This window comes from Nitrospirota bacterium (assembly GCA_004296885.1).
Lineage (GTDB): Bacteria > Nitrospirota > Nitrospiria > Nitrospirales > Nitrospiraceae > SYGV01.
On sequence record SCVN01000007.1, the window covers coordinates 57672 to 171363 of the forward strand.

Below are 113692 nucleotides of genomic sequence, written 5' to 3' on the forward strand. Positions count from 1 at the left end.
GGCCGTCAGCCGAGCGGGCTAACGCCCCTTTTCATCCCCCCAGATGCTGCTTGCATTCTCAACATTTCCGATGCTATCATGCCTTCTCATTTTAGCCCGGCGATATCTCGGAATCGGTTCAATTTCCTAACGATTTTCTCGATCTCGACGTTTGCCAGGGGGCCTGAAGGAGGCGGGTAGATGTACAAGACGATTTATGTCCCGGTGGATAACTCGGACTATTCCAATACAGCCGTCGACGTGGGCGTCGACCTGGCCAAAACGTTCGGCGCCAAAATTGTCGGGAGCCATGTCTATGCGGCGAAGATGCATGACAAGCGCTTCAAACAGATGGAGGCCGGACTGCCGGAGGAGTATCACGACGAAAAAGAACTGGATCGGCAACGCCAGATCCACGACTCGCTGATCACCCGCGGCCTCCAAATCATCACCGACTCCTACCTCGACTACGTGGACAAGCGATGCACCGAGGCCAACTTGCCCCTGGAGCGCCGCTCCCTGGAGGGGCGGAACTGGAAGGTACTGGCCGAAGACATCAATCAGAACGCCTACGACCTCGTGATCATGGGCGCCCTCGGCGTCGGCGCGGTGAAAGACAGCGTGATCGGCAGCAACACCGAGCGCGTCGTGCGCCGCGTGCGGACCTCCGACATGCTGATCATCAAGAACACGCAGCCGACGACCAGCGGCAAGATCGTCGTCGCGGTGGACGGCAGCGCCTACTCGTTCGGCGGGCTGATGACCGCCCTGGCCTTGGGGAAGGCCTTGAATCGGCCGGTGGAAGCCATCTCGGCCTTCGACCCCTATTTCCACTATGCGGCGTTCCACAGCATTTCCGGCGTCCTCAACGAGGAGGCCGGCAAGGTCTTCCGGTTCAAGGAGCAGGAAAAGCTGCACGAAGAAATCATCGACAGCGGCTTGGCCAAGATCTACCAGTCGCACCTGGACATTTCCCGCGAGATCGCCCAAGCCGAGAACACGGACATCAAGACCACCCTGCTGGACGGGAAGGCCTTCGAGAAGGTCATCCAGTACGTCCGCAAGGACGTCCCCTGGCTCCTGATCGTCGGCCGAATCGGCGTGCACAGCGACGAGGACATGGACATCGGCAGCAACACGGAGAACCTTTTGCGCGCCGCCCCCTGCAACGTGCTGGTCTCCAACCGCAAGTATACCCCGCCCATCGACACCCAGGCCGAGTACACCATCGCCTGGACCGAAGAGGCCCTGCGACGGATGGAGAGGATTCCGGTGTTTGCGCGCGGCGTGGCCAAGACAGCCATCCACCGGTATGCGATCGAGAAGGGCCACACGATCATCAGCAACACGGTGGTGGACGCGGCGGTCGGGCACATCCTGCCGAAAGGCGCGATGGACGCCATGCGGGCGCTCGGCGGGAGCCTGGACGCCGCCGGCATCGACCGGGACAAGATGCAGGCCGATGATTCCGTGGCCAAGGACCTGATGGGCGGCACGCTCAGCGGCATGATGACCGAGATCGTGCAGGAGAAGCCGACGGTGAGCGCCGGCACCCAAGCTTACTTGGACCGGATGAGCCAGACCTACTTCGTCTGCGACGGCTGCGGCTACATCGGCAAGGGCGACACGCCGGTGAAGTGTCCCGTCTGCATGGCGGAGGGCGCGCGTTTCAAGCAGGTGGACAAGAGCATCTTCGAAGCGGCGGCCAAGGCGGAAGGGCAGCTGGAAACGGAACTGGCCTACGACGACGTGCCAATGCAGTGGACCAAGGACGCCAAGGAAGCCATCCGGAGCGTCCCGGCCGGGTTCCAGCGTCGGCGCGCCAAGGCCAAGATCGAAAAGACGGCCCGGAAGCTGGGCATGACCACGATTACGCTCGAGTATGCGGCGCCGATAATCAAGGAAGCGGCGACCGAGGACTATACCCCCATCTTTGCGAACAAAGGCACCGGCACGGCCCCGGAGACGGAGGCCGCGCTCCATGCCGACCAAGGCAACGGCCAAAGTAACGGCCATGGCAACGGGCATGCAACCGGCGGCAACGGAGGTAGTTCGATGTCTGCTCCCGCCCCTCTCACCTGGACCCCGGACGCGCAGGCGCGCCTCGACCGCGTGCCCCCCGGTTTCATGCGCGACTGTACCAAGGCGCTGATCCTGAAGCATGCCGAAAAGGTCGGCGCGACCACGATCACCCTCGACGTGGCCAATGCGGGGATCGAACAAGCCAAGGGCACGATGGAAGAAGCAATGAAGACGGGCAACCTGAAGGATATCCTCGAACGCCTGGGCGTCGGCCCCCAGCCGGGATCCTCCCAGAATGGGTAAGGCCCTTCCGATTTTCAATTTTCCCGCCCTCGCGGGCAAATTCGACTCGCTCGAACAGCAGATCAAGCAGTTCGTGACGTCGCCCGGCGTGACGCCGGGCGACGGGCGGACGGTGGACGACTTCAAGCCCTTCCTGATCGCCCTCAACCTCACCAAGCGCTGCAACCTCAAATGCGACCATTGCTACCTGGACGCCACCACCAAGGCCGGCGGAGGATCGGACGAGCTGACCACGGAGGAATGCGTCCGCCTGATCGACCAGATTGCGGAAGTGAACCGGGGCTGCCTCTTAGTGATCACCGGCGGGGAACCGCTGACCCGTCCGGATATTCTGGACATCGCACGCCACGCGGTGGGGCTCGGCTTCATGGTCGTGTTCGGCACCAACGGGATGCTGATCAACGACCGCATGGCCAAGGAACTGGTGGAGATCGGCGTCATGGGCGTGGGCATTAGCATCGACTCGCTGGACGCCAAGAAGCACAACCGTTTCCGCGGACTCGAAGGGGCCTGGGAAGGCGCCGTGGCCGGCATCGAGGCGTGCAAGCGCAATGGGCTCCAGTTCCAGGTGCATTTCAGCGCCCAGCCGATGAACTATCAAGAGCTGCCGGATGTGGTCGAGTGGGCCCATACCCTGGGCGCCAAGGTGCTGAACGTCTTCTTCATGGTCTGCACGGGCCGCGGCGAAGAGCTGACCGACATCACCCCGGCCCAGTATGAAGAAGTCCTGGGCTACCTGGTCGATTGCCAGGACAAGTACAAGGACATGCTGGTCCGCGCCCGCTGCGCACCCCACTTCAAACGCCTGGCCTACGAGAAGGACCCCAACTCCCCGATCACCAAGGCCCAGGGGTATATGGGTGGGGGCTGCCTGGCCGGCACCAATTACGCCCGGGTGACTCCGAACGGCGAGCTGACCCCCTGTCCCTACATGCCGCTCTCGGCGGGGAATGTCCGCGAGAAGAGCTTCGTGGATCTCTGGGAACGGTCCGACATCTTCGACTCCTTCCGTTATCCGCATCTCAAAGGCAAATGCGGAGATTGCGAATACAGCGAAATTTGCGGCGGCTGCCGTGCCAGGCCGTATGTGGATCACGGGGACTGGCTGGACGAGGACCAGTGGTGCCTCTACACCCCGAAGGGCGGCGCGAAGGTGCAGGTGGCCTTCAACACGCCGGAGGAAAGCACCGCGGTCTGGGAAGAGGCGGCGCAGACCCGGCTCGACCGCATCCCCTACTTTCTCCGTGCCATGGTCAGGAAGGGCGTCGAGCGGCACGCGCGCGAGCAAGGCCTGGCCGTCATCACCGTCGAGTTGATGGAAGAGCTCCGCAAAAAGCGCTTCGGCAACGACGCCCCGGTGTTTAAATTCTAATGGACGCGCTGCAATCACTCCTGACCGATCTCAACCAGTTGATCCCGATCGTCAACCATTGGCTGCACCTGGTCTCGGCCGTCATCTGGATCGGCGGCCTGGCCTTCCTGGTCATGGCGGTGACGCCAGGCTTGAAGACCGCGGTGCCCAAGGAATACATCAAGCCCATCGCCGACACGTTTTACCGGCAGTACAAGCGCGTGGTGGGCGTCCTGCTGGTCGTGATTCTCTTCACCGGCGGAATCAATCTCCACTATGTGAACCAGCTGCTGGTTTCCCAAACCGGGGCCGGCATTCCCCACCATGCCAAGTACCTGACCGTGTTCTTCATCAAGTTGTTCCTGGTTCTGGGCATCCTGACGCTCTTCCTCTACACCATCATCTTCAAGACCGAGCCGACCGGCGAAGAAACGGCCGAGGAGCGGGAGGAGCAGATGGCGGAGCCGGTCCCCTTCCAGCGCGTGGCTTTATGGCTCGGCCTCCTCATCATCCTCTGCGCCGCCGCCCTGAAACACTTGCACCAGTAGACAATCCTCTCCTCCCGGTATCGTCTTCCCCAAGGCAGCGCCAAGCGGTTTCCGTACTCTCTCCTATTCCATCGAGTGCTTCCCCCGATTGACAAGTTCGCCGATCTCTTTACATTGCGCCCTTTATGACCCCTTCATCGGCATCCGGCGCACCCCTCGACGAACTGCTCAAGAAGCGTCCGTCGCCGGAGCTACAAATTGCCGGGCCGGCGCAGCAGCCGCTTCCCAAGACCCATAGCATCCTTGAGAAGGGCATGATGGAGTACCGCCCCTTCGGGGCGGATGCCACGGGCGAGAAGATTCGCGACGTGAGCGGCATGACGATCCGCGCCAACATCGAGTATCTCGAGGAATCCATCAGCCTGAAAGCGGGGCCGGCTGCAGGCATGCAGGCGGTCGAGAATCTCTGCTCCCTGTTGAACGAACGGATTCGGGACCCCGCCTACCACGTCGCTCCGGCCTTGCTCAGGAACATGTGGCACAGCTATTCGTACGAGTTCCGCTGCTTCCTGGGCGAGTTCTGCTGCATCATCGCCGGCGATCCGCAATTCGCATTCAAGATGGCCCAGGCCAAATTTCTCTCGCCGATCATCCAGACCCTGGGCCGCCCCTTCTCGGTCTCGCAGATCTACCGAATGTTTCCGCATTTCGGGGAAAAGTTCGTGAAGGGCTCCATGTACATGGAGGCGGAATCAGTGACCGATCGCCACGCGCTGCTCAGAATGAAATTCACCGACGCGGTGGACGGCCAGTTCGGACCCTATCGGAAGGCCTGCGCGGCCCTGGTCTGCGCCGCCTCGAAGGGTGCATTGACGGCCATTCCCGAGCGCATTCATCATGGCCGGCCGGCCGCGATCACAGACCTGTCGTGCATGGCCGAGGGAGATGAGTGGTGTGAGTGGGACATTACCTGGGACCCCGAGCCATCCCGGCAACCCCTGTGGGTTGCGGTCGGCTTCCTGGCCAGCATGGCCTGCTGGTTCTTCCTACGCCACCAACATCCGACGCTCACCACCATCCAGGCCTTGTTGTTGGCGTCCGCGCCCGCCCTCCTATCGGTGCTGATTGTGCGCTGGTGGGCACGCCATACCCGAAGCCAGATGCGGGAGCAGTTGGTGGACGAACAGCTCCGCTCCGTCGAGGCCCGGCATGAAGAGCTTCGCGAGGCCTATCTGGAGCAGGAACAGACCACGGTCGAATTACGCCGCAAAGTCGGGCAACTGACCATTCTCCATCGGGCCGGGCTCCTCTTTAGCTCCACCCTAGACCGGGACCTGCTGTTCGATTCCGTGCTCCGCGCCCTCAATGAGGACTTGCACTACGATCGGGCCATGATCTCCCTGTACGATCGCGACCGCCGGGTGGCTCATAAAATCAGGATCATGGGAGTCTCCGAGGCTTGCACAGCTTTTGCGGAGAACCTGGCAATCCCCGTCACAGACCCGCACCTGCTGGAAGGCGCCGTCCTGCTGGAAGGCCGACCGATCCTGGTCCGGAATCTTCAGGAAGTCTGGCACTGCCTGCATCCGCTCCATCAGCAGCTGGCGACCATGACGGGAGCAAAGTCCTTTATCTCCGTCCCGTTGAAGGTCAAAAGCCAGGTCATGGGCGCGCTGACGGTGGACCGAACCGAGGTCAACGGCCTGGGGCAGGCCGACCTTGACCTGATGGTGACGGTTACAAATCAGGTCGCCATCGCGCTCGACAATGCGGACGCCTACGCCCAAATTGAAGCCTTGAATGTCGGGCTGGAAGCCAAGGTGCGCGAACGTACCCGGGAGTTGGAGCGGCTGAACCAGGACCTGGCTGCCGCGAACCAGAAGCTGCGCGAATTGGACCATCTCAAGTCGGCATTCGTCTCGATTGTCTCACATGAACTGCGCACCCCCATGACGTCCATCAAAGGCTACGTGGAGAATCTGCTGGACGGCATCAGCGGCCCCCTGAACAATCGGCAGGCCCAGTCGCTCGAACGGGTCAAATGCAACGCCGATCGGCTGACGCGCATGACCAACGAGCTCCTGGATCTCTCCCGAATCGAAGCCGGGTTGATTGACCTGCGCCTGGCGCCGATCACGATTCCTGAGTTGGTGGCCGACGTCATGGACAGCGCCCAAGCTTTTGCCCAGCCTAAATCCATCACGCTCCGCCAACGATACGCGGCGGCGCCGCCCCCCATCACGGCCGACCGGGACAAGTTGCATCAAGTCCTCACCAACCTGATCCACAATGCGATCAAATTCACGCCGCAGCACGGCCTTGTCCTCGTCGAGGCCACCACGTTGGAGGGACAAGTTGAGATCTGCGTCTCGGACAGTGGCTGCGGGATACCCGAACAGGAGCTAAATCGGGTATTCGAGAAGTTTTACCGTGGGCCCTCCGCGCCCATCGAGACGAGAGGCGCAGGCCTGGGGCTCTCGATCACCAAGAGCCTGGTGGAGTTACACGGAGGCCGCATTTGGGTGACCAGCAGCAGGGGCCAAGGGAGCCGATTCTGTTTCACTCTCCCGATCGAGACTCCCATTAAACCGAACGAATCCAGCCCCACGTATCGTCTCGGATAAGCTCTGTACTCGATCTGATACTGACGAACACCAGTCCTATTACCTGGCGATTCCACACCGTACTGACTTGCGACTGTACATTCGCGCCTGCCAAGCTTCGCCACAGGGTACACCAATACTCGCTGCATGGCACGCTCATTGCTCCCCTGAACCAGCAACCAACCCTGTAGATTGCGAGAATGATCGGCAGCGCGCCAACAAAGATGCCGTAACGGACATATGAGGAGCAACGTGACCCGGATCATGACGAACAGTGACGACCTTCGATTGGGCCCCATCTCGATCCTACTCGTCCATCCCAATCCGCTCATACAGGAGCGGTTCGGTCAGGTGCTCCGGGAAGAAGGATTCCGTGTCCGTGTCGTAGGATCCGGCGGTGATGCCATCGCCATCGTGAGACGGCACAAGATCGACGCCGCCCTTCTCGATATCAACGGCTCCTCCGATCGAATCCCGACGATCCTCACCGCCATGCAGATGGAGGCTCCGCACTTACCGGTGGTCCTCCTGGCCGGGAACGCAAACAAGGATACGATCGCAACCGCCCTCGACCTTGGCGCCCTGGCGTTTGCTTCTGAACCCTACGACCTCGAGGTGCTGAAGGCCCTTCTACGTCGAGCGCTGGCCGTGAAGGCAGGGGAAACTGTCATCGCCCGGAAAGAGCAGCGGCTACGGGAACGAGACGAGCGCCTCCGCTTCCTCGTAGAGTCAACACCCGACGCCATCGTCACGGCCGACCATCGGGGCCACATCATCACCTGGAACCAAGGCGCGCACCGGTTGTTCTTGTACACCGAACCGGAAGTCCAGGGCCGGCCGTTGACGGTGCTGATGCCGGTTCGCTACCACGCAGCGCACCAGCAAGGCCTCGAACGGTTCCGATTTACCGCTGTCTCACTTATCGCCGGCGCGACCGTCGAATTCCACGGTTTGCGAAAGGACGGCAGCGAATTCCCCCTAGAGCTGTCGCTGTCGTCCTGGAAGACAGCGGACGGCATCGCCTACGGCGGCATCATGCGCGATATCAGCCGGCGGCGACACATGCGGGAACGACCGGAAGAGGTGGAGAGGAAGCCTCATGGCACAGTGCAAGATACCTGTCCGGGATAAAAAAGGCCAACGATGAAACGGAATGCCGGACGATCAGTTGAGACAGTCGTTAGGGCGGGCTCAGGGACGGCGCTTTGACGACTTCGACTCCCGGCGGAACGGCGAACTCGAACAGATCCGCCTTCAGCCCGGCGTTGGGCTTCAGATTGGCGAATTCGAAGGTGGAGACATTCCCGCTGATCTCGTGGATGGACACCCGTTTGATAAAATAGGTCTTGGGCTGGACTTCCAGCACGATCCGCACCACCGTGCGAACGGCTTCGTTGCCATCGGGCTTCGGCAGCAGACTGATTAACGGCAATCCCCCCTCGCCTCGACCGCCGGCCCGGCTCTGGTCCAGGACATATTGCTCCTCCAGCTTGGCGGCGCCTTGCAACAATTGCAACGGAGCCTGGGAGGCGGCCATCTGCGTCAACTTGCCGATTAAAACTTGCTTGTGCTCCGGCACGTACATCTTGACGTCGTTCTGATTCACATAAATCTCTTCCACGTTGGGATCGGCATAGTCCCATCGCAACCGGCCCGGTTTTTTGATATACATCCGCCCGCTGGACAAGATCGGCGTAGCAAACCCCTCGATCTTGGTCGTCTGTTTGAAGTCCGCCGACAGGTCGCGGGTCTGCTCATACCGCGCTTGCAGCTTCTTCACCACCTCTCGCACGTCCTCCGCCCCGAGGGCCGGCATGGCCGCAAACGCAAACGGCAAAATCAAAAACGCAAAAAAGGTGGCCGCCAATTTTGCATTTTGCATTTTGCATTTGGACTTCATTCTTGCTCCTCCCCCACCGGCCCCTTACGCACCAGGACTTCGCGCCGGCCGTCCCGGCCTGCGGCGCCGACGATCCCTTCTTCCTGCATCTGTTCGATCATGCGGGCGGCGCGGGGATACCCGACACGCAAGCGCCGCTGGATCAGCGAGGCGGAGGCCTGGCCGGAGGAGATCACCAGATCCTTCGCCTGCTCGTACACCTCGTCCTTCGCCTCTTCTTCCTTGGCCTCTTCCTGTTTGAGCGACTGCAGCTCTTCGCTGTAGGCCGGAGCCGCTTGCTTCTTGATGAACTCGACCACTTGCCGCACGTCGTCGTCCGGCACGAACGAGCCGTGCAACCGGTTCAGGGTCCCGGTGCCGGCCGCGAACAGCATGTCGCCGCGTCCCAGCAGGGACTCGGCCCCGTTGGCGTCGAGGATCGTGCGCGAGTCGGTCTTGGAGGACACCTTGAACGCGATGCGGGCGGGAAAGTTCGCCTTGATCAGGCCGGTCAGCACATCCACCGAGGGCCGCTGCGTGGCCAGCACCAAGTGGATGCCGGAAGCCCTGGCCATCTGGGCCAGGCGCGCAATCTTCTCTTCCACCTCCTTGGGCGCGACCATCATCAAATCCGCCAGCTCGTCGATCATCACCACGATATACGGCAACGGCGCCGGAGGCGTTGTGGGCTCGGCGGAGGAGCCCAGCGGCTGAATTGATTCCGGCACCGCACTTTCCCCGGCGGCAAGCCGTGCGTCCTCGGACAGGAATTCGACCGGCGGCTCGGGTGACTCCGAATCTTTCTTGTCGGATGGCTCCGGCACGACGCCTTGCTGCTCCGCCACCATCCGATTGTAGGAATCGATATTGCGGACGTTGGCCTCGGCCAGCAGCTTGTAGCGGCGCTCCATCTCCTGCACCACCCAGCTCAACCCGCGCGCCGCGGACTTCGCATCCGTGATGACCGGCCGCAGCAGATGGGGCACGCCGTCGTAGGATTTCAACTCCAGCATCTTGGGATCGATCAACAGCAGCTTCACTTCGTCCGGCCTGGCCGAGAACAGCAGGCTCAGGAGAATCGTATTGAGGCCGACGCTTTTCCCCGCGCCGGTCGCCCCGGCCACCAGCAAGTGCGGCATGGACTTGAGATCGGCCGCGGCCGGCTTCCCGAAAATGTCCTTCCCCAGGGCCAGGGCCAGCTTGCTCTTGGCCTGGACTTTCACGAAGGCCTCGCTGATCATGACCTCTTTCAATGAGACGGTTTCGCGGTAGCGATTCGGCACTTCAATCCCGACCACGGACTTGCCCGGCAGCGGCGCCACAATACGGAGGCTCTCCGCTTTCAAGGCCAGGGCCAAGTCATCGGCCAGGTTGACGATGCGGGCGACTTTAACCCCCGGCGCCGGCTCGAACTCGTACATAACCACGACCGGGCCTGGATGTACTTCCGTGACTTTCCCCTCAATGCCGAAACTTTGCAGGGCGCGCGTCAAGACTTCCGACTGGGCCTTGAGTTCTTCGTCGCTCATCCGGTCCAGCGTGCCGGACGGATCGGTCAGCAACTCTCTCGGGTCCGGCAGCACGTACCCGGTCGAGACGAGGTTCGCGGCCACGAGCGGCCGCTCCTCCTCGTCTTCCTTCTCGGGAAGCGGGACGGCCTTCGGCTTCTTGGCCGGCTTTTCCTTGTGCAGGGCGACCACCAAAGGCGGCTCCGCCGCCGGGACGTCCACCGGCTCGATCTCGGCCGGACGATTGATCTTGACCGGCTTCGGCTTGGCCTTCTTGACCTTCTCCGGCTGCTCTTCTTTTTCGGTCCGTTCCGGTATCAGAGCCAGGATCGTCTCTTTCAGCTTCGCCCACCAGCCGGGCACGCGCTGCCAAAGATCGGCCAGGGACATGGGCGCGGCCAGAAGCAACGAGACCAGGAGTCCGGCCAGCACGATGATATGGGCGCCGGTGCTGGCGAAGTAGAGCCGCAGGCCGTCCGCAAGCAGGTGTCCCACTCGCCCGCCTCCCAGTCCCGGATAGACCCATCCGCTCAGGATGGTCGGAACGGCCGGCATCTCCAGGTGGAACAGGCCGCTCAGGAACAGCAAGGCGGCCAGGGACCCGACGGCGCTGCGGATGGTCACGGTGAGCAGGCCGGCCACGAAGCAGCGACCCGCCAACATACCCAACAAAAACGGCAAGAGGTACGCCCCCCCTCCCGCAAACCAGAACAAGCCGCTGGCCAGCGTGGCGCCGACCGTGCCGATCATGTTCCGAGTCGAAGAAGAGGCGGACCCTGAGGACGAAAAGAGAAGCGGATCGGTTTCGGCGAACGAGAGGAGACTGAGCAACGTCAGCAGGCTGAAGGTGATCAGAAGGACGCCGACCACCTCATGTTTGAGCTGTGAGGGTTCACGAGAAGCCGGGCGAGCGTCACCGCGCTTCGCCGTGGTGGGTGCACCCATGGGCGGGATGGTAACATAAAACGAAGACGCTGTCAGCCATCAGCTTTCAGCTCCTCACCAGGCACCGCCCTGCCCAAGACTTCAGCAAGAACCGCGAATTCGTGCAGCGTCAGCGTTTCGGCTCGGCGTCTGGGGTCGATTCCCACCTGCACCAAAGCCTGCATGATCCGGTCCTGGGCCAGGCCTTCGTCCCGGAGGGAATTGGCAAGCGTCTTCCGCCGATGGGCGAACGAGGCACGGACCGTGCGCACGAACGAGGCTTCATCCTGCACGACCAGCGCCGGCTGTCGCCGCAACGCCAGGGAGACCACGGAGGATCCAACATCGGGGCGAGGCCGGAAGCAGTTGGCCGACACCGTGAATGCCAGCTTCGCCGCAGCTGCATATTGCGTCAGGACCGACAGGATGCCGTAGTCCTCCGTCCCCGGTTGCGCCACGAGGCGGCGCGCCACCTCGGTCTGGAGCATCAGGACCATCCGATCGATCTTCTGTCTCGCTTCCAGGAGCTTGAAGAGGAGCGGCGTGGACACGTAATAGGGAAGATTGGCCACAACAACCGTCCCCTCCGGGAGTGCCTCGTAGGGAAACTCCAGCGCATCCCCCACGCGCAGGTCCAGGTTCGGACAATCCCTGGTCGCCTCCCGCAGGTATACGCCCAGTTGCACGTCCAGTTCGACCGCCACCACCTGCTTGGCCTCCGCGCACAGGGCGCGGGTCAGGATGCCCCGCCCGGGGCCGATCTCGAAAACCGTCTCGTCCGGCCGCAACTCGGCCAGCGCCACGATCTTCCGGACGATATTGGGATCCACGAGAAAGTGCTGGCCGAGGCGTTTGCGGGCAGGCGGGAGGGCTGGGGTCATACCGAACCGGTTCTGTTAGGGAACATGGTTCGTCGAACCATCCTTCTTCACTTTTTCGGCCAACGCCACCAGGTAATCGCGATAGAGTTCGACGTCATCGCCCAGCTCTTCCAGTAGATCGTTCGAAAACGAAGGACCCGGCTTGGTGTCGGCAAATCGCTGCGCTTCCTGCTGTCCCAGATGCTGGGCGATCACCGGGATCGTTTTGATTTTCCATTTCACCAACCGTTCCCCCGCCGCGACGGTATTGAGGCTCGTCTGAGCCTCTTCGAGAATCGTGTCCAGCGCCTGGATCTGCTGGTGAATCATGTCGAGTGCCTGCCGAACGGGGTCCGTCATCTGGCGCGTCCCTTCTTGATTCGGTTGCCGGCCAGCCTGGCCGCCAGTTTGATGGCCTCGATCAAGCTGCCCGGATCGGCCAAGCCCTTCCCGGCGATATCGAAGGCCGTGCCATGATCCACCGAGGTACGGATGATCGGCAGCCCGATCGTGAGGTTCACGCAGGTGCCGAACGCGACCAGCTTGAGCGGGATGAGTCCCTGGTCGTGGTACATGGCCACGATCCCGTCGTAGGTTCCCCGCACCGCCTTGCCGAATAGCGTATCGGCCGGTAAGGGATCACTGGCCTGGATGCCGATTGTCCGCGCACGACGCGAGGCCGGCAGAATAACCTTGCGCTCCTCATCTCCGAAGAGCCCGCCCTCGCCCGCGTGGGGATTGAGCGCCGCCACGCCGATCCTGGGTCTGGCCACGCCAAAATAGTCCCGCAACGCCCGGTCGGCCAGACGGATGGCTTTCCCGATCCGCACTTGCGTCAATTGATCGGGCAAATCGCGCAGCGCCACGTGCGTGGTTACGAACATGATCTTGAGCGGACCTCCCAGGATCATCATCCCGACTTCTTCGCTGTGCGTCAGATCCGCCAGAAGCTCCGTATGGCCCGGATAGTTGAAGCCGGCCTTGTTGATGGCTTCTTTGTTGATGGGCCCGGTGACGATGGCATCCACGACGCCGTCCTCCGCCAGCCTGACCGCCATCTTGATGAATGCCACCGAGGCCGCCCCGGTCTGCCGCCCCACCGTTCCGATTTTGAAGGGACCCAAGGGCTTCTCCAGGGGGTCCAGGATCGGAATCTCGCCCCGCCGCCCCAAGGGCGTCTCTTGGTCCATCACCTCCCGCACCAGCAGGGGAAGCCGCAAGGACCGGACCGTCCGCTCCAGCACGTCCCGGGAGCCGATGACCAATGGACGGCAGAGGCGAAGGACCTCGGGCTTGGCTAACGCTTTCACGATCACCTCGGGCCCGATGCCGGCCGGATCGCCCATCGTCAGCGCGAGGAAGGGCCGCCTGTCAATCGTTCGGCGAAGACTCATAGAATCCCACCATATAGCAGAATGCTCAAAATGGTACTTTGCCTCCAGTTCTGCCGTATGTTGAGGGGGTCGAGCGACCGAGAACAAAGTTGGGGGACATTTTCAGCATTCTGCTAGCCACAGTTCTCCGGCTCCACATGCACAATCACCTCCGCGACCCCGTCAAACCGTTCCTTGATCGCCTCTTCGACTCGGTGCGCCAGATCATGGGAGTCTCCCACGGTCATCACGGCCGGAACGTGGACGGAGAGGTCCACGAAGATGTGATGCGGCAGTCCCCTGGTCCTGATCTTATGACAATCCAGCACGCCGGCGTTCCGTAAGACTACGGCCCGGACCTGCTCCGGGTCCAGCCGCGCCTGATCGGTCAACGACTGGGAGGTTTCAGCCAGCACCGACAGTGCCGTCTTCGCAATAATCGCCGCAATCACCACGGCCACGATCGGGTCCATGGCGGGATACCCCAACTTGACCGCCACCAGGCCGGCGAGGACCGAGCAGGACGTCAACAGATCGCTCCCGGTGTGATGAGAGTCCGCCACCAGAATCTCGCTGCGCAGCGCCTGGCCCTTGCCCCGCTCCCAGCGCATGACGCCGTAGTTGATCGCCATCGTCGCCAGCATGATCGCGAAGCTGGCGCGCGTCACCTGAGGCTGGACCGAACCCTGCCAATGGGCATAGCTGGTCCAGAGGAGATAGACACAGGTGCCCAACAACATGGCCCCGATGGAAGCCGCCGCCAGGGTTTCATACTTCTTGTGCCCATACGGATGGACTTCATCCGGCGGAGCCGCAGCGAGCCAGAGCCCGGTCAGCCCCACAATATTCGACACCCCGTCGAAGAGCGAATGAAACCCGTCGGCCTGCATGCCGAGCGAGGCCGTGACCACCCCATAGAGCAGCTTGGCCAAGGCCACCAGCAGATTGAGGCCTAAGACCGCCCACAGCACCCACCGCACTTCCCGGGTGCGCAGGTCCGGCGCTCCCGCAGACAGACTATGGCCCGGATGCCCGCTCCCCTCAGCGCCCATAGAGAAAGACCATAAACCCCAGATAGAGGAGCGCCCCGCTCCCGAGCAGCCAGGGCCTCCAACGCCCGCCCCAAAACAATTGCACCAAGCTCATCCCGACCGCGACCATCGCCAGCCCCATCGTGATCAACGCGGAGGAGGCCAGCGACCAATCGGTGCCGATCAACCCCAACGACACAGGGAAGGTTCCTTGAAAGACCATCGCGCCCGTCACGTTGCCGACCGCCAAGGTGTCCTTCTTCTGGTAGAGCCAGAGAAAGCTGTTGGACATTTCCGGCAGCTCGGTGGCCAGCGGCGCAATCAACAGGGCCAGCAATAAGGGAGAAACGTCCAGGGTGGCCGCCATCGCCTTGGCCGCCGTGACGAACAGATGCGCGCCGCCGATCAGGCCGGCCATGCCGACTGCCGCCTGAGCGGCAATAGCCCCATAAGAAGGAACGGCAGACCGGCGGGCGAAGAAGAGGGGTCCCAGTGCCTCCCCACCTTCCTGATCTCCGCTGAACTTGATTTTCATATAGAGGAGATACAGGGTCACCAAGAAACCGGCCGCGACATAATGCAGGAGGCGCGAGGGCACAAATGCGCAGCCGACCGCAATGCCATACGCCATCAGAAAGAAGAGCAAGTCGGTCCGGACCTCCCCGTAATGCAACTTGAACTGGGGCTGGCGCTTCCCCAGGCCGGCGTAGAGTACCAACAACCCGGCCAGAATCGGCAAGACCAAGGTGCTGAGCATGAACGGAGCGCCCAGGATCGCGCCAAGCCCGACTTCCGTCCGCTCCTGTCCCGTGCCGAAAAAGATCGCGATCACCGGAATGGACGTTTCCGGCAAGGTGGTGCCGACGGCAGCGAAGATGCTCCCGATCGCCCCTTCCGGCACCTTGAGGCGCTTGCCGAGCCACTCGATGCCGTTCGTAAAGAGCGCGCAGCCGCCCAGCGTGACCGCCACGGAAACCAAAAACAGCAGGACATACAGCAGGACGGTCACGGAAGCTTCCGCGTGCGAAATGATAAATGATAAATGATAAATTTCCCTTGTGGCATCCCGTCCATCACTTGTGGCTCCGTACTTTTGCTTTGCGCGTGCGGTACGCGAGCCGCGCGTCGTCCATGACCTCGCGCACCGGCCTTCCGGTCCGCTCCGCAATCCGCCGGCAGTCCCGATACTCGGGCGCCGCTTTTTCACGGCCCGCTCCGGCCTGAGCCACCTTGACCCGCACGACGCCCCCCGCCGTGCGAACCTTCTGGATGCGCCGGGACAAAACCAACCGGCCGACGTCCTGCATCCTGATGCCCAGCGTGGTCGTGTCCCGCAAGACCACCCCCGCCACCGCTTGGACCTGATCGCGCGACGCCAGAGCGGTCAACGTAATCCCGGGACGCCCGCGCTTCATGATCACGGGGGTCAGGGTCACATCCAGGGCCCCGGCCGCAAAGAGCCGTTCCATCACGGTCTCATAGGCTTGGGGGTTCAGATCGTCCAGGTTCGTCTCGATCTGGACGATCGTCTCGGAACAACCCCAGGCGGACGACCGGTCCTCGCCCAGAAAAACACGCAGCACGTTCGGCCACCCGGGCGGATCGGCCGTACCGGCGCCGTACCCGACGGAGGTGGGCAGCATGGGAGGCAAGGGACAGAAGTCTTGTACAAGGGCCAGCAGCAGCGCGACCCCCGTCGGTGTCGCCAATTCGCGCGCGGGGCCGGCGCTGTACACCGGCACCGACCGGGCCAAGGCCGCGACCGCAGGACCGGGGACCGGCAGAGCGCCATGCGCGCTCGTAATCGTTCCCGCCCCCACGTTGATCGGCGAGGCCGTCACGCGCGTCACGCCGAGGAGATGGCACCCCAGCACCGTCCCCACCACGTCGACGAGCGAATCCACCACCCCGACCTCGTGAAAGTGGACCTTCGCGGGCGGCACCCGATGCGCCAGACCTTCCGCACGCGCGAGCCGGTCGAACACGTCCAGGCTGCGCTCTTTCACCGGCGCCGGCAGCCGGCTGGATGTAATGGTGCGCCGGATCTGGCTCAACGACAGCGGAGCGGCAACGCCCCGCCGGATCACGACGTCCACCTTCGTGGCATGCAGGCTGCCCCGCATCACCGGCTTCGCCTTCAAGGCATATTCGCCGGCGCGCACGAACTTGAGGCCGCGCGCCAAGTCCTTGAGCGGCAACCCCGCGTCCACCAACGCGCCCAGCAGCATGTCGCCGCTGACCCCCGAAAAACAATCGCAATGCAGATGCCTCACGTTGCTCTCCGTCTCCTCGAAAACCGTGACACCCCGGCCATCTTAGCGTATGGCTCGAACGGTCGGCAATCGCCGCCGCCCGGCTTCCGGTTGACAGCCCCGCCCCCCTATGCTATCCACAAGCGGCTTGCACAATACCTTGCCCGGCTCCGGCAACCCTGACGAGGCACCTCGCTCTGAACCATGGCATCACTTCCCCACCGACAGGCCCGACCGGTTTGCCCGCAGACCGCCTCCGTCATTCCGCCGGCCTTGCTCCTCTGCTGCCTCTCGCTCCTGCTGCTGATTCCTTCCGGCTCGGCGGAGGCCAAGCGCAAGGTTCCCTACCGGCCGCAACCGGACCTGCGGATCCTCGCGATCACTCCCTCGCCCATCTCCTATTCGTTCCAAAACGGCCCGCTGAACATCGCCATCGGGATCGAGTTGCCCAAAGACCTGGACGACGCAACTATCCTGGAAGTGTCCTCGCTCATTAGTTCCCCTTCGAAACGATCCATGCGGTTCCTGTCAAACCGGCAGCCGGTCGGCGCCGCGGCCCTGTCCCAGCCCAACCAAGCCCCCTCGTCGGAATCCCAACCCAAGCCCCAGCTGACCGTCACGCTGACCTGGGACGGAACAGACCAAAATCAGAACATCGTGGAGCAGGGAACGTACAGTTACGAAGTGCGCGCGAAACTCCTGGCCGTCGGCGAGAAGGGCCCACGCACGCGGATGGTCTCCTGGCCCAAGCGGGGCACCTTGGAAGTGAAATAAAGCGAGTCGGAAAGTCTATCCAGTCGTCAAGTCCGTCAAGTTCTAAGACTTTCAAACTTTTCGGCCTGATCGACTTTCAAACTTTCTCCCCCAGCATATTGATACGGTGGGCCAGGCACCCGGCCCCGAACCCGTTATCAATGTTCATGACGCCAACCCCGGCGGCGCAGGAATTCAGCATCGTCAGCAAGGCCGCCAGCCCGCCGAAGCTCGCGCCATAACCCCGGCTGGTCGGCACCGCCACCACCGGACAATCGACCAATCCGCCGATCACGCTGGGCAACACCCCATCCATCCCGGCCGCCACGACAAGCACGCGCGCCCGCTGCAACCGATGGGTCCGACTGAGCAGCCGGTGGATCCCCGCCACACCGACATCGTAGAGGACCTCGACCAGGCTGCCCATGACTTCCGCCGTGATCCTCGCCTCCTCGGCGACCGGAATATCGGCGGTGCCCGCGGTCACGATCAGGACATCGCCTTTGCCGGCCGGCGTCCGCGGCTGAACCACCACGGTGCGCGCCAACTCGGAATAGACCGCGCGGCGGTCGAGCCGGACCAGCGCCTTGGCGACCTCGGGCTCGGCGCGGGTGGCCAAGAGCGGCCCGCCTTTTTTCAGGAGGCTCCGTGCAATCGCCACGACTTGGGCCTTGGTCTTTCCCTCGCAGAGGATCACCTCCGGAAAGCCCTGTCGGATCGAGCGGTGATGATCCAGAGAGGCAAAGCCGAGTTCTTCGAACGGGAGGCTCCGCAAACGCGCAGCCGCACGCGGCACATCGAGCTTGCCGGCCCGCAGATCCTTCAATAATTGTGTCAGCCGTTTGTGGTCCATGGCATCGGCTCCGTTACGAACGCTCGCCGTCCGTCGGCGAGGCCTCCATCTCCCCTCGGGCGGCCCGTTCCATGAGGTCCGTCACAGCCCGTGCGCAAGACTTGTTCTCAAACAGGACCGCACAGACTTCGCGGACGATGGGCATATCCACGCCATGCCGTTCGGCCAACCCCAGAGCGGCGTGCGACGTCCTGACCCCCTCGGCCACCGCCTGCATGTCCTTGAGAATGTCATCGAGCCGCTCGCCGCGACCGAGCCTCATGCCCACCTGATGGTTGCGGCTCAGGGCTCCCGTGCACGTCAGGACCAGGTCCCCGATCCCCGACAGTCCATAAAATGTCCTGGGGTCGGCCCCCATGGCTGATCCAAGTCGGTTCATCTCCGCCAAGCCCCTGGTAATCAGGGCGGCCCGCGCATTATGCCCCAAGCCCAGCCCGTCGACGATGCCGGCCGCGAGCGCAATGACGTTCTTGAGGGCCCCGCCGAGTTGGACGCCCAAGACATCCCGACTTGCATAGACCCGGAACAGAGGCGTCATCAGCGAGGCTTGAAGGAACCGGCATACCTGGTCGTCGTTGCAAGCCAGGGTCACGGCCGTCGGGTGATCGCGGCAGACCTCCGCCGCAAAGCTGGGGCCCGACAGCACGGCCAGCATCGGATGCATCCCGGCGGACAAGACGTCTTGCATGATCCGCGTCATCACGTTCAGGGTCCCTTCCTCAATGCCCTTCGTCGCGCTGACCACCGGAAGCGGGAGAGAGAGGAGCGGCCCCATCTGCTGCAAAACAGATCGGGCCGCGTGGGACGGCACGGCAAAGAGCAGCCAGTCCTGATCCCGCACCGCGTCGGCCAACCGGCTCGTCGCCGATAGAGCGGGCGGCAGCGCGACGCCGGGTAGGAACCGCCGATTTTCCCGCTGCCGGTTGATCGACTCCACCACATCCGGCTCGTACGCCCACAACATGACCGGCAACCCTTTGTTGGCCAAGTGCCTGGCCAGGGCCGTGCCCCAGGCGCCGGCTCCGATCACCCCGACGCGTTGAGCCGACGGTCCGTCGGCTTGCGTCCTGTCTTGCGTTTCTTTCACGGCTGCTCCCCTACCTGCGTCTCATCGGAATGCCGCCAGAACACAGCTGTGCACCGGACCTCACAGGGCCTGCGCACTCACGGCCCGCCCGCTTCCGCAGAGCGCTCCGCCGGACGATCCAGGACTTCGCGCACCTTGCGGGCCAACCGTTCCGGAGTGAACGGCTTTGGGAGCATGGTCGTCTGGGGATCGGCCACGCCATGACTTTCCACCGTTTCATCCGGGTAGCCGGAGATATACAACACCTTCATCTCCGGCCGCGCAGGACTCAAGAGGCGGGCCAATTCGGCGCCGTTCATCTCCGGCATGACGACATCGGTCACCAAGAGATGGATGGGCCCCTGGTGATTGGACGCCAACCCGAGGGCTGCGGAACCGGATGATGCATCCAGCACCGTATAGCCTTGCTGTTCAAGCACCCGCCAGAGCAACATCCGCAGGCCGGCTTCATCCTCCACCAGCAGCAGCGTTTCGGTGCCTCGCGGAAGCTTCTGTGAGCCCGGGGGCGGCGCGGTCGCCGACGCAGGAGCCTCCGCGCACGGAAGGTACACCTTGAACGTAGTACCCTGCCCAGGGGCGCTGACAATCTCAACGAAGCCCCCGTTCTGCTTCACGATCCCGTAGACCGTCGAGAGCCCCAATCCCGTCGCCTCTCCTTTGGGTTTGGTCGTAAAAAATGGTTCGAAGCAATGGGCTTGGACATAGTCGTCCATGCCGACGCCCTGGTCGGTGACCACCAGCATGACATAGGCGCCGGGCTTGCTCTGGATATGCCGTTGCACGAAGGCTTCGTCCACCGTCACGCCGCGGGTCTCGATCGTCACGGTGCCGCCGTCCGGCATCGCCTCGCGCGCATTCAGGCAGAGGTTCAACAACACTTGCTCGACCTGCGAAGTATCCACCAGGACCAGTCCAAGATCTGGCGTCAACGAGGTGACCAGTCGGTTCCGATTTCCCAGCACACGCCCCAGCGCCGGAATCTGGGCGGTAATCAGGTCGTTCAAGTTCAACCGCTGAAGTTGTCGCGGCTGTTTTCGACTGAAGGTCAAGAGATGCTGGGCCAGGGCGGAGGCCTGCCCGGCCGCCTTGGAGATCTCGTCCACCGCGTGGAACGACGGCGCCTGTGGATCGAGGTCCTTGAGCAAGAGCTCGCTGTGCCCGAGAATGATCGTGAGGAGATTGTTGAAATCGTGGGCGACATCCCCCGCGAGGCGCCCGACCGCCTCCATCCGTTGCAGTTGGCGGACCTGCTCCTCGCTCTGGTCCAACGCCGTTTCCGCCTTCTTGCGCTCGGCAGCCTCGCGCTGCAGCGTCTCGACCATCTGGCTCAACTCGGCCGTACGCTCGCTGACTCGCGCCTCTAGCGCTTGTTGCGTCCCGCGCAGCAGCTCCTCGGCCCGGACCTGCTCCGTAATATCCACGGCAAACACGATCACCCCGATGACGGCTCCCTGGTCGTCGCGATGGGGAATCTTGTCGGTCCGCACCCAACGCTTTTCTCCCGACGCCGTATGGTAGGGCTCAATGATGCCGACCTTGGGCCGCCCGGACTGAATCACCGCCAAGTCATCCTGATGATACCGGCCCGATTCGTCCGGCCACAATTCCTGGGCCAGTTTTCCTTCCACCTCCTCGACCGGCTTCCCGATGGAGGCCGCCGCAGCCTTGTTCGTGCGTAGGATCCGATTGTTCCGGTCCTTGTAGAACACCATGGCCGGAACCGAGTCGAAGATGATCTGCTGCTCCCGATACGCTTGCGCCGCCTCCATGGTCGACCCGACCGGTTCGGTGTCCGTTGACCGATTCCGTTGCGTGACCGTCCAGGCCACGCCGCCCACGGTCAGAAGAACGCTCAACCCCAGACCGAGCAAGGCAAGGCCCTGCTCCGGCAACACAGACCGGGCTTCTGTCTCATAGGCAGCCAAGCGCCAGTTGAGCCCCGAAGCGGCCAGGAACCCCATGGCCGGGACTGTCGCGCTCGGAGTCTGTCCCGCCTGCGGCAATTCAGCTGGACCGGCAATCGGTTGTCCGTCCTTATTCGCAAGCACCAGCGAATACGCATGCCCGCTTGGATCGGGTCGCCCATGTTGCGTTAGAATCGCCTGCACAGGCTGCAACGCCAGGCGAACCGACAGCACCCCCGTGACGGTCCCCAGGTCGTCCTTGATGGGCACGGACATCCTGAGCACCGGCGGACCAGCGCCGAACACCGCTTGCGTCAGCGGATCAACCTGAAATCCCTCGACTGCGACCGGTTTGACCGCCCGCAAGGCGTCCTGGAACCAGGATTCCTGGGCGACGATTTGCCCGATCACCGCCCCTGATGCGATGGGACGCCCCGCACCGTCAACTTGGTTCACGGCCAGGATCTGCCCCTGGGCGTCCGCCACCAGGGCCAGGCGGTAGGCCGGCTGCTTGGCCATGACGAGGCGGTCCACCGCCGGAGACACGAAGGCGGGATCAAGCCCCTTGACCGCCGACATGTCCGCCAGCATCAGCAAGTCCCCGCGACGCTCCAGCAAGAGCGCCTCAATGGCGCCCATCGCTTCCCCCGCCTTGGCCTGGGCCTGGCTCAGGGAAACCTGCCCGACAACAGACGAAGCAGACCAGACGATCCAGCCTCCAAAGGCCAGGACCGGCAGGCAGGAGAGACAGGTCAGGAAGATCGCGGGAAGGATCGGCCGATGCCGAGAGGAGCGGGAAGAACCGCTGGGCCGGCTGTGTTGCTGGGATAACCTAGTCAAAGTGCGCTGGTCCCTCCAGGCGAACGGCGACGCTCAGGCCCACCAAGAGGATCGCTTCTACCCTCTCTTCACCGCCGATGGTTCGACCCGAGACAATGTCCTGCCAGAACCGTCTTTACTGCGCTTATCCCGACGCTTATGATGCGGTACTCTAGCTGATTGACCCTGGAGGTGCAACCGTGCCCCTAGGACCTGGGCGCATCGTGAGGCCCCTGTGAACTGCCGCGCCTGCGGACAAGCACTCCCCCCGGCCAGCCGGTTCTGTATCGGCTGCGGCAAGCCAGTGGCCGACCCATTCCTCTCCCCTGACCAGACGGCCCGGGCTAGGCTGGAGGCGGAAGATATGAATCTGCCGGTACTCTATGCCATGGCCGCCCTGCTATTCCTGGCGGGACTGTTCCCTCCCTGGGAAAGCCAGCCCGGACATCCGCCGGAGTTCCTCGGTTTTCATTTCATCCTGAGCGGGAAAGAAGTCACCGGCGGAATCGTCAGTCGGCTTCTTCTGACCATCGAGCTCGTCACGATCGCCGTCGCAGGGCTCTATGTATCGTGGCTGTTGCGCAAGAAATCGTGAGGCGTACGGGGCAAGGCGTGAGATGATTTTTTCGCCTGACGCCTCACATGCAGTCCAGTGCCAACGTCAGACACTTGGCGGAGCCGCCCGCCTTCATGAACTCATCGAGTGGAACCGCGTAGGGCTCGTAGCCGCGGGCCGCGAGCAGCGCCATTGTCTCGGCACACCCATCGGGCAGCACCACCTGTTGCTCGACGCAGACCGCGTTGCAGGCAAAGCGAAGCGCCTCCGACTCGGGCACCGCCACACACAGATCCTGACCGATCCGATCCGCAATGACCTTCTGGGCATAGAGGTCGAACGCGGGGGGATAGTAGAGCAATTCCCCCCCGCTGAGCGGACAGAAGCAGGTATCGAGGTGATAGAACCGCCGGTCCACCAGTTCGACCGGAATGATTTCCCGTCCGAAGATCTCGCTCAAGCGACTGTAGGCCCGGATGTCGCTGCGCTGGCGATACCCGCCGAACCAGGTGTCGGGAAAGCCCAGGAGATCGCCCGCTCCTTCGAAATAGAGGCCTTCATCCAACTGCGTCACCTCATATCCATGGTTCCGAAACCACCGGTCGAAGAACAGCTCCTCCCGCCGGCGCTCCGGATGCCGGAACCGGCTCGGCACGGCCTTCCGGCCCAGCACGGATCCGGCATTCGCGGTGAACACCATGTCCGGCAGACCTGGCACCGGCTCCATCCGCTCCAGTGTAGCGCCGATCTTGTCGGCAAGCACCTCCATCAAACCCCGCCATTGGAGCCGCGCACGATCGGGCTGGACGCGGTTGGAGAGGCGCATCCAGGGATTGATCTCGTAGTCGATGGAAAAATAATCCGGCGGACAGACGAGAAAGCGGCTCATCCCTTCCATCCCAGTTCCCGCGCCAGTTCCCGCAGGAACGAGGCCGCGTCCATGACGAGCCCGACCGCCTGAAAGCTGCCCCGGTCGGCCAGCTTGGTGGGCACGGAAGGGTTTACGTCCACGCAGACGGTGGGCACCGTGGCCGGCAGCAGATTCCCCGTCGCGACAGCATGCAGCGTGGACGCCACCAGCAGCGCCAGCCTCACCCCCGGCAAGGCGGCCCGCATGGCCGCCTGGGCCTGGACCGAGTCCGTGATCACGCCCGGCAGCGGCCCGTCGTCCCGGATGGATCCGGCCAGGACCATGCGGACATCGTGACGGACCGAGGCCGCCATGATGCCGCCGGTGATGACTCCCGACGCCACCGCCTGCTCGATGCTGCCGATCGCCCGGATGCGATTGATCGTGCGCAGATGGTGCTCGTGACCATGCGACACGGCCCGACCGGCCGAGAGGCCGTAACCGAGCGACGTCCCATAGAGGTGCGCCTCCATGTCGTGCGCCGCCAGCGCGTTCCCTCCGAAGAGCACGTGGATGAACTCGGATTCGATGAGCCAGGTCAAGGCATCGCGCCCGCCAGCATGGACAATGGCCGGGCCTCCCACCAGCAACACCAGGCAGTCTTGACGGCCTCCGCTGCGCGCCTCTCTGTAGCCCTCGCGCAGAACCGTCATCCGGCCGGCGATATCGGCGATGATATGCCGGTGTGGCCGCTCGGACGACACCTGGGCTTGCATGAAGCTGAAGACGTCGCGCTCCTTGGGCCGCTCCAGCGGCAGGACCCGGACACCCTCCCGCCCGATGACGATCCGGTCTCCTTGTCGAACCTGCCCCATGGGAACCGCCTGGGCCGTTGCGGTGTCGGCCCCTACGCGTATCGCCACATCCATTTCAATGCCCTCAACGTCGATCCATTGCCCGCCGAGCCTGACCTGGGTCGGCAAATGGGTCGTGGCGTAAAACGTGGGGGGAAGGATGCCGTCCGCCGGCGCAGGCTCGGTGCCACAGTCGGACTCCCGCTCGACCCGCGCGCCGTGCGGCTGGATGGCCTGCAGGATGTCCGCAAGCTGTTGGCCGGACGGAGCCCGGATGAGAATTCGGGCCTGTGAAGGTTGGTCGCGCTGGCTTCCGATCTGCACGTCGAGCAGCTCGAAGGCGCCGCCCAACATGAGAATCGCGTCAAGAACCTTGGCCAGGATGAGGGAGTCGATGATATGGCCCTGGAGGAGGACCGTTTCCTGCGCGTTCGTCATGGCTCGGCTGCCTCCACAGCTCTACGCTATTATCATACCACCGGGCCGGTTCCTTTGCCGTCCGCGCCAAATCAGTTCGCCCCGCTTGCCTAAGGCGGCATTCAGACCACGGATGACGAACGGCGCGCGCATTCGACGGCGGCATGATGCGTTGGGGAAGGGGTGGGTTCTCACAGTCCGACGGTTGGCCGCTCGCCTCATCGGACCATCAGAAGAACGACTCGCGGCAGCCCAGTCGCCTGCGACGTGCAACTGGCCGCCATGCCGCGCGCCTCAGCGCGCAGCCGTTCCATCCGTGGCCGGAGAAAAGAAAAAAAGAGTTCAGGGACAGGCCGCCGATGGATCTGTCCCTGTGAGTTCTGGAGAGGGAGCCCGATTTGGATGAAAACCCAAGGACCAAGGGTTCAAGTGGCCAAGGGCTCAGGGAGTCTTCGCGCATCGGAACCCGACGTCGTTGCTCCGGTCCGTCTGGCTGTAGAGGTACCGGGCCGCGGATAGCAGGTTGCCCGCATCGATTTTCCACGACCCGCCACGGAGCACCTTGTACTTGTCACTGTCGTCGTAGTCCGAACTCGTCAACTCATACACATTCCCGGCCATGTGGTAGAGCCCATAGGGACTCTTGCCCATCTTGTAGCTCTCCACCGACGCCAGCGTGGCATAGCCGTTCCAGGAGGCTATGCCGTCCGGGTCGTATTTCGCATACCGGCCGCTCGGCTCCTCATTCCCCCAGGGATACGTGCGTCCATCCGTCCCCCGCGCCGCCTTCTCCCATTCCTGCTCGGTCGGCAGCCGCTTGCCGTAGTGGCGGCAATAGGCGTCGGCATCATTCCAATCCACCCCGATGACCGGCCGGTCCCCATCGCTCACCTGGCTGGCTTCATTCCACTTTTCCGGTGCCGCTCGGCTCGTGGCTTGCATGAAGGCCGCGTAGCGCTTGGTCGTCACTTCGTACTTGTCCATGTAGAAGGCCGGGAGTGACAGCCGCTGGTTGTTCTCGCCGTACAGAAAGCCGCCGACCGGCACCAGCACCATCGGCGCCCCGTCCTTGCCCGTGATCTCGCGGCCGGTTTGGCGAGGCGCTTCGTAGGCCGGGGCCTTCGCCACGTCCATCGGTTTGGGGACCTCTGCCGGCCTGGTCATCTGCGCCTTGAGCGCCTCCAGCTCCGCCCGCATGTGCACCATCTCGTCGGAGGAGCCGACGGCACTTCCAGTCGGTGCGGACGTGGGACTGCTGCCCTTGCCCCGCGCCGACGTGAAGAACACGAACTGGCCCTTCTCACCCGACAGTTCCGCCATCTGCGGCGTCTGGGTATGGCCCTGCTGCTGGGCCTCTCCAAAAACGCGCGATTCCAGATAGGTGTACAGTTCCTGCGAGGTGATCACGCCGTTGTCGTCCTGATCGGCCAGGCCCTCGTTGAGCCCCTTGAGCAGGAAATAGGTGAAGACGCTGTGGCCCCATTGCGCCGACTCGATCACCTCCTGATCGGCCGCGCCGGCCGTGATGACATGTCTCCCCCGCTCCCGCGTGATCTGCTTCAAATAGGCTTCAGTCACGGCCGGCGGCGCGCCCCTGGTCAGCGTCCCCGCGATTCCGCCGAAGCAGACATCCAACAGAAACAGGACGTGTTTGGCGGGCAAGGCGTCCGCCAACTCTCTGACGGTCCCCATGCTGACCCCGGTCGCGGCCAGCTCATCCTGCTCCACATCCACGGGCAGCAGATAGCCCATAGCCTTGCCGCCTTTCACTTTCTCATCCTGGCCATGGCCCGCATAAAAGATGAGGACGCGATCCTGTTCCCCGACCTTGCGAGGCAGCTTCGTCCGCAGCTCGCTCTCGATGGCCCGGCGGGTCGCCCGCTCGTTGTAGAGTTCCGTGACCTCGTAGCCCCGCTGCTTCAGGGTCTGCGCGACGGCTTTCGCGTCCGCCACGGCATACCGGAGGGAGCCGATTTTCTGATAGTTGTCGATGCCGATGACGACGGCGTAGGCCTTGCCGCTCTGCTCGGCGACGTAGGCCTCGGGGCTCTTGCCATCGACGCGGATGCCCCGTTTCTCGGCGAAGGCGGGAGCCAAGCCGATCAAGGAACATGCGGCCAGGAGCAAGCTGAAACAGATGAGGCGGCGCATGAAGCACCTCCGGGCAGTGTACCGAGCCATGCTAGGCCAAAACACTCAGTCGGTCAATACGCCATCCGGCTTATGTGAAATCCCGAGGCTGCTAGACGCCGGCGCCGGGGCTGCCGGTTTTCATCACTTCGCGCAGCACGCTCGTGGCATAGGAGCCGGGAGGCAGGACAAAGGACAGCGTCACGGCGTCTTTCTCCAGCGACCAGGTCAAGCCTTCCAATGGAACCCGCAAGGGCCGCCGCTCGCCGCGAAAGCCGCAGGCCGCCGCCGCCGCACTGAGCGCCTCCCGGGTCGTCCCCTGTTCCGCCACGACAGCCCGCTCGATCTCTCCCGGCACCCCGGAGGCCCAGGGGGCTCGCGAGCCGAACAGAGGACCGGTCGGGCTGATCGCAAAGGCCTCCGCGCGCGGCTGCTCCACGCTTTCATCCTCCACCAGGAAACAGGCGCCGTTCTCATGTTTCATGGCCCAGTCTCCGGTGAACACCCGGTCGAGGCGGTCGATCCGACGGGCCACAATCTGGTTGAAGAGAAACGATTGGTAGGCATGCAGATACCAGAGCCGCTTGGGTTTGGGCATTTTCGCGCGCCGCGCCGGATCCACGAGCAGCGCGGCTCCCGTCGAGTAATTGAGTCCGTCCCGCCCCTGCCGTTGCGGCCCGAAATAGTTGGGCAGGCCGCGTGTGCCCAGTTGGTCGAGAATCGCCGGCACGGATTCGGCCGCGCAGGGACGCACCCCGCGGATGACCAGCCGGAAGCCGTTGCCTGCATGGTGTCCGGTCCGAAGACGGTTCCGGTGGCGCCCCAGGATCGTGATCGAGAGGAGATGCTCATCGGAAGGCAGTTGGGCGATCCGCTCCGGCGTAACGCCCTGCACGGACACCATCTGGGTCGTCACGGCTCGGGCATCCTTGAGACCGGCCACGCCGATGCAGCGGGCCTTCACGCCCAAGCGGGATGAAAACCAGTCCACCATCTGGGGCGTGGCCAACCCCCGCTTGGTGACGGACAGATACAGATGCTCGCCCTGGCCGCAGGGCAAGTAGAGCGGACGTTCCTCGACCCGGAAGTCCTCCGGCGTCGTCCGGATCGTCCCTCCGATGCCCGGCACCGTTGCGGTGAGAAAGGGGAGGGACTGTTCAGGGACCATAGTTGTTCCTCAATCCTCGTCGCGCAAGCCTTACGCGCACAGGCAGAAGCGGCCAGCCCGTGGTATACTCAAAACACAACGCACATCAGGAGTCTCCGCTGTTACCACAATGACGCCTCGGATCACGCTCAAGGTTTCTGCCATACTAGCATTCTTCTGCGGCGCGATGGGCTTATCAGCCCCGTCCCATGCCGCGCGCCTCGCGGCTGACCCGGACAATGTGTTCGCTTCCTTTACCGCCCATATCCGACAGCAGATTCAGACCGACAAGGCAGGCTTTGCCCAGGCTCAAACGTGCACCGAATGGTTCTACCGCCAGCAACACAAAAAGCCGGCGCAGCCGCCGGTGCTTGGCGTTTCCTTCCGTCCCGCTCGTTCCACGGACCGAAGTTCTGCTCAGACTTCAGACTGCCCATCCAGGTACCCGGGCGGACTGGATGCCGCGAGAGAAGATTTCAGCCGGACCCAATCCGCCCTGTCGTTCAGCCTCACCTTCTACGAATTTGCGCTGGTGGGTGACGGAAATGACGACGGGCGATACAGCCAACGCGAGTTGCAAGACATCCTGGAGTCGTTCGGCCTCTCGTTCCGACCCGGAGACGCCTCGGAGGCCCAGGTGGCCGTCCTCAATGCAAAATTCGATGCTGTCCGGAAGACCGGCGGGCTGGAGGTCCTCATGTCCAGCATGGGCCTCCTGTACGACAAGGGCTACCGGTTTACCGCCCCGGATCGGGCCGACTTGAATAGGGTTTCTGGATGATCAAGCTTCCGCTACGCTGGCCCAGACGGCTCCAACTCGCGCTGGCCCACCGGGCCTCCCTTCCCTTTCATTGGTTCTTCAACCTGTTTCCTGCCGCTGAGGTGGGCCACGCCAAGGCGGAGATCACCAACCTTGAATACCGTCATGCCCCTCTGGCCGGCCGCAGAGCGGTGCAGATCAGCGACTTGCATTTGGACCGGTACCATCCTCGCCATGACAGAGTGCTCGACACGATCGCCGGCTTGAGGCCGGACTGGATCTTCGTGACCGGCGACCTCCTGACCGTCGCGGACGGGCTCCCTCACCTGTTGCGGTTCCTGACCGGTCTCCGCAGCGTGGCTCCCGTATTCCTCACCTTGGGTAACCACGATCATTACAGCGGTGTTCCCGTGGATCAGTTCAGCGAACTGGCGGACCGGCACAAGCTGCACCTGCTGGTCAACCAGATCATGTTCGTCCCGACGGAGGGAGGCGAGCTGGGGATCGTCGGCCTGGACGATCCTTCGCTGCACCGGGCCGATCTCGCCTGCATCCCGCCACGGACCGAAGGCCGGTTCACCGTCCTGCTGGCGCATGCCCCCAATGTGCTCGATCACCTGGATCACCGGCATGCGGTCGACCTGGTGCTCTGCGGCCACAGCCATGGGGGCCAATGGCGCTTCCCGCTGGTGCACCCTTTTTGGCTGCCCTACGGGTGCAACCGCAGATCGGCGGGGCACCATCACCGGAATGGACATACGCTCTACATCAATCGTGGGATGGGCTGGTCCATGCTCCCGATTCGGCTGAATTGCGCGCCTGAAATCGTGGTCATCGACTGGCGGTAAGCCGATCGTCTCTTTTCACCGCTCACCCTCACGGGGGAGCCAGGCTACGCCAACCGCTCCAGCGCTTCCCGCGCCCGGCTCCGCACCGTTTGATCCCAATCCTCCTGCATCACGTAAGTCAGCTTCTGTTTTGCCTCGGCCGCCCGCATCCGCCCCAAGGCCAGCGCCGCGCTGGCCCGCACGTAGGCATGGTCGTCCTCCAGCGCCAGCAGTAACAGGGGGATGGCCTCCTTGGCCCGCAATGCGCCCAGGTGACTGGCGGCCATCCCCCGCACACGGTGCTGCTTGTCACCCAAGGCCGTCTTGAGGGTGTGCATCAACAGTTCGGTCATCGGCGCCGCGACCGGCTCCAGCCCCTCCGGTCGATACCCGTTCAACTCGACGAGGGCAAAGGCCAGATCGAGTCGTTGCTGAGTCGTGGTGGCTTGCCGGAACAAGCCGATCAACCGGTCCCGCTCCCGGCTGGTCTGTCGGCGGCGGCGAATTTTCCTGACTCCCACCCACACGAGCACCACGCCGGCGAGCCCCAGCAACGTCAGCGGCAGGGCTTGCTCGAGGACCCGGTCCTGGACCTCGGGCGGCGTCCGCTTCCAGGCCCAGACCGCCGCAACGACCAGGCCGATTAGGGTGAGCACCGCGGTCACGTTCGCCTGCCCCCGCTGATTCCGTACGCGCATCATCGGCGCATCATAGGGGGTCGTTGAGGACGCCGTCAACGGCCTGTCCGACGCTTTCCCCTTGACAATGATCCTAACTAGGACTACATATGAAACCCGTGGCTGAACTGCCTGACCTCCAAGACGATCCCTACCTGAAAGTCGTGCGACCGCTGGTCGAGGCGTACCTGGCCTTCTGGCGCGAAGACAATCGCCATATCCGGTCCCTTCGCTTGACCCCGTCCCAGTTCGACGTCATTGTCACCTTGGGCGACACGGATGGGCTGACCTGCTCCGAGTTGTCCGTCCGCACCCTGGTCACCAAGGGCACACTGACCGGCGTGCTGGACCGGCTGGAAGCCAAGGGCCTCATCCTGCGCGATGCCGTGACCGGGGACCGGCGGTGTACCAAGATCAAGCTGACGGGCAAAGGCGAGGCATTGTTCCGCAAGACCTTTGCGGCCCACATCTCCTTCTTGCGGCCTCGCTTCGAGCGGGCGGTGACGCAAAAAGAAGCGGACCAACTCCGCACCTTGCTGCTCCGTGTCCGCGACAGCTTCCTGGATCCGGTGAAACCACCAGTGTGACGTTGCTCAAAGAGGAGGTGCCACCCATGTCATTACCCAGCCTGCGCATTCGTCTCGCCCTCGCTGCAGCACTTGCATCCGCATCGTACGGTGTCCATGTCGCCGAGCCGTCGACGCCCCCGCACAAACCGAGCAAGCAGGCCGAGACAGCGACACTGGAGCGGGGGCGCTACCTCGTCAAACTCGGCGGGTGCAACGACTGCCACACGCCGGGCTACGCCCAGTCCGGAGGCGCGGTGGATGAGAAGCAATGGCTGGCGGGCGACAAGCTCGGCTGGCGCGGGCCCTGGGGCACCACCTACGCCACCAACCTCAGGCTCTACATGCAGACCATGACCGAAGACCAGTGGGTGCAGGCGGCCCGCACCCTGCAAACACGTCCCCCCATGCCCTGGTTCACGATCCGCACGATCCATGAACGCGACTTGCGCGCCATGTACCGGTTCATCAAGCATCTTGGACCGGCCGGTGAACAGGCGCCCTCGGCTCTCCCGCCGGATCAGGAGCCGCCGCAGCCATACGTCCAGTTTCCGCATCCTCCCAAATGATTCGCCGGGAGCACCCCTTGCGATGGGTTCATGGCCAGGGCTGCCCTCTCGCGTGATGCGCCTGACCATCCTCGGCTCCGGCACCAACGTCCATCCCGCCCGCGCCGCTTCCGGATACCTGGTCCGGACGGACCGGATCTTCCTGATGGACTTCGGCCCCCGCACCCTCATGAACCTCATCAAGACCGGCGTGGACCGGCATCGGATCACCCACATCCTGTTTTCGCATTTCCATGCCGATCACTTCGCAGATTTTATTCCCTTTTTCTTCGATGCGGTCTACTATGCCAAGCATGTCGGCAGACGCGAGGACCTGACGATCATCGGCCCGCGCGGCACGAAGCGGCTGTTCGGCGTCATGCTGCACACCTTCCCCGGGTTCGGGACCGCTCCATTCCGCATCACGATCCGCGAAGTGGCCGACCGGAGCTTTCGCATCGGCAAAACGCGGATCACCGCGCGCACGGTGGCGCACAGTCCTCGGCTGCACTGTCTGGGGTATCGGGTGCGCTACGGCAAGAAGACGCTGGTCTACTCGGGCGATGCGATGTATTGCGACGGTTTGCTCGCGCTCTGCCGCAAGGCGGATGCGGCCGTCTTGGACTGTTCATTCCCCGAGAACCGCCCGGGCCCCGGCCACATGCACGCGGGGGACTGTGGCAGGGTGGCGCAGGAAGCCGGCGTCAGGCGCCTGATCCTGTCGCACTTTTATCCGATCGCTGAACGCTACGACGTCGCGCGGCAGGCCGGACGCCGGTTCGACGGCCGGATTACGGTGGGCCGCGACTTAATGACGGTGCGCCTGTGAAGCAAAATCGGTGGGGCGGCCGTGCCGCCGGCTCTCACACGTAGGACGGGCGCTAGGACCCGCAGCCCTCTTCCTGATCCGATCCTTCCGACCCCTTGGATCTGCCGTCCAGCACCTCGATGAAGCGGGTCAGCCGCGTCTCTTTCACCGTCTCATCCAATTTGTGGTAGATGGCAATGAGGTTCTTGAGGGTTCGGACCAGAATGGCCCTGGACGGACTCTTGGCCAGATACCGCTCTTCGAATCCATACCCGGCCTGCATCAAGAACCGCGCGCAGTCCTTCTCGGTCAGCAGCGCGCCTCCGTTAAAGCAGTCCACAAACACCTTATACCGCTCCGACTCGTGCTTGACCAGGAAATGCCCCGGCATGCCCACCCCCGCCAAGGGAAGGCCCAAGCGCTGTCCGATGAGCAGATAGACGAGGGACAGGCTGATCGGAATCCCCGTCCGCCGATCGAGTACCCGGTTCAAATAACTGTTGTCCGTTTCATAATAGTTCCTGGTATTGCCGCGGAAGCCCTGCTCGGCGAACAGGTACCGGCCGAGTGTTTTCACCGCCTCTTCGCCGGAGACCCGCAAGCCCATCCGCTCGCGCACCTCGGCCGCCAGGGCGTCGAGCTGGGCACGGTAGGTCGGCACGTCCAGGTTGGGGTAGGCGTACCGGGCGATGAGAAACGCGCCGGCTTCCAGATCCACGCCGTCGTCGGACGCGGAGACGAGCGCATGGAGTTCATCCTCCAGCCGCTTCCCCCGAATCTCATCGAGCACCCCCTCGATGCGCTTGGCCATTTCCGGCTGTTCGATCTCGGCCTCTTGAAGCAGGGGCACGGCCGTGTCGCCGATCTCGATGAGTTTGCCGGTGATCGTCTTGACGATCCGGTCGTTCTCGTCGGACAGGAGCCGGATCAGCGCTTTAATCTGGTTCTCGCCGGTCGGCATCGTGCGTCGCTCGCCTCTCGTCTTTCGATATTCGTCGGCCGTCTGACGTGTCACGAGACACGTTTCACCCGGCACAGGTTCTTCCGTCACCCGATCGCACGGCGAAACGCCTTCGCACTCCCGTACAGGCACAGGGCGTCGAAGGCCACCATGATCAGCAGCACAATGCCCAGAGGTCGCAGGGCATCCGCCCACCCGGTCAGAATCAACGGTCGGATCGCGTCGATAGCCCAGGTCATTGGATTGAGCACCGCCAACATGGCCATGAACTTGGGCATGGCGGACAGCGGGACCAAAGCCGAGCTGAGAAAAATCATGGGCAGGGAGAGGAAGCCCAGCACAGAGAAGAAATCCCCGTGGCTTTTGACCGAGAAGGCCATGGCCATGGAAATGGCCGTCAGCCCCACGCCGAACAGCATCCCGATGAGCAGGATCACCGCCACACCGAAGAAGCCGGTCGCCGGCGTGACGCCGAATAGGAAGGCCACGCCCAGAATCACCAGGACTTGCAACGAGGTCACCGTCGTCACGAAGAGAAACCGGCTCAGAATCACGGAGGTCCGGTGGATGGGCGTGGACATCAGCCGCTCCAGAAACCCGTTTTCCTTGTCGAACAGCAGGTCCACTCCGCCCGCCAGCCCGTTGTTGAGCACGGTCATCACCACCACGCCCGCCGTGAGGAAGCTGATGTAATTGGGCGCCTGCACCACCTGCACGTCGGCGGCGCGCTGAAAGAGGTTGCCGAAAAAAATCAACCAGAACAGCATCGGCTGGATCAGCGTGAACAACATGCTGAACTTCTCGCGGCTCAGCCGGCGGACCCAGCGCATCGTGAGCGCGGCAATCTCCTGTCGGTATTCGTTCATAAAGCTAGACCTCTTCCTCGGCTGCGGGGAATTCCTCGCGGATGGCATGGCCCGTGTGGGCCACGAACACATCGTCCAGCCTGGGCCGGTGGTACTCGATGAATTCCACCGGACACGCCAGCCGGTTGGCCGTCTCCAGGATCGCCGGCAAGGCCTTCTCGGGAGATTCCACCCGAATGTCCAGCCCCGTCGGCTTGGCGCTGATTGCTCGAATGGAGGGAAGCCCTTTGAGCGCAGCGGCCAACGGCTCCACCCGTGCCAACGCCGCCGAGCCGACGGTCACGGACACGATGTCCCCGCCCAAGCCCGATTTCAACTCTGTCGGTGACCCCAGCGCCTTGATATGCCCCCCGTCGATGATGGCCAGCCGATCGCACAGCTGGTCCGCCTCGTCAAGATAGTTGGTCGTCATCACGACGGTGATGCCCCGTTTCCGCAGTTGCCGGACATAGTCCCAGATACGGAGACGGCTCTGGACGTCCAGCCCCAACGTCGGTTCGTCCAAGAAGAGGATCTTGGGATTCGGCAACAGGCCGCAGGCGATGTCCAGCTTCCGCTTCATCCCGCCCGAGTAGGTCTTGGCCGGCTGATCCGCCTTGCCTTCCAAATCCACCAGCTTGAGCAGTTCCGCAATGCGGCGGAGGCTTTCCTCCTTCGACAGATGGTACAAGTCGCCCAGCAGCAGCAGATGCTCGCGCCCGGTCAGGAATCGATCGATGGCCCGCTCTTGGGGCACATAGCCGATCAGCCGGCGGACGCGATCCGCATCCCGAACGACATCATACCCCAGCACCGTCGCCTGGCCGGAGGTCGGGCGCAGCAGCGTGATGAGAATTCGCAGGGTCGTGCTTTTGCCTGCCCCATTGGGCCCCAGGAGGGCGAAAATTTCTCCCGTCCGGATCTGGAACGAGAGATCCTGGATGGCGACGACGCCGTCATACTTCTTGCCCAACTTGGACACATCAATGGCGACCGACTGCTCCATCATCCCCAACCTTTCACGCCGCCGCGCTCCTGTAGTTTGAACTCCAGCAGATCGTTGAGACGGCGGGCCCGCTGATGCAGACTATCTGCCTCCATCAGAAACTGTTTTTCGAGCGGGGTCAGATCGAGGTAGCTGGCCAGACTGTTGACCAGCGCCTCATCGTCCACCGCTTGACGCAACAACCCTTCCCACTGATGCCCGTCGTCGCTCGAGCTCAGGTAGGTATCCAGGAGCCGAACCAGCGCCGCCCTGGTGGCCGGTTCCAGGCTCACCGCACCGTCGTTCGGTATGAGCCGGACCCTGGCCCGCCGATAGCTTTTCTCATAAAACTGTTCGCAGATCTCAAACCGGGACAAGCCTTGCAACAGAATGTTGAACCGGCCGTCGGGCAACGGCTGCACACTCACCAGCCGCCCGACACAGCCCATGTCAAAAACCGGTGGATTCCCGTAGTAATCTTCTTCCCAGCCTTCCTTCAGAAGCGCCATCCCGACGCACTGCCCCCCGGCCACCGCGTCGGTGACCATCTCGCGGTAACGAGGCTCAAAGATGTGCAGCGGCAGGTACGTTTTGGGGAAAAACACGACGTTGGGAAGAGGGAAGACCGGGATGTGTTCCGGCACATGAAACTCCGCATCCTCGCCGGAGGGGCCGCGCCCCGGATCGATTGGCATGCCTCACGATAGCCGAAGGCTGTTTGCAAAGTCAACAGCGCACCGGCACGCGACACGCTCCCCGAGATGCAGAAAACCCTCTTCAATACTGGAGATTTGCGCGGTCTTCCGGCGCATGTTATAAGCCTGGCGTACGCCGATGGCCCCGATCACCGGGCCTCGTCGGCTTGTGCCCGACCAGGGCGAGGTGCGTTTGTCACATTCCATCCCCCTAGTCCGCCGAGATCGTGCCGGTTGGTGTCTGCTCCTCGCCTGCCTCTTGGCCGGCATCCTGCTGGCCATCCCTGCATCGGGCCCTGCGACGGTCCCCGCTGAACCGCCCTCGCCGGGGGTTTACCGCCACCCTGAGCCCGGATACGTCTATCGCTTTCCGCGCGACCATGGGTCCCATGAGGAGTTTCGGACGGAATGGTGGTACTACACCGGCCATCTGTCCACCAAGAGTGGGCGGCGGTTCGGCTATCAACTGACGTTTTTCCGGCGAGGGGTCACGCAGGAGGCGGCCCGGAAGAATCCGTCCCGTTGGGCGATCCGCCATCTCTACTTGGCCCACGTGGCCCTGACCGATCTGGATCGCTCCCGGTTCTCCTATGCCGAAAAACTGAGCCGGGCCGGCCTCGGCAAGGCGGGGGCCGACCCTGGCCAACTCCACGTCTGGATCGACCGTTGGAAGGCCGAAGCGTCTCCCGCCGAACCGCATCACCATCACCTCCAGGCCACCGGAGACGATTTTGCACTGGACCTGACGGTTGCGTCCGAGAAACAACCTGTTGTCCACGGCCAAGGCGGTGTCAGCCGCAAAGGGGCCGCGCCTGAACAGGCCTCTCATTATTACTCGCTGACTCGCTTGTCGACGTCAGGCACCATCACCGTCGCGGGGGCAGTCCTGCCGGTCACCGGATTGAGTTGGATGGACCACGAGTTTGGCTCCGGCGACCTTGGCGCAAACCAGGTCGGCTGGGATTGGTTCGGCATCCAGTTGGACAACCGGACGGACGTGATGCTCTACCGGCTGCGCCTGGCGGACGGCACGATCGATCCCGCCTCCAGCGGAAGCCTGATCCTCCCGGACGGACGGGTGCAAGCGCTGGCGGCATCGGACGTCCGCGTTGAAGTCTTGGAGTTCTGGACGAGCCGGCTCAGCGGCGCCCACTATCCGGCTCGATGGAGGATTGCGATTCCATCGGCGGACCTGATGCTGGAGGTGACCCCGGAGCTCACCAACCAGGAACTGCTCACCACCCGCAGCACCCAGGTGACCTACTGGGAAGGGGCCGCCCGGATCACCGGCACTCAGCGAGGCATGCCACTGGCAGGGGCAGGCTACGTAGAGCTGACCGGCTACGCCGAGCGCTTTCGGCCACGCCTCTGAAGTTCTCTTGCACGGACCCCGTGCTCACCATCGTCGGGAGGGGTCGCCGCCCGGCTCCCGCCCTTGACTCGTTTACCGGCCGTATGGCACGGTCGCAGGCATGCCGATCCTATCAGCTCCCGCATGGCCGCCACCCACCACGCGCGCGAAATTCCGTCTGATCGCCGGGCTGCTGATCCTGCTGGCCACGGGGTGGCCAGCCGCCTGCAGCAAGCAAAGCGACGCCATCGTTTCGATCGCACTGCACCCCACCAACGCCGACATCCTCTATGTGGCCACCAATGAGTCGGTGTATAAAACTCGCGACGGCGGCGCCTCCTGGGACCGAATGGCCACGGACTTGAGCTCTTACCGGGTCCTTTCACTCGCGCTGGACCCGGCGCATCCGGCCTCGGTCTACGCCGGGACGATGGGAGACGCCGTTTACAAAAGCCCTGACGGGGGACAGCGTTGGATTGCGCATAATGCGGGGCTGAAGGAGCATGTGTCCGTGGTGAACCGATTCGTTTTCGATACGCGTGACACCGAAACCGTCTATGCCGCCACGACGGTGGGAGTCTTTCGCAGCACGGACGGCGGGCGCCTCTGGGACGAGCGGATGGCCGGCATGAAGGAGGTTCATATCGTGTTCACGCTCACGATGGACCCCACCAGACCCAATATCTTCTACGCCGGCACATCCGGCGGTGCCTACCGGAGCCTTGACGGCACGTCCTCCTGGCAGAAGGTGAACAACGGACTGATCCCCCCTGAAATTTTGGATGCCTCCCTCTCCCTCGGCGTCAGCACGATCGCCATCGATCCGAAAACGCCCGACACGGTCTATGCAGGAACCAACAATGGTCTTTTTATGAGCACCGATCGGGCCGATGCCTGGACCCGCATCGGACAGTCCCTGACCGACCAGTACATCAGCAGCCTCGTGATTGACCCGGGCAATCCGTCGGTCTTGTATGCAGGAGGCCGATCCGGCATCCACAAGAGCCTGGACAGAGGCCGGACCTGGCAGGCGATGAACGAAGGACTGGAGACGCTCAATGTCCGAACCATCGTGATGAGTCCGCAAGACTCGCAGACCCTTTACCTGGGGACGAACGGGAGCGGACTGTACCGGAGCCGCGATGGAGCCCGTAGTTGGACCCGCGTGCACATCGCGGACAAAACAGCGTCCCCTCCTGCAGGGGCCTGACAGGCTCCGGACAATCATTATGCCGACGATATTTCTGGTTCGACACGGAGAGACCGACTGGAACCGGAGCGGGCAAATCATGGGCGAGCAGCCCGTGCCCTTGAATGAGCAGGGCTTGGCACAAGCACAACGATTGGCAAGCTTGTTGATGAACCGCCCGATCCGCGCAATCCACTCAAGCCCGGTTGCACGAGCGCGGCAAACCGCGGAGATCCTCACCTCGGCGATAAACGTCCCCGTGACGATCGACCGAGGGCTGACCGAGATCGGCGTGGGCCGGTGGGAAGGACTCTACTGGAAGGATCTTGCCGATCAGATCATCCGGCAGGACTTGTACCGCAAGCCCCACGAAGCCCGTCCACCCGGCGGCGAAACCTTGCGCGAGGTCCAGGAGCGCGCCGTGGCCGTGGTGGAACGGGCCTGCGCAATACAATCGGAAGGCCCGCTCCTTTTTGTGTCCCATGCCGACGTCTTGCGCGCGATCCTGGCCCATTATCTCAAGCTGGACCTGGCCACCATACGACAGGTGCGCATCAGCCATGCAGCACTCACAGCGATTGAGGTTCATGGAGGCCTGACAGACCTTGTGTGCCTGAACTATCCTCCCGATCCGTCAATTCTATAACCTCTCGTTCGGGGTCAGTAGCCGCCCTTGCCTTCGGTGCGATCCTCCCCATGGCGATAGCGGTTCTGATAGCGGCTCATCCCCTCGGACAAGGTCTTCCACTCCGACGCCGTCAGCATGTCCTTCAGCTTGAACCGCAAGCCGAGAATTTTCGTGGCCGAGCGCATCCGGCTGTTGTTTGCCTCGTCCAAAATTTTCGTGAACTCCTCCGGGACCGCCTCGTAATTCGCATTCGCTTCGTACAGCTTCTGATGGAAACGGCGCTGTTGCTGGTAGGATTGCTTGATCTCTTCAATCATGTCTCCGACCACCGCCTTCGCACGTTTGGCCTTGTCCATATCCTGGACCGACTGGTCAACGAGCGCATCCATCTCCTGTTGCGCTTTCTCGCCCATCGTATCCATGCCGCGGCCGTACCCGCCCGTTCCATGATAGCCACCGCACCCGGCCAAAGGCAGCCAGACCAACAGACTCATTGCAAGCCACAATCTGGTACCGTTCATTGGGAACCTCCTCGCGTAAGAATCGTCCTAGGTATTGCTTCTTGAGACCTGCCCGCCCGCAGGCACCTGCCTTGCCAAAGACTGTATGGGTTTCGTAGTCCCACGCACAGTAGCACAGACCCTATCTCTTTACGAGTGATGCAGGGGCAAAACCACCGGCTAGAATGCTTTGCATAAGGCAATCGGCCCATTGGGCTGCTTTGAATTACCCAGATGCCAAAACGTGAAGTCTAGAAAATCAACCATTTGGACGATAAAAGCGAAAAACTCAGTGCTTGTTCTAGTTGTGAATGTCCGTAAATAACACGTGTACCGTATCGCAGTATGTTTCCGTTCATATACCATTCACTTTCTTATTGACAAGTCTCTCATGCTTTGCTATAAAGCAAGCATGCTCGCAAGGAGTCTTGCTTGTGGAAGAACTAAAAGACATTCTGGTCGGCCTTGAACAGCGCATCAATGCCTATAAGACCCGCCTGCAGGAATTGGAGAAAAAGCGGGGCCGGCTTGAGGAAGAGATCGCCACGATCAAGAAATACCTCGAACTCGCCGAAACTCTCTATCGCGTGGAAGCCGACAAGGCCAAGCTCGCCAGCCTTTCAAGCCAAATCATCACCGACGAAAAAGGCCCTCGTCTGCTCCCGATGGATGTCACCGATCAATCGCGTGAGATCCTCTTGGGACGGAGCAAGTATGTCGCCATGAGTGTGCCCGAGGCCGTGTATCAAATCTTACGTGAAGCGCGGCGATCGATGCATGCGAAGGAACTGGTCCAGCGGTTGATTGAAGGGGGTATGCAGATCAAGGGAAAAACACCTCTGACCTCCGTGGCAACCTCGCTCAAGCGGGACCGGCGGTTTAAGAAAGTAGGGCCCAATACGTTTGACATCCTCGAAGAAGCGTTGACGAAGGCGGTGTAAACGCTTCCACCAGATTCCGCCAAGCAGTCGATGAAAGGAGGTGAGCGCTTTGGCAACGAAGAAGGCAGCGAAGAAGAAGAAGAAGTAACCCCTCCACGGTTACGGCGCCGGGAGCAAGGCCACTTGTTCCCGGCGCCCCTTCAGAGAGCATTCCTCTCCTCCCCTACGGAAAATTCAAACAAAGAGCTACCAGGGCCATCCCCGGTCCACTGAGCAATGCTGTAGTTGTAAGGCGGCTAGGCTGCGGGAGCGGCTTGCAAAGCTGCAACAGGCATGTGAGCGGGACGCGAATAGACGTGCTGCGTAGCGACCGGCACTTCCTGAGCATCGATCAGCACCCAGCTGTCCGGCTGCGACAAGATAGTTTGAACCAATTTAGTATGAAGCGCGTGCCCTGATCGGTCGGCGGTCAGATGGCCGATAACCGGAACTCCGAGCAAGGCCATGTCTCCGATCAAGTCCAGCACCTTATGTCGCACAAACTCGTCGGCGAAACGGAGGCCGGATTCGTTCACAATGCCATCTTCCGACAACACCACCGTATTCTCCAGCGAGCCGCCTTTTGCAAGGCCTCTCGCCCAAAGCGCCTCCACTTCCTTCAGGAACGCGAAGGTGCGCGCATCGGCGATGTCTTGCTCGAACGAGGCCACGGTGCAGTCATACTCATACGTCTGCCGCCGGATCATCGGATGATTGTATTCGACGGAACAGGTAATCCTAGGCGTTGATGCCGGAGTGATGGCAATCCGCCGCCCGCCTTCAGCAATCTCAATCGGCCGCAATATCTTCAGGTAGGGCTGTCGACGCTCTTGCTGGGTGATGCCCGCAGAACGGATCAACTGGACAAACGCACCGGCGCTGCCATCCATTGCCGGTACTTCTCCCCCGTCCAGCTCCACATAGATATTGTCGATCTCGAGGCCAACTAACGCCGCCAGCAGGTGTTCGACCGTTTTGATCAAGGTCCCGTTCGCACTGAGGGCCGTGCAGAGTTCGGTGGACATCAAATTGCGGATAGAGGCCCCAAATGATACGGTACCGCCGATCTGATGGCGGATAAATAAGATGCCCGTATCGGGAGGAGCGGGACGCAACGTCAACGACACCGGATGGCCCGTATGGAGCCCGACACCGGAGCAAGAAACCGTACGGCTAATAGTATGCTGCTGACGCATCAGTGTCCTCAAATCCCGCTTTGATTAAAGCAATGTGGATGCCAAAAAATCATCTCCCATTTTACGAATCAAACTGTTGAAATTATTGGAAATATATTTCCATGCCGACCGCTATCTGTTGTAAAAACAAAACATGTGTGACTTTTTCACCGTAGGTAAAAGAACATCGCAGCATCCCGCCCATTCCTCATTATCGGCGCCCAGAACCCAATTATTTTGCGATCACTCTTCATTGCGGGTAAAAACTTGAACATGCTACAGTGCCGCATCACTACCGGATGAAAATATTTTTCATGCAAGAACCGAATGAAAAGCTTATTGCCAAGAAGGAAGAATGGGCCAAGGTTAAGCGTGGACTCGTCGAGGACGGTGTGGTGCAAGACCATCGGGCCAGGGGCAATCGGCTCCCGCCAGGTCAGCACCTCAGCAAGGGCTGGCCGGTGTTGGACCTAGGCATCCACCCCGATCTGCCGCTAGATAAATGGACGCTGACCGTCAGCGGACTTATTGAGCATCCCTTCACCTGGACCTGGGAGCAATTTCTGGCTCAGCCGCAGGTTGAACTTATCACCGACTTTCATTGCGTCACGACCTGGAGCACTTTCGACAACATCTGGCAAGGCGTCCTGTTCCGTCACATCATGCAAGTAGCCACGCTCAAGCCAGAAGCCAAGTTCGTCTACTTCACCGGTTATGATAACTATTCCACCAACCTGCCGCTGGACGCCTGCGACGACGATGATGTGCTCCTGATTCACAGCTGGAACGGCAACTCGCTCCCCAAAGAGCACGGCGGGCCGGTGCGAATGCATATCCCAAAACGCTACGCCTGGAAGGGCTCAAAGTGGGTGAAGGAAATTATCTTTCTGGAAAACGACAAACCGGGGTATTGGGAAGTGCGCGGCTACTCGAATACGGCGTTCCCCTGGGACGAAGACCGGTACGCATGAAGAACTGACGATTGATTCATTACATCAATATTGTTCGATTGAACCGATCGTCAATGAACCGATGGGGCCATTCTTACGGCCTGGGCTCCAGCTCGATCAATCCCTTCCGAATCGCCAGAATCGCCGCCTGCGTCCGGTCGTAGACCTGCAGCTTATGAAAAATATTCCGCACATGGTTTTTGACGGTCTTTTCGCTTAGATCAAGATTGTTGGCGATTTCCTTGTTCGTCTTCCCGTCTGCCACGAGCCGCAGCACGGTGATCTCCCGTTCCGTCAAATCATGCTCTACCCAGCCCGGCTTCTTGCCCTTGCGTTGAGCCAACAAGGAAAACTCCGCGAGAATCTTGCTGGCCACCGAGGGATGGATGAGCGATTCGCCTCGATAGACGGCCCGAATCGCCGCCACGATCTGCGCCGAATCCGTGTCTTTGAGCAAGTATCCGGTCGCACCCGCCCGGACCAGATCGAAGATATATTGCTGTTCTTCATACATCGTCAGCGCAATGATGCCGATATGCGGAAATTCCCGTTTAATGATCCGCGTCGCCTCGACCCCGCCCATCCGGGGCATACTGACATCCATCAGGATCACGTCCGGCACGAGCGAGCGGGCTTTCTCAACGGCCTCCTGGCCATCCTGCGCCTCCCCGACTACTTCGATATTTTCCTTGGTCTTCAGGATGGCGGAGAGTCCCTCCCGAACCACGCGGTGATCGTCCGAGATGAGAACCTTAATACGCTCCATGTGACTCGGCCTCCTTCTGGGTCAGCGGCACGGCGATCTGAATTCTCGTCCCCTTGCCTTTTTTGGATTCGATGCTGGCCTTCCCACCCACCAGTCGTGCCCGTTCGACAATTCCACGGAGACCGAAATGGTCCCACTTTTCAGGGTCCTGCGACACCGCGTCCATGTCGAAGCCGATGCCGGCGTCAGTGATCGTGGCGGTGAGTGCCTCGCGGCCGATTTCGAGCCGAACCGACACGCGATCCGCCTTGGCATGCTTTTGTACATTGCTCAGCGCTTCTTGCAAGATACGGAACAGGAAGATCTTGGTCTTGGGGAATAAGGTGGTTTCGTCCCCGGCGACCGAAAATTCCGTCTTGATGTGGTATTGGGTTTCATACGACTGCAAATAATTCGTCAGGGCCGGGATCAGCTCCATTTTGTCATAGTGCAGGGGCCGAAGGTTGAAGATAACCTGGCGGGCCTCCTGGATGGCCATTTTCAATTGTGTCTTGGTTTCACGAAGCATCGTTTGCGCCGCCCGGGGGTCCTTCCGGAGAATCTCCTGGCAAAGATCCAGCTTGAAGTTCACCCCGGCCAGGTTTTGGACCAGGCCGTCATGGATTTCGCAGGCGATGCGGGTCCGCTCCTCCGTGACCGCCGCTCCTGACTCCTTGACGTAGAGCCGGTAAAGAGACTGGTACTTGTTGAGGGTCTTTTCGATCTCCGCGGTGGCGCGAATCCGGGCTTCGATCAACTGCCACATGAACTTGGCGCTGGCGCCGCCGATCACCGCGACGCCCATGCGGTGGAAGTCCTGCAGCACACGTCCCACTTCCGCGCTCCCGCTCACGTCGATGATCAGATCCACCCGCTCCATCGCGAGCAGTTCCCGGTAATCGCGCGTGATCGGAATGTTCAGCCGGCGCGCCAGCGCCACCCCGTCGGCCTTGGGGTTCACCTCGGCGATGCCCACGACTTGCACCAGCGGATCGGTGGCAAAGATTTCCATCAGTGCCGTGCCGCCGCGGCCGGCCCCGATGATGGCAACATGTGTCGCGGGCGCCCCCCGCTTCTTGAGCGGGCGCCGCCGCGCACGTTTGGGTTTCACGCTGTGCCGAACAGCAGGCATCGGGGGCCTCGCCAGGATGCTCGGAGGGACGTCACCGAACCGCACACAATCGTACCGTGAACGGGAAGCGAAGGGAAGGCGCGCAAGGAAAGAAAAGAGTGGCGGGGAAACAGGCCGTACTATTTCTCCCGCCGCTCGCGGGCCAGCGCTTTCAGTTCGTCCATGAACTGATCGATGTCCTTGAACTCGCGGTAGACCGAGGCAAACCGGACGTAGGCCACTTGATCCAGTTGGTGCAATTCCCGCATCACTTCCTCCCCGACGACGGTGCTGGGAAGCTCCGTTTCCCCCATTTCCTGAATGCGCTTCTCGATCCGATCCGCCACCGCTTCGATCGTCGCAGTGCTGATCGGGCGCTTCTCGCAAGCCTTCTTCAACCCCGCCAGAATTTTCCCCCGATCGAACGGCTCGCGCCGCCCGTCCTTCTTCACCACGACGGGCAGGCTTTCTTCGACCCGTTCATAGGTCGTGTAGCGACGTTTGCAGGCCAGGCATTCGCGGCGGCGGCGGATGACTTCGCCCTCGCGGGCCATCCGCGAATCCACCACCTTGTCTTCAATGTCATCGCAGAAGGGACACTTCACCAGGCTGGTCCTTCTCAGGCCGAGGGGGCCTCGTAGGGGTAAAAGAACGGGAACCGATTGCAGAGGGCCTTGGCCTGTTTCCGAATTTCCCGCTGCAACCGCTTGTCCTTGGGCTTCTGAAGCACTTGGTCGATCAGCGACACGACCTCGGCCATCTCCGCTTCCCGCATCCCGCGCGTCGCGACGATCGGGGTCCCCAATCGGATCCCGCTGGCGACGGCCGGCGGCTTTTCGTCGTACGGCACCGCGTTCTTGTTCACGATGATACCGGCGTTGTCCAACGCCGTCTCCGCTTCCTTGCCCGTAACCTCCTTGTTGCTGAGATTGACCAGCATCAAGTGGGTATCGGTTCCGCCCGAGACGACCTTGTAGCCGCGCGACAGCAGCCCCGAGGCCAGCGCTCGGGCATCGGCCAGAACCTGCTGTTGATAGGCCTTGAAGGACGGCGCGAGGGCTTCGTGAAAGGCCACGGCCTTGGCCGCGATCACATGCATCAACGGCCCCCCCTGCATGCCGGGGAAGACCACCTTGTCTACGGCCTTGGCGTGCTCCGCCTTGCACATGACCACCCCACCGCGCGGACCCCGAAGGGTTTTGTGAGTCGTCGTGGTGACAAAATCGGCATAAGGCACGGGGTTGGGATGGAGCCCGGCGGCAACGAGGCCGGCAATGTGGGCCATGTCGACCATCAGATAGGCCCCGACCGACTTGGCGATCGCCTGAAACCGCGGAAAGTCCAGCGTCCGCGCATAGGCGCTCGCCCCCGCGACCACCATCTTCGGCCGACACTGCTCGGCGATGCGTTGCACCGCGTCATAGTCGATCTGCTCGGTCTGCCGGTCCACCCCATAAAAGTACGACTGGAAGAGCTGGCCCGAGAAATTCACCTTGCTCCCGTGGGTCAGGTGCCCGCCCTGCGCCAGATCCATGCCCAAAATCACGTCCCCCGGCTTGAGCACCGAGAGATAGGCGGCCATGTTGGCCTGCGAGCCGGAATGGGGCTGGACATTGACGTGCTCGGCGCCGAAGATCTGCTTCGCACGCTCAATCGCAAGCGATTCCACCGTATCCACGTGCTGGCAGCCGCCGTAATAGCGGCGGCCGGGGTAGCCCTCGGCATACTTGTTCGTCATGAGGGAGCCTTGCGCCGCCAACACGGCGGGGCTGGCGAAATTCTCCGACGCGATCAGCAAGAGCTTGTCCCGCTGACGCTTCTCTTCCTTGCGAATCGCCTCATACACGGCGGGATCGCCCGCCTTCAAGGCCTTCAACGAACCTACGGCCTGACTACTCATGAGACCCCCTCATCGCTCCCCTCATCAACTCGCCCGCCCGTTCCGTTCAACAGCCCGGTCATGACGTTCCGGCTCGTGCCGCGCAGCCGGATCAGGCTTCGGTCTCCACGACCGCCTCCTGCTCCTGCGCCTTCCTCACCACATGGACCGCCACCGTCGCCGTCACATCACGATGCAACTTCACCGATACCGCCACCGTCCCCAGTTCCTTGATCGGCTGCGCCAATTGGATCTTCCGGCGGTCCACCGTAAAGCCATGCTCGACCAGCCCCTCTGCGATATCCTTGGTCGTGACCGATCCGAAAAGCTTGTCATCCTTGCCTACCTGGGCCGTGATGGTCAGCGAGACCGCGGACATCTTCTTGGCCAAGGTCTCGATCTCCTGCTTCTCCTTCTTGGCCTTTTCCGCCATGGTGCGCTTGGCATGCTCCAGCTCCTTGACGTTGCGGATATTGGCTTCCAAAGCCTTGCGGCGCGGGAGCAGATAGTTCCGTGCGAAGCCATCCGATACGTCCAGCAGGTCGCCCAGATGGCCGACCCCTTCCACGTTCTCTTTCAAAATCACTTTCATAGTGCTAACCCCTTTGTTAGAAAGGGAAAAGCATACTGGCCGGGCCGGCAAAAGTCAATTCGGAATCGGGCGACTTGGCGACTTAATTTTCAGGTAGGGAACTGGTGCAACCGATATCATAGAGAGACATGCTGGCAAGTCGTGACCGTGTTGACAACGTTCATGCACTACCGTACATTGCAACACACAATGCCACGGTGTATCATATTTCATCACTTCTTCCTACGGTACGGACGATGAAGAAGAATACCGCCGCATTAAATAGTGCTGCGAAACGCATCGTAGATGCTCTGGAAGGACATCTCTCTGGCCTGCCTCCCGAGGAGAGGATGGCGCGTACCCTTAAAGCCTACAAGCGTGTCCAAGAGGCTATGACCGTCTCCCGCCGCGATGGAACTCATCCCACGCCTGCAAAGCCTGAATATAAGCCTCAGACCCGGGTTGCAGCTCGTAGTCATCGGTAAGAACTTTCAAGAAGAGTCCTTTATCCCCTAGCCGCATTAAATCCTTCACCAGAGCAAGCCGTAACGCCCTTTCTTTGACCGCATCCTCATCCGGCAGCCTTCTTTTTGTGCCACGTGCTGTCTCCTCTCGAACAACTCGCTGGAGATCATCGTCCTTATCTTTGCTTTTACTCATCTATCCCTCGCCAGATAGGCCAGACCGCAAGCTTTTCGCGCTGACTCTCCCAACGCGCCCCTCATCATCTTTACTTTCCCGTCCTTCTCTTCACGTAAATCCGAATCATCTGACCAATCATCTCGCAGTCGTCCTCCTCCACATTAGCGGGAAGGATCAGCGTAGCCATTCCCTTATCCGGGATGGGAAACGAAAACTTCACGGCTCCCTGGCCCGGTGTCACTATCGCTTGCTCGTCCTCATTCTCGTTCGCCGCCTCCGCCGCTGCCTTCTCCTTCTTCGCCTTAGCCTTGCTCCGATCTGGACGGGCACGCGGCTTATTGAGGATTAATGGCGACAGGGTCACGCCCGCCTCCGTCATGGCCGATTCAAAAAATCGAACGGTCTTGTCCAAGACTTCGCCCTGTGGTCCCCACTCTCGGAAGCGTTCGACAAGCATGCCAGGGGTGGCACTCTCCAACTTCAAATCCTTGACGATGGGTTTGTACGCTGGGACCATGACCTCGCGCATTGCTTCCTTCCACTCAGGCGTTTCATAGGCATTCACCAGTTTCGTCAGTAATACTGTGGTCGCGCTGTTTTCATCAATCAACTTGAGGTAGCGTAAAGCGGTGATTAGTTGCGAGGCCGTGCTGCCTGCGTAATTGGTTAGCACGCTCCCGTCAATGCGATCAGGGACAGTTGTCTCTTTTAGTTTCTGGACGAATCCTTTAAGGGTAACGAGGGAAATGTACGGTGGGAGAGGGTTTTTAACGTTCTCAGATTGTGCCATGTCGACCTCCTTCTGTTATGCTTAAAAAGAATATGCTTTCTGAAACGGAATGTCAATAACTTGGAAGGATTTTTTACTAGCATGAATGTATTAAATAAATCAATGCCTTGCATTAAAAAGTCTTTTTATGTTAGACAGTCTATAGTCTTTATAGATTTTTTAAATGAGGATGGCGCAGCGGTCAAGCCAAGTCCAGACAGACGCGAACGGCCTCTCGTTGTTTCCAGGCTGCAGCTGTTTAGAAGCGATCTCGGTCTGTTTGAAAGATTGCGGGTGGCCTATGAGAAGAGTGATGCAAAGAGATTACGGAAACTGTGGGCTGAGGCGATACCGTGGGAGCCTAGATAGACAATTTAGATGGGGGAGGAGAGGCTGTGCATCATGCACAGGTCATCGAGCGACGATTACATAATGTAATTCAAATGTACTACCACTCCGCCGATTCCTGCCCTTGCATTTCGGATGGCGAGCGACTACTGTTGACGCATCGTGCAGAGTCATTTTCGAAAACGCCGCCGCACAATCTGACACCCCCACGTGACGCTGCAAGTGAAGCCGGCAAGTGAAACTCCAAGTGAAGCTGATTGACCTGATCCAGCACTATGCCCGAGCCCTGGCCGTAGCGCGCGACACGGCCGTCACGCGCGGGCTGGATGCGCCGATTCACGCGGATGGCGGGAGAAAAATGGCGACGGCCGGCACCCTGCATCTGTACGGGTTCCACGTGCCGGCCTCGGCGCCCTTGGCCGAAGATGTCCCGGTGACGATCATTCCGCCGGGAGACCAGGAGCCTACCGAAGGATTCGTCGTCGGCCACGACGACCGCACCGCGCTCATCCAAACCTTCGACGCATTCGGCCAGACCGTTGAGTCGGCCAGCATCATTCCGGATACCACGGCATTCTTCGACACCGCCTCGAAACGCCTCGCGGACATGGCGGTCAAGTCGGATGCCTATACGTTAGGCCCGGCAGAGAGACTCACGCCCTGGCTCTCCCCCGAAGCTTCCCACGCCGAACTGTTGGCACGCGGCCCCGTGACAACCGCGGCCTTCGGCACCCTCTGGGAGGAAGATCCGGCCGCCAGACGGGTCAAGCTGGCGACCCTGGCGATCGAATTGGCACGGAGCAACAAGCGCACCCTGCTGATCAGCCCGAGCCATCGCCACTCCGACGATATCCTGGGCGTCATCGCCCGAGCGATGAAAGCCGCCGGCTTGACGTTCAAGAGTCTGCTCTGCCGGTACGAGATGCCGCTGCAGCCAGAGGCCAGCGGCATGGCCCTCCCCGAACTGGGCTTTGAGGCCCAGATGCATCACTTCTATGCCCGGTCACGCGCCGACAAGGCCGCACTGCGGCGCAAGTACGAGCGGTTCCGTGAGCTCACGCCGCTCCTGGCCTACAAGGCCCAAAAGCAACGGGACCTCGACGAGGTCAAGCTCCTGGAGTGGAGGCTCTTGACCCAACTCAGCGATTTGCAGCGCAAGATCAAAGAAATCGCCACGACACTGGCCGAGTATGAGTCGCTGCCGATTTGGAAGCGGCTGGCCATGCAGACAGGGGGCAAGAATGTCGCCTCCCTGGGCGAATACAAACGCATCTATGAAGAACAGGTTCAGGGCCTGTTGCGCGAGTTGGAGATCGCCAAGCACCGGATCGACGAGCTCAGCCCCGAAGCCGCCATCCCCAAGGACCTGCGCCCCGAATACGACGAACTGAGGGACGACATCAAGAAACTGGGCGGCACCAAGCAGATCCGGGAAATGCTCGCCGCCGAGGAAGACACCAACCGCCAGGCCTTCCTGCAAAACAAACGGATCGTGGCCACCACGGCGGCTCGGGTCATCTCCGACCCTCTGTTCGGAAAGGTGCGCTTCGACGTGCTGATCGCGGACGAGGCGCCGTTGATCCCGGCCGCCTTGTTGTTGGCGGCCGCCGGCCTCGTGCGGGAACGGATCGTCCTCAGCGGAGACCCGCGGGATATCGCGGCGGCGAGCATGTGGGCGATGAACGCGGCGGCAAGAGAACGTTGAGCGGTGTCAGTGGCAATGAAGCAAAGAGTCGATGGAGGCACTCCTACCAAAGATTTACCGGAGGAGCTTCTCCGGAGGCAACCGTTAGATCAAGCTTAAAAGAGCCGCCGGCTCAACCGAAGGTTGGTGCGAAGAATCTCAGCCTACTGGAGGCAAAGTAACTATCCGCCCACACATGATCGAAGCGGGTGGTTCACGCAAGCGAGGTATGGTGCCGAAGGCGGGATTTGAACCCGCACACCCGTTAGGGCGCTAGACCCTGAATCTAGTGCGTCTGCCAGTTTCGCCACTTCGGCACAGGGCTGCATTATCACTGAATTAGGCACAAGCCGTCAAGCAACGGAGTGGGGCCTTCTGGGATTCAGGCCGGTCTGGCCGGCGGAATCTGATACCGTTTCATTTTGAGATAGAGGGTCTTGTAATCCACCTGCAAGCGCCGTGCGGCTTCGGCTTTGTTCCAACCGGCTTCTTCCAGCGCCTTGAGAATGGAGGCCCGCTCCACCTCCCCCGACGTCCTCCGGCGGAGTTGCGAGAGCGATTCCCTCGGCTTCATCGCAGGCTTCGGAATCTCCGCCGGCTCATCGGACTGGGTCCGTATCTGTTGCGGCAGATGCGCAGGCTCGATCAGATGATCAGCCAGAATCACCGCCGAACGAACGGCATTGTCCAGTTCCCGCACGTTCCCCGGCCACCGATAAGCTTCCAGCGTGGCCATCGCGTCGGCGCTCAGACCGCGGATCGATTTCTGATAGGCCCGGTTGGCCTTCATCAGCATGTAGTGGGCCAGGAGCGGGATGTCTTCTTTCCGCTCACGCAGCGGAGGCACCGTCAACATCACCGTGTTCAAGCGGTGATAGAGATCCAGGCGAAAGCTGCCTTCGTCCACGCGCTGCTGGAGACAGGAATTGGTCGCCGATAGGACTCGGACGTTCACGGACACCTGCTGGTTGCTCCCCAACCGTTCCACCATGCTGGTCTGCAGCACCCGCAGCAGCTTGGGTTGGCTGTGGAGTGGGATATTGCCGATCTCATCCAGCAGGAGGGTGCCCCCTTCCGCCAGTTCCAGCTTCCCCGGCTTGGTCTGCGTGGCACCGGAAAAGGCCCCGCGCGCATAGCCGAAGACCTCCGCCTCCACCAACGTGTCGGGGAGCGCGCCGCAATCAAGCGGGACGAAGGGCCCCTTGCGCCGCGCACTCAGCGCATGGATGGCCCGCGCCACTAATTCCTTTCCGGTTCCGCTCTCGCCGAGGATCAAGACCGGCACGTCGAAGGGTGCCACCCGCTTGATCTGGTCCCGCAGCGCTTGCATCGGGGCGCTGGCCCCGACCAGGTCCCGCAAGGACACCGGCAGGAGCGCCCCTCCGGACAACTCTTCCATCTCCGCGCTCAGGTACTGCAGCCGCAAGCAGTTGCGGACGGCGATCGCCAGACGGGACAAGGCCAGTGGCTTGGTCAGATAGTCGAACGCGCCGGCCAGGACGGCGGCTTCGGCATCCTGGCTGGTGCCATAGCCGGACAGCACGATGACGCGATAGTCTCCCAGTTCAGGCAGGAGCTGCTCTTTCAACAAGTCGAGGCCGTTGGCGTCTGGCAGGCGAATGTCGAGGAGGAGGAGATCGGGCGGCTGTTGGCGGATCGCGGCAAGCGCCGCGGCGGCGCTGCCGGCGACGAACGGGGCATAGCCCTCCCCCCGGAGAAACTGCTCCAGCATGTGCTGGACGCTCGGATCGTCGTCGACAATGAGAATGCGCTCGTCAGCCATCACGCCCGTGCCGCACGGCAACGCTCGGGGCCAATCCTCGACGTGCCTGCGGTATCTGATCTTTACCAGAACCCCGCCGAAATTGCGAGGCGCGACGGCCCGCGCAGGGTCCAGGCTGCTTACCGGTCCTTCTGACGGTCGTGCTTCTCCTTCGCGATGTGACGGCTGGACCGGTTGAGGTCTTGCTGCAGCTTCCTCCGCTCGGTCGCATCCAGCTTCCCATCGGCTTTCATCGCGGACTCCTCCTCACGGATGCGCGCCTGTTCATGCTCCAACCGCGTCGCCTCTTTCGGCGTCATCTGACCGCTCTGAATGCCCTGCTGAATCCTCTGCTGTTGGCGCTGTTCCCGTCGGTCGATGCCGGGCGATTGTGTCTGCGCAAGGGCCGGCAGGGCCACGGATGTCACAAGCAAGCCCAGCATGAAGAGACGCATGCCCATGGTGAACTCCTTTCGTGAGTATGATAAACGGCTGCCCCACCCGATGGAGCAACGCTACCGCCTCGGCTCGTAATGATCAAGCACCACCGGGGTTTTGTCCAGTGGCACATGCCTGGTGACACCTGTCCCTGCTTCCCGCTATACTGCCCGTCCAGCAACCGGACTTCGACGTGGGGGATCGCATGCTGACGCACGACTTGGCCAAGGCCTTTGTGACCACGCAAGCCTTCAAATGGGACCCGGCCGGCGGGTTTACGTTGGCTTCCGGCGCCACCAGTCCTTTCTACGTGGACTGCCGCGTGGTCATGGCCCATCCGGGCCCACGCCAGCTTGTCTCCCAAGCGGCTTACGAAGCCCTCCGCGCGGTGGACTGCGACTGCATCGGCGGGCTGGAGATCGGGGCCATCGCCATCGCCACGGCCATTTCCGCCTACGCCTACGGCGCTTCGCCGCGCCGGAACTGGCGCACCTTCGTCGTCCGCAAGCAGCCCAAAGACCATGGGCTCGGCAAGCTGATCGAAGGAGCCATGCAACCAGGCGACCGCGCCGTGATCGTGGACGATGTACTGACCAGCGGAGGGTCGCTCCTCAAGGCGGTGGCGGCGGCGCGGGCAGCCGGACTCACCGTTGACCATGCCTTAGTGATCGTGGATCGAAAGGAACAGGAAGGACGGGCGAAGGTCGAAGCCCAGGGCGTCACGCTCCTGAGCCTCCTGACGATCGACGACCTGCTGGCCGCGCAGCAGAAGTTGTAGGTTGCGAGTCGGAAGTCCAGCTCAAAACTCATACCTGCCGCCAGCGACTATTTGCATCTGAACTGGATGCCCCACCGCCGTTCGGCGATCGCTTCCTGAGTCCCGGCCAGTTCCTGGATCCGAACCCGTCCCTTCGCCTCCGCTTCTTTCACGACCGTATAGCCAGCGGGGCACCGCTGCTCGATGATCTCGAACGCGTCTTTCCGGAACTTCGAATACATGTAGCCGCTCTCCCCTTTGAACGGATACACGACAATCCCTCCTGTCTCCGTCTCCTTCATCAGCTTGGCCCCTTCCGAACAGCCCATCGCCGCCGCCATCCAGGCCAGCAGCATCAGCGCTCGAAAGGGCCTTGACCATCGTTTCATAGGGACTTTATGATGTCGCATTATGCTCTCGACTATAGGGCCCGGCCGGCCGGACCAGGCCCCGGCAGGAGGAGGCACGTCATGATGCACCGACGATTGGCTTTCCGAATCGGCACCTGGCTTGGGTTGGTCTTGCTGTGTCTGGTCGGAAGCGAACCGGTCGGCGCACACCATTCCTACCTGCTCACCGTTCAACAACTTAAAGCCGGCCTGTCCAAGGCCGCGACCCCCTCGTCCAAAGGGTTCTTTCTGATCGACGTCCGATCCCCGGAAGAGCATGGCACCGGAGTCATTCCCGGCACGGACCTGAACATCGAATACACCGAGATCAAGGCCCGCCATCGGGAGATCGGCGCGACGCCGGACGATCATATCGTCGTCTACTGCCAGAGCGGACACCGCAGCAACATCGCAGCAGAGACATTGGCCGACCTCGGCTATACCCACGTCTACAACGTTGCCGGCAGCATGAACGCCTGGGTAGACGCCGGCTATCAGGTCGCGCAACCGGGACGCTGACTCACTATAAATAGATAGTGAAAGGTGAACGGTGAATGACGGGCTCCTGACCGGGGCCTCTGATCCGGCTTCACTCACCACTTCACTGTTCACGATTCACTATTTGCGCGGAACCAGCCCGATCACGGCCGGCAACGGAATATGCTCTCCCTTGCCTCCTTCGACCAATGCCTCCCAGGACCTTGGGCCGCTGCGCGGCTCAGCCCCCGCCAGCAGTTCTTCTCCGATCAACAGGTCCGAGGACGATCCTCCATCCATAGCCATGGCTTGGCGCACCGCTGGATAGTCCGACCGCAAACAATCGGCCAAGGCCCAGAGTCCGGCCGGTTCGACTGTTTTCATCACCAAGATTTGGCCGGCGCCATCCTCCCCCACCACCGTCTGATAGGCGCGCTTGCCGCTTTGGCGAACCCGGATCTTGCCCGTTCGGTCCAGCAACATAAGGGACTGGGCCGCCTCCAGATAGGCCGGCTGCGTCTCGGAAAACGGGTCCACCGTCAAGTCCAGCACGCGTGCTTTTCTAAGTCCCGGGTCAAGCGGTTCCGCCACAAACAGTCCTAGCCACTGAGGATGCCGCTTGCTTCCCAGCGACCGTCCGTCCTTGAACAACAAACCCAGGTAGGCAAAGTTTTCGCGGAAGAGTCCGGCATTGAACAGCACGGAAGCCCTGGTGCGACGGTGCCACTCTTGGATCGTCAACGGCTCGGCCAATTGTTCCTGTCGAAAGTGGTAGGTCGAAAACCGAACTTTGGCCGGATCCGCGCGGACCACATAGACGGGCGGCACATCGTCCTGGCACCGGGGGCCCGGCGTCCAGACCGCCGCCTCGACGCCATCCAGCACCTGATCCCACACCAAGTCCTGCGCCAGGGCCGATCCCGACAGTCCGGCCCACAAGCCCACCAGCATCAGCATGGAGAAAGCCGGGCCCAAGGCCGACCGATGACCACCGCCAGCGCCTCTTTCAGATTCACATGGCATGCGCCATTCCCTCCGTCACACCGATGGGGATCGAGTATAGAGAGGCCTATTGAGAGCGTCAATGTGCCACCATGATCCCGCTGCACCATCGACCCGTGAGGCTCAGGCAAAGTTGACAGAACCTGATGCCGAGGCCAAAATACGGGTTCGAGATGAGGCACAGGCCACCTTCTTTGAAGGGCCATGACCACCACGAGCGGCACGCAACCGAGAGCGCATTCTTCGGTGGCCGACTATGCCCATCGTGAGGTCAAGACGATTGAGGAGGAGGCGACGATCCAGGAAGCGGGCAAGCGCATGGCCCGGTTCAACATCGGCTCTTTGTTGGTGACGAACAACGGGACTTACGTGGGGATGCTCACCGATACTGATCTCGCCCGAGTCGCCGCGGCCCGAGGGCTCAACCCGACCACCGAACCGGTGCGGTCAATCATGAGCCGCGAGATCACCGCCATCGAAGGACACCGGTCCATGGAAGAAGCTCAGACGTTCATGAAGTCCAGAGGCATCAGGCATCTGGCCGTCCTAGCGCAAGGCACGATCGTGGGCATCGTGACACTCAGCGATGTACTCCACTATTACCAATCCATTGCACCTCTGCGCCGGTAAGTTCCGGACAGCCCTGTGATCACTTTCGCTGGATGAGCTTGACCGGCGGCTGGGCGGACAGGGCGGGCGGGATAATGAGCTGGGGCACCTGCTCGGTGTTGTACGTGCGGCGCGCAATCCGCTGGACCTGCGGCTTGAGATAATCGAAGAGCTCCTGGACATCGATCGTCCCGTCGCCGTTGGCGTCGGCCTCCCCGCCCATCCCTTGCAGCGCATAATAGGTGAAGAGTCCGTGGCCCGTTTCCTGATCGGCCAGACTCAGATTACTGCCCGATGTGGCGGCCAGGACCACCGCCTTGGAGCTGCTGGCCATGCCTTCGACCGTCAAGACCATCGGTTTCGCCCCCTTGGCAAGCACGGAACGTCCTCCGGCCCCCGAGAAACAGGAATCGAGCATCACCACAATGTTTTTGGTCGGGAGTTTTTCCAGCGTCTGATAGAGCCGCTTGAGCGGATAGCCGGTCTGTTCGATAAAGGCCGGGTCCCCGTCATAGGGCACAAGGTAGGCCTCTCCCGTGTCGGCCTTCGGGGCGCCGTGCCCCGAGAAATAGACGAACAGACTGGAGTTCGCGTCCACATTGTTCTTGAGCCAGGCTTCGAAGTACTTCTCCAGATCCGATTTGGTGGCCTGCTCGTTCAGACGCAGGATCACATTTTCTTCCCGATAGCCCCCTTGGCTGGTCAAGAACTGCGCCATAGCTTTGGCGTCTTGGACGGCGAATTCGGCCCTGGGAATGCGTTCCCGATACTGCTCGATGCCGACCAGGATCGCGTACCGGTTGGCCTGCGGCGCAATCGGTTGGCCGGCCTTGCCGACGGCCTTCTCCAGCTTCTGTTTCTCCTCCTCAATCCGCTTCTTCTTCTCTTCGATCTGCTGTTGCACCGACGCCAGCTTCTGCTGTTCCTTCTTCTGTTCCTCAACCTGGCGCTCCTGCTCTTCGAGCGCCTTCAATTCCTTCTCCGCCTGGCTGAGCGAGACACTGCCCCCCACCCGGTTCTTTTTCTCCTCCTCGATCCGCTTCTTCTTCTCTTCGATCTGCTGCTGAATCGCGGCCAGTTTCTGCTGCTCCCGTTTCTGCTCCTCCTTCTGCTCCGCAATCTGCCGCTCCTGCTCTTCGAGCGCCTTGAGGTCCTTCTCCACCTGTCTGAGCGCGGCGTTGCCCCCCGGCTTCGCCGCCAGCTTGGGGATGGCGCCTGGCTGGTAGGCCGCCAATTCCTGCTTGACGGTCTCAAAGACCTTGACCACCGCATTGTACAAACCCCGCTGCGCAAGCTCGGCCATCTTCTCCTCCGGCCCGATCGGGCTGAAGTGGTCGGTGGCCTTGGTCGGTTCGGTCTTGGCCCACAAAAGACGGCCGGTCCGCGCATCCCGCAGGTTGGCCTCCACCGTCACGGTGATTTCATAGCTCATGATCGGAGCCAACGGCTCGCCGAAGGTCAGCGGAATGGCCGCGATAAAAATCGCGTTCATGTCGCCGCTGCTCTTCGTGTCGATCAACTGGAGCTGGAGAATCAGATCCACGCCGAACTGGTCGAGGATGTCCTGGGGGGCAATGTAGCGGGTTTCGGGAGGCAGGAGGATCACGTCGGTGAAGTATTGGCCTGGCGCCAAGCCCAACCTGCGCCGGTCCGGATCGGCGAAGGCTTTTTTGAGCGCCTCCCCCGTCACGTGGACGCCCAACCGGGCCGGAATCGGTTTCGACGGGAGCGCCGGTTTCGCCACTTCGGTAACGGCGAGCGTCCCGCAGGCGGTCAGCAGCAGCAACGGAGCCGCGAGCAGTCCCCACCAGTGCCCGAGTCGCGTCCCTTTGCGATGGCGCATACGTACCTCCCGTTTGTCCTTGCCGATGCAGGGACAGATGTATCCCAATTCACAAAAGGATTGCAAGAACGCGAGTCGAGGGAGGCTACCCGCCGAAGGGCAGGGCGGACGGAGGCCCCGCAGCCGCGGCGGGGGCCGCGAACTGGGAGAACATCATGCTGGCGGAGACCACCCAGTCGATAAACGGCTGGGGGTAGATGCCCAGAATCACAGTACCGGCCAGGCACACGTAGATCACCGCCTGCATAGGCGCGGAGACGGTCAGCGGCGAGGGATCGGTCGGCTCGTTGATGTACATTTTCTTGACCACGATCAAATAGTAGTACATCGAGATCACGATGTTGATGAGCCCGACAAGGATCAAGGTGTAGAGCCCTTCGTTCATCGCCGCCACGAAGATGTAGAGCTTGCCCAGAAACCCGGCCAGCGGGGGCACGCCGGCCAGCGAGAGCAGGAACATGATCATGGCGAACGCCAGAAAGGGCGACCGCCGGTTCAACCCGCTGTAATCTTCGATCTCATCGCTGTGAATCTGGTTGCTGACCGCGATCACCACGGCAAAAGCCCCGAGGTTGGCGAACAAGTACGTCAGGAGGTAGTACAGGATCGCGTCGCTGCCCATCTTGGTGCCGGCCGCGAGCCCGATCAGCAGGTTGCCGATCTGGGCGATGCCCGAATAGGCCAGCAGCCGTTTGATGTTCTTCTGCGCGATGGCCACGATGTTGCCGTAGGTCATCGAGAGGATCGAGGCCCCCACCAGCAGCAGGACCCAGGCCGGCTTGAACGTGGCCAGCGAGACGAAGAACATCCGCAGCAGGATCGCGAAGGCGGCCCCCTTGGGCGCAATCGAGAGGAACGCCGTCACCGGCGTGGGCGCGCCATGGTAGGTGTCCGGAATCCACGAATGGAACGGCACCGCCCCGATCTTGAACCCCAGCGCGGCGAAGATCAGCAGAAAGCCGATGATGAGGCCGGGCGTGGGCTTGGCCGACGCAATGTCCGAGAAGACCAGCTTGCCCGTCTCTCCGAAGACCAGGCTGATGCCGTAGGCCAGGAGCCCCGCGACGAAGACGCCCAGGATGAAGAATTTGAGCCCGGCTTCGTTGGACGACACCTCATCCCGCAGGTAGGCCACCAGGACGTAAAACCCGAACGTCGAGAACTCCAGCGTGATGAACATCGACAGGAGATCGTTGGCCGAGGCCATGAACATCATGCCCAGGGCGGACATCAGGACGAGAAAGTAATATTCGCCCTTGAAGAACCGGAAGCGCCGGACATAGTCGATCGAGATCAGGACGACCAGGGCGGTGGCGCCCACGATGAAGATCTTGAAAAAGATCGCCAGCCGGTCCACCACGAACATGTTGTTGAAGAGGACGCCGGTCACGCCGGCACGGTCGAACCAGGCCAGGTTCAGCAGCACCGCCGCCAGCCCGCCCACGCTCAGGTAAGCCAGCCGGTCCTTGGGGAGCCGCGGCATCGCGAAGTCCACGATCAGGACCACGCAGAGCCAGACGGTCAGCAGGATCTCCGGCAACATGAGGAGGAGATCGGACCCGGACATGGAGAAGTTAAAAATCATTGGATTACCGCTTTTCCATTTCGGATTGGCCGACCCCACTCGACGCGGCGACGCGGCGAGCGGGCGACACGGCGATCTCCGCGTCCCCGTGTCCCCGCGTCCCATGCTCTCGAGTGGTCAGCGGCGTCACCTGGGTGATCCGGGACACCAGGGGATCCGTGCCGGCCCGGATGACCTTGTAAAAATGTCCGGGGAAAATGCCGAACGTGATGCTGCAGGCAATCATCAACAGCAGCGGCATCCGGTCCACCATCGTCACCGCGTCGTGGGCATGGCTATAGTGGGCGTCCATCGGGCCATAGAAGACCCCGCGCATCATCCGGAACAGATAGGCCATGGTCAGCACGATGCCCACCACCGCGACGAATACCTGAAAGGGGTACTTGTTCCAGCTCCCGACGAGGATCATGACCTCGGCGATGAAGTTCACGGTCCCGGGCATCCCGATCGAGGCCATGCAGGCGATCAGGAAACAGCCGGCCACGAAGGGCATGCGGTTGACCAGCCCGCCGAGCGAGGGGATGTCCCGCGTATGGGTCTGGTCGTACACCCATCCGGCCATGGCGAAGAGCATGCCCGTGGCCATCGCGTGGGCGAACATGTACAGGACCGCCCCGCTCAAACTGATGTAATCCAGCGCGGCCATGCCCAGGAAGACATACCCCATGTGGCTGGAGCTGGAATAGCCGATCACGTACTTCGTATCCTTGGCATAGAAGGCCACGAACCCGCCGTAGAGCATGCTGAACACGCAGAGCACCGCCGCGATGGGCATCAACTCGCGGGTAGTCTCCGGAAGAATCTCGAAAGCCACGCGGATGATCGAGAAGTGCCCGAGCTTCATCAACACGCCCGCATGCAGCATGCTGGTGGCGGCCGGGGCGGCCGCGTGCCCGACCGGCGACCAGGAGTGCAGCGGCCACAGCGGCGCGATCGAGGCGAAGCCGAAGAAGATCAGCAGCCAAATAAGATCCGCCAGCGGCCCGGAGAAATGCGCCTTCTCGCGCAGGGCCAGAATATCGAACGTGTGCAAGCCGGAGAATTTGTAGATCAGCAGGATGCCCAGAAGCGAGAGGATGGCGCCGGCCGACAGGAACAGCGTCAGCTTCATCGCCGCATATTCCTTGCTGTTGGAGCCGAAATTGAACAGGAACGCCACCGAGTCCCGTTTTTTCAACCCCTCCGGATCGGTCATGGCGAGATAGCCCTTGGTGTGACTACCCCACATGCCCAGCAGCAGGTACATCGGCAGCACCGACATCTCGTAAAAGAAATAGAGGAAGAACAAGTCCAGCGACATGAACACGCCGATGGTCGCGGCGGCCAGGACCAGGAGCACGATGTAGAATTCCTTGGTCCGGTCCTTGATGTGCCAGGAGACGAAGATGCCCGCAAACAGCAGAATGGACGAAGCCAGGACCAGCGGGGTTCCAATGCCGTCCACCCCCAGGTAGAAAGCGATGCCCAGTTCCTTCGACCATTCGAAGCGCTGGATGAACTGGTACCCGCCCTTATCTGCATCGAAGGCGAAGAAGAGGTAGAAGGAGGCGAGCAATGAGACGCCGGCCGAGGCGGCGGCGATCAGGCGGACCGCCATCGCCTTGCGGTTCGACACGAACAGCAAGGCGATGGCTCCGACGAACGGCGCAAACAGAATATAGAGCAGTGCGTACTGGCCCATGAGCGTCTTTTTTTACTTCCTTTTCACTCCGAAAGTGACGGGCGGACAAGCCCCTACTGCGCGCGTCCGCCGAGCATATTCTGATGTGCGCGGCGCGCGAGCACGGGGGGCTGGCCGCCCGGCGCTTCCGCCACCGCACCCTTGTCCAACCGCTCGACCAGTGCCTGCACCGAACCGTTCATCATCCTGAGGAACGGCGAAGGATACAGCCCGATCCAGAAGATCATCACCGACAAGGATACGGCGATGACCAACTCGCGCGCATTGAGATCCGTAATGGCCTGCCCCGCCGCCTGCGCCAACGGCCCCAGCATTGCCCGTTCGTAGTACCAGAGGAAATACGCCGCCCCGAAGACCACCCCGGTCACCGCGACTGCGCCGTACAGCCAGTGCGCCTGGAAGGCGCCCAACAGGATCAGAAATTCGCCGACGAACCCGTTCGTCCCAGGCAGGCCGATCGAGGCCAGTCCGACGATCAGCAGATAGGTCGCGAGCAGCGGCACCTTCTTGGCCAGCCCGCCGAACGCCGCCAATTGCGTGCTGTGCCGCCGCTGGTAGAGAAAGCCGGCCAGGAAGAACAATCCGGCCGTGCTGAAGCCGAGGTTGATCATCGTCAGCAGGCTGCCTTGCAAGCCCTGAAAGTTCAGCGCAAACAAGCCGGCCACCACGAAGCCCAGGTGGCTGATGCTGCTGAAGGCCAACAGCCGGCGGAAGTCCGGCTGGACCAGCGCCACGATCGCTCCGTAAATGATGGCCAGCAGCGCCAGCGTCATCATCGTGCTCGCCACCCCGGGGCTCTTCGAGGCATCCGGCAGGAGCGGGAGGCTGAAACGGATGAACCCGTACGTGCCCAGCTTGATCCCGGCCAAAAAGACCGCCATCCCGATCGGCCCTTCCAGCAACGCGTCCGGCAACCAGGTGTGGAAGGGGAACATCGGTGCCTTGAACGCCAGGCCCATGAAGATCAGCCAGAAGATCAGCACCTGTTTTTCGGCGGGAATCGGAATCGTCAGCAATTGCAAAAAGTCGAAGGAATAGGCCGGCTCGATGTGATGGACCACGGCCCAGTCATGGTAGTTGAGATCCAGCAACACGATCCCCACCAACATGAACACGCTGCCCAGCAACGTGTAGAGCACATACTTGAGCGCCGCATACTGCCGCTCCGCCCCGCCGCCCCAGAGCTTGATCAGGAAGTAACTCGGGATCAGCATCAATTCCCAGAAGACGAAAAACAGGATCAGGTCCAGCGCCGCGAAGATGCCCATCATCGTCGTCTCGAGCGCCAGCAAGGCCACGAAATAGAGCTTGATCTGATGCCGGACCGTGTCCCAGGAGTAGAGCACCACCAGCACGGTCAAGAAAGCCGTGAGCCCGATGAACAACACGCTGATCCCGTCCAGCCCCAAGTGGTAACTGATACCCAGCGGCGGAATCCAGGCCAGGCGCTCCGAGAATTGCATCGCCGCGGACTCGGGCACGAAGCGCAGCAAGACGATGACGGTGAGCACCAGCTCCAGGAGCGAGATCCCCAGCGCCGCATTCTTGATCAGGTCCTCTTCCTCGAGCAGCGCGAGCAGGATCGCGCCCAGGAGGGGCAAAAACAGGATCAACGAGAGGATCGGAAATCCGAATGTGAGTTCCTGCAGCATGAACCGTTCCGTCTCCCGCCTTCTATTTCAACATCCCGCCTGATCCGGTCCACCAAGCCAGGACGAGATGGACCAGGATGAACAAGCCGGCCACGATAATCGCGGCGTAGTGATGCACCTGCCCGCTTTGAATCTTCCGCCAGGAGCGCGCCAGGAGGTGGTTGGCATAGCCGATCGCGTTGAGCCCTCCGTAGATCACGTACTTCTCCAGCCAGGTGCTGCCCGCCGCACTCGACTGGGTCAGCTCCCCGACCCCGACGACGAGCCGGTCAATGACGTGGCGGTCGAACCAATCCCAGACCAACCCCAGCTTCTTGGTCGGTTCCACGAACAGGGCATCATAGAGTTCGTCCACGTAGTACTTGTTCAGCAGCGTCCGATAGACGCCCGGAGACCGTTCCGCCCAGGCCGCCGCAGTCTCGGTGCGCAGGCTGTAGAGATAGTGGGCCAGCCCCCAGCCGGCCAAGGCGATGGCCGTGGCCGCCAGCATCAGCGTCACGACCAATCCGGACCCCGCGTCATGCCCCGAGACCTCCCCCCCGACTTGCGCCGTTACCTTGTGCAGGAAGTGGTGGAACCACCCGTCTTCCGGCGGTACCCCGGGAAATCCGCCGAGCACCGACAGGGTCGCCAGCACGACCAGCGGCCCGAGCATGATCGGGGGCGATTCGTGGATATGTTCGGCTGTGTGATGGTCCACGCGGGAGCGGCCGTAAAAGGTCAGGTACGTCAACCGGAACATGTAAAAGGCGGTCAGAAACGCCCCGATCGCGGCCATCCCATATAAAACATAATGGCCGTGCACGAAGGCGTGGGCCATGATCTCGTCCTTGCTCCAGAACCCGGCTAACGGGAAAATGCCGGCGATCGCCAAGGTCCCGACCAGGAACAGTCCGTGCGTCCAGGGGATTTTCGACTTCAGCCCGCCCATCTTCATGATGTCCTGTTCGCCGTGCAGGGCATGGATCACCGAGCCGGCCGACAGGAACAGGAGGGCTTTGAAGAAGGCGTGGGTCATCAGGTGAAAGACCGCCGCCGTGTAGGCCCCGATCCCGCAAGCCAGGAACATGTAGCCCAACTGGCTGACCGTGGAATAGGCCAGGACCCGCTTGATATCCGTTTGCACGAGGCCGATCGTGGCCGCGAAGAGCGCCGTCGTCCCGCCGACAATGGCCACCGTCGTCATGGCCACCGGCGCCATGTCGTAGATGACGTGGTTTCGCACGATCATGTAGACGCCGGCCGTCACCATGGTGGCCGCATGGATGAGGGCGCTGACCGGGGTGGGGCCTTCCATCGCATCCGGGAGCCACGTGTACAGGGGCAACTGGGCCGACTTGCCCACGGCCCCGATCAACAAACACAGGGCGATCGCCGTCGCCATTTCGGTGGATAGCTGGCCAGCCTGGGCGAACACCTGCTGGTAATCCAGCGTCTTGAAGTTCTGGAACACCAGAAAGATGGCGAGCAGGAACCCCGCGTCCCCGATCCGATTGACCACGAAGGCCTTGGAGGCCGCCTTGGCCGCGGACACCTTGTCGTAGTAGTAGCCGATCAACAGGTACGAACAGAGGCCCACGCCTTCCCAGCCGATGAAGAGGACGAGGTAGTTGTTCCCCATCACCAGCAGGAGCATGGAGACCATGAAGAGGTTCATGTACGTGAAGAAGCGGGTAAAGCCCTCCTCGCCGTGCATGTACCCGACCGAATAGAGGTGGATGAGGAACCCGACGCCGGTCACCACCAGCAGCATGATGCATGTAAGGGGATCGATCAGGAAGGCCAGGTTGACCGTGAGGTCGCCGCCGAAGATCCATTTATAGGCGACGACTTCCCTCGCGGTGCCGGAGCCCAGCGTCTCCGCGAAGACCCCGATCGCGCAGAGGAACGAGAGGCCCACCGAGCCCCAGGCCAGCCGGTGCGCCATCTCGTGGGAATAGCGGCTGCCCAGCAGACCGTTCAGGAGCACGGCCACCAGCGGAAAAACCGGGATGAGAATGACGATCAGATCGGACACGTTACTCCGCCAGATTCAGGATGCTCAAAACGGCCAACCAACGCGGCCGCAGGGGCTGAGCGACCGAGAACAAAGTTGGGGACCATTTTCAGCATCCTGCTACCACTTCAAGAGATTCATTTCGTCCACGTTTGTGGACAGCTTTCCGCGGAAGACTACGATGATGATCGCCAGCCCCACGGCTGCCTCCCCGGCGGCGATCGCAATCACGAACAGGGCGACAATCTGTCCGGCCATGGACTCCAGGTAATGGGAGAAGGCGACCAGATTGATGTTCGCCGCGTTGAGCATGATCTCGACCGACATCAACACGATGATGAAATTGCGACGGACCAACACTCCGATCAGGCCGGTGGCGAACAGGATCGCGCTGACGGCCACATAGGCGCTCAACGGGATCATGGTTCATGCTCCACATCGGCGACGGTTGGCGTTTTCGCCAGCACGATCGCCCCGATGATGGCCCCCAAGAGGAACACTCCGACGATTTCGAACGGGAGCAAATAATCGCTGAACATCTTGATGCCGACCGCGTAACTATCTCCGTCTTTCAGCACGGCTTCGGCCGGCGCATCGCCCTTCGCCCCTGCATAGGGGGATCGGAGCAGCAGGATCAGCAGTTCCCCGCAGACCGCCGCCGCCGCGAACAGGATCACCGCATAGCGGGAGTGGAGATAGCGTTCGTCGGTCTTGAGGTTCAGCAGCATCAACACGAACAGATAGAGGACCAGAATCGCGCCCGCATAGACGATGACCTGCACGGCGAACAGAAATTCGGCATTCAGCAGGACGAACAGCCCCGCTACGTGCAACAGCAGGGTCAGCAGCGCCAGGCCGCAATGGACCGGGTTGCGCAACGCCACGGTGAACACTCCCGCGGCAATACTCACGAGCGCGAAGTAGACGAAAAAGAACAGCGTCATGAGCCTATTGGGTTTATGTCAAATGCTTCGGCGGCGGCTGTGTCGCCTTCAGCACCGACTGGGGGAAAAAGTACCGGTACTCCCGGCTTGACTGGTCGTCCTTCTCCTGATGATGGGCGACCAAATATTTTTTTGCGTCGTCGATATATCGTTCACCGATCTGATACAGCCGCGGCTTGTCGAACAGGAGGGTCCGCTTGTCGTGGGTGGAATACTCGTACATCTTGGTCATGGCCAGCGCGTTGACCGGGCAGGCCTCCACGCAGTAGCCGCAAAACACGCACTTCGTGATGTCGATGTAGAACTCGCTCGCATACCGCTGGAGCGGGCGGTCCCGATCCTCGGTGCTGATGACTTTGATGCAATGGGACGGGCAGGCGGCTTCGCAGAGGTCACAGCCCACGCACCGTTCGCGCCCGTCGTCGTACCGCAGCAGGCCCAGCGCTCCGCGATGGGTGTCGGGAATGGTCCGCTGCTCCCGCGGGTACTGGAAAGTGATCGGCTTATAGAACATGTGCTTGAACGTGACCTTCATTGCGTCCCAGATTTCATAGAACAGGGCCGCCTCAAGAAGCTTCTTGGTCAATACTCCGACGCGCATCTCTTTTAGCTCCAGAGCTGCAGCTCTCAGCTTTCAGCCCAAACGGCTAGCTGAAGGCTGACTGCCGATGGCTCGTTTCACACCTTCTCGATGGCCACCGCCGTCAGCTTGAACGAGGGCACGCCCGTCACCGGGTCCATCTCGACGGCCATCAGATCCTTGACCGGCGGTTCGTTGAAATGTTCGGGGAAGAAGCAGGCCCCGGGTAACAATGCCTGGTCCGCTTGCACCCCCATCTCCAGCGACCCCCGCTCCGAACTCACGCGCACCCTTGCCCCGTCGCTTAGGCTCAAACGCTCCATGTCCTGCCCGTTCATGCGGAGCTTGCCGGTATTCGGCGCAATCTTGATCAAGCCCGAGGCCTGGGTCGAAAGTTTGCCCGAGTGGTACAGGAGTTGTCCCATTACCAGCCCGAAGGGACGGCCCTTGTCCCGCGCGGCGGCCGACGCGCCCCCTCCGTACCGACCGGCCAGGTGCGACGCATAGCCGTTGGACAAGTAGCCCTCCGGCCTCGGCGCGATCTTTTTGGGTTGGCCCAGGTTGTAGTAGCCGGGCAACAGTTTCATGATTTCGTTCTGAATGTCCTGCGGGGATTCGTAGCTCAATTCATAGCCAAGTCCATTGGCCAGCGCGGTCATGATGTGCCAGTCCGGCAGGCTCTCTCCGATCGGGTCCATGGTCTGGCGGACACGCTGGACCTTGCCTTCCTGGTTCGTCACGGTCCCGTCCTTTTCGGCGAAGGTGCAGGCCGGCAGAACGAAGTGCGCCATCTGCGCCGTGTCGGTCAGGAACGGGTCCTGGACCACCAACAGGTCCAGTTTCGCCAGAGCGTCCTTGACGCCGGACGAAGCCGGCAGCGTCGCTAGCGGGTTTTCCCCGATGACGTACAGCGCCTTGATCTGACCATTGCGGCAGCGATTGAGAATCTCCGCCAAATGCACGCCCTTGCCAATCGGCGGCAGCATGACCGGCTTGTCCTTGCCCCAGGCCTTGGCGAACTTGGCTCTCGCCGCTTCATCATCAAACCGGGCCTGACCGGGCAGGAACTCCGGCGCTGCGCCCAAGTCCATCGCACCCTGCTCGTTGGCCTCCTCGACCACCGTGTTGATGCCGCAACCGGGCCGGCCCAGCTTGCCGGTGATCCAGGCCAGGTCGATCAGGGTCAGCACGTCGTGATACCCGCCGGAACGGCGGACGATCCCCTCACCACAGATGATGACGGCGCGCGGCGCTTCGGCAAAGATCGCCGCCGCTTCGTGAATCTGCGCGACCGACACCCCGGTCTGCGCGGCAATGGCATCCAGCGACAAGCCGGCGGCCGCTTGCTTGAGCGCCGCAAAGGCCTCCGGGTGCTTCCCGACCGTCTCTTCATCCACCAGATCCTGTTCGAGCACGGACTTGACCAGCCCCTGCGCAAACAGGCCCTCCGTGCCGGGCTTGACCAGCGTCGGATGGGATGCGAGCTTGGCCATGTTGGTGTTGGCCGAGTTCACCACGATCACCTGAGCGTGATAGACGCGGATCGCTTCCTTGATCCTGATACTCGCCACCGGGTTGGTTTCGGTGATGTTCGATCCGATCACAAGGATGGCCTTGGCCTTGGTGATGTCCTCGGAGTCGTTGGTCATCCGCCCGACGCCCAGAGCCTGCCGGACCGCGTGAACGAAGTTGGCATGGCCGTAGCGCGCGCTGCTGTCCAGTTGGTTGGTCCCGATCGCGGCGCGCATGAGCTTCTGGAACAGATAGAGTTCTTCGTTGGTGCAGCGTGCCGTGATGAGGCCGCCAATGGCGTTCGGCCCATGCTGCGCCTTGATCGCCGCGAGACGATCCACGACCTGATGCATGGTCTCCAGCCAGGGCGCTTCGGCCAGCTGTCCGTCCCGTCGCGCCAGCGGCTGGCGCAGCCGGGCCTGGCTGTCGATGAACTGGAACCCGAACCGTCCGCGGACGCAGATGCCGCCGTGCCCCTTGGCTGTCTCGGCCCGGTCTCCCCACTTGTTTTTCCAGGAGAGCGGAGCGGTCACGCGGACCACTTCGGTGTCCTTGGTCTCCACATACATCTGGCAACCGTCGCCGCAGTAATTGCAGGTGGTCGTCGTTTTCTTGAGCTGCCAGGGCTTGTAGAGATACTTGGAGTACTTGTTGGTGATCGCCCCCACCGGGCAGACCGCCAGGCAGTCACCGCAGAACTCGCAGGAGAGGGCCACGTCGCCCTTGGCCACCACCTGGGTGAACCCGCCTTTTTTGGTGAACTGCAGGGCGTCGATCATCAGCACGTCCTTGCAGATGTTGATGCACTCGCCGCAGGCGATGCAGCGGTTCATGTTGAAATCCAGCACGAGGCTGCGGGTGTCCTCCGGGATCAGCTTCTGTTTGGCATTGGCCAGGTTGGTCACCTGATGCTGGAAGGCCATGTCCTGCAGTTCGCAATGCCCGTCCGCGTCGCAGACCGGACAGTCCAGCGGGTGTACGGAGAGGTGCTTCTCCACCGCTTTTTTGCGGGCCAGGAAAAGATCATCGCCTTCCGTGCGGATGATCATGCCGGCAGTCGCCTTGGCCGTGCAGGAACGGACCGGCGCCTTCTTGCCTTCCTGCATCACCAGGCACATGCCGCAAGAGCCGAACGGGTCGAACGTATAGTGGTAGCACATGGCCGGGATGATCTTGCCCGTGCTGGAGATGACGTCGTAGAGCGACACCCCGTCCTTAGCCGTCACCGTGCGCCCGTCGATCGTCAGTTCGATCGCCGCCGCTTCGACTTCCGGATTGGTCGCTGGTTTCAAACCCATGCTTTATCTCCAACGCTGAACGATGAAGGCTGAACGATGAACTGGGAAACCGGCCACCTTACATTCACCGTTCATCATTCATACTTCATCGTTTCTAACGATCGCACTCCCCCATCACGATGTCGTAGGTCCCGAAGATCGTGACCGCGTCCGCGATCATATAGCCGCGCGACATGAAATCGAACGCCCCCATATGAATGAACGACGGGGCGCGGATCTTCAGCCGGTAGGGCTTTCCGCCCCCCTGGCTCACGATATAGAAGCCGAGCTCGCCCTTGTGGGCCTCGGTCCCGCAATAGATCTCGCCCTTGGGCGCGTCAAACCCTTGCGAGAAGAGCTTGAATTGCTGGATCATGGACTCCAGGTTCGTGAACACCCGATCCTTGGGGGGCAGGGTCACGCTGGGCACCTCGGCCATGACCGGACCCTCCGGCGGCATCTGGTCGAGACATTGCTTGATGATCTTCACGCTCTCGCGCATCTCCTCGACCCTGATCCAGTACCGGTCGTAGGTGTCGCCGTTCTTGCCCACCGGCACGCTGAACTCGCAACGGGGATAGGCCGCATAGGGCTCATATTTGCGGAGATCATAGTCCACGCCAGACCCGCGCAACGTCGGTCCGCTGAGCCCGAAATTGACCGCGTCCTCCGCCGAAATCACCGCCACACCCTTGGTGCGCGCGACCCAGATCCGGTTCTTCTCCAGAAACACCACATACTCGTCGATCAAGGGCAGGAAGTAGTCCAGGAACCGCCGGAGCTTGTCGAGCAACGAGGGGGTAAAGTCCCGCTCCACCCCGCCGATCCGGTACCAGCTCGTCGTGAGTCGGGCGCCGCAGAGCTCGTCGAACCAATCCAACAGAATCTCCCGGTCGCGGAAGGTATAGAAGAAGACCGTCATCGCGCCGATGTCCAACGCCTGGGTCCCCAGCCAGAACTGGTGCCCGATGATCCGCTGCACCTCCGCCACAATCGTGCGCAGGTACTCGGCCCGCTCGGGGACCGTGACGTTCATCAGCTTCTCGACCGCGCGGCAGTAGGCGAAGTTGTTGTACATCGCGCAGACGTAATCCAGACGGTCCGTGTGCGGAATGAACTGGTGATAGGTGCCCTCTTCTGCCAGCTTCTCCACGCCCCGGTGCAAGAAGCCCATGACCGGCGTGGACTTGGTGATCCGCTCGCCTTCCAGTTCCAGAATCACCTTCAGCACCCCGTGCGTGCTCGGATGCTGCGGCCCCATGTTCAGGAGCAGCTCTTCGGTCCGCACCAGCGGCAGCGACTCGGTCTCCGGTCGGCCCGGATCGACTTTGTAGATGGTGGTCCGTTGGTCGTCGAGTTGCATCGCGCTGTTACTGGGCCCCTTCGTTCAGGAATTCGAACGTGTCCCGCCAGCCCTTGCCCTGGAGCGGGAAATCCTTGCGCAGCGGATAGCCTTCCGTATATTCGTCCGGCATCAGAATGCGGCGCAAGTCCGGGTGGTTGCGGAAGCGGATGCCCATCATGTCGTAGACTTCCCGCTCCATGAAATCCGCGCCCTTCCAGATGTCGGTCAAGGAATCCACCGTGCAGTCCGCCTCGGGCACCCGCGTCTTGAGCCGGATGCGATGCCGTTTCCGAATCGAGTAGAATTCCCAGACCGCCTCGAACCGTTCCTCGTCATCGGGCCAATCCACGGAGCTGACGTGCACGATATAATCGAAATCCATGCCGGGGTCATCGTGCAGGAACCGCGCGACGTCGTGGAGCGCCTTGCGCGTCACGGTGACGGCCAAATCACCGCGCCACTCTACGGCCTTCACGAAGCCTTCGGGAAACTCCTGCTGAAGGCGTTGGGCCAAGGGATGGGCAGGCGCGTCGCTCATGCCTTCACCGACTCCTTGACCTGCTCCGGCTGCTTGGTGAATACCCGCTTTTGCATGATCCGTTCTTGCAATTTCAGAATCCCGTCGAAGAGCGCCTCGGGAGTCGGCGGACAGCCCGGGACGTAAATGTCCACCGGCACGAACCGGTCCACCCCTTGCACGACACTATAGCTGTCATAGATATTGCCGGACGTGGCGCAAGAGCCCATGGCGATCACGTACTTGGGCTCTGGCATCTGGTCGTAGATTTTCCGGATGACGGGCGCCATCCGCCGGCAGACGGTTCCGGCCACGATCATCAGGTCCGATTGACGGGGAGAAGCCCGGAACACGCCGGCTCCGTAGCGATCCATGTCATAGCGTGAGGAAACGGCCGCGATCATTTCGATCGCGCAGCAAGCCAGCCCGAAGGTCATCGGCCAGAGCGAGCCCTTGCGCGCCCAGTTGACGGCCTTCTCGACCGTCGTCGTGATGACGTCCAGGTCTCCGTCCTTCTCGCGCTTGCCCAGTTGGATCAGTCCCATGTCACACCCAACGATGAATGGGGAACGCGACGCTCCCTTCGTTCATCACTCATCATTCTGCGTTCATCGTTGCCGCTCAGTCCCATTCCAACGCCCCCTTCTTCCAGGCATACACATAAGCCACCAGGAACAAGGCGATAAAGATCAGCATCTCGACCAGTCCGATAAATCCGATCTTGTAAAAGGTCACGGCCCAGGGATAGAGAAAAATCACTTCGATGTCGAAGATGACGAACAGCATGGCAAAGATGTAATACCGGACCGGGAAGGGCATCCGGGCATCGGAAAAGGGCTCGCTCCCGCACTCATAGGCGCTGAGCTTTTCCGCATCCGGATACTTGGGCTGGACCAGATAGCTGATCACCAGCGTCACGACGCCGAAAGCCAGCGCAATGACGATGAAGAGCAGGATCGGGAAATAGCGAGTCAAATACTCGAGGAGCAACTCGGTGCCGCTCACAAAACCCCCGCTCCCAACACCTTGACTTCCAATGGAAGTTCGGCATTTTAGTCGTGCCTCTCTGCCAATAGCAAGCGCACAAAGGACCTACGGGCTAGGAACCGAAAGCCCTAGCCACGAGCACGCAACGCTCCCATCGTTTTGTTTTTTCAGCGATCCTTGTCCGGAGGCAGATCGGCGGAGACGGGTGGCAAGCCGATTGAGGGCCATATCAGCAGGCCGGTCAAGCCTGCTCTGGTCGCCTGCGCATCTTGTCTTGGGGTGTCCGCAATCCCTGCGGAGGCTCGCCTGATGCGGCATCCCACTCGGCTTGGAGCGGGGACCGCGCTTTCGCCTTGTTCCGCCGGTGAATCTGAGTTTCAATCCGGCGGGGCAGCGGCCCGGGAAGGCGGACTGGTTTCGGACTGGCTGGCTTGGGATCATGGGCCATGGCATCCCTCACGGAGGGCATCCGATCTCGCATCACGTACACTGCACGCTAGCACCAGCAGAAACCGCCTGTCAAACCGCCAGACACGTAGAAGCTTTGCCGTCTTGGCTTGACAATGATCGTCAGTTTGCTATGGTTACGCCCATGTCTTGGCTTTGGCGTCGGAGGCCTATGAATTGCCGCCTGTTTCTAACCATTTGCGTCACGTTGGCCACAGGTCTCTTGCTGATCCAGGCTCCCGCCTCGGCTGACCACCCCGGCATCGAGAGCGTGCGCATGGGGGAAGCGGCCCTGACTTTCTCCTCAGGCTTTGTCCGTCCCTCGATGCCCATCGAAGGCATCGTCGGCCCCTTGAACGCCGACGCCCAGACAACCAGCAACAAAATGATTCTGGGCACCGGCGACCTGTGCTACCTGCAATTGACCAAAGCCAGCACCATCGAAGTCGGCGCCCATGTCACGATCTACCGACGCATCAACGAAATATTTCACCCGGCCAAGGGCAAGTACCTCGGCGATCTGTTCACCAACGTCGGCATCGGCCTGATCACGGAAATCACACAGGGGCTCGCCACCGTGCGCATCGTTCGCTCCTGGGGACCCATCAACGCCGGCGATCGCGCAATCCGCTTTGTCCCCCCGCCCCCGGAAGAACCACCGGTGCCGGGCCGCAGGCTGCCGAGCGTGCCCGGCTATATCATCGCCTTTCCGCCATCGCTCTCTTTGATCGCCCAGACGCATATCGTGTATATCGACTGGGGACGCAACGACGGGCTCCACACGGGAGACCGACTGGACGTGTTGCGGACCTCGGCGAACGTTCCCGTGCAGAGGATCGGCGAGTTGAAGGTGCTGGCCCTGGAAGATACGACGGCCACCGCCCTTGTCGTCCGCTCTACCGTGCCCTTTCTCCGTGCCGACCGGATCGCGTTCCAGGAACCAGCCCAGTCAGTCGTCCGCCGCTCCTCCGCAGAAACCATTGCCGAAGAAATGGACCGGCTGGCCAAAGCGGCACCGCCCGAGAAAGAAGCCACGCAACCGGCACTCGGCGCGCCGGAGCCTGGCCTTGATCTCTCCCGCCTCGCCGCCCTGGCTAAACAACTGGAGTTCGATCCGGGAGGCGCCCCGATCAGGCCGGCCGGACAAGCCGCGTTGAAAGAGATCGGCGAAATATTGAAAACCGTCTCGGACAAACAGATTCGCATCGAAGGGCACACGGACCGGATGCCGATCGGCCCTTCGCTTATAGGGCAATATTCGAATAACCTCGAACTCTCGAAGGCCCGGGCAAAAGAAATCGTCCGCTACCTCGCGGAAGAAGGCGGGGTGGATCCGGCCAACCTGATCGTTGTCGGACATGGCGACACAAAACCGGTGGCCAGCAACAGCACGGAGGACGGACGGAAACAGAATCGCCGGATTGAAATCGTGCTGGCGCCCAAGAAATCGCCTCCGTTGCTTTCCACCGGCCCGGCGGTCCAACCGGAACCCGAACGATCACCCGCTTCCTTGCCCGAACCAAATCCGCCAACACCGGCTGAACCGGCAAGGGTAGAGGAGGCCACTCCCCAATCCCCTCCGGTCGGCGAGCCGGCCCCCGCAACGAAGGGGGGGCCAGGAGACGCACCGCTTCCGCCCTCTCCGCCTTCGATTCCGTAGCCGGACAACCCCGCGTTTGCCTGATTGTTCCACCGCAACCCGACTGCTAAAATGCCGTATGCTTACGATTGTGTTTCCCAAGCCCTTCACGTCACGAACCGTCTCGTGACCCAATCCCCTGCAGCCATGAGTCCGGCTCCGGCTTTTGCGGATGTGCTGGTTCCCCGGCACCTGCGCCGGGCTTTCACCTATCGCATTCCCGCCCCGCTCCGCCAACACCTTGCGGTCGGCAGCCGAGTCCTGGTGCCATTCGGTCCCAGCACCATCCAGGGTGTGGTGATCGCCCTGGCGGTGGCACCGCCTCCCTCCTTCTCCAAGCCGGCCGCGGTCGAGCGCCTGAAGGAAATCATCGCGCTTGCGGACGACGCAGAGGCAAGCGTGGCGCCGCCGGACCTCCTGGAACTGACCCGCCTCGTGGCAGACCAGTACCTCGCTCCTTGGGGCCAGTGCCTCCGGTTGGCCCTGCCGCCCCCCGTGCCATCCATCAAGCCTCCGCCGTACTACCGCATCACCGATGCAGGCAAGGCGGCGGACGGATCGTCATCCGCCAAGCTCTCGGCCCAGGCGCGCGAGCTGCTCGCGCGCCTGATGGCGACGCCCAGACGCAAGGGCCTGACGCTGGCCACGCTCAGCCGAGGCATGGAAGGGCCGCTGACCCGCACCCTCACGGACCTGAAGCGCCGGGGATTGTTGTTGGAGGAATGCGCGGAAGCCGCTGCCCCCCGTCAGCCCCGATCGACCGCCCGGCGAGCACACCGCATGCACAGCCTGTTTCAGGCAGAGCCGGACCAGTCTTGCAGCACCCTCCGTCTTCCTCCTGTCCTGCCATTCTGGCAAGAGCGGCTGCACGAGGCGCTGCAAAGCGGAGGCGGCCGGGCGTTGCTCCTGCACGCACCCTGGACCGATCGCATTGCCGGTTACCTCTGCGCCGCCGAGGAGGCGCTCGGCCGGCACCGCACCGTCCTCATCATTTCCCCGGACTCAACGCGCGCCTCGGCCATCGCCGGCGCCGCGCGGGCCAGATGGGGCGAGCAGGTGGAGTTGCTGCACAGCGGCCTGTCTCCGTCGGCGCGCGAGGCGGCCTGGCGCAAAATCCATGCAGGAAGCGTGGCCGTGGTGGTGGGAACCAGGTCCGCCATCTTTGCGCCCCTCGCCTCCCTCGGCCTCATCTGCGTCGACCAGGAGGACGATCAGTCCCTGAAGGAAGAACAAGAGCCCCGCTACCAGGCACGCGACGTAGCCAAGCTCCGCGCAGGTCAGCACGGCGCCCTGCTGCTGCTCGGCTCGGCCCATCCTTCGCTGGAAACCTGGCAGGCGATGGCAGACGGCGCGAAGAGCGAACGGATGTTATCGTTGTCCGCCGAGCAACTGCCCTTGGCCAAGCTCCCCCCCATCTACGTGATCGACTTGCGCCAGACTCCCTATGGGACGGTCCTCTCTCAATCCGTGCTGGACGGCATCAAAGCGGCGGTGGACGCCAAGGCCGGAGCGGTCTTGTTTTTAAACCGCAAAGGATTTGCCTCCGCGCTGCTCTGCCGGGACTGCGGCAACGCCCCACGCTGTCCGCACTGTTCCGTGTCGCTGACCTACTACCGCCAATCCGCCACCCTGGCCTGCCGCTACTGCGGCACCGCGACGCCGCCGCCCGACACCTGCCCGACCTGCCAAGGCGCCAGACTGGAACCGGTGGGGTCAGGCACGGAACGATTGGAGGAGATGCTGCGGCGCCTCTTGCCCCAAGCGAGCATTGCCAGGCTCGACCGCGACCAGGCCAAGACACAGGCCCAAGCGGACCGGCTGCGGGCGGAAGCGGCGGCGGGCAAATGGGACATCCTCATCGGCACACAGATGCTGCTGCAAGGCCTCCCTCTGCCACGGGTGGGCTTCGTCGGCATCGCCAATGCGGATGCGGGACTCCACGCGGCGGACTTCCGCGCCGCCGAGCGCACCTACCACGCCTTGCTGGACGCAACGGCCTTGGCCAAGCCGGCAGACGAAGGCGGCAGGGTGCTGATCCAAACGTCGCTGCCGAGCCACCATGCCATCACCGCCGTGGTCCAGCACAACCCGGCACTCTTCTATGAGCAAGAGTTGCTCTCGCGACAGGCCCTCGGCTATCCGCCGTTCACCCATTTGATCAGCTTGCAGGTATCCGGCACACAAGCTGGAGCCGTCAAACAGGCGGCGACGCACTGGGCCAAGCTGCTCCACCATGCGATTCCGACGATCTCGAAACCGGCACCGGGCGATCCCGAGCCGGTGACGATTCTCGGCCCGGTCCCGGCCCAGCATGCACAACTCCGCGGACGACACCGGTACCAGCTTCTGGTCAAAGCGGTCAGCGCGGAGCAAGCCCGCCACACGGTGAAGGCCACGCTGGACGCAATGGAGCGCACAAGGGGGAAGAGCGGATTACGGTTCGACGCGGATGTGGACCCGCTGGAGATGACGTAACGGAATGATGAATGCAAAACGATGAACGTAGAGGCTAGCGTTTCAGTCCCGCCAAGAACTCCCGATACTTGGGGTTTTGATTGATCCCGCCGCCACGGTGGACCAACTGAATATTCCCATTTGAGTCCAGCAGGACGAACGTCGGCGTGGCAGTCACCTTGAATGCCTGGGATATCCAATTGTCCTCATCAAAGGCAGTTGGAAACACGAACGTCTCAGGATGGGACTTCACATAGGCTTCCACGTTTCCCCGCATATCGGAAAACCCAATGGCGACGACCTGAAGTGATACCGGCCTCTCCTGCTGATAGAACTGGCCCAGGATCGGCAATTCCTTCCGGCAGACCGGACACCAGGGAGCCCAGAATACCAGCAGCGCTGAGCGCCCCTTGAGAGACTCCTTGCTGTAGGCTTCTCCGGCCAACGTGACGAGATCAAACCGGGGCGCAGCGGAGGCTGCGGGTTCAGCCGCAGCCTCCACCGTCTGCCCAACCAGAAAGAGGACGCTCAGGCCAGCCACGACAAGCGACAGCACGATCAACTGTGTCTTGCGTCGCATGCCCCGTTCCCCCTTCACGGCTTGATATACACGTAGCCCTGCCGCTGAAGGTCGGCAATTCGTTTGACCGCCACCGGATGCAAGGTCGCGACAAAGCCTTTGGCGAGTTTCTCCAACGGCGTGCCATACAGCTTCATCGAGATTTGGCACATTTCCGCGTGGAGCCCCTTCTCGATAGCCTGGTCGAACCTAGTCTTGAGTTCCGGGTCCATCTTGTCCTGTTCAAACAGGGTGAGCGCGGGACCGTGGACGACCAATTCCACATCAATCTTGTCCGGTCCACCCTCGGCGTCAATGTGCTTGTTGATGAGGGCGAGGGCATACTTGGCGACATCGGGGTCCTTGCCGTCCACGTGGTACAGCACTTTCACCTTGCCCGCAGCATGCGGCTCTTCGGCCTGCAGCCAGGCAGGACCGGCCAGCAGCGACGCAATCACGGCACAGACGAACAACCCCCTTTGTATGCAGCTTGTGGACATCGTGTCCTCCTTGGATTGAGGCTTGGGAATGAAAACCTTGCCGTTCATCGTACACCCAGGTCCGGGGGGAATGACAGGGCAGAGAAAATAATTCGACGCTCAAGCAGCCGCAAGAACGAGCTGAGGGCTAACGTGGCCCGCTGGAGATGAATCAGAAGAGATGGGCGAGTAACGATGGCGGAGAGGCAGCCTGGCTAATTCCCTTTACTCGCAGACTCAGGGGCACCGCGGCTGACGAACGGCGGGCCTCATCGGCGTCGGCACGATGCGTTGATCTCTTTCCGCTGACCGGGCCTTACTGTTGGCCGGTCGCCTCTTCTCGGAATGACGCCATTTCAATTTTGAGATAGGTTCTAGTCTTCTGTGGAGTGAGAGACTAGCGGCCTCGTCGGAGGACTTTTTTTGAACATCCCACTTCGATGCGGAGACAAGACATCACGTTGCAGTTTTTTTGATCAATATCGAGCCGGGAAGCCTTCCACGTCTTATGAGATTTGGCAATTGCTCCAACTTTAAGAATTCGTGAGCAGATTTCTGCTTTACTATCTGCTTCATGTTAGATTCCGTGAATTTTTTCCGCCAATCGCCATAAGTCTCTTGAAGCGAAGCGCCTTCGATCCAGTAACCGCTCATTTCCGGCACTCGCAAAAGAACAACTCCCCATCGACAAGATGAAGTAGTTGTTTTTGCCTTCTTCACCAAGTCCATGAAACCATCGCTCGGCTCATTCCACCAATTCTCTTGAGAGGCAAAGGCTGAAATAAGCAGATCAGTCCCATCAAACGATGCGCGGAAGTAGTTCGCATTCCCAGATTTGAGAGGTTCTGCCGTAGCCCCTGCCTTTGTCAACTCTCCTCTTACTGCCTGAGCAAATTTATGACTTATCTGCGTTTTATCAAGACGCTTCTCTTTGCCGGCTTTCGCTGCCCATATGACAAAATCTCTTAATGTAAGCTCGTCGATTTCCATACAGATCTCAACGCACGTTAATTGCGTACATTCCGATCTTCCCGTCTATCTATTACTCGACCCGCCTATATCTTGATCTTTCTGCTTCCAGACCATCCGTTTAAAGAGGCCGTAGGAAAAGGTGAGCCAGAAGATGGAGGAGAAGAGGCCGAAGAGGACTGCGGTGAGGATGAGGCCCATCTGCTCGTCGGTCGGCTGCGCTCCCTGATCGCCGGTCAGCTTGACTTGCACCATCGTGGCGACCGGCCAGGCGAAGCTTTCCAGCCCCAGCAAGAGCGTGGCCCAGGCCCAGACGGCGCCGATGGTCTCGGCTCGCCAGAGCAGAAAGGCCGCGACACCCACGCCCACCAAGGCAAAGAGCAAGGCCGGCAACTGTCCCCAGACGAGCCAGAACCCCAGCGTCACCACCAGACTGCCGAGGACCGCATTGAGTTGAAGCATGCCCATCCTGTTCCTCACGAGAGACCGGCGGCGGGAAGTGTGCAGGCTTTCGGCGGTGAAGTCAACGAACCTCCGGCGCGCTGTTTCCAAGGGCTCGATTGCACAGCCTCCACACATCCGGTATCGTAACGGCCCTTAGCCTCTTCAACCGGGAGCGATCGTCCGCATGACGCGCATGGTGGTGTTTACCGACCTGGACGGGAGCCTCCTGGATGCGGCCACCTACTCCTTCGAGGCGGCCAGGGAGGCGCTGGCCGCCTTGCGCGACCGGAACGTTCCCTTGGTCCTGGCGTCCAGCAAGACGAAAGCCGAGATGGATGTGATCCGATCCCGCTTGGGCCATACCCATCCGTTCGTCGTCGAAAACGGCGGCGGAGTTTTCATTCCCGCCGGCCTCTTCCATGTTCCGATTCCCAATGCCACGCCCCGCAGGGGTTGCCAGGTCGTCGAGCTGGGAACGGCATACGCAGGGTTGCGCCGCAGATTGAAAGAGATTGCACAGGTGTTAGGGTTCGAAGTTCGCGGCTTCGGAGACATGTCGGTCGCGGAGGTTGCGGAGCGAGCAGGCCTCGACCTGTCAGAGGCGGCCGCCGCGAAGCAGCGCGAATATGACGAGCCATTCGTGTTCGACGGTCCGGCCGAACGTATCGAGGAATTCCGCCGTCAGGCCGAAACGCGGGGGCTGCGATGCGTCAAGGGAGGGCGCTTCCATCATCTGATGGGGCGGAACGACAAGGGATCCGCCTGCCGGCTGCTCATCGACTGTTACCGCCGCCAATTCAAGGACGATCAGGGGAGCCTCATCACCGTCGCCATCGGTGACAGCCTGAACGATTTGCCCATGCTGGCTGTGGTGGACCGGCCTGTGCTCGTGCAGAAGCCCGATGGCTCGTATGAGCCGGACATCCGGCTCCCCAACCTGACCCTTGCCCCTGGCATCGGCCCGGTAGGCTGGAATGCCGCCGTCCTCCAACTCATAAATCGGCTGAACGGCGGACAGGAGATCGTCCGCGGCCCCAGGCAGCCCGGTCCGTGAACGGAAGAGGACCGGTTCTCGGTCAGAGGTGCGTCAAGTCGTCCTTGCTCCGCCCCCCGTTCCGGCCGAACTGCCGATCGAGCAGCTCCTTGGCCAAGTCCTTGGCCCCCAGCCCGAAGGCCAGCGCCGCCGCCAGCACCACGCCGCCGAATGCAAGGCCGAACCCCACCACGACGATGTGCTGCGCGATGCCGAGTTGTTCGAGGGCCATCGCCACCGCTACCAGTTGAACGCCCCAGCGCGAGCAGGCCGCCACCAGCCGGGCGGGCGGCAGGCTGGCGTTGACCGCGGCAATCAGCACTGCCTGCGAAACGAAGTTCGACAATAGATAGCCCGCGGCCAGGATCACGGCGGCCGTCAACAGGTGCGGGATGTAGGCCAGAAACGACTGCACGAAGTGGTTGACCGGCGGGAGGTTCAGCACGCTCAGTCCGGCCATGGTCGTAAAGACGAGCACGGTCCAGAACGCGGCGCGCCCGACGAGATGCGAGGGATCCTGCTTCACCCCGCCCCGCGCCAGCGCCGCGTTCACCCCCAGGCGGTTCGTAAGGTGATCCAGCCCGATCACGCGCAGGAATCGCTCGACCAGGTACCCCAGCCCCCAGGCCACCACCAACCCGACGGACAGGATGATGGCCATCGCGAGCAGATTCGGCAGCAGCGCCAGCACCTTCTGTCCCAGCGCTTCCAGCGGCCCCAGCAACGCCGTTTCCCAGAATGTATTCATGGTGCCCCCTACTTCGCTTGCGCGAGCAGCCCGTTTCGATCACAGTCGGAAAGGATCTGAATGTGCCGCAAGCGAGACCCCCTGAAGAACGTGATCGTGGGTCATCATCCGTTATCCCTTTTCCACCGGTCCATCAGATAGGGTTTGCGCTGCTCGAAGGCCTGGCAGAGCGTCTCGATCCGGCCTTCGGCTTCGGCGGACGTCAACCCCTGGGTCTCCAACACGAAGGTCGCCGTGCGGCCCAGGTAGAGCGGGGTCAGAGCCTTGAGCACATGTTCGTGCGGCATGACCCGACGGTGATAGGAAACGGCCACATCGTAGACCAGCCGCGCCCACAGATCGTCCGGAATGCGGAACGTCTCCGCCGGGCAGGCCTTCAGCGGCAGGAGTGCGTCCAGGGTGTCAGGCGCGAGCATCTGTTTCCAGATCGGCTCCAGATCGGCCAGCCCCTGCCGGAAATTCTCGACCATCCGCTCCACGTTGACGTTCACGGGCTCCACGCCTACCTCATACTGAAAGCCGTACAGCCTGACCGGACTCGATCCGTTCGGTTTGGCCCAGACCTCCTGATGCTCTTCCATGAGGGCAAACAAGGCCCCCATGACCTGCACCAGCATCGCGGCCAGGTCCGCGGCCGGATCCTTGGGGTTGTGGATCTTGGCGCCCAGGAAACTCTGGCAGACCCGCGCGCCGCTGGCGATCGCCTCCGTCGTCATCCAGATGTCGATGCCGAACTGCGCGACGTCCGATTCCCAGACATGCTGGTCCAGGTAGTGCTCGGCCAGCCGCCCCGAGAAGCCGAAATCGCCCCCGATCGGCTGGCGGATGCGCTGCCCGTACAGAGCCCTGGTCAGCGGATAGACGATGCTGTTGGTGATGGTCCCGTCGTACTTGTGACGGAGGTAATAGGGAGCCACGTAATCATAGCCTTCCTTCAGCACGGGCCGGACCAGCAACTCGATCCATTCGGGCGTGATACTGCGCAGATCCGAGTCCACCACCGCGCAGGCCTTGGCCTTCAACCGCCGCGCGATTTCAAAAATGGTCCGGAATGCGCTGCCCTTCCCCGGAATCCCCTGGTAGGGCGTGATGATCTTGTACAGGGGACTCTGGCACTCGCTGATGAGCATGGCGCCGAAGTCCACGCCCGCGCGGGCGACCGCCTCGGGAGTGCCGTCCGACGAGCCCCCGTCCGAATTGACCAGGACCACGCGCGAAGCAGGGAAATACTTGGCCAGTCCGGCGCTGACGGCCCGCACCACGTGGCCGATCGTGCCGGCGTTGTTAAAACTGGGGATGCCGACCAGCACGTCGGTCTCGCCGATCTCTTGCACCTTGGTGTCGGTTTCCGGGGACAAGAGCGTCGTCGAGACGGTCATGCGCGGGCCTGTTCACTGACGCCCACGGGGTCCCATTCATGGTCGTCTTCGACCGCCTCGATGAGACGGCCGAAAATATCGGGCACCGCGGCGGTCACGCGACTCCAGTTCGAGATCATCGGCACGCCCAGCGGATCGTCGAGAAACGCCTCCGTGGCCAGCTTCATGCCTTTCAGAAACACCTCCACGGCGGCCCGTTCCTCGTGCCGGTCGAATTTCAGACAGTTGATGGCGGCGTCATTTTCATACCGGCTGATGGCTTCCTGGGCGGCTTGCAGATAGGTGGCGCGAAGCGTCTTCAGCGTCCCGTCCGACAGCACCATGCCTTCGCTGGCCAGGTTCCGGAACAGCGACTTGGTGATGTCGATGCACATCTTCAGCAGACCGGCGTCCGGGTCATCCCCCGACAGGGCCTGATGCTTGTGCTCGTAGGTGTCGGCAATATCGACCTGGCAGATCCGGCGCAACGCGCAATTGCGGTACACCTCGGCCAACACGCCGACTTCCAGCCCCCAGTCACCGGGAATCCGATTGATCCAGGCGAGGTCTCGCACCATCGCAAACTCACCGGACAGCGGGTACCGGAAGCTGTCCAGAAAGGTCAACAGAGGCTGCGGGCCGACCAGCCGTTGCAGGCTGCGGAGGAGGGGCGTGATGTACAGGCGCGTCACCCGGCCGTGGAGGCGGTCCGTCACGCGGCTGTAGTAGCCCTTGCAAAATTCGTAGCCCATGTTCGGGTTCGCGATGGGGTAACACAACCGGGCCAGATATTCGCGTGAATAGCTGAGGATGTCGCAATCGTGCAGGACGATGGCCTTGCTCTGATGGCGGGCGAGGACGTACCCGAACGCCGTCCAGCAACCCCGCCCCTTGCCCGGCAGCCCGACGTCGATAGCCTGCGAGGCCAGGAGCTTCAAGATACCTTGAATGCGCGGCCCGTCGTTCCAGATCAATCGGACACGCTGCGGAAGGACCGAAAAGTAGTCTCTCGCGAAGCGGAATTCCAAGGCCGAGGCCTTGTCGAGCGAGATCACGATCTCGTTCAGGTAGCGGACGTCCTTCAATATCTCGACAATCCCCTTGAGCGCCGGACGCTCCAGCTCCGCATAGAGCGACGGCAGCACCAGCGCGACCGGGTTGGCCGTCGCGTGCCGTTGCAGTTCCGCTTCGAGCTGCTCCAGGTTCGGTTGTCCGAGACGGTGCAACACCGCCACGACGCCGTTCTGATGGAAGTCGGACATGGATACGCCTCGCCGTGTATGGATGCGATCACAGGCGACGGTATGGACGCGGCAGGCAGTTGGATTATTGTCCCCTATCGCGCGGTGTTGGTCAAGCCTCCCGCCAACGGCATCCGCGCACCGCGCGGATGGCAACCGGGCCGCCCGTCATTCGACATCGGTTGCCTTGCACATCCGGCTTCAGTATGGTGTGGCCTGCACATGGAACTTCAGAGTTTCCTCCTCAGCCTCATCATCGTCTACGCTTCGGCCCGCCTCCTGGGCGAGATGGCCGATCGGCTCGGACAGCCGGCCGTGTTGGGCGAGTTGCTCGCCGGCGTCCTGGTCGGCGGAAGTCTCCTGGGCTGGGTCGAAGCCACCGAACCTCTGACCCTGCTCGGCGACATCGGCGTCATGCTGCTGCTCTTCGAGATCGGGTTGGAGTCGGACCTGCAGTCGTTTCTGCGCGTCGGCAAAACCGCCGCGCTGGTGGCGACGATCGGCGTGGCCGCTCCGTTTACGTTGGGGTATTTGCTCGGGTTGGCGTTGCACCTGAGCCACTTGCAGGCGGTCTTCATCGGCGCGACCCTCACCGCGACCAGCATCGCCATCTCGGCCCGCACACTGTCCGAACTGGGCTGGCTGAAGACGGCCGAAGGGCAGATCATTCTGGGGGCGGCGGTCATCGACGACATTCTGGGCCTGATCGTCCTCTCGGTGGTGATCGGCCTGGCCACATCCGGCACCGTGTCCTGGCTGGCAGCCGGGTGGACGGCCGGGCTGGCCGTCTTCCTGCTCGCGTCGGCCATTCTGGTCGGCACCCGCTATGCCCATCGGATCAGCCGACTGCTGAGCCTGATGAGGGCGCGCGGCAGCCTGATCGTGGCCGCCGTAACCTTCGCCCTGGCGCTGGGCTACCTGGCGGGACTGCTCCACATCGCGCCGCTGCTTGGCGCCTTCGCGGCCGGGCTGGTGCTCGCCCGAACGGAGCATCAGGCGCACATCGAGGAGGCGATCAAGCCGGTGGCCAACGTCTTCGTGCCGATCTTTTTCGTCCTGGTCGGGATGGCCGTGGACCTGCGGCTCTTGAATCCGATGCAGCCAGAGAACTGGCCGGTCTTGCTTCTGGCCGGCGGGTTGCTTGTTGTTGCGGTGGCCGGAAAGCTCGCGTCCGGTTTAGGAGTCGCGGGGGTGAAGGCCGACCGATGGATGGTGGGGATCGGGATGTTGCCGCGCGGAGAAGTGGGGTTGATCTTTGCGGGAACCGGCCTGTCTCGGCAGATCATCGGAGAGGGCGAGTATGGGGCGATCCTGCTGGTCGTGGCGTGCACCACCTTCCTGGCCCCTGTCCTGCTCAAGTGGCGCTGCCGCCACGCAGGCGGTTAAACAGCCTGTTGGCCACTTCACCCTACATCACCCTGTCCCATGACAGCCGTCACATCCGATTTCTCCATTGTCGCCCGTCGCGCGCGAGCAAGTCGGCGGCCTCGACCGGTCCCCAGCTCCCGGCCTGGTAGAGGGGAACTCCCTTGGGGGGCAGCCCCTGCCACACATTGAGGATCGGCTCCACGACTCCCCACCCGGTTTCCACGTTGTCGGCCCGCTGAAAGAGCGTGGCATCGCCGGCCAGACAATCGTGCAGCAGCGTCTCATAGCCGGTGCTGGGGGCATCGCCGAAATATTTGGCATACTGGAAATCCATGTCCACCATGCCGACCCGCACGGCGGGGCCTGGAATTTTGGCGTCGAAGCGCAGCGAGATCCCTTCGTCCGGCTGGATGCGGATGACGAGCAGATTCGGCGCCAGGTGCTCCGTCGGCGTCTGCCGGAACAGCATGAAGGGGGCCCGCTTGAACTGGATGATGATCTCGGTCGCGCGCGTGGGCAGACGCTTGCCGGTGCGCAGATAGAAGGGGACATCCGCCCACCGCCAGCTGTCGATCAACAGTTTCATGGCCACGAAGGTTTCCGTGTCGGAGTCCGGCCTCACGTAGGGTTCCGTCCGGTAGGCCGCCACCGGCTGCCCCGCCACCGCCCCCTCCGTATACTGCCCGGCCACGACGGAGCGGAGCACATCGAGCGGCTCGAACGGGAGGATCGCCCGCAGGACCTTGGCCTTCTCATCCCGCACCGCATCCGCGTCGAAGGAGTTCGGCGGCTCCATCGCAATCAAGGACACCAGTTGCAGCAAATGGTTCGGCACCATGTCCCGCAGCGCCCCGGCCGCGTCGTAGTATCGCCCGCGGTGCTCCACTCCGACGGTTTCCGCCACCGTCACCTGCACATGGTCGATATACCGCCGGTTCCAGACCGGCTCGAAGATGCCGTTGGAAAACCGGAAGACCAGGATATTCTGGACCGTTTCCTTCCCCAGGTAATGGTCGATCCGATAGATCTGGTTTTCCTGCAGCACACGGGACAGCTCGTGGTTCAGCGCCTTCGCCGACGCCAGGTTCGAGCCGAACGGCTTTTCGATGATCACGCGCCGCCACGCGGCCTCCCGCTGGTCCGTCAGCCCGCGCATCCCCAGCTGACGGACGATCTCGGAGAAAAACTGCGGGGCCGTGGCCAGGTAAAACAGGAAGTTGCCGCCGGTCCGATGCCGCTCGTTCACTTCGTCCAGGAACTCATGCAGCCGCCGATAGGCCAGGGAATCGAGGAAGTCCCCCGTCACGTAGTAGACCCGCCGGATGAACTGCTCCCACACCAGCGGGTCCAGCGGACCGGCGATATGATCCTTGATCGTCCGGCCCAGCTTCTCCCGGAACTCCTCCGACGACATCGGCGTAATAGCCATCCCCACGAGGGCGAAGTCCTCCGGCAGATGGCGGCCGACCAGCAGGTTGTAGAGAGCGGGAATCAGTTTCCGCTGGGTCAGGTCGCCGTCAGCCCCGAACACCACAATGGTGCTGGGGTCCCGCAGCGTTCCCGTCTGGAAGGCCTGTGAATCCATCGTGCTCCGTTGTCATTCGGTTACCGTGCAGCGGACGGTCCAGGCAGAGCCCAGAACAAGTGCTGTCATTCTACACCCGCTGGGGCCCTGCGAGGCAGCGCGCGCGAAGTGTACCGTCGGGGGCGAACATCGAGAAAGCCCCCGGAATTACCTCACGCCATCGGATTACGCTTGGGGCGGCACCAGCTTGTGGCGGCCGATCGCGCCTTGCAGCGTTTCGCCTCCGACGGTCACGTAGAGTTCCCCGTGGCTATGGACGAGTTCGAACTTGGTATTGCGATCCACCTTGGCGTCGAGCGCATCGAGAAAGTCGGGCGCGAGCCGCCACACTTCGATCTCCTCGACGTTGTAGATGGGCCTGGTTCGCGCCTCGCGCCACAAGTTTGAGAGTTCAACGTGGGTGAACAGGGCCACACGGACCGCGGCTTTGCTAGCCTTGTGCAAACGCTCGGCCGAAGGGGCCCCGATCTCGATCCAGGTGCGGATCGTCCCCGAATCGTCGCGAACGGCCAGGGGCGGCTCGTCGGTCGAGGCAATGCCCTCCTTGCTGAACCCAATCCCCTCCTCGTAACAGAGACAGTAGGCGATCGCCCTGGTGAGCAGATAGCGCATGCTCTCCGAGGGCTGGCGGGCCAGGCGCAAGTCTAGCGCCTCATAGACCCCGCGATCCACGTCGGACAGGGTCACCTGCCAATGATAGACGGTGGCCTTGATGGCCATGGGAGCATCCTCACATTACATTCCACCCTGCGCCGGCGACGGCCGCCGGTCAGAAGCACAACCGGCTCCCGCCCCCATGACGCTCACACACGCGACTCCAGCCTTCATCCAGGCGACAGAGTCGGATAGCGAGACAGGCTGATGGGAGTGGCGAATCCGCGATAACGGCGGCGGCTTGCAGGAACCAAGGGGTTTAGGGTGGGAGGAGGCACGCACCTACGAGAGCAAGTAGGTACGGCGGAGATCTTGGTGGGACTTTAGGCTTCCCAGTCGAAGCTGGGCTTGCACACCATCCTCAACGCTCGACCCCCTGATGAACCATATTCCCTCGGGGCGTTAATCTCCTCCCACACGATCACCTTAGCTCTCCGACGCGGGTGAGTCAAGGGAGGCCGGGACGGCTGCGCCACGGAAATTGGCTGGATTGCCGGGATCGAGGGGGCTGGTCCGGACTGAGCCCAACCAGGCAAAGGCTGGTGGTCACTTTGCTTAGTGCTTGGTCTCAGTCGAAGTGGCCGCCGCGCGCCGATCGCCTTCTCCCAACCGACGTTTGAACAGCTCCAGTGCCATGTCGTAACAAATCCGGGCTGCGGCCGGATCGTAGCGGGGGCCTTCGTCACGCAGGAACGCATGGGCGGCGTTGAACTCGTGCCACTGGAAGTGTGCGCCCGCGTCACTCAGGGCCTTGTAGATGAGCGCCCGCCCCTCGCGGGGAATATGCGGGTCCTGCCTGCCCCAGATCATCAGCAGCTCGCCCGTGATCTCTCCGATCCGGTCCAGGCTGTCATCGTGCATGCCCTTGCCCAAACCGCGTTTGTGGATGTCGGTCGCATAGAAACAGGCGGAAGCCAGCACATCCGGCTGCATCGCGGCGCGAAAGGCCAGATGCCCCCCGATGCAAATCCCCATCACGCCCAGCCTGCCCGTGCAATGCGGGGAGGACTTCAGATAGTCCAGCGCCGCGCGCGCATCGCCGTCGTAGCTCGACAGTTCCTTAGTGGTCTTGTGTCGGTTGCCGCGCGCAGCGCCTGCCTCGTCATAGGCCAGCACAGTACCGGCCGGCTCCAACTCGTGGTAAATCTCCGGCACCGCCACCACGAATCCGTGGCTTGCCAGCATCGCCGCGGCGCGCCGGATGGGCCCGGTCACCTGGAAGATCTCCGAGTAGAGGACCAGGCCCGGATAGCGCCCCTCGGCCACCGGCCGAAAGAGGTACGTGCGCATAGGCCCGGTCGGAGTGGGGATATCAGCCGATTCCGTGTCGGTAATAATCATCTCGTTCTCCGAGGGAGTGGCAGGGAACTCGCCGCATAGGACAATAGACTATCTGTGAGTATAGCCACGCCCCTATGAATTGTCACGGACGCGGCAGGCTGCCTAAGAAGTGCTGAATGCTAAACGCTGAGTGATGAATGGTCGATCAAGAGGAGCCGATGGCTGATGGCAGGAGACGGATAAGAGCTGATGGCCGAGAGCTGACAACTACGGTGTATAGCTCGCGTCGATAGCCGAGGGTTGATACCGACTGGCTCCCGCTGCCGCGGCGGCTTTGTCATGGCGCGCAGACATGGGCCGCGTGCATGGGGAATTCCCGCCCCTCGCACACCCATACTGCTGGAGGCTATCCATGTACTGCGTGCCGGCCTCGGCCGCACAGCCGGCCAGCATGAAGCACAGTGCGACTGGCACCACCAGGCGTTGGATGGATTCCATGTCCTTCCCTCCTCGATTGGAACGAGGCGGCCTGACTCGCCGCGACTTCCACTCGGAGGAAAGCAAGAAACCTACCAGGGACTCCTGCCGGTTCCTGCATATTGGTCAAGGGCTTATACAGACCTTGGCTGACTCGCCTGACACAACCGCAGCCCTTGTGGCAATTTTTGACCGGCAACGTCAATCTGGTGACCGGGGAAGGGAAGAGAAGAGCGTATGGCGTATGGCAGGAAACGAAAGGACAGGAGCTGAGAGAGATGAGTTGATCGAACGTGCGGATCAAGCGAGGAAATTGAAAGAGATCACTGGAGGTGCTTCTCCGGCGGCATCAATTGCTAAAAACCTTGAATAGCCGCCGGCTCAACCGAAGGTTGGTGTCTAGAACCGGAAATACTCTGGAGGGTTTTCTCCGTCGCGCTCAAGAAGAATAGCGCGTCGGTACACACCAAGCGAGGCGAAGAACCTAAGTTACTGAAGGGAAGGTACCACTCCGCCCGCAGTCGATCGAAGCGGGCGGCTCAAACGAAGTTTGGTATGGTGCCGAAGGCGGGACTTGAACCCGCACGGGTTTCCCCACACGCCCCTCAAACGTGCGCGTCTGCCATTTCGCCACTTCGGCTCGGGCGCATTATACCCAGACGCTTCCTAAATCTCCACCTCCTCGCCTCCTCTTTTCTCCTTTCTCCTTCCAAGCAAGGGGCAGGCTGATACGAGCACTGTGTGCCGAAGCAGCATGGCTCCCCGCCTTGGATACCCCCTCCAGAAAGGGTGTGCCGGGATCGGAGCGAGTCCGCCGTAGGAGCGATCAGCCCGCCGCGGCCACGGAGGGAAGGCAAGCGGAAACTGACCGAGTCCGCGAAGGAATTCCCGAAGGACTTCCGCCCTGCGTGGCAAGGCTGGCAGTTCCGAAGGCGTCGAAGCTCCGCACCCTGGCACACCCGCCCTCCTTAGTTGCTTGTCAATCAACGGTCCGTATGGGTATGATCGCCTAAACGCGCACATCCATTGCATGATTGCACCCGCATCGCCAGCGATTCCAACCCCGCGCCGAGACCGTCGCGTGGCCGCCTTTTTCGACGTGGACAACACGTTACTCCCCGGCTCCGCGATCGAGGTAGGCTTCTTCCGCTATCTCTGGCGCAAGGGACACGTGGGGTCGCGGGAGGCGAGCCGCAGCCTCTGGTATCTGCTGCAACATCTGCCGGCCCTGTCCTTGCACCCGTTACGCGAGCGGAAACTGTATCTGGAAGGCAAGCGGCCGGCCGAGATCGAACCGCTGGCGGCGGAATTCGTACACTCTGAAGTATGCCCCCGCCTTTCCACTGCCAGCCTGGCGGCGCTGGAGCGGCATCGGGACTCAGGCCATCACCTGGTGTTGATCACCGGCTCGCTGGATTTCCTGATCGCCCCCCTGGCCGGCCATTTGAAGGTGGACTTGGCCCTGGCCGCGATTCCGGAGCGGCGCGACGGCCGCTACACCGGCTTGATCGTGCCGCCCTATCCTTATGGAGAGGGCAAGCGCCGGCTGGTCGAAACCTTCGCCAAGGAGGCGGGCATTGTCTTGCAAGACAGCTATGCCTATGGGGACAGTCCCGGCGACGCGGAGACGCTGCGGCTCGTCGGCCACCCGTTGGTGGTGAACCCGATCCGAGGCATGGGACGGATCGCGCGGCGCGAAGGCTGGCGGATCGAGAGATGGGAGTAACGCATTGTAAAGTTGGAAAGTCTGAAAGTCTTTCAAGTCCGGGTTTGCAACATTTCGACTTTCTGACTTTGCGACTTTCAAACGATTATGCGCATCACGGGAATCTTCCATGGCATCCGGAGCGAGTCGTCCTACGTCGGACAAGAGGTTTGGTGTGACGACGGTTCCTGAGTTCGAGGAGCACGAGGGGTATCTGTTCGTTCGGATTCCCCCCTGCGATTCCGTCGAGCAGATGTGCGCCAATGCGAAATGGATTGCGACGGAATGCCATGCCCGGGGGTTTTCCAAAGTCTTGCTCGACACCCTATTGATTACGAATCTGCCGCCCGCCGGCAACTTGTATGAAGTCGGGGCCCGATGCGCCGACCTCCTGGTTGATCATCTCAAAGTCGCGGCAGTCGTGTGCGCGCAAGCCACCTCCTCGGACCGTTCCTTCGAGAACGTCCTGCGGAACCGGGGCATCAACTACCGGTGGTTTCTCGACGCAGAGCAAGCAAAACAGTGGCTCGTCAAGGACGACGTGCCAAAATAATGCTGAAGGCGGAACGATGAAATGATGAATGTCTGGTTCAACACGGCGAACGAGGGATGTCCGGTCCGAGCTCCTCGCCATAACCTTCAGCATTCATCACTCCCCGTCCATCGTTGGTTGTAAGATGCGCATCACGGAAATCTTCCATAGCATCCAGGGCGAGTCGTCCTACGCGGGGCAGTCCTGTGTCTTCGTCCGGCTGACCGGCTGTCCCTTGCGCTGCACCTGGTGCGACAGCGAGTACACCTTTTCCGGCGGGATCGACATGCCCCTGGAGGCGGTGCTGGCCAAGGTCAAGGCCTACGGCTGTCCGCTGGTGGAGGTAACGGGCGGCGAACCCTTGCACCAGCCGGAGGCCTTCACCCTCGTCACCCGGCTCTGCGACGAGGGCTACGAAGTCCTGGTCGAGACCAGCGGCGCGATCGATACGGCCCCGTTGGACCGACGCGCCCATGTGATCCTGGACGTGAAGTGTCCCGGCAGCGGGATGCTGGACCGGATGCACTGGCCGAACCTGGCACGGCTCACCAAGCAGGACGAAGCCAAGTTCGTGATCAAGGACCGGGCGGACTATGACTGGGCGTGCGGGATCGTGAAGCAGTACGATCTCGCGGCGCGCTGCACGGTGCTGTTCGCGCCCGTGTTCGGCGAGCTGGACCCGCAGCACCTGGCCGAATGGATTCTGGCCGACCGGCTGCCGGTGCGGTTCCAACTGCAATTGCACAAGTTCATCTGGGCCCCGGATATGCGGGGGGTGTGAAAGAATTGAGTAATTGACGAATGTGGAATTGTCGATTGAGGATTGAGAAAGATGCGAGGCAATGGCTCAACGTATCACTCCACCCATCGTCAATTCATGAAACAATCGTCAATCTCTTAATCCAACAATCGTCAATTTTTCTTGAAGGAGACACGAATGGCATCTGTTGACGTACACGTGAAGCAAGGCCGCATCGAAACCGAGGCGGACGAGGTCCTGGTGCTCCACCATTATGAGGGCGAGACCGGACTGCACGACGAAGCCGCCACGGTGGATCGGGCGCTCAAGGGACTCTTGCGCGACTTGCTCAAGAGCGGCGAGTTCGAGGGGAAGAACGGCCAGACGGTCCTCCTGCACACGCACGGCAAGATTCCCGCCAAGCGCGTCCTGCTGGTCGGGCTGGGCAGGAAGAAGGATGCGAAACTCGACCAGGTGCGGCAGGCCATGGGCACGGTCGCCAAGAAGGTCCGGCAGGCCGGCGCCAGGTCGTTCACCACGCCCCTGCACGGCCGCGCGATTGCCGACACGACGGGACTGCTGTTGGCCCAGGCGATGGTGGAAGGGGCCATCCTGGGTGGCTACCAGTTCACCGCCTACCGGAGCGACCGGGACAAGAACTCGAAGGACCTGACCCGCATCCGCTTCGTCGCCGCCGGGGCGTCGGAGGCGGCGCAGATCCGGGAGGGGGCCCGCCGGGGTTTGGCCGGCGCCGAGGCGACGATGTTCGTGCGCGACCTCTGCAACCATCCCTCCAACGTGATGACACCCTCGCGCATCGCGGCCGAGGCCAAGCGGATCGGCAAGGAGCGAGGCGTCACGGTCAAGGTGCTGGAGCAACGCGCCGTGGAGAAGCTCGGGATGGGCGCGTTCCTGGGCGTGGCGCGGGGCAGCCACGAGCCGCCCAAGTTCATCATCCTGGAATATCGGGGACCGGCCGGGCGGGCCTCGGGCAACGGAGGCGGGAGCAAGCCCATCGTGCTGGTCGGCAAGACCATCACGTTCGACACGGGCGGCATCTCGCTCAAGCCGGCCGAGAACATGGAGCAGATGAAGGCGGACATGACCGGCGGCGCCGAGGTGCTGGCGACGATCCGGGCGATCTCGCGCTTGAAGCTGCCGCTGCACGTGATCGGCCTCCTGCCGGCGACCGAGAACATGCCGGGCGGGCGGGCGATCAAGCCGGGCGACATCCTGAGGACCCTCTCGGGCAAGACCGTGGAAGTGCAGAACACGGATGCGGAAGGACGGTTGATCCTGGCGGACGGGCTGGCCTATGCCACGCGCTTGAAGCCGAAAGCGATCATCGACATTGCGACCCTGACCGGGGCCTGTGCGGTAGCGCTGGGGCAATTCGCCATCGGCCTGTTGGGCAACGACGAGTCGCTCAAACGCCGCGTCCAGCAGGCCGGGCTCACCGCCGGCGAGCGGGCCTGGGAAATGCCGCTCTGGGAGGAGTATTTCGAGCAACTCCGGAGCGACGTGGCCGACATGCGCAACATCGGCGGCCGGGGCGGCGGGATGATCACCGCGGCGCTGTTCCTCAGCAAGTTCGTGGGCGACTGTCCCTGGGTGCACCTGGACATCGCCAGCACCGATTGGAGCGAGCGCGAGCGAGCCTACGTGTCCAAGGGCCCCACCGGCATCGGTACCCGCCTGCTGATCCAATACCTGCTGAATGAAGCCGAGAGGTAAGCGCTGATGGCTCACTCGTTGCGCGATAAGATCGGCCAGCTCTTCATGCTGGGGTTCATGGGCACTTCGGTCACGCCCGAGTTGGCCGATTTCATCGCCACCTACAAGCCGGGCGGAGTGATTCTCTTCCGGCGCAATCTGGAGAGCGTCGCGCAGATCGTCCGGCTGACCAATGACCTGCAGAAACTGTCCCCTCACTCGCCCCTGCTGATCTCGATCGACCAGGAGGGGGGCCGGGTCTCTCGACTGCCGGCCGGCTTCACCATCTTTCCCCCCTGCGCCGCGCTGGGCGCTTGCGGCTCCTACGACCTGGCCTATGCGGCCGCTTCGGTGACGGCGACCGAGCTGCGCGCCGTCGGCATCAACATGAACATGGCGCCGGTGCTGGACGTCCATACGAACCCGGCCAATCCGATCATCGGCGACCGGGCCTTCGGGTCCGATCCGGCCCTGGTGAGCGATCTGGGCGAAGCCACCTTCAAGGGGCTCCAGGACAACCACGTCGTGGCTTGCGGCAAACATTTTCCCGGCCACGGGGACACGACCGCCGACTCCCACAAGGAACTGCCCTTGGTAAATGGCTCGCGCGAGCGGCTGGAGGCAATTGAACTGCCTCCCTTCCACCATGCGTTTCAACGAGGCTTGGCCAGCCTCATGACCGCCCACGTCCTCTACCCGGCGCTGGACGGCCAATATCCCGCGACCCTCTCTCCGGCGATTTTGACCGGCTTGCTCCGTGGACAGATGGGCTTCGACGGCCTGGTTCTCACGGACGATATGGAAATGCAGGCGATCCTGGACCACTATGGGATCGGCGATGCGTCGGTCCGCGCCTTTCAAGCCGGGGCGGATGTGATTCTGATCTGCAAGGAACAGGCATTGCAGGTGACAGCCCTGGAGACGTTCGCTCGGGCCGTGGAGGACGGGACGATCCCCCAGGCGCGGGTCGAGGCCTCGCTCCGACGGGTCGCCCTGGTGAAAACACGCTTCCTCCATCCCTACAAGCCGGCCGACCTCACGTCGGCGACGGTGGCGGTGGGGACCGGCAGCCATCGAGCCTTGCACGCGCAGCTGCTCCAGGCTGCCGCCCGCCTGAAAGCCTCTGCGTGACCGAGCAGGTCCAGACGACCCCGGTGGGACGCCGGGAACTCTGGGCCTGGTGCCTGTACGACTTCGCCAACTCCTCCTTCACCACCCTCATCGTCACCGTCGCCTACAGCGTCTATTTCGTGCAAGTGGTCGCGCGCGACCTGGGGCAGGACGGCACCGCCGAGCGCGTCTGGTTCTGGGGCTATGCGATCTCCATGCTGATCGTGGCCCTGCTCTCGCCCTCGCTCGGCGCCCTGGCGGACGCCCGCGCGGCCAAGCGGACGGGCCTGATCGCCTCCACCCTCGTCTGCGTCGCCTGCACCGCCCTGCTCTTTTTCGTCCAGGCCGGCGATGTCTGGATGGGCCTCCTCCTCTTCGCGGTGGCCAATATCGCCTTTGATCTGGGGTTCATGTTTTGCAGCGCGTTTCTGGTCGAGCTGGCCCCCCCGGAAGCGATGGGGCGCATCTCCGGCTACGGATGGGGCCTGGGCTATGCGGGGGGACTCCTCTCGTTGGCGATCGCCTACCCGCTGATCAGCGGCGGCTTCACGGAATCGAATCTGCCTCTGTACCGGACCAGTTTCGTCGTGACCGCCGGCTTTTTCCTGCTCGCCTCACTCCCCACCTTCTTGTGGCTGCAGGAGCGGGCGGTGCCGCAGCAGCGGGAGGGCCCGTCCCTCTGGCGGGACGCCTTCGGGCGACTCGCACAGACCGCTCGCCGACTCCGTCAATACCGGGATCTTTCTACTTACTTGATCGCCTACCTGATCTACACCGACGCGATCAACACGGTCATCGTCGCGTCGGGCATTTTCGCCAACAAAGTCCTGGACTTTTCTCCGGGCGATCTGATTATCTACTTCCTGATTACGCAGGTAACGGCCGGCCTCGGCGCCGTCTGGTTCGGGCGGTTGGCGGATCGGATCGGCTCGAAGCGGACCATCAGTCTCACGCTCCTGATCTGGATCGGCTTGGCTGGCTGCGCCGCCATCGTGCAGACCCAGGCGCAGTTCTATGCGATCGGACTCGTGGCCGGCGCGGTGTTGGGCGCCAACCAAAGCGCCAGCCGCACGCTTGTGGCGCAGTTTACCCCCGTCGGGCGGCAGGCCGAATTTTTCAGTTTCTTCTCGGTCACGGGGAAATTCGCCGCCGTGATCGGCCCCATGGTCTACGGGGAAGTCACGGCCTGGACGGGCAGCCAGCGCTGGGCTATTCTTTCGATGGCGGTCTTTTTCGCGCTCGGCCTGCTGGCGTTCCAGGCGGTGGACGAGCGGCGGGGCCGGGCGGCGGCACAGTCAGTCGACAAGTCCTAAAGTCTGAACGTCACGAAGTCGTCATTGGAAGGCTTTCTGACTTGAGCGACTTTCAAACTTTTTGACTGGGAACTCACATGGGTGTGAAGAAGGGCGACATTCTCGACGAACGGAAACGGCACCCGGACTCCTGCGGCCTGGTCGTGAAGGTGATGGGCGGGGGCGAGGGGTTTGAAAAGATCGTCTGCTGCGGCCATGAACTGACCCAGGATGATGTCGTGCAACAGATGGGCTCGCCGCTGGGACGCAAGAAGGGGGAACTGCCGCTGGCCGTGATCCTGGACGAAAAGAAATTCTACCCCGATGCCTGCGGCCTCCGAGTCATGATCATGGACGGCGGCGCCGGGTTCCAGAAGATCGTCTGCTGCGGCCACGAACTCACGATCACGTCGATGCAGGAGCTGAAGTTCGGCCAACTGCGCAATCCGGCCCCGATGTCCCCTGGTCCCAACACAGGCCACCAGGGCACCGCCTAACCGTGCGAGAGGAGGCCTTTCCATGAGCGATCGGACGGATATCATGAAGCATCTCCCCTGCCGGGTCGTGCACTGGATGGAATGGCTGGACCGCTGGGGCTATGTCACCGCGGGGTTCAGCCTGCTCTTGCTGGGCATGCTCATCTTCGGCTACAGCTGGCTCTCCTTCATCAGGGCCATCGAGCGGGTCGGCCTGCTGGTCGCCGGGCTCAAATTGCTGAACGACCTGCTCCTCGTCATCATCTTGTTGGAGTTGTATCGGACCGTCATCCGGTTCCTCCAAACCGGTATCCTCGCCTTAGAGCCCTACCTGGCCGTGGGCATTATCGCCTGCACGCGGCGGATCCTGACGGCCAGCGCCGAACTCTCCCACCAACCGGAGGTCACCGACCTGCTGTTCAACCGCTATCTCATGGACGTGGGGTTGAACGTCGTCGTCATTATGGTGCTGATCTTCGCGGTGTTTATCCTCCGGCGGCGGCCGGCCCAGGCCGATCACGTTGCGACACGATCGGACAACGCCTGACGCCCATCGGCCGGGCCCATCCCACGATGTCCGAGGTCATTGCCCAGGATCCTCTCGCACCGGCTGAAGCACACGTCAGTCCAGCGCAGCGCCGCTTGAAACGGCTGGGCCTTGTGGCCGGTCCGGCCGCGGCCCTGCTGTTCTATCTGCTCCCGCTCCCGGCGCTGTCGGGTGATGCGCACATCCTCACCGCCATCCTCGCCTGGGCGGTCATCTACTGGATTACGGAGCCGATCCCCCTTCCAATCACTTCGTTGCTCGGCACGACGTTTTGCGTCGTGGCCGGGCTCGGTTCGGCAAAAAACATCTTTTCCGCCTACGCGCATCCCATCATATTTTTGTTCATCGGCAGTTTTTTTCTCGCCGAGGCGATGGCCGTGCAGGGTGTCGACCGGCGATTTGCCGCCTGGATGTTGTCGTTTCCCTGGGTCGCCGCCAGTTCCTCCCGCGTCCTGCTGGCGGTCGGCGCCATCACCGCGGCGATTTCCATGTGGATCAGCAACACCGCGGCCACGGCGATGATGCTGCCGGTCGCGATGGGAATCTGTGCGACGCTGGGCGGGGCTTCGGCAGAGAGCCAGCGCCATTTCCGGACAGCCCTTATGCTCATCCTCTCGTATGGGGCCACGGCCGGCGGCATGGCCACCGTGATCGGAACCCCGCCGAATCTGATCGGTGTCGGGCTCCTCGCCGAACAGGCGGGAGCCTCTATCTCCTTCTTTGCCTGGATGGCCTTTGGCTTGCCCCTGGCCGTACTGATGTTGTGCCTGAGCTGGGGACTGTTGCTCCTGCTCCACCCGCCCGGCACCGCCGTCATTCCGTACCTCACCAGCCAATTTCAGGCCCAGCGCGAGGCCCTCGGTCCTTGGACGAGAGGACAGATCAATGCATGCCTGGCCTTCGGCCTCGCCGTCCTGTTTTGGATCGGACCGGGACTGATCGCCGCCTTCTGGGGCTCCGCGCATCCTGTGTCCGTCTGGTTCGACCGTCACTTGCCCAACGAACTGGTGGCACTGACCGCCGCCGGGCTGCTGTTTCTGCTGCCCGTCGACATGGCGCGCGGCCAGTTTACCCTGTCCTGGAAGCAGGCCGGCGGTATCAACTGGGGCATCATCCTGCTCTTCGGAGGAGGGCTGGCCTTCGGCGAGTTGATGGTGAAGACCGGTTTATCGACCGCGGTCGGACATGGCTTCGTGAACTGGTTCGGGGTGAGCACGCTCTGGAGCCTGACCGCCCTGTCCATCGGCGTGGCCGTCCTGGTCAGCGAGCTGGCGTCCAATACTGCATCCGCCAGCATGTTGGTGCCGCTGGTCATCGCCATTGCGCAATCCGCCGACGTACCCGTCGCGCCGCCGGCGCTGGGAGCCTGTCTGGGAGCCAGCCTGGGCTTTGCCCTGCCGGTCTCCACCCCTCCCAACGCCATCGTCTACGGCACCGGCCACATTTCGATCCACAGCATGATCCGCGCCGGCCTCCTGTTCGACCTCATCGGAGCTGCGTTCATCTGGCTGACGCTCAGACTGCTCTGCCCTTTTCTTGGCTTGGCCTGATCGCCTGGCGCGGCGGCCTAAGCCGGTGCCGTTCCCTCTCCTCGCATCTTTTCTTGCTTCCTTTTTCTTCGTGGACAGGTCGTGAGGCCGGCCCACTGCGATCGTCGCGCAAGCACTTCCGAATGTGCGATCGGGAGCACAGGACGGCTTCGCGTCCCCTCCGCCTCTCCCTGTTCCTCGCCTTGCAAGTTGGCTCCCTGTCGGCTAAAATGACCCGATTTTTACGGATTGATAAGCTGCATCGGCCCCCCGGGGGCTCGGGTCGTAAGGAGGAGCGCATGAGCGGGAGACGGTGGTTGGTGGTGTTGGCGTGGCTGATGGTGTCGGTGCTGCTGACCGGCTGGGACATGGCCTCTGCGGAACCCTATGAACTGACCAAGAACGATGTGATGGACCCCAAGCTCGTGAAGAGCGCGGACATCTCCCTCTTCGGCGTCAAGTTGGGCGACCCGGAATCGAAAGCCGTGGATCTGCTGGTCAACGAAAAGATCGCCGGCATCAAGCCGGAGCAGGAAGCCTCGTTCATCTTCATCCTGGATCAGCGCAAGCCCACCGGCCCGATGGCGGGGGTGCAACTGTTGGACGGCAAGGTCGCGCTGATTTTCATCAACAACCGCTTTGCCTACAAGACGCGCGGGATCTTCCGGGCCGTGCTGAACAGCGAGAGCCCCGATGACATCCGCAAATTGCTGGGCAAGGAAGACTTTGGGGATGAGAACGTGATGGGCGCCGCGATGAACTACGAGAAGCAAGGCTTTGTGGTGAATTACCTCGGCAAGGACGTCAACATCGAATTCTCCCGCCCCTAGTAAGGCACGTTCCCGCCTCGATGCTCCAGGCTCTCGACCGCTACGCTGTAGAGGAGTGAAGAGAGAGAATCAGCCCGATCGGCCAGGCCGGCCCTTCAGCGCTGCTGGAGGCCGTAGTTGATCAGACTGGCCGCCGTGTTCCAGCGGCGGTTGGCATGCAGCAGCACCAGCAGCAGTTCTTTCCCGTCCTGGGACACCTTGGCGATCAGGCATCGGCCCGCGCGTGAGGTAAATCCCGTCTTGACCCCCTCCACGCCGGGGAACTTGCCGAGCAGACGATTCGTGTTCTTCAGCAAATAGGTGCGGTTCGCATTGACCGGGCTGATCAGTTGGATCTCCTCGCGTACCAGGGACCGGAACACCGGATCTTGCAGCGCCACTTCGCTGAGCTTCGCCAGATCGGCCGCCGTCGCGTAATGCTCCGGCGCATCGAACCCGCAGGCGTTGCTGAAATGGGTGTCCGTCAGCCCCAGGGCGGCGGCCTTCGCGTTCATCAACGCCACGAACCGCTCCTCCGATCCCCCAACATGCTCGGCCGCGGCCAGGCAGGCATCGTTCGCCGAGGTGATCAGCATCGCCTTGAGCAGATCTCCGAGGTGATAGACATGCCCGGGCCTGAGCCGCAAGTGGGTCTTGGGCGCGGCCGCGGCGGTCCGACTGACCGTGACCAAGTCCTCCTGCCGCCCCGACTCCAGAATCACCAGCGCCGACATGATCTTGGTCAGGCTGGCCGGCGAAAGCCTCCGGTCGGAACCATATTCGTAGAGGGTGCGCCCCGTGTGCAAGTCCTTGAGCAGGATGCCGTGCGCCGAGTGCTGGTTGTTCAGCGTCTGGGCATGCCGGGAGCGGTTGCGCAAGGCGACGGGGAAGTCATCCTCGGGCTCCATGAGCGCGCGATTGACGATCGGTTGGGCTGCGGTCGGTGCGGGAAGGGCAAGAGGGCCTGCCGCCATCAAGGCGGCGAGCGCCGGAAGGAACCAGCGATGGTTCCTGCGGACGCTAGAGCGTGAAGGTTTCTCGGGTTTTGTTTCCACGTACCCCGCTGTCAATGACCTTGTGAAAAAACCTGAGGAGATCGGCCAGATCCAGCCAAAACCCGCAGTTGAGACAACGGGCATAGAGACGTCGGTTGAGCAGCGTGTAGTGCCGCTCCACCATCATAAATCCTTTGCACTTGAGACAATTCATGAGCCTGCTCGGCTGATCGCATCATGCCCCGCGTCCAGAACCAACTGGCGACCGCATGCATCGAGCTTCTACCTCGTCCCGTAGCTCCTGTCAAGCAGATTGTGCGCTCGCAGACCGGTGGAAAGGCCTTCCGGCTTGGGTCTTGGTCGCTCATCCCCCTCGACGTACTGCTCCCGTAGACCAGGTGGAACCGCGTCTGACTGTCCGGCATAGGGCGGACAAGGGAGAACGGTGGCGGTTTGAACATCCTGGATGGCCCTCAGAGGTCATATCGGTTGTTTTCCTCCGGAACTTGAGAGGGCCCGCTCAAGATTTTTCCGATAACCAGCCGGAAGTCGCTCAGCCCGCATGATTCATGAGGGTTCGTGACGAAACCGCTGCGGCGGCATGCGAGACGGGCGCGTAGAGCCGCGAAGACCCAAGGCGTCGCTGAACAGGATGTCGCGGGACCGAGCGGCGAGCCTGCCCCGCTTGAGTGCGGAACCCCTGCACGCAAGCCTGTCGCAGCGGCGTCTCGGCGGCTGCAGTCGCAGCCGCCATGAAGAATGCGGGCTAGGACTTGGCCGGAGCGGCCGGCGACGCCGACGCCTTCAAGCCCCGGTGGAGAAAGATCGAAACGCTGCCGGTCCCGTTATTGGCGATGGCCAGCCCCGGCTCTTCGGCGGCGTGCTTGGTGGTGAGGGTGAGCGAGGCGATGGCGAAGGGGCCGCCCTTCGTCTTGTAGTTTTGCGGCGGGTATTGGAAGGTGCCGTCGCCGCGGCCGTATAAGATGGACAGGTCGTTCGATTGGACGTTGGCGACGGCCACGTCGGACAAGTGGTCTCCGTTAAAATCACGGGCCAGCCCGAATACGGGCCCCGCATCCGCACCGGCTTCCTTGCCGGCCTGGAACGTGCCGTCCCCGTTGCCCAGAAAGATCGTGAACGTATCCATTTCCCCGTTCATCACGAGCAAGTCGGTCAGCTGGTCATTGTTGAAATCCGCGAAGCCCACCACCAACGGCCGCTTCCCGGTCCGATAATCCGTGGGCTTCTGAAACGTGCCGTCGCCCTTCCCCAACCAAATGGACACCGCGCTGCTCATCGGCCCTCCGTTGGTCACAGCCAGGTCCGGCTTGCCGTCCCGGTTCAAGTCCGCCACGGCGATGGACGTCGGCGTATCTCCGTACTCATAGAGCACCCCTTCGGCAAACGTGCCGTCCCCGTTGCCGAGGAACACTTTCACCTTGTCGTTGCGAAGGGCGACAACGAGGTCCGGCTTCTGATCGCCGTTGAAATCACCGCTGGCGATGGACACCGGCGTCTTGTTCACGGTATAGCGCTGGCCCTGCCCGAAATGCCCGTTCGCCAAGCCCAGGAAAATGGCCACATGGTCGCTGCCGGCGCAGGCCACCGCCAGATCCATCCAGCCGTCGCCGTTATAATCGTTCAACGCCAGGGCCCGGGGCTCCTTGGCGGCCTCGATCTGGACCTGATCCCTGAACGTCCCGTCTCCGTTGCCGAACAACAGCGACAAGGTGTTATTCGCGATGTTGGTGGTAATGAGATCGGTGAGCCCATCCTGATTGAAATCGGCGGTAGCCACCGAGGTCGGGTTCTTCCCGACCGGGTAGGTCGCAAAAAGATAGAAGAGGTCCGGCGGGACATAGGAGTCCTTTTGGACGCAGCCGGCGAAGGCCAGCAGGCCCAGGACGAACGTGACACGAAGCAGCATCGTGGCGGCATTGCCCTGCCGGACTGCCTGGACTTGCCTCACGGGAACAGGCCTTTCTGCGCTGCCGATGCGATCAATAGGAAGGGTGGCGTTGCCTTGGGCACCCGCAACGCTGCAGAAGATCGCCACCGCTCCCTTGCGTACGGATTGAGTATACAAAGCCCCTCTACGCTTCGCAATGACCATTCACTATGGAGAGGGCGCAACCCGCCCGGCGCCGCCCAACGGATGCGCCAGCGTCAGCCGACACATGTCGTCCGAAGATTGATGCGATTCCCTCTGGAAGATGGGCGCAGACCTGAGGTAGAATGCGCCTCTGATTCAGAGGAGGAGCCCATGGCAGAGAAAGTGAAGATCGAGCTGACGATGTACGGGATCGCGGAAGTCCTCAAGTGGTGCATCGACAAGAACCACGGCCGGGTTCCCGTCGCGGATACGGAAAGCTTCAAGAAGATGCAGGCCTTGCTCGCGGAGAAGCCGCAATCCAACGACTACTTCGCGCTGGACCAGTTCTGGAAGAAGTCGGTGGTGCTGGAGTTGACGGAAGACGAAGTGGCCACGATCGACCGCTGCCTCTACGACATTCCCAATTTCGACAACGTGCAACTCCCCCAGATCAGGCACAAGTTCTGGCCGAAGCAGAAAGCCGCCCACTGATGATTCCCTCGGATATAGGAGCCGATCCCCGGCTGAACGCTGGAACAGCCGGGGATCGGTTTGCCTGAAGAGGCGCTCGCCTCGCTCGTCAAGTCAATTGGATGGGGAAGTCGGCGGGGCCGCCACGGTCGCAACCTGAGCGAGACGGTCGGAACAAAACTTCGTGACCGGGTCCGTTTCGGCATCCGGATCGGTCCCGTCCCAGAACACCGTGTGGATATTCCAGCGGATGACGGGATAGAAAATCACCCCCGGGTTCGTAATCAGCACCGCCCCGACTTCCGTCAGGATATCCTCTTCGTCCATCCTGGTGCGTACCCGCTTGTAGACCTTGTCATACCAGTCCAGCATCGGACGATGGGACGTCTTGGCTTCCACGAACCGTCGATAGGCTTCTCCCGCATCCGGCATGCCGTCCTGACGGCGATCGCCGACTGCCCCGTTCAACGTCGCATCGCGACGGAGCATCGAGGCGCGCCAGGACGCTTCGAGGTATTCCAACTCTTCTTGGGCTTTGAGATAGTCAGGCGTGAGGCTGGCCAGGCAGCGCCCTTCATGCTTGAGCGCCGTGGCGCAGCCGGCCAAGAGGAACCCCGCCAACAGCAGGCCCGCAAGCTTCATACAACTAACTCTCCGGCCCTCGATGGCAAGGCAGGCCCTACAGAGAGCCTTCGCCTTTGAGGTAACTCCGGAACCGATCCATCAACTCGGCGCCGAGCGTGCCGCCTTCGGGCTTTTTCGTTTCCGGGTCCTTGAAGTGCTCCCGGATCTCGGCGAGACGCTTTTCAGCTTGCTCATTGCCCTGCAGACGCTTCGTTTTTTGCAGCGCCGTCTCAAAGGCGTCGAAGGTCAACTCTTTGTAACCGAAGCTTCGGATACGTTTGACGGCCTTCATCATGGCCTCGTTTCGGAACTTCGTGAGATGATCCGAATCAATCTCCTTCAGCCCCAGCTTACGGGCCCGGCGCTCGGCGGCTTTTCGGATTCCGCTGCGCACGAAGTCCGGCGAGGTCTGCAGCCGCTTCCAGGATTCATCCGTCCACGCAACCCGTTCCAAGGGCGCGTCCCACAGCTGCGTCAGCGCCGCTTCGTCGATCCGCGCCAGCCCCTTGTCGCGGGCCATATCCTCCGTGTCCCGCTTGAGCATATCGGTGACGAAGTCCATGGCGATCGGCGGCGCCTCCTTGATCTTTTCCTGCAGCCGTCCCAGGGCCCCTTCGCTCCACTCCATCGGGGGACGCGCCGCCTCCTGTACATCGCCCAGCGCTTCGACACGCTCGAAGAGCTCGACGTTGACTTCCAGGTGGCCGCCTTCGACGGCCAACTCCTCGGCGATCTGTTTGATCATCGACTGCATGAATTCCGGCACCGCGGCCAATCGCTCCCGGGCCGCGGCGGTCCAGGGCAATTTCCCCTGAGCCATCTGGTCGGCGGCTGCCGCCATGCCCGCCTCCCCGCCCATGCGCCCCATCATCTGGCCCTTGAACTGGTCCAGGATCGCGCCGGTGATTTCGGGATAGCCGAGCTCGCGGGCTTTTTTCTCGGCCAGCTTCTTCACCATCCCGCGGAGAAACGTCGGGGCCCGCTCCATGCGCTGCAGCGCGTCCTCGGTCCAGAGGATGTCGGGCGCGGCGGCCTGATGTTGCGAATCGAGAGTTCCCATACTGAGCCTTTCGGGCTGATTTACCGGTTTAACAGCTCTTTCAGTTCCTTGCCGGCCTTGAAGAACGGCACCCGCTTGGCCGGGACCGCCACGGTCGCGCCGGTCTTCGGATTGCGGCCTTCCTTCATCCGGCGGGCGCGCAGACGAAAGCTGCCGAACCCCCGAATCTCGGTCTTGTCACCTTTTTGCAGCGAGTTGCGGATGCTGTTGAAGATGGTGTTCACGACGATCTCAGCCTGTCGCTTGGTCAATGTCGTGACTTGTTCCGAGACTCGTTCGATGATCTGTGCCTTCGTCATGTCCTGGCCTCCTGGAGAGAAGAGTTGCGCATGCCGTCACCGCATGAATCAGAACGCCATCAGGTACTTGAGGCTGACGCCGGTCTGAAAGTCCAGCCGGGGAAGCGGGCCGAACACATGGCTTTCGAGCAGCTCCCTGACCGAGAACCGCCGCCGGGGCTCCACCACTTTGGGCTCCCCCTCGATGCCGCCCATCTCGGCGGCGAGCTTAATGGCATCGTCCAGGTCACCCAGCTCATCCACCAGCTTGGCGGCCTTGGCCTGTCGGCCGGTAAAAACGCGTCCATCGGCCAGCGTGCGGACCTCGCGCACATCCAGCGAGCGCCCTTCGGCCACGGCCTCGATGAACTGGTTGTGCACATCGTCCATCACGGCCTGGAGAATAAGACGGTCATCTTCTTTCATCTTTCGGAACGGCGACCCGATGTCCTTGTGCTCACCACTCTTGACCACCACGCTCTCCACACCGATTTTCTTGAGGAGGCCCTCGAAGTTCGCCAACTCCATGATCACCCCTATGCTGCCCGTCAAGGTGCCGGGATTGGCCATGATCCGGTCGGTGGCGGCGGCGATGTAGTAACCTCCCGAAGCCGCCACCGTCCCCATCGAGGCGACGACGGCCTTGTTGTTCTTGCTCCGGATGCGCTTCACCGCATCATAGATTTCCTGAGACGGCACCACTCCGCCGCCGGGACTGTCGATCCGCAGGACGATGGCCTTCACCGAGGGACTCTCCGCGTACTTCTTCAGGTCCCCCACGGTCTGCTGGGCATCCAGAATCACCCCCTCGACGCGGATCAAGGCGACCCGATCCTCGCCGGACACGTCGAGATCCGGCCCCAGGATATTGGCCAGCGTCAGGAGCAGGAATCCCCCCAGCACAAGCCAGAAGAGGATCCGCAAGGGCTTCCAGCGACGCGGTTTCTGAGTGCTGTCGTCCGTCATGAGCGTAAGAACCATCCGCTTGCACCCGTCGGCGGCCGGCGCTGTGCCGGCCGCCGACGGCGTCGTTGCTGTCGTCCGTTACCCGTTGCCCGATTCGTCGTCGTTGCGCTTCTTGGTCTTTTTGGCCGCCCGCCCGAGCGTCTGATCCAGCACGCCCTGGGTAGCATGGTACTCGTCCACCTGCTTCCGCTCCGAGTCCATCACGTGTTCCCGCAGGCTCAACGCGATCTTCCGCTCATCCCGGTCCACCTTGATGATCTTGGCCGCCACGTCGTCCCCGACCTTGAACTTCTCCTCCATGCGTACCGAGGGCTCCAGCCCCGTCTCGCTGATATGGATCAGCCCTTCCAGGCCGCCTTCCAGTTCGACGAACACACCGAAGTCCGTGATCTTGGTGACCTTGCCGTTCACGCTGGTCCCCATCCGATACTTCGACGGAATCTCGTCTTCCCAGGGATCGCGGCTCAGCTGCTTGTATCCCAACGACAGCCGTTCTTTTTCCTTGTCGATCCGCAGCACGACCGCGGACACCGGCTGGCCCTTCTTGAACAGCTCGGACGGGTGCTTGATGTGCTTGGTCCAGGACATGTCGGAAATGTGGATCAAGCCGTCGATCCCCTCATCCAGACCGACGAAGGCGCCGAAATCTGTCAGACTCTTCACCTTCCCCTCGATGCGGGTGCCGCTCGGGTACTTGGCCTCGACCATGTCCCAGGGGTTCGGCGCGGTCTGCTTCATCCCCAGCGAGATCTTCCGGCTGTTGGGATCTACGTTCAGGACCGCCGCTTCGACCTGATCCCCGACCGAGACCAGGCGGGACGGATGCCGGACTTCATGCGTCCAGGACATTTCGGACACGTGCACCAATCCTTCGACGCCCGGCTCCAGCTCGATGAACGCGCCATAGTCGGTTAGGCTCACGACCCGCCCCTTTACCCTGGTCCCAACCGGGTACTTGTTGCCCACGTTCGTCCAGGGATCCGCGCCCTTTTGCTTCAGGCCGAGCGAGATCCGGCCCGTCTCACGGTCGTACTTCAATACCATGACTTCCACTTTGTCGCCGATCACGAACAGCTCGGAGGGATGGCCGACCCGCCCCCAGGACATGTCCGTGATGTGCAGCAAGCCGTCGATCCCACCCAGGTCGATGAAGGCGCCGTACTCGGTGATGTTCTTGACCATGCCCTGGATCAACTGGCCTTCCTTCAGCGTCGAGAGGGTCGTCTGCCGTTTCTTATCCCTGGTCTCCTCCAGCAGGACGCGGCGCGACACCACCACGTTCCCCCGGCGATGGTTGATCTTGATGATCTTCAGTGGGAAGGTCTTGCCGACCAAGCCGTCCAGGTCGCGCACGGGATGCAGATCGATTTGCGAGCCGGGCAGGAAGGCTTTGACGCCGATGTCCACCATCATCCCGCCCTTGATGCGGGAGATGATCCGGCCCTCGACGACTTTCTCGTCCTTGTGGGCCTTTTCCAGTTCCTCCCAGACCTTCATCTTGTCGGCTTTTTCCTTCGACAAGATCAGGTTGCCGTCGGCGTCCTCGCGCTCTTCGATATAGACCTGCAACCGGTCGCCCGGCTTCAGCCCCTGCAGGTCTTCCGGCACAAACTGATCGGTCGGGATGATCCCTTCCGACTTGTACCCGATGTCCACGACCACTTTGTCTTTGCTGACCGCCACCACGCGGCCCTCGATGATCGTGCCCTCTTCGAAGTTCCGGAAGGTCTCTTCGTACAGAGCCTCCAAGGCCACCCGGTCCATCACCTCGCCCGCCTGCTTCGTTGCCATGTCCATGCGTATGATCCTAACTTTCTGAACTTCCGACTCCCGTCGGATGCTGATGGTAAACGCGATGGCGGTGCAGCCCTCTCTGGGCCGCCATGCCCGCCGAAACGTCGAGCCTCACTCAGCGCTGAGAGACCCGGCGGCCGAACCAATGGGCCGATCCACCGGCGGGGGTACCTGCCCCAATTCGGCGATCCGCTCCATGACAGTCCGGCTCACGTGTCGATAAAACTCCTTCCCGGTCATTCGCTCCAGATCCTTCCCGAAATCCAGCGGCGCCCCGAACCGTACATCGATCGGCCGGAACCGCACCCAGGTCCTGCCCATCGGCAGCGCGTCGAAGGCGCCTTTGATATACGCCGGCACCACGGGACACCGGGTCTCTTCCACGATCACGCCGATCCCCGGCTTGCCCGGACGCAAGGCCCCATCCGGCGTGCGCGTGCCTTCCGGATAGATCACGACGACCTGCCCCTGCTTAATCAGGCTGATCGCCTTCCCGAACCCTTCCCGATCCAGGCGGCCCAGCCGGATGGGGATCCATCCCAACCAGCGGCAGACCGCTTTGACCCAGTCAGGGCCGAACAAGTCCTGACGGCCCAAGTACCAGGCCCGCCGCCGGAGGCCGCAGCCTACGAGCGGAATGTCCAGGTAGCTGGCATGGTTCGCCGCGATCAGCAGCCCCCCCTGTTTGGGCACCAGTTCCAGCCCTCGGACCCGAAACCGGAAACAGAGCCGGGCGATCGCTTGGCAGGCCACCCACAGATACGCATACGCGATTCCGCTCACAGTTTGGTCGCGATCACATCCAACAGCCGGTCGACCACCTGCTCCACCGTCAACGCCGAGGAATCGATCCGCACCGCGTCCGACGCCGGGACGAGCGGAGCCAGTTCCCTGGTCCTGTCCTGCCTGTCTCGGGTCTCGATTTCCTGACGGGTCTCCTCCAACCGCGACGCCTGACCGGCCCCGGCCAGGTCATGATGCCGCCTGGCCGCTCTGGTCGCCACATCCGCATCCAAAAAAAACTTGGCCTGGGCCTGGGGGAAAATGCGCGTTCCCAGGTCCCGCCCTTCGGCGACAATCCCGCCCGCCGCACCGATGTCACGCTGGACCGGGAGCAGCCATTCGCGCACCGCCGGAATCGCCGAGACGAGGGAGGCCAGCCGGCTGATCTCGGGCGTCCGGATCTCCTCCGTCACATCCCGCCCATCGACCGACACCAAAGGCCGTTCGGGCCGATATTCCAGCATGACCTTGGTCGTGGGCAGCAACCCCGCCACCGCCGCCGCATCCGAGGGATCGACGCCGGCCTCGCGCACTTTCCAGGCCACTCCCCGATACAGGGCGCCCGTGTCCAGATACAGGTAGCCCAACCGCGCTGCCAGCAGCTTGGCCACCGTGCTCTTGCCGGCTCCGGCCGGACCATCGAGGGTCACGATCAGCCGCGGCTGCGTCGTTGGCGCATCCGACGCGGCTTCGGATCGGGCCTGCATGGTGGACCGAGTCATGATAATGTCGTTAACTCCGCGAGCTTGCGCTCGAATCCCGGGAACGACGTTTCAATGCAGGCTGTGTCGTCGATCCGCGACGGGGCATCGGCAACCAACCCGGCCACTGCCATGGACATGGCGACGCGGTGATCCCCGTGGCTGTGGCAGGAGGCTCCTGTGAACAGTCGTCCCGCCGCCCCTTCGATGACCATCCCGTCTTGTGTCTCGGTGATCGTCGCGCCCATTTTGCGCAGCTCGGACGCCATCGTGGCAATACGATCGCTTTCCTTCACCCGCAACTCGCCCGCCCCGCTGATCACCGTCCGGCCCTTCGCATAGGCGGCCGCCACGCAGAGCACGGGAAACTCGTCGATGGTTTGCGGAATCTGCGCTTCTCCGATCGTCACGCCGCGCAAGACCGAAGCCCGCACCCGCAGGTCGGCAATCGGCTCCCCCGCCTCTTCTCTCGGGTTGAGCACCTGAATGTCTGCCCCCATCTCGTTCAAGATCGTCAGCAGGCCAATGCGGGTGGGGTTGACGCCCACACCGCTGATCGTCACGTCGGATCCTGGCACGAGCGACGCACCCACCAGGAAAAACGCGGCAGCCGAAAAATCTCCCGCCACGGGTAACTCTTTGACCCCTTGCCAACCCGTGGCCGGCCGCCCATCGAGCACCAGAGCCTGTCCCTGCTCTCTGATCGAAATCCCGAAAAATCTGAACAGGCGCTCCGTATGGTCCCGTGACCGCCTCGGCTCCGTAATGCTGGTCTGCCCTTCGGCGAACAGCCCGGCCAGGAGCAACGACGACTTCACTTGCGCGCTGGCCACCGGCGATTGATAGGCCATCCCTGTGAGCCGGCTGCCGGTAATCGCCAGGGGGGCCAACTCGCCGCCCTTGCGGCCGGCGATCGTCGCGCCCATGGCACGCAGCGGCTTGACCACCCGCCCCATCGGGCGCCGGCGGATGGACTCGTCGCCGGTCAGGACCGTGAAGAAGTCTTGTCCGGCCAGGAGGCCGGCCAGCAACCGGATGCCCGTGCCGGAGTTCCCGCAATCAATCGGCTGGGACGGCTCGGAGAGGCCCCACAGGCCCTTGCCGGACACCAGCAGCCGATCCGGCTGTTCCTGGATGGGAATGCCCATCCCTTGCAGTGCCCGCATCGTATTCAGACAGTCTTCACCGCGACAGTACTTGGTGATCAGGCTGTTCCCCTCCGCCAACGCACTCAGGATCAGCGCTCGGTGCGTGATGGACTTGTCGCCCGGCACCGTCAGTGTGCCGCGCAAGGCCCCCCCCGGTTTGACGGTCAACGAGGTCATGATTTGTTCAGCCGTTCCCGCACGTCTTTGGCCCGCGTCAATTCTTTTTCGATGCCCGGCCCGTCGCCCGCCTGGATGAGCCGCTTGAGTTCCTGAAGATGACGGATATAGATATCGAGCTGAGCCACTACGTTGTCCCGGTTCCACAGGAAAATGTCCCGCCACATCTCCGGCGAACTGGCGGCGATGCGGGTCGTATCGCGCAATCCGCCTCCCGCATAGGCCAGCAAATCCAGTTCCGGCGTCTGGCGCTCCTTGACCTCAGTCAGGGCATTGATCAAGGCGAAGGCCGCCGCATGGGGCAAATGGCTGACGGCACCCAGGACACGATCGTGCAAAAACGGATCCATCGAAAGCACGACGGCCCCCGCCTCCGTCCAGACTTCCCGGACCGTGGACAGCGCGTGCGCATCGGTGTGTTCGGTCGGCGTCAAAATACAGCGGGCACCCTTGAAGAGATCCACGGAACCGGCGGCCACGCCGGTCTTCTCTTTCCCGGCGATCGGATGGCCGCCCACGAAGCAGGCCCGTTCCGGCATCAGGCCTTCTGCTTGCGCGACCAGAGGCCCCTTCACACTGCCGACATCCGTGACGATCGCCCCCTTCGCCAGACACCCGGCCCAGTCCTTGAGGTGCCGCTCGTAGGTATCCACCGGCGTCGCCAAGACCACCAGATCTGCCCCGGCAACTCCCTCCTTGGCGTCCGCCACGTACCGATCGATCGCGCCCAGTTCCACGGCGGCTTTGAGGTTCTCCACGCGCCGTCCGATGCCCACCACCTGATCGGCCATCGCCCGCCGTCTGAGGATCATCCCCAGCGAGCCGCCGATCAGACCGACGCCGACGATTGCCACTTGCTTGAAATGCACGGCCATAGACGAATTATGAATGATGCGCGATGAATGATGAATGCACGATGAGATCACTCATGGCAAGGGCCGGACTATTCATCATTCTGCATTGATCATTCAACATTGTGTTTCAAATCTCCCGACCGACCGCCGCCGCGATCTTCCTAAGATCTTGCATCAACTCCTTGAACTTGCTCGGCTTGATGGATTCTTCCCCGTCGCAGAGGGCGCACTCGGGGTTGGAATGGACCTCGATCAACAGGCCGTCCGCGCCGGCGGCGATGGCGGCTTTGGACATCGGCGCCACCAAATTCCACTTGCCCGTGGCATGACTGGGGTCCACGATGACGGGCAGATGGGACAGTTCCTTGAGCGTCGGCACCGCGGCCAGGTCCAGGGTGTTGCGGTACTGGGTTTCGAAGGTGCGAATGCCCCGCTCGCAGAGCATCACGTTGCGGTTCCCGCGGGACATGATGTACTCGGCGGAGAGGAGAAACTCCTTGATCGTGGCCGAGAGCCCCCGTTTCAGCAACACCGGCTTGTCGTAGGCGCCGACTTCCTTGAGCAGTTCGAAGTTTTGCATGTTGCGGGCGCCGATCTGGATGATATCCGCCTTCTGCAAAAACAGCTCGATGTCGCGGGTGTCCAGAATTTCGCTCACCACCGGCATGCCGGTCTGCTTCTTGGCCTCGATCAGGTAGTCCAGCCCCTCCCGTCCCACGCCCTGGAAGGAATAGGGCGACGTCCGCGGCTTGTAGGCCCCGCCCCGCAGGATGCTGCCCCCTGCGGCCTTCACCTCATGGGCAATGCCGACGGTCAGTTCAAGCTTCTCGACCGCGCAGGGGCCGGCCATGATGACCACTTTCTGACCTCCGACCTTGACGCCATTCACATCGATGACCGTGTTGTCCTTCTTGAACTCGCGGCTGACAAGCTTCCACGGGGCCAGGATGGGCGTGACGCTTTCCACGCCGGGGAACGCGGTGATCGGCTGGTTCTGGAGGATGCGATCGTCGCCGATGACGCCGATGATCGTCCGCTCCTCTCCCTGCGTCATGTGCGACTTCAGGCCCAGCTCACGCAACCGGTCCAGCAAGTGATCGATCTGGGGTTCGGTGGCTTCGGGTTTCAGCACAATAATCATGACAACCTCGTGCTTCTGAAATAACTGGGCTCGCTTACTTTAGGTCCCCATAATCTTCTTGAGGGCGGCCAGAAACCGTCGGTTTTCCTCGGGGAGGCCGATCGTGACGCGTAGCATCCGCCCTTCGATATGGCGGACGATGACACCCTCGCGCAGAAGGGCTTGAAACACCTCCCGGCCGTCGCGGCCGACGTCGAAATAGAGGAAATTCGCCTGGCTCGGCAGCGGCTGGAAACCCAGCGCGGCAAGCCCGGCCCGAACGACAACCATCTCCGACTGATTCAGCGCACGGCTCTGCGCCACATGCTCCTCGTCGGCCAAGGCCGCCAAGGCCGCCCGTTGGGCCAGACTGTTGGCGTTGAACGGAGGACGGAGGCGATTCAGGTAGCCTGCGATCTCGCCCGTCGTCAGGCCATAGCCGATGCGCAGACCGGCCAGGCCGTAAATCTTGGAGAAGGTGCGCAGCACGATCGCGTTCCGGCCCTGCTTTACATAAGCGAGGCTGTCCGGAAACTCGCGGCTCTGCACATACTCGTAATAGGCCTCGTCGAACACCACGATCACCGACTCCGGCACGCGCGCCATCAGCCGGCTCACCTCGTCCGCGGTTACCATGGTTCCGGTGGGATTGTTGGGATTGCACAGGAACAGGAGCCTGGTTCTCGGCGTGACGGCCTCCACCATGGCCGCCAGGTCATGGTGGCCCTCCTGCATGGGGACGATGACGGGCTTCCCATGCGCGGCGGTCACTTCCATCTTGTAAATCACGAAAGTCTGGTCGGCCATGACCGCTTCGTCGCCGGGCGACAGGAACGTCCGAGCCAGAAAACCGATGATCTCGTCCGACCCGTTGCCCAGAATGACCTGCTCCGGCTGAACCTTCCAGCGGTCCGCCAGGGCCACGCGCAGCTTGTGGGCGCCCCCGTCGGGATACCGATGCAACGTGCCCGTGACCTCGGCAAGCACGGCGAGGGCCCTGGGCGAAGGGCCGAGCGGGTTCTCGTTGGACGCCAGCTTGACGGCTTTGGGAATCCCCAGTTCACGTTCCAGTTCTTCGACCGGCTTCCCCGGAACGTAGGGCGTCAGCGACGCGATGTCGGGATGGACTTTAAGCGACATAGGGTTAGTTATGGGCCGGGTACGATCCTAGAATCTTCATGAACAGGCACCGGCTCTTGATCTCTTCCAACGCCTTCTTCACCGGCTCCTCTTCGACATGCCCCTCGACATCCACGAAAAAGATATACTCCCAGGCCTTGCGACGGGACGGCCGGGACTCAATTTTGGTCATGTTGAGGCCGTGTGAGGCGAAGGGCCGCAGCAGATCGTAGAGCGCGCCGACCTTGTCCTTGACCGAGATCATGACCGAGGTTTTGTCCTTGCCGGTCCGCTCCGGCGCCTTCTTCGAGAGGACCAAAAAGCGGGTGAAGTTGTGGACATTGTCCTCGATCCTGGCCTTGATGATCTTCAAGCCGTAGATTTGCGCCGCCAATTCCGAGGCAATGGCCGCCGCAGTTGGGTCGGTGGCGCAGATTTCGGCGGCCCGGGCCGTGCTGGTCACTTCCGAGACCGGCACCTGCGGGAGGTTGGTTTCCAGCCAGTGACGGCACTGGGCGATCGGCTGCGGGTGCGAATAGATTTTCGTGATGTCTTCGAGGCGCCCGGTTTTCGAGAGCAAGTTGTGGGACACTTCCAGGAGCACCTCGCCATAGATCAGCAAGGTGGAATCGACGAACATGTCGAGGGTGTAGTTGACGACGCCCTCGGTCGAGTTTTCGATCGGCACCACCCCGAAGTTGGCTCGCCCCCGTTCCACTTCGTCGAATACATCCTTGATGCTGTTGACCGGGACATACTGGGCCGAAGCCCCGAATTTCTTGATGCAGGCCAGATGCGTAAACGTAGCAGCCGGTCCGAAGTAGGCGACCTTCTGAGGCCCTTCCAGCGATAGGGAGGCGGACATAATTTCCCGGTAGACGGGGCGGATCGC

Annotated in this window: 109 protein-coding genes and 2 tRNA genes (2 of these 111 only partly in view); 38 read left to right on the top strand and 73 right to left on the bottom strand. The window is 62.1% G+C overall.

What is annotated here, in order from left to right; translation table 11 throughout:
• The 6 genes from EPO61_03730 to EPO61_03755 form a co-directional block, all read left to right on the top strand.
• On the top strand, positions 1-22 hold the 3' portion of the coding sequence (locus EPO61_03730; protein TAJ09837.1) for a radical SAM protein. Its footprint begins 1598 nt before the window's first position; only the last 22 of its 1620 coding nucleotides appear in the window; its start codon lies off the left edge, out of view; its stop codon occupies positions 20-22.
• Positions 23-180: 158 nt separating this feature from the next.
• Positions 181-2304 (top strand): universal stress protein UspA, encoded by a 2124-nt coding sequence (locus tag EPO61_03735; protein TAJ09838.1) that lies wholly within the window; start codon positions 181-183, stop codon positions 2302-2304.
• A complete protein-coding gene (locus EPO61_03740; protein ID TAJ09839.1) occupies positions 2297-3676 on the top strand; it encodes a radical SAM protein in 1380 nt (459 codons plus the stop codon). Before EPO61_03735 ends, EPO61_03740 begins: the two co-directional genes overlap by 8 nt.
• Positions 3676-4203 carry a hypothetical protein gene (locus EPO61_03745; GenBank protein TAJ09840.1) on the top strand — a complete coding sequence of 176 codons (528 nt, stop codon included), beginning with the start codon at positions 3676-3678 and terminating at the stop codon, positions 4201-4203. Before EPO61_03740 ends, EPO61_03745 begins: the two co-directional genes overlap by 1 nt.
• 125 nt (positions 4204-4328) lie before the next feature.
• Positions 4329-6767 (top strand): GAF domain-containing sensor histidine kinase, encoded by a 2439-nt coding sequence (locus EPO61_03750; GenBank protein TAJ09841.1) that lies wholly within the window; start codon positions 4329-4331, stop codon positions 6765-6767.
• Positions 6768-6986: 219 nt separating this feature from the next.
• Positions 6987-7877 (top strand): PAS domain S-box protein, encoded by an 891-nt coding sequence (locus EPO61_03755; GenBank protein TAJ09842.1) that lies wholly within the window; start codon positions 6987-6989, stop codon positions 7875-7877.
• A gap of 49 nt (positions 7878-7926) precedes the next feature.
• On the opposite strand, the gene EPO61_03760 is transcribed toward EPO61_03755, so the two are convergent.
• The 8 genes from EPO61_03760 to larC all read right to left on the bottom strand — a co-directional run bounded on the left by EPO61_03760 (position 7927) and on the right by larC (position 16594).
• A complete protein-coding gene (locus tag EPO61_03760) occupies positions 7927-8646 on the bottom strand; it encodes an outer membrane lipoprotein carrier protein LolA (protein ID TAJ09843.1) in 720 nt (239 codons plus the stop codon).
• The gene (locus EPO61_03765) at positions 8643-11078 is read right to left on the bottom strand and encodes a DNA translocase FtsK (GenBank protein TAJ09844.1); all 2436 of its coding nucleotides are present in this window, start codon (positions 11076-11078) and stop codon (positions 8643-8645) included. The genes EPO61_03760 and EPO61_03765 overlap by 4 nt, the downstream gene beginning before the upstream one ends.
• A 32-nt stretch (positions 11079-11110) precedes the next feature.
• The gene (gene rsmA, locus EPO61_03770) at positions 11111-11938 is read right to left on the bottom strand and encodes a ribosomal RNA small subunit methyltransferase A (GenBank protein ID TAJ09845.1); all 828 of its coding nucleotides are present in this window, start codon (positions 11936-11938) and stop codon (positions 11111-11113) included.
• Positions 11939-11953: 15 nt separating this feature from the next.
• Entirely contained in the window at positions 11954-12247 is a 294-nt protein-coding gene (locus EPO61_03775; GenBank protein ID TAJ09846.1) for a hypothetical protein, read from the bottom strand.
• 26 nt (positions 12248-12273) lie between these two features.
• Positions 12274-13311, bottom strand: coding sequence for a 4-hydroxythreonine-4-phosphate dehydrogenase PdxA (gene pdxA, locus EPO61_03780; GenBank protein ID TAJ09847.1), 1038 nt, complete (start codon positions 13309-13311; stop codon positions 12274-12276).
• Between the two features lie 113 nt (positions 13312-13424).
• Positions 13425-14342: a cation transporter gene (locus EPO61_03785; GenBank protein ID TAJ09848.1), complete on the bottom strand. Its 918-nt coding sequence runs from the start codon at positions 14340-14342 to the stop codon at positions 13425-13427.
• Positions 14332-15528, bottom strand: coding sequence for a sodium:calcium antiporter (locus EPO61_03790; GenBank protein ID TAJ09849.1), 1197 nt, complete (start codon positions 15526-15528; stop codon positions 14332-14334). The genes EPO61_03785 and EPO61_03790 overlap by 11 nt, the downstream gene beginning before the upstream one ends.
• A complete protein-coding gene (larC, locus tag EPO61_03795) occupies positions 15395-16594 on the bottom strand; it encodes a nickel pincer cofactor biosynthesis protein LarC (GenBank protein TAJ09850.1) in 1200 nt (399 codons plus the stop codon). Before larC ends, EPO61_03790 begins: the two co-directional genes overlap by 134 nt.
• A 183-nt stretch (positions 16595-16777) precedes the next feature.
• Between larC and EPO61_03800 the strand changes: the two genes are divergently transcribed.
• Positions 16778-17347, top strand: coding sequence for a hypothetical protein (locus tag EPO61_03800; protein ID TAJ09851.1), 570 nt, complete (start codon positions 16778-16780; stop codon positions 17345-17347).
• A 76-nt stretch (positions 17348-17423) separates the two neighbouring features.
• On the opposite strand, the gene larB is transcribed toward EPO61_03800, so the two are convergent.
• From larB to EPO61_03815, 3 genes are all read right to left on the bottom strand, one after another.
• Positions 17424-18179, bottom strand: coding sequence for a nickel pincer cofactor biosynthesis protein LarB (gene larB, locus EPO61_03805; GenBank protein ID TAJ09852.1), 756 nt, complete (start codon positions 18177-18179; stop codon positions 17424-17426).
• 13 nt (positions 18180-18192) lie between these two features.
• Complete coding sequence (locus tag EPO61_03810; protein TAJ09853.1) at positions 18193-19266, bottom strand: NAD(P)-dependent glycerol-3-phosphate dehydrogenase; 1074 nt, start codon at positions 19264-19266, stop codon at positions 18193-18195.
• A 77-nt stretch (positions 19267-19343) separates the two neighbouring features.
• A complete protein-coding gene (locus EPO61_03815; GenBank protein TAJ09854.1) occupies positions 19344-22010 on the bottom strand; it encodes a response regulator in 2667 nt (888 codons plus the stop codon).
• Between the two features lie 343 nt (positions 22011-22353).
• Between EPO61_03815 and EPO61_03820 the strand changes: the two genes are divergently transcribed.
• Entirely contained in the window at positions 22354-22584 is a 231-nt protein-coding gene (locus EPO61_03820) for a hypothetical protein (protein ID TAJ09855.1), read from the top strand.
• 43 nt (positions 22585-22627) lie between these two features.
• On the opposite strand, the gene EPO61_03825 is transcribed toward EPO61_03820, so the two are convergent.
• The 4 genes from EPO61_03825 to EPO61_03840 all read right to left on the bottom strand — a co-directional run bounded on the left by EPO61_03825 (position 22628) and on the right by EPO61_03840 (position 27964).
• The gene (locus EPO61_03825; protein ID TAJ09856.1) at positions 22628-23443 is read right to left on the bottom strand and encodes a nitrate reductase; all 816 of its coding nucleotides are present in this window, start codon (positions 23441-23443) and stop codon (positions 22628-22630) included.
• The gene (locus EPO61_03830; GenBank protein ID TAJ09857.1) at positions 23431-24687 is read right to left on the bottom strand and encodes a TIGR00300 family protein; all 1257 of its coding nucleotides are present in this window, start codon (positions 24685-24687) and stop codon (positions 23431-23433) included. Before EPO61_03830 ends, EPO61_03825 begins: the two co-directional genes overlap by 13 nt.
• A 420-nt stretch (positions 24688-25107) precedes the next feature.
• Complete coding sequence (locus EPO61_03835; protein ID TAJ09858.1) at positions 25108-26847, bottom strand: hypothetical protein; 1740 nt, start codon at positions 26845-26847, stop codon at positions 25108-25110.
• A gap of 61 nt (positions 26848-26908) precedes the next feature.
• Positions 26909-27964: a tRNA pseudouridine(13) synthase TruD gene (locus EPO61_03840; GenBank protein ID TAJ09859.1), complete on the bottom strand. Its 1056-nt coding sequence runs from the start codon at positions 27962-27964 to the stop codon at positions 26909-26911.
• Positions 27965-28130: 166 nt separating this feature from the next.
• Here EPO61_03840 and EPO61_03845 point away from each other — a divergent pair, with 166 nt between their 5' ends.
• Together EPO61_03845 and EPO61_03850 are read left to right on the top strand one after the other, a co-directional pair.
• A complete protein-coding gene (locus EPO61_03845) occupies positions 28131-28724 on the top strand; it encodes a hypothetical protein (protein ID TAJ09860.1) in 594 nt (197 codons plus the stop codon).
• Entirely contained in the window at positions 28721-29551 is an 831-nt protein-coding gene (locus EPO61_03850; protein ID TAJ09861.1) for a hypothetical protein, read from the top strand. The genes EPO61_03845 and EPO61_03850 overlap by 4 nt, the downstream gene beginning before the upstream one ends.
• Before the next feature lie 44 nt (positions 29552-29595).
• Here EPO61_03850 and EPO61_03855 read toward each other — a convergent pair whose 3' ends face one another.
• Positions 29596-30231: a HEAT repeat domain-containing protein gene (locus tag EPO61_03855; protein TAJ09862.1), complete on the bottom strand. Its 636-nt coding sequence runs from the start codon at positions 30229-30231 to the stop codon at positions 29596-29598.
• 86 nt (positions 30232-30317) lie between these two features.
• Between EPO61_03855 and EPO61_03860 the strand changes: the two genes are divergently transcribed.
• From EPO61_03860 to EPO61_03870, 3 genes are read left to right on the top strand one after another with little or no spacing between them, the layout of a single operon-like run.
• Positions 30318-30794 carry a MarR family transcriptional regulator gene (locus tag EPO61_03860; GenBank protein ID TAJ09863.1) on the top strand — a complete coding sequence of 159 codons (477 nt, stop codon included), beginning with the start codon at positions 30318-30320 and terminating at the stop codon, positions 30792-30794.
• A gap of 41 nt (positions 30795-30835) precedes the next feature.
• Positions 30836-31342: a cytochrome C gene (locus tag EPO61_03865; GenBank protein ID TAJ10089.1), complete on the top strand. Its 507-nt coding sequence runs from the start codon at positions 30836-30838 to the stop codon at positions 31340-31342.
• A 22-nt stretch (positions 31343-31364) separates the two neighbouring features.
• The gene (locus tag EPO61_03870; GenBank protein ID TAJ09864.1) at positions 31365-32150 is read left to right on the top strand and encodes an MBL fold metallo-hydrolase; all 786 of its coding nucleotides are present in this window, start codon (positions 31365-31367) and stop codon (positions 32148-32150) included.
• A 52-nt stretch (positions 32151-32202) separates the two neighbouring features.
• Here the strand turns inward: EPO61_03870 and EPO61_03875 are convergent, their stop codons facing one another.
• From EPO61_03875 to EPO61_03890, 4 genes are read right to left on the bottom strand one after another with little or no spacing between them, the layout of a single operon-like run.
• Entirely contained in the window at positions 32203-33144 is a 942-nt protein-coding gene (locus EPO61_03875) for a hypothetical protein (GenBank protein ID TAJ09865.1), read from the bottom strand.
• A gap of 32 nt (positions 33145-33176) precedes the next feature.
• Positions 33177-33956: an ABC transporter gene (locus EPO61_03880; GenBank protein TAJ09866.1), complete on the bottom strand. Its 780-nt coding sequence runs from the start codon at positions 33954-33956 to the stop codon at positions 33177-33179.
• Between the two features lie 4 nt (positions 33957-33960).
• Positions 33961-34944, bottom strand: coding sequence for an ATP-binding cassette domain-containing protein (locus EPO61_03885; protein TAJ09867.1), 984 nt, complete (start codon positions 34942-34944; stop codon positions 33961-33963).
• Positions 34941-35615, bottom strand: coding sequence for a Lon family ATP-dependent protease (locus EPO61_03890; protein TAJ09868.1), 675 nt, complete (start codon positions 35613-35615; stop codon positions 34941-34943). Before EPO61_03890 ends, EPO61_03885 begins: the two co-directional genes overlap by 4 nt.
• Positions 35616-35754: 139 nt before the next feature.
• Here EPO61_03890 and EPO61_03895 point away from each other — a divergent pair, with 139 nt between their 5' ends.
• The 3 genes from EPO61_03895 to EPO61_03905 all read left to right on the top strand — a co-directional run bounded on the left by EPO61_03895 (position 35755) and on the right by EPO61_03905 (position 38801).
• A complete protein-coding gene (locus EPO61_03895; GenBank protein TAJ09869.1) occupies positions 35755-36987 on the top strand; it encodes a carotenoid 1,2-hydratase in 1233 nt (410 codons plus the stop codon).
• Between the two features lie 100 nt (positions 36988-37087).
• Positions 37088-38176: a hypothetical protein gene (locus EPO61_03900; GenBank protein TAJ09870.1), complete on the top strand. Its 1089-nt coding sequence runs from the start codon at positions 37088-37090 to the stop codon at positions 38174-38176.
• Positions 38109-38801 carry a histidine phosphatase family protein gene (locus tag EPO61_03905; protein ID TAJ09871.1) on the top strand — a complete coding sequence of 231 codons (693 nt, stop codon included), beginning with the start codon at positions 38109-38111 and terminating at the stop codon, positions 38799-38801. The genes EPO61_03900 and EPO61_03905 overlap by 68 nt, the downstream gene beginning before the upstream one ends.
• A gap of 14 nt (positions 38802-38815) precedes the next feature.
• Here the strand turns inward: EPO61_03905 and EPO61_03910 are convergent, their stop codons facing one another.
• Positions 38816-39304: a hypothetical protein gene (locus EPO61_03910; GenBank protein TAJ09872.1), complete on the bottom strand. Its 489-nt coding sequence runs from the start codon at positions 39302-39304 to the stop codon at positions 38816-38818.
• Between the two features lie 290 nt (positions 39305-39594).
• Here EPO61_03910 and EPO61_03915 point away from each other — a divergent pair, with 290 nt between their 5' ends.
• Complete coding sequence (locus tag EPO61_03915; GenBank protein ID TAJ09873.1) at positions 39595-40224, top strand: hypothetical protein; 630 nt, start codon at positions 39595-39597, stop codon at positions 40222-40224.
• Between the two features lie 236 nt (positions 40225-40460).
• On the opposite strand, the gene EPO61_03920 is transcribed toward EPO61_03915, so the two are convergent.
• Positions 40461-41399, bottom strand: coding sequence for a UDP-3-O-acyl-N-acetylglucosamine deacetylase (locus EPO61_03920; GenBank protein ID TAJ09874.1), 939 nt, complete (start codon positions 41397-41399; stop codon positions 40461-40463).
• A 293-nt stretch (positions 41400-41692) separates the two neighbouring features.
• Here EPO61_03920 and EPO61_03925 point away from each other — a divergent pair, with 293 nt between their 5' ends.
• Positions 41693-42349 (top strand): sulfite oxidase-like oxidoreductase, encoded by a 657-nt coding sequence (locus EPO61_03925; protein ID TAJ10090.1) that lies wholly within the window; start codon positions 41693-41695, stop codon positions 42347-42349.
• 73 nt (positions 42350-42422) lie between these two features.
• On the opposite strand, the gene EPO61_03930 is transcribed toward EPO61_03925, so the two are convergent.
• The 7 genes from EPO61_03930 to EPO61_03960 form a co-directional block, all read right to left on the bottom strand.
• Positions 42423-43094: a response regulator transcription factor gene (locus tag EPO61_03930; GenBank protein TAJ09875.1), complete on the bottom strand. Its 672-nt coding sequence runs from the start codon at positions 43092-43094 to the stop codon at positions 42423-42425.
• Positions 43081-44205 (bottom strand): hypothetical protein, encoded by a 1125-nt coding sequence (locus EPO61_03935; protein TAJ09876.1) that lies wholly within the window; start codon positions 44203-44205, stop codon positions 43081-43083. The genes EPO61_03930 and EPO61_03935 overlap by 14 nt, the downstream gene beginning before the upstream one ends.
• 119 nt (positions 44206-44324) lie before the next feature.
• On the bottom strand, positions 44325-44789 hold the full coding sequence (gene nrdR, locus EPO61_03940; protein ID TAJ09877.1) for a transcriptional repressor NrdR: 465 nt from the start codon (positions 44787-44789) through the stop codon (positions 44325-44327).
• A 14-nt stretch (positions 44790-44803) separates the two neighbouring features.
• On the bottom strand, positions 44804-46060 hold the full coding sequence (locus EPO61_03945) for a serine hydroxymethyltransferase (protein TAJ10091.1): 1257 nt from the start codon (positions 46058-46060) through the stop codon (positions 44804-44806).
• Positions 46061-46175: 115 nt separating this feature from the next.
• Entirely contained in the window at positions 46176-46655 is a 480-nt protein-coding gene (locus tag EPO61_03950) for a 50S ribosomal protein L9 (GenBank protein TAJ09878.1), read from the bottom strand.
• A 369-nt stretch (positions 46656-47024) separates the two neighbouring features.
• Entirely contained in the window at positions 47025-47294 is a 270-nt protein-coding gene (locus tag EPO61_03955) for a hypothetical protein (GenBank protein ID TAJ09879.1), read from the bottom strand.
• A 70-nt stretch (positions 47295-47364) separates the two neighbouring features.
• On the bottom strand, positions 47365-48066 hold the full coding sequence (locus EPO61_03960; GenBank protein TAJ09880.1) for a hypothetical protein: 702 nt from the start codon (positions 48064-48066) through the stop codon (positions 47365-47367).
• Between the two features lie 562 nt (positions 48067-48628).
• Here EPO61_03960 and EPO61_03965 point away from each other — a divergent pair.
• On the top strand, positions 48629-50098 hold the full coding sequence (locus EPO61_03965) for a hypothetical protein (protein ID TAJ09881.1): 1470 nt from the start codon (positions 48629-48631) through the stop codon (positions 50096-50098).
• A gap of 209 nt (positions 50099-50307) precedes the next feature.
• On the opposite strand, the gene EPO61_03970 is transcribed toward EPO61_03965, so the two are convergent.
• The 3 genes from EPO61_03970 to EPO61_03980 form a co-directional block, all read right to left on the bottom strand.
• Positions 50308-50394 (bottom strand) — tRNA-Leu (locus tag EPO61_03970).
• Between the two features lie 65 nt (positions 50395-50459).
• Entirely contained in the window at positions 50460-51860 is a 1401-nt protein-coding gene (locus tag EPO61_03975; protein TAJ09882.1) for a sigma-54-dependent Fis family transcriptional regulator, read from the bottom strand.
• A gap of 119 nt (positions 51861-51979) precedes the next feature.
• Positions 51980-52300 (bottom strand): hypothetical protein, encoded by a 321-nt coding sequence (locus tag EPO61_03980; GenBank protein ID TAJ09883.1) that lies wholly within the window; start codon positions 52298-52300, stop codon positions 51980-51982.
• Between the two features lie 182 nt (positions 52301-52482).
• Here EPO61_03980 and pyrE point away from each other — a divergent pair, with 182 nt between their 5' ends.
• Complete coding sequence (gene pyrE, locus EPO61_03985) at positions 52483-53055, top strand: orotate phosphoribosyltransferase (protein ID TAJ09884.1); 573 nt, start codon at positions 52483-52485, stop codon at positions 53053-53055.
• A 47-nt stretch (positions 53056-53102) separates the two neighbouring features.
• Here pyrE and EPO61_03990 read toward each other — a convergent pair whose 3' ends face one another.
• Positions 53103-53423: a hypothetical protein gene (locus EPO61_03990; protein TAJ09885.1), complete on the bottom strand. Its 321-nt coding sequence runs from the start codon at positions 53421-53423 to the stop codon at positions 53103-53105.
• A gap of 9 nt (positions 53424-53432) precedes the next feature.
• Between EPO61_03990 and EPO61_03995 the strand changes: the two genes are divergently transcribed.
• Complete coding sequence (locus tag EPO61_03995) at positions 53433-53942, top strand: rhodanese-like domain-containing protein (GenBank protein ID TAJ09886.1); 510 nt, start codon at positions 53433-53435, stop codon at positions 53940-53942.
• A gap of 99 nt (positions 53943-54041) precedes the next feature.
• Here the strand turns inward: EPO61_03995 and EPO61_04000 are convergent, their stop codons facing one another.
• Positions 54042-54923, bottom strand: a complete 882-nt coding sequence (locus tag EPO61_04000) for a hypothetical protein (GenBank protein TAJ09887.1) — start codon at positions 54921-54923, stop codon at positions 54042-54044.
• 183 nt (positions 54924-55106) lie between these two features.
• On the opposite strand from EPO61_04000, the gene EPO61_04005 reads away from it, so the two are divergent.
• Positions 55107-55532 carry a CBS domain-containing protein gene (locus EPO61_04005; GenBank protein TAJ09888.1) on the top strand — a complete coding sequence of 142 codons (426 nt, stop codon included), beginning with the start codon at positions 55107-55109 and terminating at the stop codon, positions 55530-55532.
• A 19-nt stretch (positions 55533-55551) separates the two neighbouring features.
• On the opposite strand, the gene EPO61_04010 is transcribed toward EPO61_04005, so the two are convergent.
• The 13 genes from EPO61_04010 to EPO61_04070 form a co-directional block, all read right to left on the bottom strand.
• On the bottom strand, positions 55552-57354 hold the full coding sequence (locus tag EPO61_04010; GenBank protein ID TAJ09889.1) for a caspase family protein: 1803 nt from the start codon (positions 57352-57354) through the stop codon (positions 55552-55554).
• An 85-nt stretch (positions 57355-57439) separates the two neighbouring features.
• Positions 57440-59044 (bottom strand): NADH-quinone oxidoreductase subunit N, encoded by a 1605-nt coding sequence (locus tag EPO61_04015; protein ID TAJ09890.1) that lies wholly within the window; start codon positions 59042-59044, stop codon positions 57440-57442.
• Entirely contained in the window at positions 58944-60620 is a 1677-nt protein-coding gene (locus EPO61_04020) for an NADH-quinone oxidoreductase subunit M (protein TAJ09891.1), read from the bottom strand. The genes EPO61_04015 and EPO61_04020 overlap by 101 nt, the downstream gene beginning before the upstream one ends.
• A 53-nt stretch (positions 60621-60673) precedes the next feature.
• Positions 60674-62272 carry an NADH-quinone oxidoreductase subunit M gene (locus tag EPO61_04025; protein ID TAJ09892.1) on the bottom strand — a complete coding sequence of 533 codons (1599 nt, stop codon included), beginning with the start codon at positions 62270-62272 and terminating at the stop codon, positions 60674-60676.
• 22 nt (positions 62273-62294) lie between these two features.
• The gene (locus EPO61_04030) at positions 62295-64304 is read right to left on the bottom strand and encodes an NADH-quinone oxidoreductase subunit L (GenBank protein TAJ09893.1); all 2010 of its coding nucleotides are present in this window, start codon (positions 64302-64304) and stop codon (positions 62295-62297) included.
• A gap of 84 nt (positions 64305-64388) precedes the next feature.
• Entirely contained in the window at positions 64389-64691 is a 303-nt protein-coding gene (gene nuoK / locus EPO61_04035) for an NADH-quinone oxidoreductase subunit NuoK (GenBank protein TAJ09894.1), read from the bottom strand.
• Positions 64688-65212, bottom strand: coding sequence for an NADH-quinone oxidoreductase subunit J (locus EPO61_04040; GenBank protein TAJ09895.1), 525 nt, complete (start codon positions 65210-65212; stop codon positions 64688-64690). Before EPO61_04040 ends, nuoK begins: the two co-directional genes overlap by 4 nt.
• A 13-nt stretch (positions 65213-65225) precedes the next feature.
• Complete coding sequence (gene nuoI, locus EPO61_04045) at positions 65226-65813, bottom strand: NADH-quinone oxidoreductase subunit NuoI (protein ID TAJ09896.1); 588 nt, start codon at positions 65811-65813, stop codon at positions 65226-65228.
• 77 nt (positions 65814-65890) lie between these two features.
• Positions 65891-68602 (bottom strand): 4Fe-4S dicluster domain-containing protein, encoded by a 2712-nt coding sequence (locus tag EPO61_04050; GenBank protein TAJ09897.1) that lies wholly within the window; start codon positions 68600-68602, stop codon positions 65891-65893.
• Between the two features lie 94 nt (positions 68603-68696).
• Positions 68697-69944, bottom strand: a complete 1248-nt coding sequence (gene nuoD, locus EPO61_04055; protein TAJ09898.1) for an NADH dehydrogenase (quinone) subunit D — start codon at positions 69942-69944, stop codon at positions 68697-68699.
• Between the two features lie 7 nt (positions 69945-69951).
• Positions 69952-70464: an NADH-quinone oxidoreductase subunit C gene (locus tag EPO61_04060; protein TAJ09899.1), complete on the bottom strand. Its 513-nt coding sequence runs from the start codon at positions 70462-70464 to the stop codon at positions 69952-69954.
• Positions 70461-70988, bottom strand: coding sequence for an NADH-quinone oxidoreductase subunit B (locus EPO61_04065; GenBank protein ID TAJ09900.1), 528 nt, complete (start codon positions 70986-70988; stop codon positions 70461-70463). The genes EPO61_04060 and EPO61_04065 overlap by 4 nt, the downstream gene beginning before the upstream one ends.
• 76 nt (positions 70989-71064) lie before the next feature.
• The gene (locus EPO61_04070; protein TAJ09901.1) at positions 71065-71448 is read right to left on the bottom strand and encodes an NADH-quinone oxidoreductase subunit A; all 384 of its coding nucleotides are present in this window, start codon (positions 71446-71448) and stop codon (positions 71065-71067) included.
• Between the two features lie 346 nt (positions 71449-71794).
• Here EPO61_04070 and EPO61_04075 point away from each other — a divergent pair, with 346 nt between their 5' ends.
• On the top strand, positions 71795-73537 hold the full coding sequence (locus EPO61_04075) for a hypothetical protein (protein TAJ09902.1): 1743 nt from the start codon (positions 71795-71797) through the stop codon (positions 73535-73537).
• A gap of 51 nt (positions 73538-73588) precedes the next feature.
• Positions 73589-75991 carry a primosomal protein N' gene (gene priA / locus EPO61_04080; protein ID TAJ09903.1) on the top strand — a complete coding sequence of 801 codons (2403 nt, stop codon included), beginning with the start codon at positions 73589-73591 and terminating at the stop codon, positions 75989-75991.
• Between the two features lie 34 nt (positions 75992-76025).
• Here the strand turns inward: priA and EPO61_04085 are convergent, their stop codons facing one another.
• From EPO61_04085 to EPO61_04100, 4 genes are all read right to left on the bottom strand, one after another.
• Positions 76026-76550, bottom strand: a complete 525-nt coding sequence (locus tag EPO61_04085) for a TlpA family protein disulfide reductase (protein ID TAJ09904.1) — start codon at positions 76548-76550, stop codon at positions 76026-76028.
• A 14-nt stretch (positions 76551-76564) separates the two neighbouring features.
• Positions 76565-77077, bottom strand: coding sequence for a hypothetical protein (locus tag EPO61_04090; GenBank protein ID TAJ09905.1), 513 nt, complete (start codon positions 77075-77077; stop codon positions 76565-76567).
• Between the two features lie 387 nt (positions 77078-77464).
• Complete coding sequence (locus tag EPO61_04095; GenBank protein TAJ09906.1) at positions 77465-77998, bottom strand: hypothetical protein; 534 nt, start codon at positions 77996-77998, stop codon at positions 77465-77467.
• Positions 77999-78043: 45 nt separating this feature from the next.
• Positions 78044-78439, bottom strand: coding sequence for a hypothetical protein (locus EPO61_04100; protein TAJ09907.1), 396 nt, complete (start codon positions 78437-78439; stop codon positions 78044-78046).
• A 166-nt stretch (positions 78440-78605) separates the two neighbouring features.
• Here EPO61_04100 and EPO61_04105 point away from each other — a divergent pair, with 166 nt between their 5' ends.
• On the top strand, positions 78606-79475 hold the full coding sequence (locus EPO61_04105; GenBank protein ID TAJ09908.1) for an HAD-IIB family hydrolase: 870 nt from the start codon (positions 78606-78608) through the stop codon (positions 79473-79475).
• Between the two features lie 22 nt (positions 79476-79497).
• On the opposite strand, the gene EPO61_04110 is transcribed toward EPO61_04105, so the two are convergent.
• The 3 genes from EPO61_04110 to EPO61_04120 form a co-directional block, all read right to left on the bottom strand.
• The gene (locus tag EPO61_04110; GenBank protein TAJ09909.1) at positions 79498-80202 is read right to left on the bottom strand and encodes a hypothetical protein; all 705 of its coding nucleotides are present in this window, start codon (positions 80200-80202) and stop codon (positions 79498-79500) included.
• A 104-nt stretch (positions 80203-80306) separates the two neighbouring features.
• The gene (locus tag EPO61_04115) at positions 80307-81581 is read right to left on the bottom strand and encodes a glycosyltransferase (protein ID TAJ09910.1); all 1275 of its coding nucleotides are present in this window, start codon (positions 81579-81581) and stop codon (positions 80307-80309) included.
• A complete protein-coding gene (locus EPO61_04120) occupies positions 81578-82822 on the bottom strand; it encodes a glycosyl transferase (protein ID TAJ09911.1) in 1245 nt (414 codons plus the stop codon). The genes EPO61_04115 and EPO61_04120 overlap by 4 nt, the downstream gene beginning before the upstream one ends.
• Between EPO61_04120 and EPO61_04125 the strand changes: the two genes are divergently transcribed.
• Positions 82808-84187 carry a cation:proton antiporter gene (locus EPO61_04125; GenBank protein TAJ09912.1) on the top strand — a complete coding sequence of 460 codons (1380 nt, stop codon included), beginning with the start codon at positions 82808-82810 and terminating at the stop codon, positions 84185-84187. The genes EPO61_04120 and EPO61_04125 overlap by 15 nt on opposite strands.
• A 49-nt stretch (positions 84188-84236) precedes the next feature.
• Here EPO61_04125 and EPO61_04130 read toward each other — a convergent pair whose 3' ends face one another.
• The 4 genes from EPO61_04130 to EPO61_04145 form a co-directional block, all read right to left on the bottom strand.
• Positions 84237-85754 carry a glucose-6-phosphate dehydrogenase gene (locus EPO61_04130; protein TAJ09913.1) on the bottom strand — a complete coding sequence of 506 codons (1518 nt, stop codon included), beginning with the start codon at positions 85752-85754 and terminating at the stop codon, positions 84237-84239.
• Between the two features lie 165 nt (positions 85755-85919).
• Complete coding sequence (locus EPO61_04135; GenBank protein TAJ09914.1) at positions 85920-86474, bottom strand: YaeQ family protein; 555 nt, start codon at positions 86472-86474, stop codon at positions 85920-85922.
• Between the two features lie 489 nt (positions 86475-86963).
• Positions 86964-87749 carry a dienelactone hydrolase family protein gene (locus EPO61_04140; protein TAJ09915.1) on the bottom strand — a complete coding sequence of 262 codons (786 nt, stop codon included), beginning with the start codon at positions 87747-87749 and terminating at the stop codon, positions 86964-86966.
• A 207-nt stretch (positions 87750-87956) separates the two neighbouring features.
• Positions 87957-88187 (bottom strand): hypothetical protein, encoded by a 231-nt coding sequence (locus EPO61_04145; GenBank protein TAJ09916.1) that lies wholly within the window; start codon positions 88185-88187, stop codon positions 87957-87959.
• Between EPO61_04145 and EPO61_04150 the strand changes: the two genes are divergently transcribed.
• Complete coding sequence (locus EPO61_04150; protein TAJ09917.1) at positions 88177-88539, top strand: hypothetical protein; 363 nt, start codon at positions 88177-88179, stop codon at positions 88537-88539. The genes EPO61_04145 and EPO61_04150 overlap by 11 nt on opposite strands.
• Positions 88540-88722: 183 nt before the next feature.
• On the opposite strand, the gene EPO61_04155 is transcribed toward EPO61_04150, so the two are convergent.
• A tRNA-Leu gene (locus tag EPO61_04155) sits at positions 88723-88806 on the bottom strand.
• Between the two features lie 390 nt (positions 88807-89196).
• Here EPO61_04155 and EPO61_04160 point away from each other — a divergent pair.
• The 10 genes from EPO61_04160 to EPO61_04205 all read left to right on the top strand — a co-directional run bounded on the left by EPO61_04160 (position 89197) and on the right by EPO61_04205 (position 98639).
• Complete coding sequence (locus tag EPO61_04160) at positions 89197-89892, top strand: HAD family hydrolase (protein TAJ09918.1); 696 nt, start codon at positions 89197-89199, stop codon at positions 89890-89892.
• Positions 89893-90046: 154 nt separating this feature from the next.
• Positions 90047-90424, top strand: a complete 378-nt coding sequence (locus EPO61_04165) for a hypothetical protein (GenBank protein ID TAJ09919.1) — start codon at positions 90047-90049, stop codon at positions 90422-90424.
• Between the two features lie 124 nt (positions 90425-90548).
• The gene (locus EPO61_04170) at positions 90549-91184 is read left to right on the top strand and encodes a radical SAM protein (protein ID TAJ09920.1); all 636 of its coding nucleotides are present in this window, start codon (positions 90549-90551) and stop codon (positions 91182-91184) included.
• A gap of 156 nt (positions 91185-91340) precedes the next feature.
• Positions 91341-92876: a leucyl aminopeptidase gene (locus tag EPO61_04175; protein ID TAJ09921.1), complete on the top strand. Its 1536-nt coding sequence runs from the start codon at positions 91341-91343 to the stop codon at positions 92874-92876.
• A gap of 6 nt (positions 92877-92882) precedes the next feature.
• Positions 92883-93986, top strand: a complete 1104-nt coding sequence (gene nagZ / locus EPO61_04180) for a beta-N-acetylhexosaminidase (GenBank protein ID TAJ09922.1) — start codon at positions 92883-92885, stop codon at positions 93984-93986.
• Positions 93983-95278, top strand: a complete 1296-nt coding sequence (locus tag EPO61_04185) for an MFS transporter (GenBank protein TAJ09923.1) — start codon at positions 93983-93985, stop codon at positions 95276-95278. The genes nagZ and EPO61_04185 overlap by 4 nt, the downstream gene beginning before the upstream one ends.
• Positions 95279-95355: 77 nt before the next feature.
• On the top strand, positions 95356-95754 hold the full coding sequence (locus EPO61_04190) for a hypothetical protein (GenBank protein ID TAJ09924.1): 399 nt from the start codon (positions 95356-95358) through the stop codon (positions 95752-95754).
• 22 nt (positions 95755-95776) lie between these two features.
• Positions 95777-96280 (top strand): hypothetical protein, encoded by a 504-nt coding sequence (locus EPO61_04195; GenBank protein TAJ09925.1) that lies wholly within the window; start codon positions 95777-95779, stop codon positions 96278-96280.
• Between the two features lie 26 nt (positions 96281-96306).
• Positions 96307-97830 (top strand): DASS family sodium-coupled anion symporter, encoded by a 1524-nt coding sequence (locus EPO61_04200; GenBank protein TAJ09926.1) that lies wholly within the window; start codon positions 96307-96309, stop codon positions 97828-97830.
• 278 nt (positions 97831-98108) lie between these two features.
• Positions 98109-98639 (top strand): hypothetical protein, encoded by a 531-nt coding sequence (locus EPO61_04205; GenBank protein ID TAJ09927.1) that lies wholly within the window; start codon positions 98109-98111, stop codon positions 98637-98639.
• A gap of 95 nt (positions 98640-98734) precedes the next feature.
• Here the strand turns inward: EPO61_04205 and EPO61_04210 are convergent, their stop codons facing one another.
• Positions 98735-99757, bottom strand: coding sequence for a D-alanyl-D-alanine carboxypeptidase (locus EPO61_04210; GenBank protein TAJ09928.1), 1023 nt, complete (start codon positions 99755-99757; stop codon positions 98735-98737).
• A gap of 622 nt (positions 99758-100379) precedes the next feature.
• Positions 100380-101726, bottom strand: a complete 1347-nt coding sequence (locus EPO61_04215) for a VCBS repeat-containing protein (GenBank protein ID TAJ09929.1) — start codon at positions 101724-101726, stop codon at positions 100380-100382.
• Positions 101727-101876: 150 nt separating this feature from the next.
• Here EPO61_04215 and EPO61_04220 point away from each other — a divergent pair, with 150 nt between their 5' ends.
• Positions 101877-102197, top strand: coding sequence for a hypothetical protein (locus EPO61_04220; GenBank protein ID TAJ09930.1), 321 nt, complete (start codon positions 101877-101879; stop codon positions 102195-102197).
• 93 nt (positions 102198-102290) lie between these two features.
• Here the strand turns inward: EPO61_04220 and EPO61_04225 are convergent, their stop codons facing one another.
• The 12 genes from EPO61_04225 to pheA all read right to left on the bottom strand — a co-directional run.
• Positions 102291-102818, bottom strand: a complete 528-nt coding sequence (locus EPO61_04225; protein ID TAJ09931.1) for a hypothetical protein — start codon at positions 102816-102818, stop codon at positions 102291-102293.
• A gap of 37 nt (positions 102819-102855) precedes the next feature.
• Positions 102856-103860: a hypothetical protein gene (locus EPO61_04230; protein ID TAJ09932.1), complete on the bottom strand. Its 1005-nt coding sequence runs from the start codon at positions 103858-103860 to the stop codon at positions 102856-102858.
• A gap of 20 nt (positions 103861-103880) precedes the next feature.
• Positions 103881-104159, bottom strand: coding sequence for an integration host factor subunit beta (locus EPO61_04235; GenBank protein ID TAJ09933.1), 279 nt, complete (start codon positions 104157-104159; stop codon positions 103881-103883).
• A 48-nt stretch (positions 104160-104207) separates the two neighbouring features.
• A complete protein-coding gene (gene sppA, locus EPO61_04240; protein ID TAJ10092.1) occupies positions 104208-105104 on the bottom strand; it encodes a signal peptide peptidase SppA in 897 nt (298 codons plus the stop codon).
• Positions 105105-105182: 78 nt separating this feature from the next.
• Positions 105183-106901, bottom strand: coding sequence for a 30S ribosomal protein S1 (locus EPO61_04245; GenBank protein TAJ09934.1), 1719 nt, complete (start codon positions 106899-106901; stop codon positions 105183-105185).
• A 108-nt stretch (positions 106902-107009) separates the two neighbouring features.
• Positions 107010-107681 (bottom strand): 1-acyl-sn-glycerol-3-phosphate acyltransferase, encoded by a 672-nt coding sequence (locus tag EPO61_04250; protein TAJ09935.1) that lies wholly within the window; start codon positions 107679-107681, stop codon positions 107010-107012.
• Positions 107678-108388: a (d)CMP kinase gene (locus EPO61_04255; protein ID TAJ10093.1), complete on the bottom strand. Its 711-nt coding sequence runs from the start codon at positions 108386-108388 to the stop codon at positions 107678-107680. The genes EPO61_04250 and EPO61_04255 overlap by 4 nt, the downstream gene beginning before the upstream one ends.
• Before the next feature lie 11 nt (positions 108389-108399).
• A complete protein-coding gene (aroA, locus tag EPO61_04260; protein ID TAJ09936.1) occupies positions 108400-109707 on the bottom strand; it encodes a 3-phosphoshikimate 1-carboxyvinyltransferase in 1308 nt (435 codons plus the stop codon).
• Positions 109704-110582, bottom strand: a complete 879-nt coding sequence (locus EPO61_04265) for a prephenate dehydrogenase/arogenate dehydrogenase family protein (protein TAJ09937.1) — start codon at positions 110580-110582, stop codon at positions 109704-109706. Before EPO61_04265 ends, aroA begins: the two co-directional genes overlap by 4 nt.
• A gap of 106 nt (positions 110583-110688) precedes the next feature.
• On the bottom strand, positions 110689-111702 hold the full coding sequence (aroF, locus tag EPO61_04270) for a 3-deoxy-7-phosphoheptulonate synthase (GenBank protein ID TAJ09938.1): 1014 nt from the start codon (positions 111700-111702) through the stop codon (positions 110689-110691).
• 39 nt (positions 111703-111741) lie between these two features.
• On the bottom strand, positions 111742-112821 hold the full coding sequence (locus tag EPO61_04275; protein ID TAJ09939.1) for a histidinol-phosphate transaminase: 1080 nt from the start codon (positions 112819-112821) through the stop codon (positions 111742-111744).
• A 4-nt stretch (positions 112822-112825) separates the two neighbouring features.
• Positions 112826-113692, bottom strand: the 3' portion of a protein-coding gene (gene pheA / locus EPO61_04280; protein ID TAJ09940.1) for a prephenate dehydratase. The gene runs 216 nt beyond the window's last position; the window shows 867 of its 1083 coding nt (coding positions 217-1083); the start codon falls outside the window, past its right edge — the gene reads right to left on this strand; it ends in the stop codon at positions 112826-112828.

What these genes read in the sequence shown, in the direction of transcription:
- EPO61_03870 (TAJ09864.1), top strand. Translation starts at nt 31,365, where the DNA reads ATGGGTTCATGGCCAGGGCTGCCCTCTCGCGTGATGCGCCTGACCATC.
- EPO61_04065 (TAJ09900.1), bottom strand. Translation starts at nt 70,988, where the DNA reads ATGGGACTGATCCAACTGGGCAAGCGCGAGAAGGACGGAGACCTGGAC.
- EPO61_03740 (TAJ09839.1), top strand. Translation starts at nt 2,297, where the DNA reads ATGGGTAAGGCCCTTCCGATTTTCAATTTTCCCGCCCTCGCGGGCAAA.
- EPO61_04085 (TAJ09904.1), bottom strand. Translation starts at nt 76,550, where the DNA reads ATGCGACGCAAGACACAGTTGATCGTGCTGTCGCTTGTCGTGGCTGGC.
- EPO61_03760 (TAJ09843.1), bottom strand. Translation starts at nt 8,646, where the DNA reads ATGAAGTCCAAATGCAAAATGCAAAATGCAAAATTGGCGGCCACCTTT.
- pyrE (TAJ09884.1), top strand. Translation starts at nt 52,483, where the DNA reads ATGCTGACGCACGACTTGGCCAAGGCCTTTGTGACCACGCAAGCCTTC.
- EPO61_03930 (TAJ09875.1), bottom strand. Translation starts at nt 43,094, where the DNA reads ATGGAGCGTATTAAGGTTCTCATCTCGGACGATCACCGCGTGGTTCGG.
- nagZ (TAJ09922.1), top strand. Translation starts at nt 92,883, where the DNA reads ATGGCTCACTCGTTGCGCGATAAGATCGGCCAGCTCTTCATGCTGGGG.
- EPO61_04135 (TAJ09914.1), bottom strand. Translation starts at nt 86,474, where the DNA reads ATGGCCATCAAGGCCACCGTCTATCATTGGCAGGTGACCCTGTCCGAC.
- EPO61_04000 (TAJ09887.1), bottom strand. Translation starts at nt 54,923, where the DNA reads ATGCCATGTGAATCTGAAAGAGGCGCTGGCGGTGGTCATCGGTCGGCC.
- priA (TAJ09903.1), top strand. Translation starts at nt 73,589, where the DNA reads ATGCCGTATGCTTACGATTGTGTTTCCCAAGCCCTTCACGTCACGAAC.
- nuoI (TAJ09896.1), bottom strand. Translation starts at nt 65,813, where the DNA reads ATGCGCGTCGGAGTATTGACCAAGAAGCTTCTTGAGGCGGCCCTGTTC.
- EPO61_03775 (TAJ09846.1), bottom strand. Translation starts at nt 12,247, where the DNA reads ATGATTCACCAGCAGATCCAGGCGCTGGACACGATTCTCGAAGAGGCT.
- EPO61_04220 (TAJ09930.1), top strand. Translation starts at nt 101,877, where the DNA reads ATGGCAGAGAAAGTGAAGATCGAGCTGACGATGTACGGGATCGCGGAA.
- EPO61_03735 (TAJ09838.1), top strand. Translation starts at nt 181, where the DNA reads ATGTACAAGACGATTTATGTCCCGGTGGATAACTCGGACTATTCCAAT.
- EPO61_03835 (TAJ09858.1), bottom strand. Translation starts at nt 26,847, where the DNA reads ATGGCTCGGTACACTGCCCGGAGGTGCTTCATGCGCCGCCTCATCTGT.
- EPO61_04245 (TAJ09934.1), bottom strand. Translation starts at nt 106,901, where the DNA reads ATGGACATGGCAACGAAGCAGGCGGGCGAGGTGATGGACCGGGTGGCC.
- EPO61_04020 (TAJ09891.1), bottom strand. Translation starts at nt 60,620, where the DNA reads ATGGGCCAGTACGCACTGCTCTATATTCTGTTTGCGCCGTTCGTCGGA.
- sppA (TAJ10092.1), bottom strand. Translation starts at nt 105,104, where the DNA reads ATGACGGACGACAGCACTCAGAAACCGCGTCGCTGGAAGCCCTTGCGG.
- EPO61_03890 (TAJ09868.1), bottom strand. Translation starts at nt 35,615, where the DNA reads ATGCCAATCGATCCGGGGCGCGGCCCCTCCGGCGAGGATGCGGAGTTT.
- EPO61_04110 (TAJ09909.1), bottom strand. Translation starts at nt 80,202, where the DNA reads ATGAATACATTCTGGGAAACGGCGTTGCTGGGGCCGCTGGAAGCGCTG.
- EPO61_03895 (TAJ09869.1), top strand. Translation starts at nt 35,755, where the DNA reads ATGGCCCCGATCACCGGGCCTCGTCGGCTTGTGCCCGACCAGGGCGAG.
- larB (TAJ09852.1), bottom strand. Translation starts at nt 18,179, where the DNA reads ATGGACCACAAACGGCTGACACAATTATTGAAGGATCTGCGGGCCGGC.
- EPO61_03855 (TAJ09862.1), bottom strand. Translation starts at nt 30,231, where the DNA reads ATGATGCGCGTACGGAATCAGCGGGGGCAGGCGAACGTGACCGCGGTG.
- EPO61_03880 (TAJ09866.1), bottom strand. Translation starts at nt 33,956, where the DNA reads ATGAACGAATACCGACAGGAGATTGCCGCGCTCACGATGCGCTGGGTC.
- EPO61_04265 (TAJ09937.1), bottom strand. Translation starts at nt 110,582, where the DNA reads ATGGCCGTGCATTTCAAGCAAGTGGCAATCGTCGGCGTCGGTCTGATC.
- nuoD (TAJ09898.1), bottom strand. Translation starts at nt 69,944, where the DNA reads ATGCAACTCGACGACCAACGGACCACCATCTACAAAGTCGATCCGGGC.
- EPO61_03955 (TAJ09879.1), bottom strand. Translation starts at nt 47,294, where the DNA reads ATGAGTAAAAGCAAAGATAAGGACGATGATCTCCAGCGAGTTGTTCGA.
- rsmA (TAJ09845.1), bottom strand. Translation starts at nt 11,938, where the DNA reads ATGACCCCAGCCCTCCCGCCTGCCCGCAAACGCCTCGGCCAGCACTTT.
- EPO61_04160 (TAJ09918.1), top strand. Translation starts at nt 89,197, where the DNA reads ATGATTGCACCCGCATCGCCAGCGATTCCAACCCCGCGCCGAGACCGT.
- EPO61_04025 (TAJ09892.1), bottom strand. Translation starts at nt 62,272, where the DNA reads ATGCTGCAGGAACTCACATTCGGATTTCCGATCCTCTCGTTGATCCTG.
- EPO61_03800 (TAJ09851.1), top strand. Translation starts at nt 16,778, where the DNA reads ATGGCATCACTTCCCCACCGACAGGCCCGACCGGTTTGCCCGCAGACC.
- EPO61_04145 (TAJ09916.1), bottom strand. Translation starts at nt 88,187, where the DNA reads ATGGAATCCATCCAACGCCTGGTGGTGCCAGTCGCACTGTGCTTCATG.
- EPO61_04040 (TAJ09895.1), bottom strand. Translation starts at nt 65,212, where the DNA reads ATGACGCTGTTCTTTTTCGTCTACTTCGCGCTCGTGAGTATTGCCGCG.
- EPO61_03960 (TAJ09880.1), bottom strand. Translation starts at nt 48,066, where the DNA reads ATGGCACAATCTGAGAACGTTAAAAACCCTCTCCCACCGTACATTTCC.
- aroF (TAJ09938.1), bottom strand. Translation starts at nt 111,702, where the DNA reads ATGATTATTGTGCTGAAACCCGAAGCCACCGAACCCCAGATCGATCAC.
- EPO61_03785 (TAJ09848.1), bottom strand. Translation starts at nt 14,342, where the DNA reads ATGGGCGCTGAGGGGAGCGGGCATCCGGGCCATAGTCTGTCTGCGGGA.
- EPO61_03910 (TAJ09872.1), bottom strand. Translation starts at nt 39,304, where the DNA reads ATGAACGGTACCAGATTGTGGCTTGCAATGAGTCTGTTGGTCTGGCTG.
- EPO61_04215 (TAJ09929.1), bottom strand. Translation starts at nt 101,726, where the DNA reads ATGGTCATTGCGAAGCGTAGAGGGGCTTTGTATACTCAATCCGTACGC.
- EPO61_04170 (TAJ09920.1), top strand. Translation starts at nt 90,549, where the DNA reads ATGCGCATCACGGAAATCTTCCATAGCATCCAGGGCGAGTCGTCCTAC.
- EPO61_03925 (TAJ10090.1), top strand. Translation starts at nt 41,693, where the DNA reads ATGCAAGAACCGAATGAAAAGCTTATTGCCAAGAAGGAAGAATGGGCC.
- EPO61_04225 (TAJ09931.1), bottom strand. Translation starts at nt 102,818, where the DNA reads ATGAAGCTTGCGGGCCTGCTGTTGGCGGGGTTCCTCTTGGCCGGCTGC.
- pdxA (TAJ09847.1), bottom strand. Translation starts at nt 13,311, where the DNA reads ATGAGTCTTCGCCGAACGATTGACAGGCGGCCCTTCCTCGCGCTGACG.
- EPO61_03905 (TAJ09871.1), top strand. Translation starts at nt 38,109, where the DNA reads ATGGAGCCCGTAGTTGGACCCGCGTGCACATCGCGGACAAAACAGCGT.
- EPO61_04235 (TAJ09933.1), bottom strand. Translation starts at nt 104,159, where the DNA reads ATGACGAAGGCACAGATCATCGAACGAGTCTCGGAACAAGTCACGACA.
- EPO61_04150 (TAJ09917.1), top strand. Translation starts at nt 88,177, where the DNA reads ATGGATTCCATGTCCTTCCCTCCTCGATTGGAACGAGGCGGCCTGACT.
- EPO61_03825 (TAJ09856.1), bottom strand. Translation starts at nt 23,443, where the DNA reads ATGGAAGGGATGAGCCGCTTTCTCGTCTGTCCGCCGGATTATTTTTCC.
- EPO61_04230 (TAJ09932.1), bottom strand. Translation starts at nt 103,860, where the DNA reads ATGGGAACTCTCGATTCGCAACATCAGGCCGCCGCGCCCGACATCCTC.
- EPO61_03975 (TAJ09882.1), bottom strand. Translation starts at nt 51,860, where the DNA reads ATGGCTGACGAGCGCATTCTCATTGTCGACGACGATCCGAGCGTCCAG.
- EPO61_04060 (TAJ09899.1), bottom strand. Translation starts at nt 70,464, where the DNA reads ATGAGCGACGCGCCTGCCCATCCCTTGGCCCAACGCCTTCAGCAGGAG.
- EPO61_04015 (TAJ09890.1), bottom strand. Translation starts at nt 59,044, where the DNA reads ATGGGACGCGGGGACACGGGGACGCGGAGATCGCCGTGTCGCCCGCTC.
- EPO61_04005 (TAJ09888.1), top strand. Translation starts at nt 55,107, where the DNA reads ATGACCACCACGAGCGGCACGCAACCGAGAGCGCATTCTTCGGTGGCC.
- EPO61_03745 (TAJ09840.1), top strand. Translation starts at nt 3,676, where the DNA reads ATGGACGCGCTGCAATCACTCCTGACCGATCTCAACCAGTTGATCCCG.
- EPO61_03845 (TAJ09860.1), top strand. Translation starts at nt 28,131, where the DNA reads ATGGGCTTATCAGCCCCGTCCCATGCCGCGCGCCTCGCGGCTGACCCG.
- EPO61_04140 (TAJ09915.1), bottom strand. Translation starts at nt 87,749, where the DNA reads ATGATTATTACCGACACGGAATCGGCTGATATCCCCACTCCGACCGGG.
- EPO61_04175 (TAJ09921.1), top strand. Translation starts at nt 91,341, where the DNA reads ATGGCATCTGTTGACGTACACGTGAAGCAAGGCCGCATCGAAACCGAG.
- EPO61_03935 (TAJ09876.1), bottom strand. Translation starts at nt 44,205, where the DNA reads ATGCCTGCTGTTCGGCACAGCGTGAAACCCAAACGTGCGCGGCGGCGC.
- EPO61_04275 (TAJ09939.1), bottom strand. Translation starts at nt 112,821, where the DNA reads ATGTCGCTTAAAGTCCATCCCGACATCGCGTCGCTGACGCCCTACGTT.
- EPO61_03885 (TAJ09867.1), bottom strand. Translation starts at nt 34,944, where the DNA reads ATGATGGAGCAGTCGGTCGCCATTGATGTGTCCAAGTTGGGCAAGAAG.
- EPO61_04095 (TAJ09906.1), bottom strand. Translation starts at nt 77,998, where the DNA reads ATGGAAATCGACGAGCTTACATTAAGAGATTTTGTCATATGGGCAGCG.
- EPO61_04120 (TAJ09911.1), bottom strand. Translation starts at nt 82,822, where the DNA reads ATGTCCGACTTCCATCAGAACGGCGTCGTGGCGGTGTTGCACCGTCTC.
- EPO61_03915 (TAJ09873.1), top strand. Translation starts at nt 39,595, where the DNA reads ATGTCCGTAAATAACACGTGTACCGTATCGCAGTATGTTTCCGTTCAT.
- EPO61_04125 (TAJ09912.1), top strand. Translation starts at nt 82,808, where the DNA reads ATGGAAGTCGGACATGGATACGCCTCGCCGTGTATGGATGCGATCACA.
- EPO61_03950 (TAJ09878.1), bottom strand. Translation starts at nt 46,655, where the DNA reads ATGAAAGTGATTTTGAAAGAGAACGTGGAAGGGGTCGGCCATCTGGGC.
- EPO61_03765 (TAJ09844.1), bottom strand. Translation starts at nt 11,078, where the DNA reads ATGGGTGCACCCACCACGGCGAAGCGCGGTGACGCTCGCCCGGCTTCT.
- EPO61_04210 (TAJ09928.1), bottom strand. Translation starts at nt 99,757, where the DNA reads ATGCCCGTTGTCTCAACTGCGGGTTTTGGCTGGATCTGGCCGATCTCC.
- EPO61_03755 (TAJ09842.1), top strand. Translation starts at nt 6,987, where the DNA reads ATGAGGAGCAACGTGACCCGGATCATGACGAACAGTGACGACCTTCGA.
- EPO61_04190 (TAJ09924.1), top strand. Translation starts at nt 95,356, where the DNA reads ATGGGTGTGAAGAAGGGCGACATTCTCGACGAACGGAAACGGCACCCG.
- aroA (TAJ09936.1), bottom strand. Translation starts at nt 109,707, where the DNA reads ATGACCTCGTTGACCGTCAAACCGGGGGGGGCCTTGCGCGGCACACTG.
- EPO61_04130 (TAJ09913.1), bottom strand. Translation starts at nt 85,754, where the DNA reads ATGGATTCACAGGCCTTCCAGACGGGAACGCTGCGGGACCCCAGCACC.
- nuoK (TAJ09894.1), bottom strand. Translation starts at nt 64,691, where the DNA reads ATGATCCCGTTGAGCGCCTATGTGGCCGTCAGCGCGATCCTGTTCGCC.
- EPO61_03995 (TAJ09886.1), top strand. Translation starts at nt 53,433, where the DNA reads ATGATGTCGCATTATGCTCTCGACTATAGGGCCCGGCCGGCCGGACCA.
- EPO61_04255 (TAJ10093.1), bottom strand. Translation starts at nt 108,388, where the DNA reads ATGCAGGCCCGATCCGAAGCCGCGTCGGATGCGCCAACGACGCAGCCG.
- EPO61_04200 (TAJ09926.1), top strand. Translation starts at nt 96,307, where the DNA reads ATGTCCGAGGTCATTGCCCAGGATCCTCTCGCACCGGCTGAAGCACAC.
- EPO61_03850 (TAJ09861.1), top strand. Translation starts at nt 28,721, where the DNA reads ATGATCAAGCTTCCGCTACGCTGGCCCAGACGGCTCCAACTCGCGCTG.
- EPO61_03980 (TAJ09883.1), bottom strand. Translation starts at nt 52,300, where the DNA reads ATGGGCATGCGTCTCTTCATGCTGGGCTTGCTTGTGACATCCGTGGCC.
- EPO61_04105 (TAJ09908.1), top strand. Translation starts at nt 78,606, where the DNA reads ATGACGCGCATGGTGGTGTTTACCGACCTGGACGGGAGCCTCCTGGAT.
- EPO61_04205 (TAJ09927.1), top strand. Translation starts at nt 98,109, where the DNA reads ATGAGCGGGAGACGGTGGTTGGTGGTGTTGGCGTGGCTGATGGTGTCG.
- EPO61_03990 (TAJ09885.1), bottom strand. Translation starts at nt 53,423, where the DNA reads ATGAAACGATGGTCAAGGCCCTTTCGAGCGCTGATGCTGCTGGCCTGG.
- EPO61_04100 (TAJ09907.1), bottom strand. Translation starts at nt 78,439, where the DNA reads ATGCTTCAACTCAATGCGGTCCTCGGCAGTCTGGTGGTGACGCTGGGG.
- EPO61_04090 (TAJ09905.1), bottom strand. Translation starts at nt 77,077, where the DNA reads ATGAACGGCAAGGTTTTCATTCCCAAGCCTCAATCCAAGGAGGACACG.
- EPO61_03920 (TAJ09874.1), bottom strand. Translation starts at nt 41,399, where the DNA reads ATGCGTCAGCAGCATACTATTAGCCGTACGGTTTCTTGCTCCGGTGTC.
- EPO61_03750 (TAJ09841.1), top strand. Translation starts at nt 4,329, where the DNA reads ATGACCCCTTCATCGGCATCCGGCGCACCCCTCGACGAACTGCTCAAG.
- EPO61_04010 (TAJ09889.1), bottom strand. Translation starts at nt 57,354, where the DNA reads ATGCGCCATCGCAAAGGGACGCGACTCGGGCACTGGTGGGGACTGCTC.
- EPO61_04115 (TAJ09910.1), bottom strand. Translation starts at nt 81,581, where the DNA reads ATGACCGTCTCGACGACGCTCTTGTCCCCGGAAACCGACACCAAGGTG.
- EPO61_03900 (TAJ09870.1), top strand. Translation starts at nt 37,088, where the DNA reads ATGCCGATCCTATCAGCTCCCGCATGGCCGCCACCCACCACGCGCGCG.
- EPO61_04050 (TAJ09897.1), bottom strand. Translation starts at nt 68,602, where the DNA reads ATGGGTTTGAAACCAGCGACCAATCCGGAAGTCGAAGCGGCGGCGATC.
- EPO61_03830 (TAJ09857.1), bottom strand. Translation starts at nt 24,687, where the DNA reads ATGACGAACGCGCAGGAAACGGTCCTCCTCCAGGGCCATATCATCGAC.
- EPO61_03820 (TAJ09855.1), top strand. Translation starts at nt 22,354, where the DNA reads ATGAATCTGCCGGTACTCTATGCCATGGCCGCCCTGCTATTCCTGGCG.
- EPO61_03840 (TAJ09859.1), bottom strand. Translation starts at nt 27,964, where the DNA reads ATGGTCCCTGAACAGTCCCTCCCCTTTCTCACCGCAACGGTGCCGGGC.
- EPO61_04195 (TAJ09925.1), top strand. Translation starts at nt 95,777, where the DNA reads ATGAGCGATCGGACGGATATCATGAAGCATCTCCCCTGCCGGGTCGTG.
- EPO61_03860 (TAJ09863.1), top strand. Translation starts at nt 30,318, where the DNA reads ATGAAACCCGTGGCTGAACTGCCTGACCTCCAAGACGATCCCTACCTG.